The sequence below is a fragment of the Nonomuraea sp. NPDC050547 genome, assembly GCF_044457345.1.
Classification (GTDB): Bacteria; Actinomycetota; Actinomycetes; order Streptosporangiales; family Streptosporangiaceae; genus Nonomuraea.
This window is the reverse complement of the sequence record NZ_JBITGW010000029.1, coordinates 1-106,972: the sequence shown is the minus strand read 5'-3', so window position 1 is coordinate 106,972 and position 106,972 is coordinate 1. Positions and strand designations below refer to the sequence as shown.

Here is a 106,972-nt window from a genome sequence, read left to right as displayed (position 1 = left end):
GCCGTCGCCAGCGGCGGCACCGCCAGCCTCACCATCGCCCCAGCCAAACTCACCGACGGATCGAAGATCCGCTGGCGAGCCCGCGCCACCGCCGGTGGTGTCAACGGCGCCTGGACCGCCTGGCACACCGAAACCGTCAACATCTCCAAACCCAAGGTGTCCTACGAATACGCCTCACCCACCAACAGCGCCGGAGAGATCACCAAACTCACGCCCACCTTCTACGGCGACGTGAGCGACCCCGACGGCCGCTCCTCGACGATGACCGTCGAGGTGGAGCACGACCCCACCGCGACGACCCAGGGAACCGGGCTCATCTGGACCGGCACCACCGCGGTCGTGAACAACGGCGGCACGGCGAGTGTGACGATCCCGTCGGGCAAACTGACCGACGGATGGAAGATCCGCTGGCGTGCCCGCGCGACCGCGGGCGGCGTCAACGGCGCGTGGACCGCCTGGCACAACGGCAGCATCAAGGTCACAGCCCCGGAGCCGCCCACCGCGCGTCGATCCGACAGCGGCACGAGCGCTCAGGCGGCGGCCCGCAAGCCGTTCCCCTACGACCGTCTCGAACACGAGCAGTGCCAGAGAACGATCGCCGACAAGAGCAGAGCGCCGTGGGAATCGGGATGGGGGATCATCGACCGGAGAGGCTTCCAGCCCAAGAACTCCTACAACCTGTGTTACGCCATGTGGGTCGGCGAATACGACGGCGACGACTATCTCGACACCGACCTGCCCATCAACGGCAACGCGCTGTGGGCGGCCCGGCTGACCGTCGTCTTCCACAGCTATGTCGGCAAGTCGCACAAGGTGGCCAACCCGACCGGCCCGAGAAATCCCGGCAACTACACCAGGGCGACGAACAGCCGCCACGTCAGCGCCTGGATCAGGGTCGACAGGGTGTTCCACCGGCCCGGCGACACCTTTGCGAAGGGCCGCGAGTTCGCCGTCTTCCTGGGTGAGAACGGCAGCTGCACGTCCAACTACAAGGACAAGGACGGCCAGATCAAGTCGGCGTACTCCGGCATCAGGGACAGGCTCGACAACTGGGGATCGGGAGGAGACAGGGAGATCCTCCTGGACATCTCCGCGAACCACCCGGGCTCCGACACCGGCAGCTGCACCGTCGAACCCAAGATCCGTTACGAGTTCCTGCCACACGATGGGAACAATTACCAGCAACTGAATCCATACTTCCGCGACAAGCGCTACGTGCAGTCGTTCATCTGTGACAACGCCGCCTGGAATTTCAACTACAGCGGCGGCTGCATCGTCGGCAACATTCGCCCGGTCTTCATCCTCGACGGAAACGAGGAAAAGAAGGGGAAGAAGGTGGTCGTCGAGAGCGTCGCGCACTGGTACAAGGCTCTCTACCTCCCCCACTTCACCTATCCACCGGTCCCGGGCGGGAAGAAGAACATTCCCGGATTCTTCGACTGGAAATATCCCGGGTGTACGCGCGGCACCATAGAAATGAGCTGCCTGCACCGGACCACCGACGCGGCGCTTCAAAAGAAGAACCGCGACGACCACGCGATTCCCGCGTGCAGGAGGCTCAAGCCGGGATACGGCTCGCCTGACAGTTGCGACGAGTTCCCCTTCGCCTCGACCTTGGAAGGAGCGTCCAGCCCGTCCCACGACTTCTCCGTGGACATCATCAAGGGCACCGACAACTGCTCGTCCGGCGCGCGGACGTTGGTCTTCTACCAACGCCATCGCATCGGAAACGGGCACGCCTACTGGGTGGACGTCATCCTGCCCGGCGAAGCGAGGCCCAGAAGCCTCGCCCCAGGCGCCGTGTTCGGTGACTTCCTTCCGGAGGAACAGCCGGAGGTCTGCACCGTCGACGGCGACAGCTGATCAGTGACCAAGGCGGGCGGGGTCTCGTTGACCTGCCCGCCCTTTCACGGCCAGAGTGAGGGACCATGAGCGGACTGCGCCGGCACTACACCGACGCCCACACCTACCTGCCCGACCAGGCGTCCGTCGCGTGGATCAGGACCACCGACTTCGACGATCTGGTGCGCGCGCTGGGGGGAGACCCCGCCTGGGTTCACCCCGCGACCTGGGCGGACGTCGAAAGTGCGGCGTGGGAGCTCGCCGATGACGAGGACCGGGCGGTGGTCCTGGCCGCCCGCCACGGTCCGTGGACCGTCCTCCTCGACGCGATGTGCGGTCGCCTGACGGGACTCGTGAAGCGCCTGTCGGCCTCCGGAGAGGCCCTCGCTCTCCAGTGGACCGTCAACTACGTCGCCACCGTCGCCTACGCCAGGGACGGACAGGTGATCGGCAGCTTCGACCCCGCCGACCTGGACACCATCAATCCCGCCGCGGGTCGCGCATGGCTGTCCGGCCTGCCGGTCACGCAGGAGGAATGGCGTCAAGGCTGGCAGCCGGCCGCTCTCGCCCTGGGCGAGGAGTTGTCCGGGGTCAGGCTGGATCAGGCTTGGCTGGCGCGCGAACACCTGTGCGTCCCGCTGGGCTCCGCTCCGCCCCAGGTCCGTCCCCCGAGCGGCTTTCGCGTCAGGGACTGGCTGCGCCCGACGCTGGAGGGTGACCCGCGACTGCGGGCGATCGCGGCCGATCCGGCGCCGGAACGGCAGCACGAGATCATCCAGCTCGCGATCGAACTGGCCCGGCAGGCCTGGCCGATGTCAGGAGATCTGGAACGGCAGGCGTTACAGGCGATCGCCGACAGGGTGCGGGACGACCGTTCCGCGGGAACCCGCGCCCGGATCGACGCCGCTGCCGCGGACATACGCGCCCGCATCGACGCCACCGCCGCCGAGATCGAAAGGCAGGTGAGCGAGGAGCGAGGGCCCGTACAGGTGCCCGTCGTCCCCGACATCGACCTGATGATAAGACTGTCCGCCGACCCGGACATGGAGCGCCTGCACAGGGAACTCCGTCCCCTGGAGATCCTGGCGCAGGCGCTCGACCCCGATCTGAACGCGGCCGCGACCCAGACGAGCGGTCTCCTGACGGGAAAGTGGATCCCGCCGGAGGCATCACCCGTTCAAGCGGTCCTGCAGCAGCTCGCCTGGTATGTCGCGACAGGCGAGGTGGATGACGAATGAAGATCGTGTCAGTCGTCGATCGCCTGGTAGAGCGTGGTCCAGAAGTCGTGGATGGCGCGCGGCGAGTCCGGGGTGGACATCCCGACCTGGGTGAGCAGAATTCCGGTGACCTGGTGTTCGGGGTCGGCGTAGGCGGTGGTGCCGGTTCCGCCGTCCCAGCCGAACTGGCCGATGGGGGCGTGGCCGTTGCGGTGGGTGCGGACGGCCATGCCGTACCCCCAACCGCCCTGCAGCCCTTGGCCGCCCGACAGGTGGGCGATGGTCTCGTACATGGCGTCGCGGGCGCCCTGTTGCGCGGGCGCGAGGCGATTGGTGGTCATCAGCTGTACGGCGGGCCGTGACAGGATCCGTTCGCCGTCGTGCATTCCGTGGTTCAGCAGCATGCGGAAGTAGGCGTGGTAGTCGTCGACGGTGGAGACCAGTCCACCGCCGCCGCCCTGGAACACCGGAGGCCGGCTGATCCTTCCGCCCGCGGCCTCGTCCCACACGTGGAATTCGCCGGTCATCGGGTCTGGTCCGTAGAGGGGCGGCAGTCGGTCGATCTTGTCGGCGGGCACGTGAAAGCCGGTGTCCTTCATGCCGAGCGGGTCGAGGACGCGTTCGCGCAGAAACGTCTCCAACGGCTTGCCCGTGACCCTGGCGACCAGGACGCCGGCCACCTCGTTGCTGAGGTCGTACTGCCAGCGCTCGCCGGGCTGGTAGGACAGCGGCAGTTCGCCGAGGCGGCGCATCCACTCATCCGGGTCGGGCGCGGGCCCGGATGCCACGCTGTAGTCGAGCCGCTCGAAGGTCGCGGCCCTGATCGGGGAGTCCAGCAGCTCGAAATCCAGGCCGAGCCCGAATGTGGAGGTCAGCAGGTCCCGTACGGTGATCGGCCGCCGGGCCGGCACGGTCTCGTCCAGCGGGCCGTCGGGCCGCTTGAGCACCTGGCGGTCGGCGAGTTCGGGCAGCCACGGGTCCACCGGGTCGTCCAGCCGCAGCCTGCATTCGTCGAGCAGGACCATCGCCGCCGCCATCGTGACCGGCTTGGACGTGGAGGCCATCCGGAAGATCGTGTCCCGGCGCATCGGCGTGCCACCGTCGTGCCGCATCGTGCCGATCGTTTCGACATGCGTCTGGCCGCCGTGGCTGACCAGGGCGACCAGCCCGGGAATCTTCCCCGACTCGACCTGCCGGACCAGCACCTCACGCAGCCTGCGCAGCCCCGCTTCGGAAAACCCGCCGTCGCTCTTCCCCATCATGAACGTCATCCCTTGTCTCGCGATCGTTGGTGTCCGGCCCCTGTCGGAGCGGCCATGCGATGAGCCTGGACCTTGACCTAAGGTCAAGGTCAACCCTCATCGCGACCGTGAGCTGACCGGCACCGATCGGCCGATCCCGTAGGTCCGGCAAGCGGTGCCGGCGAAGAGGGACTCACGCTCGGCGCTCGCATAGGGTGCGGCGATCCGTTTGAACGCGTTCCACAGGGTGGCGTAGTCGCACAGGCTTCTGTCCACCGGGAAGTTGCTTTCGAACATGCATCGTTCGGGGCCCAGAGCGTCGATGCAGTAGCGGATGTGCGGGCCCCAGTAGGCGGCGATCCTGGCGGATGTCATCGGGGTTGATGCGATGAATTCGACGGGGGTGAACGCGGGCATGCCGATCCCGCCGAGCTTCATCACCACGTTGGGAACGCGCGCCAGCCCCGCGACACCGGCGCGCCATTCGCCGAGCACCTCGTCCCTCCGCCGCGAGTACGGCCCGGTCGCGGCGGGGCCGCCGAGATGGTTCAGAACCACCACGAGGCTCGGCTGCGAACGTGCGAAGTCGCACAGGTCGGGCAGCTGGTGAAAGTACGTCCAGGTCTCATAGACGAGCCCGCGGCGCGCCAGTTCGGACGCCCCTCTTCTGAAAGCGCCGTCGAGAAGAAGTCCCGGGGGCGGCCTGCTGCGACTGGCGAACACATCCGGATTCGCATCCCACGCCACGGTGTGGCGTACCCCCTTGAACCTGCCGTCCCCGGCTTCGACATGCGCGTCGAGGGTTTCGTCGAGTTCAGCCGGTTCCGACCTCAGGTCCGCGTGTCCGATGATGCCGCTGACCAATCCACCGGAGACGGACTGGCTCGCGACCCAGTCCGTCTCACCCACGGGCCGAAGATGTCGCGGCCCCTCGGTGAAGTAGCCGCCGAGGCACTCCACGAAAACGGTGGCAACGACGTTGTGCCCGGACCGGGTATCGGCCCGCAGGTCCCGCACCGAGTACGGAATGTCAACGGCCTTCTGTCCATCCGGCCAGAGGTGGTGGTGCGGGTCCACGATCGGTAGATCCGGATCCCGAATCGGCTCGGTCATCTCATGGACGTGGCATCCAGAACTGTTGATACGTGGACGGTATCGCCAGTGCCGGAGTTTCGTCGTGGTGGACGTAGAGGGAGTCTCGCATGAAGTTGACATCGCCTCTCGAGTCGATCCAGTAGACAGGGATGCCGGCTTCCTCCATGATCCGTCGTGACAGCACGGCGCGCTGCGAGAAGTAGATTTCTTCCTCGAAGACACACTTGTCGCCGGGGAACGGCACGTAGAAAGCCACCGCGTCGTACACGGACGCGAGGTCGTCAGGCTCGAGTACCGGAACCGATACGACGTATTTCTGGCCGGCGGCAGCCAGGACTTCCGTCAGCACCGGGTTTTCGGAGATGTCGACGCGCGCCCGTGGATTGTCCTGCACGATATGAAGGAGGAGTTCGTGCCTGCTCGCCGGTAGTTCGCCGGGCACGACCAGGAGTCTCGTCCGTGGCAGTTTCCGGATGTTCCACACATAGGGAATGAGAGTTTGACCGACGAGCGCGTTCGTCTTGTCGGCGAACAGATGATCTCCGATGACGATGGCGTCCAGGTCGGAATTCACGTAGAGACGGAGTGCCTGCTCGCAGGTCTGGACGAGCGGTTCGCCCCGGCCGTTGAGCGAGGTGTTCAGGAGCAGCCCGATTCCGGTCCGGCTCTTGAACTCCTGTATCAACTGGTAGAAGAGGGGATTGCTCTCCGCCGTCACTGTTTGAACGCGCGCCGTGCCGTCGACGTGGCCGATGGAGCTGAGAGGCTCGCGCCACTCATCCCTGATGCGGGCGACCGCGGTCATGTACGGCAGGTCGCCGTCAAACTCGAAGTAGGTGTTCACGTCCTCTCGAAGGACCGACGGCGCGAAGGGCCGCCACCACTCCCGGCGCTTGACGCCATTGACCTTGTCTTTGATGCCGGGCACGAGGGGATTCGCCAGGATCGAGCGATTTCCCAGCGCTCTCGGCCCGATCTCCGACCTGCCCTGCACCCAGCCGATGACGCGGCCGGAGACCAGCGTCTCGGCCGCGTCCACGGCGATGTCATCCGACTGCCGGCCGTTCACCTGGTAGCTCTTGCTTGCCGCGTCCAGGTTTTCCAGATCGATGCTCTGCCCCCAGTACGCGTGCGTCATGTGCCACCGGCGGGGCCGATCGGGGGCGCCGATGTTGTGATACGCGTAGAGCGCTCCGCCGAGCGCGGTCCCCGCATCGCTGGCCTGCGGATAAGCGACGACCTGGTCGAATCCACTTTCAGCCGAGAGCATTCCATTGGTAATCGAGTTCAGGCCCACGCCGCCCGCGAGAAGGAGGGTCTTCGAGCCGGTCTCCCGTTTCAGGTATCTCGCCTGCTTCAGCATGATCTCTTCGCATATCGCCTGGACGGTCGCGGCGACGTCCTTGTGCGTCTGAGATATCTCCTCGCCATCCCGCCGGCCAGGCCCGACCAGTTGTGGCAGGACGACGCGCCCGATGTCGGTCGACGCGAACCGGCACGGTCCACGGCGGAGGGCGGGGAGGTAGCAGAACTGGCCCTGGTCATCGATCTGAATGAACGTATCCAACTGTCGCCTGAAACGCTGAGGGTCGCCGTAGGCCGCGAGTGCCATCGTCTTCCCCTCTTCGCCGTACCCCCACCCCAGCCAGATGGTGACCCCTTGGTAGAGGTGTCCGAGCGAGTGCGGGTGCGGAGTGGTCCTGAGGATGGAGATACGGCCATTCCGGCCGTGCGCGAGCATCGAGGTCTCCGCCTCACCGCCACCGTCGACGCTGAGGATGGCCGCGTCATCACGTGGACTCGAATAGTAGACGCCGGACACATGGCAGAGGTGGTGGCGGATGTTGACGATCCGGCTGGCCGGAAAACCTCCCTCGCGCAGAAGCAAGTACCACGAGGGAAGGTGCCAGTCGAGAAAGCGATGAATGTTGCCAACCTTGTCGGGGGTGATGTACGCAGAGATCAGTGCCTTGCGTTTTGGCAATTCGCCGGGGTGCATGCAGTTGGTTACCAGGTCTACGTCGGAGGGGGAGATCGAGTGTTCCGCGAGCCCCTCGAACAGCACCGAGAGATCCGTGGACGTCGCGCGTTTGACCCGATTGAAACGTTCTACCTCATAAACGAAGAGGGGCTCACCATCCCGAATCAGCGCGAAGCATGCGTCATGTTGGCCGGGCTTGCTTCCCAGAACAATCACTTGGCACTCACCTTGTGTCTCGTGTGAACGACTGCGTGCTTCTCGGGGAGAACGAGCTTGGCCGTCAGGCGGGCTCACCGGTGGGGGTGAAGGACCGCGGGATGTCGCCGGCGGTGGTCGTGCGGTGCATGACCCGGGGCAGCGCGGCGGCGAAATCCGCTCGATGGAGAGCTCTGGCGTTGTCCCAGACCACCACGTCACCGGCCGCCCAGTGATGGCGGTACACGAACCGGTCCTGGGTGGCGTGGGCGATCAGCTCCGCCACGGTCAGCTCAACGGGGGCTCCGTCGCCGGACTCGATTCGAGCGAGGCAGAGGTCGTTGACGAAGAGAACGGGGGATCCGGTATCGGGGTGCGCTCTGATGATCGGGTGGCGTACCGGTGTGTAGGTCGAGGTACCCGCCAGCGCCGCGGGGTTGTTGTGGGCGTCGGCCCGCGTGGCCGCGATGCGGTCGTAGGCGTGCAGGCCGATCGCACCGGCGAGCACGTCTCGCCACTGTGGGGGCAGGTTGTCGTATGCGGTCTGCAGGTCGGCGTACAAGGTGTCGCCGCCTGACGTCGGCACCGCGACCGCCCTCAGCATGGTGTAGCGAATGGGGCGGCGTAAGAACGAGCCATCAGTGTGCCAGACGTCGTTTCCGACCACCGGTGTGTCGCCGCTGTTGTCCACGACCAGGAGCTCGGGAGTCTCGGGGTGCCTGTTGTCCATATCCGGGTCGAGCGTGGGCTCACCAAGGCCGCGGGTCAGTTCGACCTGCCGGCCGGGTGTCAGCTGCATCCCTCGCAGAACGACCACGGCGAACGTCCGCAACAAGGTCAGCAGCGCCGCGGGATCGTATCGCCTGTCATCATCGGCCGGAAGTTCCGCCACGAAGACCGGGGCACCTGATGGGGCCGTCATTCGGCATCCTCTCGGTTGACGCAGGTGGGATCGAGGAAAGCGACGTGGCATCGCCCTGGGGCATGCGCGCGGGCCGCACGAAGAGGTGTCCGGCCGGTCTCGCGGCGTGATCAGCCGGTTCCGTCCGGCACGTACGGGGCGGCCGGGCGAGGCGGAGGGCTTGCCGTGGTGGTGCGGTGCAGGACGCGCGGCAGCTTCCAGTGGAGCATGTCGGCCCGGTGCATCACCCTGGCGTTGTCCCAGATCACGACGTCCCCCACCCGCCAGCGATGACGGTAGACGAACCTGTCCTCGGTGGCGTGCGCGTGGAGCTTGTCCAGCTGGATGAGCGCCGAGACGTCGGACTCCGATTCGATGCCGACAATGCACAGGTCATTCAGATACAGCGCGGGAGTGTCGGTTTCTGGATGGGCCCGCACCACAGGATGGCGTACCGGCGGATACAGCTTCTCATATCCCTCTTCGATGGGCATGCGATGTATCTCGGAGCGCAGGCGGGCAATCTTGTCGTAGGTGTGTACGGCTACCGCGCCGGAGAGCGCCGCCTTCCACGATGCCGGGGTCTGCGCATATGCCTCCACCATGTCGGCGAACAGGGTGTCACCGCCACGCGGCGGAACAACTTCCGCTCGTAACATCGTGTAGCGCGTCGGTTCCGGAAGGAAGGATCGATCCGAGTGCCAGCACCGGTTTCCGACCACGGGGGTGGCGCTCGAATTGTTGACGACCAGGATGTCCTTGCTTTCGGGGTGGTGGTTGCGCAGGTCCGTCACAACCTCGGGTTTTCCCAGCAACCGGGTTAGCGCCACCTGCTCTGCCGGGACCAGTTCCAGGCCTCTGATCACGACGACCGAGTAAGTAGTGAGTGCCTGTTTGATTGCGTATCCGTCGCGCCCGGCCAGCAAAGTCCCGGTCCGCCCGGTAACTTCCACGACAAACTTTCCATGAAGGGCTGAGAAGTCCAGCGACACGTTCTCTCCTTACGCCGTTGGTCGAACCAATGTCGTAGCGAGACCAGTTAACGTGGCACACTGGCAAAAATAAGAGAAGCCTATTGCGGGATCCATGTCAACGGTCGCCCGATGGCGTCGGAGCGCCGGCGTCGCCGAGATCGCGGGCCGGGTCTTCGGCGCGCCGATGGTTCCGGACGGTCGCTTCCGGGCAGCTTGGGCGCGCGGATCGCCCGGTTCTTATGGTCGAGCGCACGCTACGCTGTGCTCGCCGGGCACCACGCACTGTTCACGCGGATTCACCCCGCGGTCCGTCCGGGGCTCGGGTGTCGTTCGTCGGCAATGCCGGCGGGCGAGAAATCCGCACGCACAGGTTGCGGAGAATGGCTCTCCCGCGGATTTCAGTGTGAATACGCCTGCCGCGCCGGCTCGATCAGGTCACCGACCTGGCAGTTCAAGATGTCGCACAGCGCCACCAGGAGGTTGGGGTTGAGCCGTTCGGGAACGCCGGTGAAAAGCCGGTGGACCTGCTCGCGGGACAACATCACTCCTCGCTCGGCCAGCAACGGCCCCAACTCGGTGGTCGTGAACATCTCCCGCTCGGCCATCACGCTACGCAAATGCCACCGATATCCGAGAGAGGCGGACATCGTGGTTCTCTCGGCGAGCACATCATCGAGTCGAGCGGTGCTCTGCGCTCCGACCCACAGGTCGTCGCCGATGAACCGAGAGGCCGGGTATCGATCCAGCGCGCAATGATAATGCGAGTGCCGGGCATCGTGCAGGATGACCACGGTGTCGGGTTCCATGAAATCCGCAGCCGCCAAGAGGCAGCGGCGTCGCTTGCGCCCGTCCACAATGACGGCGTCGAAACCGTGGCCGATTTCGGCGGGATAGTTCACGTACTGATCGAGATCCGCCTCGCGGTCCGTCGCACGCTCTGATGGGCGCAGCGCGGTCCGGTTCCAGCACACCGCCTCGATATGAGCGCGTCCGTCTCCGGCTGGTCCGTGCAGGCTCCTGTCGTCCTCGACATAGCGCAGGGTCGTGTCGGCCCGGTAAAGCAGTCCGGGCGCGAGGAAGGTGTCGAAGTACTCGCGGTCGTATTCGAGGGCGAGCCACAGAAAGGGCAGTCCGTGCGCGGCCAGAATTTGGGTGTACGACAATGTGCTTTGCCCGGATCCCCACTCCAGAACGCGCATCCGCCGCGCTGAGCGTTCGGCGGAGTTGAGTAGGATCGTCTTGATTAAATCACCATCGCGCGGACTCATCCAAGCGTACGGGCTTTCTATTTCCCTGACCACCTGGTTGCCTCTCTGAGGGTTCGTCGCCTGGTCGAGAATAGGGGGCGAGCATTTCAGTGCGCTCCCAACAGGAGAACATGAAAATCGTTCGGGAGTCCATAGGATTGAAGCAATCGCTCCGCCGCGGAACATCTCCCAACCATCTCGCGCACATCATCGGGCGATTGGTATCGACGCCCGCGTACGTAAGCCGGACGCACGGTTCGGTGAGGCGCCGCCCGCCGGGCGCTACGCTGCTCCGTCCATGGCGAGGCCGGCGCTCGCCGCCAGTGTTCCGTGGACGACCGCGCCGTGAGCGATGACCGTGCGAACCCGCAGGTCGTCCGTGAGGACGACGAGGTCGGCGTCCTTGCCGGGGTCGATGCTCCCGGTTCGTTCTCCCAGCCCGAGCATGCGCGCCGGCATCGGCGGCGGATTCATCGACGCGGGCATACCGCTCGCCGGGGGCGGCAACGCCTTGGAGGCCGGCCACATCATCGTCGCGCCGGGAGGACTGCGGTGCCCGTGCGGTGCGCGCGGCTGCCTGGAGATGTACGCCGACCCGCGTGCCCTGCTATGTGCCGCCGGCCGGCCTCGCCACTTCGGCCATGAAGACACCGTCACCAAGATCTTCGAGGCCGCCGCGGCCGGTGACCGTACCGCGCAGGAGGCGATCCGCCTCACCGCCGGCCATCTGGTGACGGGGCTGACCAGCCTCGTCAAGACGCTCGCCCCGGAGCGCGTGGTGCTCATGGGCTTTCTGGCCGACCTGTATCGGGCCACCCAGGACCACGTACGCGAGGGGCTGATGGCGTCCTCCCTCGTCGCCCGCGTCGGTCAGATCGACATCGTCACGGGTGACCTTCACCATGCCGCTCTCGTGGGAGCGGCCGAAAGTGCCTTCGCCCCGCTGCTGAGACAACCGCGTACCATCCTGCGCACCGACCCGTCATGAGGCTCCTTCCCGGACGCCGAGCCCGCGGCCGCCGCCCCTTGGTACCGCTCTGGTGAAGGTGCTGCCACATGGTTGTCACTCGCGCGGCCATGTCACTGTCCGTGGTTGATGTCTAGAGTCCGACACATGAGGGATGGTCCACGGATGACCCTGCAGACGATGCTCGTGCTGAAAGAGATGCTGTCCGACCCCGCCAGGCGCCGCTACGGGCTGGAACTGTGCGGAAAGACGGGCCAGCCCAGTGGCACCATCTACCCGATCCTGGCCCGTTTGGAGCGCGAGTTCGGCTGGATCGAGCGCCACAAGGAGTCCGCGGCCGAGCACTTGGCCCAGGGCCGCCGCGCCCGGTACTACTACAGGCTGACCGAGCAGGGCGCGCTCCGGGCTCGCGTCGCCCTCGACCGCGCCGAGCGTTCCCGCGGGCCGGCCACGGAACCTCGGCCGGCGACGTCATGACCGGGCTGATAGAGCCGCTGCTGGACCGGCTACCCATTGGCTTCACCGCTACGGAGAGTGACCTCATCCGGCGGGCCTACGAGTTCGCCGCGCGTTGTCACGCAGGCCAGCTGCGTAAGAGCGGCGAGCCGTACATCACCCACCCCGTCGCAGTGGCGGAGATCGCGATCGACGCCGGTCTGGACAGCACCACCGTCTGCGCCGCTCTGCTTCACGACGTGATCGAGGACACCTGGTGCGACGCCGTACGACTGCGCGCGGAGTTCGGGGATGAGATCACCACGATGGTCCAGAACCTGACCGACCTCGACCACGGTCACGTTCAAGCGGCCACCGCGGACCAGCGCGTCCTCGCTCTGCGGGTGCTCGACCGACTGCACAACATGCGTACGATCCAGTACCTCGACCGGGAGAAACAGCGCCTGACGAGCCAGGACGTCGTGAACGTCACGGCACCGCTCGCCGGACGCCTCGGCCTGCCGGCCATCGCGGACGAACTCGAGTCGATCGCGTACGACCGCCTGATCCCGCCGCCTGGAGACGCGGGGGCGAGGTATCAGGTGCTCGCCTTCGGCGCGCTGCTCCTGCCCGCGGCGGTCAGAGCGAGCTATCTGGACGAATGGCTCGGCGAGCTGGACGCATTACCGGACCGTCGGGCTCGCACCCGCTTTGTCCTCGGGCTGGCGCTCGGCGTGCCCGCCCTGGCTCTGATCCTGCGGCGGCCGGCTCGGGGCACGCTGACCGGCCATGTCCTGACCGCTCTGCGCTGGATCCTGCGGACGGATCTGCGTACCTGGCCACCGCTGACCGTGCTGCTCGGCTGGATGATCGTGGAGTCCGCGAGGAACAGCCTCGGCGACGCCGCGGTCATCGCGATCACCGTGCCTCCCGTCCTCCACGCGGGCCTGACCCGCCTGCGCAGGAAACTCGGCCTGACGGAGGAGCCCGGCTGAGGGCGGGACCCCTCCCGGGGCCGGTCGGGTAGTTCTGTGTGGCACCGGCGCTCGCCCGACGCCGATCACCCTGAGCGATAGGGACGACACAGCATGCGCAAACTCCTTCTCGTGATCGCCATGTGCGCCCTGGCGGGCTGCGCCTCGCCCGAGACCGGACGGCAGGCGGCGGTTTCTACCCCCACGCCCAGCACGCCAGCCACGAGCGCTTCGGCCACCGAATCACCGACGCCGTCACCATCTCCGACGCGCCAAGCCACCACCAAGGTCAAGGACTGCTTCGACGGTGACTGCCTGCTGAAGCTGTCCAAGCCCGTCACGATCCGGCTGAACGCCAAGAAGTTCTACTACCCGAAGTTCGAGGTCGTGGCCATCGATGCGCGCACGATCACGTACCGGGTGGAGTACCCGCACGGAGGCGGCTCGGAGCAGCGTCTCGGTGAGGGCGGAGGCGGAGGCTTCGCGTTCCGCAAACACACTCCGGTGGAGGTGCGGCTGGTGTCGATCAAGAAGGGTCAGGCGTTGCTGTCCGTCTCGCCGGGGGAGCGCGACTGATCCGCGTGATCGAAGCGGGTGGCACCACGTACGTGAAGGGGTTCCACTGGCATCCTCTGCCCGAGGGGAAGCACCGGTTCCGATTCGGCAAGAACACCACCTGGGGCAACGAGGGACAGCGCGGTGACCAGCTCGTCGACGTCTTCGACCCGGCGATACTCAAGACGCTCCTCGCGAAGGCGAAGGTCGCCAAGCCTGGCGACTACCGGGGCACCCTCACCCCCAAGGACCTGTACAAGGCGAGGCACGGCTACGGCAGCCCCGACACCAAGGCGATCTCCTTCAGGCTCCTGCTCGACCGCGAACACAGGCCCGCCCGTCTGATCACCGAGTACACCGAGAAGATCGGCTGGCCCGACGGGAAGGGCAAGACGGTCAAGCGCATCCAGCACCACGTGGTGGACACGCGCTACAGCGGATGGGGGTCGAAGGTAACGGTCACGGCGCCTCCGGCCGAGGAGGTCGTCGACTTCGACGTGTTCACGCCGCCGGCCGACCTGAGCCCGCTCGACGCGGTGACCGACCGCGCGCAAGCCGCCGTGGTGTCACGCGACTGACGGCGCGGACAAGGCGGACGGCGAGCGCCCGTTCAGTGAGCCGTCTGCTGGGCGTGCCGGGGGAGGAGGCCGACCAGGAGCAGGGTGGCCAGGTAGAGGGCGGCGGCGAGCGCGGTGACGAGGATGCCGGCGTCGAAGAAGCCGTGGCCGGCTCGGGCGAAGAAGGCGGTGCCGAGGGCGGCGGCGCCGGTGGCGTTGGCGAACTGCTGGACGGCGTTGAGCATGCCTGAGCCGGTGCCGACCTCTTCGGTGGTGGCGTCGCCGAGGACGTAGTCGAAGATGGGGATGAACACCAGTCCGGAGCCGAAGCCGGTGATCAGCAGGGCCGGCGCCAGGGCCCAGGCGGTCAGGCCGTCCTGGGCGTGGGCGACGGTCCAGGCGAGTGCGATCAGGCCGGCGGCGGCGAGGCCGAGGCCGAGGTGCAGGGTGGCGCGGCCGAGTCGCTCGGCGAGGAAGGCTCCGGCGAGGCCGACGGCGATGGCGCTGCCCAGGGCCCAGGGGATCAGGGTGAGGCCGGTGTGCAGGGGTGTCCAGCGTGCGCCGAGCTGGAGCATCAGGTTGAGGGCGAGCTGGAATCCGGTGAGCGCGGCGTAGAAGCCGCAGACGATGACCAGTCCGACGACGAAGCTGCGCTTACGCAGGAGCGACGGAGCGATCACCGGATGGTCGCTGCGACGTTCGGAGGCGACGAACAGCGCGAGCACCGGGATCGAGGCGGCCATCATGGCGTAGGTCCAGATCGGCCAGCCGAGTTCGCGGCCCTGGACCAGGGGAATGATCAGCAGGGCCGAGGCGAGGGTGAGCAGGCCGACGCCGCGCAGGTCCAGGCGGGCGGAGCGGTCCTCGCCGGTGTCGCGGGGCAGGACGTACGCGCCCAGGACCCAGGCGGCGACCCCGATCGGGATGTTGATCAGGAAGATCGAGCGCCAGCCGCCGAACAGGTCCAGGTGCAACAGCCAGCCGGCCAGGATGGGCCCGGCCACGGTGGCCAGGCCCATGATCGGGCCGAAGGGGACGAGGGCCCGGCGCAGGTGCTCGGGCGGGAAGACGACCTTCACCAGGGCGAAGCCCTGCGGGATCATCACCGACCCGAACAGGCCCTGCAGGACGCGGGCACCGATCAGGAACCCGGTTCCCGGCGCGAGACCGCAGGCCAGCGAGGACAGGGTGAACCCGGCCAGACCCAGCAGAAACAGGCGGCGACGGCCGACCAGATCGCCCAGCCTCCCGGAGGTGACCAGGCCAAGGGCGAAGGCCGCGGTGTACGCCGCCAGCACCCACTGCACGGTGGAATCGCCACCGCCCAGATCGGCCCGGATCGAGGGCCCGGCGAGGTTGGCGATCGTCGAGTCCAGCACGTCCATGACGTCGGCGATGACCACGACCGCGAGGACGAGCCAGGCCCGGCGCAACGGAAGGACCAGGGACTTCGCAAGGGGAGAACTTTGTTCAGTAAACATGAACATAGTTCTATGTGGCGAACATAGTTCATGTCAACGTGTAGGATCGGGACATGGCCCAAGATCCGAAAGCCCGCCGGGCGGCCCGGCACCTGCAGCCCGGCTCCGCCCCGGCCCAGCCGCGCCGGGAACCTCTCACCGTCGAGCGCATCATCGACGCCGCGCTGCACGTGGTCGCCACCCAGGGCTATGACGCGCTGACGATCCGCGCCATCACCGGCGAGCTGGGCACCAGCCCGTCCTCGCTGTACGCGCACGTGGTCAACAAGGCCGACATCGACGACCTGATCATGGGACGGCTCAACTCGGAGCTCGTGCTGCCCGAACCCGACCCCGGCCGCTGGCGCGAACAGATCCTGCAGGTGTACGCCCAGATCCGCGACCAGTACCTGCGCTACCCGGGCATCTCCCGCGCCGCCCTGGCCACCGTCCCCACCAATCGGGACACCTTGCGGGTGGGCGAGGCGATCCTGGCGATCCTGCTCGCCGGCGGTGTCGAGCCCCAGACCGCGGCCTGGGCCATGGACGCCCTGTCGCTCTACGTCGCCGCCTACACTCTGGAGATCTCCCTGCTCCACGACCCTGGCCAGGAGTGGGTCCTCAGCCGCGACGAACTTCTGGACCGGCTCGGCTCCCTGCCCGCCGACCAGTTCCCCCACACCAGAAGCCACGCCGCCGAACTCATCTCCGGCAGCGGACACGAACGATTCGACTTCACCCTCAACCTGATGCTCGGCAGCCTCAAGACTCCGGCATAGTTTCGAGCCGCCCGCTCGTCCTTGGTGGGTGACATCACGAGGAGGACGGGTGGATCCAGGCTTTGAGGCGGCGCTCCGGCAGTTCGTCATCGACAGGTCGAGCGCGTTGTTCCGCACGGCGTACCTGCTGACCGGCGACCGGCACGCCGCCGAGGACCTCGTCCAGTCGGCCCTGGCGAAGACGGCCGCGCGGTGGCGCGCCCTGCGCGACCCCGAGGCCATCGAGGGGTACGTCCGCCGCACCATGTACCACGAGCAGGTCAGCCGGTGGCGCCGCCGCTCGCGGGTCGTGGAGGTGAGCACGGACGCGCGGCTCGACCGGGCCGGCGACGGGCACGACGACGCGGCGGACCTGCGCATGACGATGCGGGCGGCACTGTCCCGGCTGACGCCCCGGCAGCGGACCATGCTCGTCCTGCGCTATTTCGAGGACAAGTCGGAGACCGAGATCGCGCGACTGCTGGGCGTGCGGGTGGGCTCGGTCCGCAGCCAGATCTACCGATCGCTGGAGCGGCTGAAGAAGTCGGCCCCCGAACTGAGCACCGTGAGGGAGTTGCGTTGAACATCGAGAACCTGCTGCGTGAGACCCTCGCCGACATGGCGGAGGAGCAGGTGCCGCCGCCTCCTGCCGGCTTCCTCCGCCACCGTCCCGCCCGCCGGAGGGGCGTCGCCCTGGCGGCCGCGGCCACCGTCGTCGCCCTGGCCGCGGGCGGCACGATCGCCGTCAGGGCCCTCTCGCCCGAGGCGCCCGAGACGCCGGAAGTGCCCGTGGCCGTGCCTCCGGAGCCGACGCGCGCCGTGACCGTCAAGGAGGGATGGCGGGCCGCCCTCCTGTTCGGCGACCTCTCCCGCGTGACCGGCGAGCCCGCGACGTCGTTCGCGCGGGCGGCCGAGGACGGCCGGGCCCTGGGCCTGCCTCCGTACGCGAAGGGCAGGCTGGAGGGCTTCGCTCACCCCGGCGCGTACAGGTTCGCCGAGTCCGCCACCCCCACCGAGATCCTGGCCGCGATGGTGGCCCGGTTCCGCGAGACGGCGGACAAGCTCGGCCTGGCGTCTCGGCGTGCCCCCTTGGACGTCGTCATCGTCGCCAGCCTCGTCCAGGCCGAGTCGCCCACCGAGGCCGACATGCCGAAGGTGGCCCGCGTCATCCACAATCGACTGGACCGCGGCATGCGGCTGCAGCTCGACAGCACCGTCCTCTACGGCATGGGCAAGGACGGCGTCGACGTCACGGTCGAGGACCTGAAGCGGCGTTCGCCGTACAACACCTATCGTCATGAGGGCCTGCCTCCGGGGCCCATCTCCAACCCCGGTGAGGCCGCGCTCAAGGCCGCCCTGCACCCGGCCGCCGGCCCCTGGCTCTATTACGTGGCCACCGGCCCGAAGCGCGGCACTTTGGAGTTCGCCACGTCCGCGAAGGAGTACGCCAAGCTCGTCGAGCGTGCCGCCGGGTAACGGTCCGCCCGTCACTCCTGCGGCTGGGCGAGTTTGGCGGCCACCGCGTCGAGGACCCAGTCCAGGCCGGTGGTGAAGGACGTCTCGGCGTCCACCTCCGTGCCGTCGTACACGGCCTTGGCCAGCGCCGGAAAGCGGCCCGTGTCCAGCATCCTCCTCACATGCGGGCCGGAGGCGCGCTGCCAGTCGCGCTTGGACAGGCCCGTGGCACGTTCGGCCCGCAGGTTCGCGATCTCACGCCTGATCGCGCCGGTGATGTAGGCGCTGACGGTCTCCACGGCGCGCATGACGGTGTCGAGGTCGGCGAGGCCGTCGAGGGCGGCCAGCGTGTTCTCGGTCACGGCGAGCGCGTTGGGGCCCAGGGCCGGGCGGCCGCCGAGCAGGTCGGCCAGCCATACGTGACGGAGGGCGGCCTGCCGGGTGCGGTTCGCGTGGATGCGCAGTACCTCCCGCCAGTGGCCGGGCCGCTCCCCGGGGAGGATCTCGGCGTAGACCTCGTCCACCATGAGGTCGAACAGTTCCTCCTTGGTGGTGATGTACCCGTACAGCCGCATCGGGCCGACGTCCAGCCGGGCGGCGACCTTGCGCAACGACATCGCCTCCAGCCCGCCCTCGTCGGCCAGCGCGATGGCGGCGGCAACGATGCGCTCCCGGTCGAGCGGCACGGGGCGAGTCGGCGGCTCTGGCCGGTCCCACACAGTCATGGCTACATCGTACGGTTGCGAGACGCCGTAAAAAATCAATACAGTGTATCGACATGAGACAACGTATCGCTGTGGTGGGGAGCGGCCCCGCCGGCCTCACCTTCGCCCGCGTCCTGCACCGCCACGATCACCCCGTCACCGTCCTCGAACGTGATTCCGCCCCCGACGCCCGTCCTCCTGGCGGCACGCTGGACCTGCACGAAGGGCTGGGCCAGCTCGCGCTGGGCAAGGCCGGGCTGCTGGCGGAGTTCCGGGCGCTGTCCCGTCCCGAGGGGCAGGCCATGCGCATCCTGGACGTGGACGGGACCGTCCTGCGCGACTGGCCGTCGCGTCCGGACGACCTGGCCAATCCGGAGATCGACCGCGGGCAGCTCCGTGACCTGCTGCTCGGCCCCCTCGATGTTCAGTGGGGGAGGGGCGTGACGGAGGTGGTGCCGGGAACACGGGACGGCGTGCTGGTCCGTTTCGCGGACGGGCGGCAGGAGGCGTTCGACCTCGTGGTCGGCGCGGACGGAGCCTGGTCCCGGGTACGCCCGGCGGTCTCGTCCGCGACGCCGGAGTACACCGGCGTCACCCTGGTCGAGACCTCCCTTGACGACGTCGACACCCGCCACCCCGGCCTCGCCCGGCTGATCGGTGACGGTTCCTTGGCTGTGTACGGGGTGAACCGCGCCCTCGTCGCCCAGCGCAACAGCGGCGGTCACGTCAAGGTGTACGCCCAGTTCCGCGCGCCGCTGGACTGGCACGGGGGCCTGGACCCGGCCGACGTCGAGGCCGTGCGATCGAGTCTGCTGGCACTGTTCGACGGCTGGGCCGCTCCCGTCCTCGACCTCCTGCGCCACGCGACCGCGTTCGCCCACCGCCCCCTCCACGTGCTGCCCGTGTCCCACACCTGGGCTCATGTCCCCGGGGTGACGCTGCTGGGTGACGCCGCCCACCTGATGCCGCCCTTGGGGGTGGGCGCGAACCTGGCGATGCTGGAAGGCGCCGAACTCGCCGAGTCCGTCGCTGCCCGCCCTGGAGATCTGGACGAGGCCGTCCGCGCGTTCGAGGAACAGATGTGGGCACGAGCCGGCCGATGGGCGGAGTTCACGACGGCCGGTCTGGAACGCCTCGTGAGCCCGGACCCCACCGAAGCCCTCGCCCTCTTCGACGAGGTCCAGCCATCCTGAGCGGTGGACGCGGACCATATTTATCTATTATCGTCGATTAACGATGAATAAGAAGGAGCCCTTGGGCCGGGCCGAGGCCGAGGAGTACGCGAGCTGGTTCAAGGCGCTCGCCGATGCCACCCGCATCCAGCTCGTGTCGCTGCTGGCCCGGCGGCGCGAGCCGATGACGGTCGGCGAGATCGTCGAGGCGTCCGGGGTGGGCCAGTCGACGGTCTCGCACCACCTGAAGATCCTGGCCGAGGTGCGCTTCGTCCTGGTGGAGCGCCGGGGCACGGCGAGCCTGTACCGGATCAACGAGAACTGCGTGAGCTGTTTCCCGACCGCGGCCGACGTGGTCATGGGCAAGCCCGTCCCCGAACCGCCCGTGTGTGAGTGAAGGAGCCGATGATGTCCCACGAGGAGATCGTCCAGCGCTACTCCGGCCTGGCCCGCCAGGCCATGAGCGGCGAGCCCGCCCTCGACTGCGGCCCGGAGCCCTTCGCCGACGGCGGCTTCGGCACCGCCGGCTACGGCGAAAACGACGATCTGGCCGGCCTGCCGGACGGCGCGCTGCTGGCCAGCCTGGGCTGCGGCAACCCGGTCGCCGTCGCCGAGCTGCGCGCCGGGCAGACGGTCCTGGACCTGGGCTCGGGCGGCGGCATCGACGTGCTGCTGTCGGCCCGCCGCGTCGGCCCGTACGGCAAGGCGTACGGGCTGGACGCCAGCGCGGACATGGTGGAACTGGCGCGCCGCAACGCCGAGCAGGCCGGCGTGACCAACGTGGAGTTCCTGCACGGCGGCATCGAGCAGATCCCGCTGCCCGGCCAGAGCGTGGACGTGGTCATCTCCAACTGCGTGATCAACCTGTCCGACGACAAGGCCGCGGTACTGGCCGAGACGTTCCGGGTGCTGCGCCCCGGCGGCCGCTTCGGGGTCAGCGACGTGGTCACTGACAACACCGCCGATCCGGTACGGCAGGCCGCCGCCGAGCGGCGGATCGGCTGCCCCGCCGGAGCGCTGGGCATCGACGCGTACCGAGCCCTGCTGGCGGAGGCCGGATTCGTCCAGGTGGCCATCACGCTGACCGCCGGCCACGGTGACGGCGTGCACTCCGCCATCGTCCAGGCCGTCAAGCCGGCCATCGGGCCCGGCATGGAGATCCGGCCGATGCGCGCCACCGACGCCGCCCAGGTGCTGGCCATCTACCAGGCGGGACTCGACACCGGCCAGGCCAGTTTCGAGACCGTCGCCCCTTCATGGGAGGGCTTCGACGCGGGCAAGCTCCCCCACCTGCGCTATGTGGCCGCCGACACCGAGACCGGCGAGGTGATCGGCTGGGCCGCCGCCTCGGCGGTCTCCACCAGGCCGGTGTACGCGGGAGTGGTCGAGCACAGCGTCTACGTCCACCCGGGCTGCCAGGCCCACGGCATCGGCCGCGCCCTGCTGACCGCGTTCGTCGCCGCGGCCGAGGACGCGGGCGTGTGGACGATCCAGTCGGGCATCTTCCCGGACAACGCCGCCAGCCTGTCGCTGCACCAGGCGCTCGGCTTCCGCGTCGTGGGCACCCGCGAACGCGTCGGCCGCCACCACGGCCTGTGGCGGGACGTGCTGCTCATCGAACGCCGCAGCAGCGCGACCGGAACCGTGCCAGATAGACGCTGAAACCGGTGATCCGTGACCAATTCGCGCGCGAAGTACCCGAGTAGTCCGCGCGGGCCACTCATCGATCAGTGTCTACCTGATGAGGAGATCAGATGCGACGACTACTGAGCGCCGTCTTCGTGCTGCTGGCCGCCGTGCTCGGAGGTCTGCTGACCGGAGCGGGCGCCGCCCGCGCAGACGCGCCCGACCCCGTGTGCAGACCGGCGTTGACCAACACCCCCGACATCGTCTGCACCATCCCCGTGGAATTCGACAACCGGCCGATCGAGTCCATCGAATGGACGAAGGACGACGACCCCCTTCCCCGGTTCGACAACATCCGGCAGATCCTGGTGAGCTGCACACCCGGCGAGCGGTTCGTGATCGGGCTGACGGTCACATTCGCCGACGACATCATTCCCGGCGTGGGGGACACACCCGTCACGTGCCCGAGCAGAACCGCCGGCATCCGGTACCTCAACTGCGACTCCGGCGCCGCTCTGGTCGTCTGCACGGCGCAGATCGACGGGACGCCACCGTTCAGAATCACCTGGAAGATGAACGGAACAGAACAGACCTACTTCAGAGATTCATCCACCATGCGGGTGGGCTGCGTGGTGGGCCGCCCCTTCGACGTCCAGATCGCAGTCACCGACGCGGCCGGGACCAGCGCCGCGGACCGAACGGGAGGCTTCTGCAGGAGGATCCAGGAATGAGGATCTCGCCCGCGAGGCTATGAGGCCGGTGCCTGGCAGCTCTGGATGAAGCTTCCCCTCGGAGCCTCGGGCTGCCAGGCCTCAACCCCCGCACCGGCCTCGAGAACGGACTGTTCACCCGCTGTTCGCCCATCCGTACATCGATGAGTGTCAATATCGAGGCTCATCAATGTGACCGCGGGAGCCCCGAGATGCCGGACACCTACAAGCGCCACGATCTGACCATCGACCAGCAGCTCGCCCTGACCACCGCCGCGCGCCGGCTGGGTGAGGAGCTCGCTGGCACGTTCGGCACGGAGACGATCGAGCGGTTCCTGCACACCAGCTACGACCAGTTCGCCACCAAAGCCGCGGTGGCCAATTTCCTGCCGCTGCTGGCCGAGCGCTTCGCCCGCCAGCGCCTGCATGCCCTGGCCCGGGTCGAAGGGCACGGCGACGGACGGCCGATCGTGTTGTTCCTGTGCGTGCACAACGCGGGGCGCTCGCAGATGGCCCTCGGCTTCTTCGCCGCGCTGGCCGGGGAGCACGCGGTCGGCTGGTCGGGCGGCTCGGAGTTCGCCACCGAGATCAACCCCGCGGCCGTGGCGTCCATGGCCGAGCGTGGCATCGACATCTCGCGCGAGTTCCCCAAGCCGTGGACCGAGGAGATCGTCCGCGCCGCCGACGTGGTCGTGACGATGGGCTGCGGCGACGCCTGCCCCGTCTATCCCGGCAAGCGTTACCTGGACTGGGAGCTGAAGGACCCGGCCGGGCTCGCGGCCGAGGACGTGCGCCCGATCCGCGAGGAGATCGAACGCCGCGTCCGCGCCCTGCTGGCCGACCTCGGCGTACCTGTAGCATAGACATCAATCAATATCGATGGCCATCTATAAGGAAGAGCGTATGGAGCTGTTGCAGATCCTGGAGTGCAGCCCGCCGCTGGCGCGTGAGCCGCTGGACGCCGGGCAGGCCGCCGGCGTGGCCCGGGTGTTCAAGGCGCTGGGCGATCCGGTACGGCTGCGCATCCTGTCGATCGTGGCCAGCCGCGAAGGCGGCGAGGTGTGCGTGTGCGACATCACCGGCGCCTTCGAGCTGTCCCAGCCGACCATCAGCCACCACCTCAAGGTCCTCAAGGACGTCGGCCTGCTCACCTCCGAACGGCGCGCGTCCTGGGTCTACTACCGGCTGGTCCCCGAGACCCTGGGCGAGCTGTCGGCACTGCTCAGCGCGCCCGCCACCGTCTGATGTCCACCCCACGCTCCACGGCCGTGATGGCCGGGCTGTCCACGCTGGACCGGTTCCTGCCGGTGTGGATCGGCGCCGCGATGGCCGCCGGGCTGCTGCTCGGCCGAGCGCTGCCCGGCCTGAACGGCGCCCTGGAAGCGGTGAAGATCGGCCAGATCTCGCTGCCGATCGCGCTCGGGCTACTGCTGATGATGTACCCGGTGCTGGCCAAGGTCCGCTACGACCGGCTCGGCGCCGTCACCGGCGACCGCCGCCTGCTGCTGGCCTCCCTGGTGCTCAACTGGCTACTCGGGCCCGCGCTCATGTTCGTCCTGGCCTGGACGCTGCTGCCGGATCTGCCCGAGTACCGCACCGGCCTGATCATCGTCGGCCTGGCCCGCTGCATCGCCATGGTCCTCATCTGGAACGACCTGGCCTGCGGCGACCGCGAAGCCGCCGCCGTCCTGGTCGCCCTCAACTCCGTCTTCCAGGTCATCGCCTTCGGCCTGCTCGGCTGGTTCTACCTGGAACTCCTGCCCGGCCGGCTCGGCCTGGCGGGCAGCACCCTGGACGTCTCGGCCTGGGACATCGCGCAGTACGTGCTCATCTTCCTCGGCATCCCGCTGGCCGCCGGATACCTGTCCCGCAGGCTCGGTGAACGCGCGAAGGGCCGCGACTGGTACGAGCGGCGATTCCTGCCGAAGATCGGGCCCATCGCCCTGTACGGCCTGCTGTTCACCATCGTCATCCTGTTCGCCCTGCAAGGTCACACGATCACCGAGCGACCGCTCGACGTGGCCCGGATCGCGCTGCCGCTGCTGGCCTACTTCGCGCTGATGTGGGGCGGCTCGTTCCTCGCCGGGCGGGCGATCGGCCTGCCGTACCAGAAGACCACCACGCTCGCCTTCACCGCGGCGGGCAACAACTTCGAGCTGGCCATCGCCGTCGCGGTGGGGGTGTTCGGCGTGACCTCCGGGCAGGCCCTGGCCGGGGTGGTCGGCCCGCTGATCGAGGTGCCGGTGCTGGTCGCCCTGGTCTACGTCAGCCTGTGGGGCCGGAGACTGTTCAAGGAGCCTGCGCATGCCTAGTGTGCTGTTCGTCTGCGTGCACAACGCCGGACGTTCCCAGATGGCCGCCGGATGGCTGCGCGAACTGGCCGGAGACCGGATCGAGGTCCGCTCGGCCGGGTCCGCGCCCGCCGGCCGGATCAACCCGGTCGCCGTCGAAGCGATGCGCGAGGTCGGCATCGACATCACCGCCGCACAGCCCAAGGTCCTCACCACGGACGCGGTCCAAGCCTCCGACGTCGTCATCACCATGGGCTGCGGCGACGCCTGCCCGATCTTCCCCGGCAAACGCTACGAGGACTGGAAACTCGACGACCCCGCAGGCCAGGGCATCGAGGCCGTACGCGAGATCCGTGACGAGATCCGCGCCCGGGTGGAGAAGCTGACCCAAGAGCTCACGTAGGCCAACCTTTGCTGCGGAAGGCGCGTCTCACGCTTATGGGCTTATTGTTTCGCGGTACCGCCGCAGTCGCCGCCTTCGTCGTCATGACGGGGCCGGTCGCCGCTCACGCCGAGGCGCCGGCCAGTCAATGGAGTGTCGTTCATCACGACCGCCGCGACTCCTACGACGCGGTGACGGTCACTCCAGGTGGGGCGGTCTGGGTCGCGGGAACGAGCACGCTGTTGAAGGGCGGCCGGTCCGCCTTCAAGCGTGTCACCGGGCCGGGCTTCCGGGTGAAGCGGCTGACGTCGGCCTCCGACACCAGGGTCTGGGCGTTCGGCACGTCGCGCTACGCCCAATGGAACGGCAAGCGCTGGCAGGTCAAACGATGGTTCTATGGCCGGGTGGACGGCGCGTACGCCATCGGCAAGAACCTGTGGGTCATCGAGAACGCCAACGCGTTCCCCTCAGCCGGCACCGCCGGATGGAAGGCGCGGTCCACGCTGCGGCGCCTGGCCGGGTCGGCGTGGCGCAAGGTCCAGACGCCGATCGTGGTCAAGGGACTCGACGGCCGGTGGGCGGCGGGCTCGGCGCGGGGCACGGCGGCTCTGGCCCGCTGGAGTGGTACGGCCTGGCGTTCGGTACCCCTTCCGGCGATTCCGTCGGCCCGCTCGGGCCAGATCTCGGAGCTGACGGATGTCGCGTTCGACGGTGAGACCGGCCGGGTGATGGCGGTCGGCTGGGTCGCCTGGCCGTGCGGCCGCTCCTTCTGCGGTGAGACTTTGCTGCTGACCGGCTATCCGGGCAGCTGGACGTTCCAGGTCCGTGGTGAACCCGGCTTCCAGCCGCGCGCCCAGGCGGAGCCCGACGGCCGAGGTGGGGCCTGGGTCGTCTACGACGCCAAGGGCGGAGGCAGCGGATATCTGCACATCGGCGTCGACAGTGTCGAGCCGGGTGTCTTGCCGGCTCCGCCGGGCAGGAAAGCGTCCGTCCGCGACCTTGCGATTCAGCCGGAGAACGGTTCCGTCTGGGCGGTCGGCGCGGCCCCTTCCGGCCGCGGCGGTACGATCTGGGCCTACCGCCGTTGAGCCGTCTCCGCCTGACTAGGCGGAGACGACCTCGCCCAAGGGCGCGAACAGGGCGCCGAGCCTGTTCACGGTCTCGGGGATGATCCGGTAGTAGACCCAGGTGCCGCGGCGTTCGCCGTCGATGAGGCCGGCGGTGCGCAGGATCTTCAGGTGGTGGGAGATCGTGGGCGCGGTCAGGTCGAAGGCGCCGGTCAGGTCGCACACGCACGCTTCGCCGCCGGCGTGGGAGCCGATCATCGACAGCAGGCGCAGCCGTACCGGATCGGCGACCGCTTTGAGCAGCACCGCCAGATCGGCCGCGTCGCTCTCGGAGATCGGCTCTCGGGCGATCGGCGCGCAGCAGGCGACGCTTGCGGGGGCGGCCATGACACGGCTCCTTGGTTCGACGTCAATCTAACTATATGCCGTGGAGCCGGGTGTTGTGGCCTCCCCCGATCTTGGGTGAGACGCCGGCGGCCGCGGGAGCCGGGCCGGCTGAACCGTCTTGGCCGCGCCCGATGGGCTCAGCGCATGGTGTAGCAGCGGTGCGTGGTGTCCAGCCAGGTCTTGTCGAGTTCCTGGCCCACGACCCTGCCGACGGCCACCAGAGCGGAGGTGAAGGCTTCGGCCGGTTCGGCGGCGGGCTCGTCCGGGTCGGACGGGTCGAGGTTGAAGCGCAGGCCGCTCAGATACGGGTCGAGAGCGTCCGGATCCATTCCGGAACGATCATCGGTGTCGTAGATGTCGAGCACGGTGAGCAGCTCGCCGGATCGCGCGAACTTCAGCAGGCATTCGCCGTGGAAGTCCCAGCTGACCGCCAGCGCTCGCCCCTCGCCGCGCGTCAACGCGAGCACGGCGTCGTCCTCGGCGATCCGGTGATCCCCGATGAGCACCGTCCAGGCGCCCATCCGGCCGGCCAGCAGGCCGGCCTCCGCCTCGTCGCTCCCGTCGGAACCCGGTCCCCATCCGGCGTAGTCGTCCGGCGCACCACTGTCAGGATCTCCGTGGAGCAGGCCGACGGCTTCCTCCGCCGTGGGGCCCTGGCACCAGACGGCGTAGAACTGCTGCATGGAGACGTCGCTCGGATCGTAGGAGCGAAGCAGCTGGAAAAGGTGATCCGCGGGCATGCCGTGCCTTCCCTTCGATCGATCTGAGGTACGGCTGCCGCCCGGCCGTGAGCCGGGCGGCAGCCGTACCTCAGGAGGGGGGTGTTCCCTTCACGCTCACCCAGAAGCGGTCGCCGTTGGGCCGGACGTTACCGTCGGGGACGAGCACACGGTAGCGCGCGTAGAACACCGACAGGTACCAGCCGTCGCTCTTGTTGTTGCTGGCCGGTACACCTCGCACGGAGAAGTTGCCGTCACCCCATCCGGGGCCCTCCTTGACCGAGTTGAAGGGGAATTCGTCGCAGTCGCCGACCACCTTGGGCGTTTTGCAGGCCTTGCGCCGTTCACTCACCTGCACCGCTCCCCACGTCCGTCCCTTGGGGTCGAGTGGTCGTAGTTCGCTCTCGTTGATCCGGGTCAGCGGGGATCTGCTCCGCGCGGTCGATCCGTCCCAGTTCCCTGGAACCACCTTCTGACCTGCCGGTTTCTTGGGATTGGTGAGGTCCGGGGTGTTGAAGGCGGCCCAGATGTGGGCGGCGACGGGGCCTCGTTTGGCGTGGTCCACGTCCGTCCGGTAGATGCGGCTCACGTCCGGGAAGATGCAGGCGCCCTTGTAGCGGACGCGCTTCTCCTCCGGCCAGGCTCCCGGACTGCCCGGCCCCAGGGTCAGGTCGTCGCAGCGGACGGTCGGCGGCGTCCGGAGAGTGCCCTGCTCGTCCTTGAGCTTGCCCCACAGCGGAACGTTCGTGGGCCAGGGCTTCACCGCGATGACGTCCTTGATCTTCATCCAGGGGACGATCGTGCAGCGGCGTACCGCGTCGACGGTGCTGGAGGACTTGAAGCGGAAGTACTGCGTCGTCCCGTTCCAGTCCTTGATCCGGGCTTCGCGATCTCCGTCGATCGTCTTCGCGCAGGGCGAGCTCCCGCTGCTCGACTCGGTGGTCGTGGTCAGCTGCATGCGGGCGTTGCCGAAGCCGCTTTCGAGCGCGTACTGGGCTTCGTCGATCCCGACCCACATGGAGAACTCCGTCGGGGTGATCGGACCGGTCGTCCCGTCGCTCCCCGCGTTGCGGATCCCTGTCCCGTCCCGCGTTCCCAGGTAGGTGTTGATGACCGTGGTGGCCCGCATCATGAGGTCGATCCCGGCGGAGCCGTCGGGCAGCTTCACGCGGATCTTCTTCCTGGTGCCCGAGTCCGGATCCCAGTCGTCGAGCCAGGTGCTGAGGCCGAACCATCGGACGGAACAGCCGCTGAAGACCGTGGCGTCGGTCCAGATCCCCAGCCTCCCGTCCGTCGGAGCCTTCGCACGACAGGTGTTGAGGGTGTAGTGCCGGTAGTTGACCTCGTAGGGATCGGGTTCGTTCTGCTGCGCGGGCTGGGTCGCCCTCGCCGTCGCCCTCGCTGCGGGCGCCGTGCCCGTGCCTCCGGCGAGCGCGCCGATCTCCGTCGCGGTCAGGAGCCGCTGGTAGGTGCGCGCCTCATCCAGGTCTCCGCGCATGCGGGTGCCCAGCGTCAGCGGGCCCGTGCCGTTCCAGGCCTGGAAGCCGACCGGTGCGGAGGTGACGAGCTGACCGTTGAGGTACAGCGCCGCCGTACCGGCCGTCGCGTCGTAGACGCCCGCGAGATGGAACCACTCGTTGACCGGCGCTTCGACATCGGACAGGACGCCGGAGGACGTCGCGTCCGCGGTGTCGCCGCTGGTCAGGGTGAAGACCAGGCCGCGATCGGGAGTGTTGCCCAGGCGGAAGGGCGCCTGCCGGCCGCCTCGCTGCTCGGCGACGAGGTAGTCGCCGTCCTTGTCCGACCAGCGCAGCCAGGACGCGACGGTGAAGCTCTGGTCGGTACGGATCACCGGCCCGGCCGTTCGCGCCAGCGGCTCTTCACCGGCCGCCACGACGTCCACGGTGAGCGACTGCCACCCTGACCAGGCCGACGTCCGTTGCCCGGCGACGGCACGGGCACGCCAGCGCACCTTCCACCCGTCGGAGAGCCTCCCATCGGGTACGGTCACGCCGGCCTGGCTGCCCGATGTGACGTTGTCGGCCGCGCCGGTCCAGATCGTGCCGGTGCCCTGCCCGGTCGCCGCCGGGTCGTGCTCCAGCTCGAACTCGGCCCGTAGCGCTCCGCCCGCCGGATCGGTCACCTGCGCCAGCAGGTTCGGGGTCCGGCTGGTGGTGACCGTCGTGCCGTCGGCCTGGTGCGAGGGAACGACCTGAAGGGCGCCCACGGCAGGGTCGGGCTGGGTGTCGGGGACGTCGACGGTGACGTTCTGCCACGCCGACCACGCCGAGGCGGTGGAGGCGCCGGCGTTGACGGCGCGAGCGCGCCAGCGGGTCTTCCACCCGTCGACCAGCTTCCCGGCCGGAACGGTCACGCCGGCCCTGCTGCCGGACGCGACCGCGGGGGAGGCGCCCGCCCAGATCTGGCCGACGCCCTGGCCGGGTGCGGCCGGGTCGTGCTCGATCTCGAACTCGCCGGTCAGGGTGCCGCCGACGGTGTCGGCGACGGTGGCGCCGAGTTGCGGGGTGAGCGAGGTGGCCACCGTGACACCGTTCACGATCTGTGCCGGCGTGATGGCCAGCGCGCTCGCCGAGGGGTTGGAGGTCGCGGCGCCGATGGTGACGGTCAGTTTCGGCGCCGGATCGGCGAACTCGGTGTTCTCCGCGCTGGTGAAGACGCGGTAGTTGTCGGCGGTGCCGGCCTCGTTGGGGTGCATCAGGACGAGGCCGTGGTTGGCGGCACCGGCGGCCCAGTCCTGGGCGATGCCGGTGACGGTCCACTCCATCGCACCGGGGAAGGTCGCGCAGTCGGAGTTGACCGCCGTCTTGCTGATCTGCGCGTCCTCGGTGGTCGCGGCCGGCTTCCTGCCCCAGGTGAGGCTGTCGGCGCTCCACGCGCCGGTCAGCCGGCGCACCTGGATGCCCGCGCCCACCGAGCCTCCGCAGGCGGGAGCGTCCACGTTCACCAGGGACAACTTGGCGTCGGTGACCGTCTGCCCGGCCAGCCCGGTCGTGTCGAAGCGCAGGTGAGGCCGGTAGAGCCCGTCGATGAGCCGCCCCGCCGTGAGGTACGGCGTGCCGGGGTCGGCCGGGTCGGTCGGGAAGTCGGAGCCCACCTCGACGTCGGCGTTGAGCGGCAGCGTGATGGTCGGGTCGACGCGGACCGGCAGCACCGTGGAGGGATCGGTCAGGAAGGCGTGATCGGGCTTGAGCACCAGTTCGGTCTCGCCGCCCTTGGTGACCACCGACGTGTCGATGCCCGCCCGCCTGGCCCGGTGCGGGCGGCCCTGGTCGCTGCCGTCCCACATCACCGGCCGTGCCGCGGCCGCGACGACCTTCTTGTCGGGCCCCTTGAGCAGCAGCCGGCCGCTCTTGTCCGCGCTGAGCGACAGTCCGGACGTCTCCACACCCATCCGGATCTCCAACGGCTCGCCCGGCCGTTCCCGGACCACCACGTCGTGCCGGAACCCGGTGGGCAGCACCGTCACCACCAGATCCGCGCCCTTGCCCGCGGCGTCGGCGAAGGTCGCCGTGCCGCCGTTCACGGCCGGCTCCGGCAGAGCCGCCGGCCAGCGCAACGCGTACGACTTCCCGTCGCCGGTCGTCATCCTCGCGAACGCGCCGGATCCGCCGGTCGAGACCTCCACCGAGACCCCTGAGGCCGGCGCCTTCGGCCGCAGCACCTCGCCGTGCCGCGCCAGACGGGTGTCGATGGGGACCCAGGCGCCGCCTTGCCGCGTCCGTACCGGGCCTGATGAGATCTCCCTTCTGAACGACCCGTCCGGCAGGGCGTAGGTGACATTGGTCGCGGTCGTCTCATCGACGACTTCGACGGTTCCCTTCTGGCGGGTGGCTTCCCGCGAGGCCGCGACGCGTGCGGGGGAGGGCTGGTTGGTCAGCGCGTTGCCGTTCTTTCCCGGGGTCCAGGCGGCGGTGTCGTTCAGGGTCGCGGGATGCCTGCCGTACGTGTCGGCGGCGGTCTTGCCCGTACCCTCGTCGAACGTCCAGCGCGCGCTGCCCGCCGACGCCGTCTCGAAGGCCCATGGGTAGGCGGTCATGGGATTGGCGGACGCGTCGATCGCCTCGGCGATCTCGGCGGTGTACCGGACGGCGGGCTTGAGCGGTTGCGCCGGGGTGAAGGTGAACTCCTTCTGGGAGCCGTCCACGGTCACGGCGCCTTCGACCGCCGTCCCCGAGGGGTCCTTCAGGACGAAGTCGGGCTCCCAGACCGGCTCGTTGAACGTGGCCTTGATCGCGGTGTCGGTCGGCACCTGCGCCGCGTCCGCCACCGGGGTCGTACTCACGATCGTGGGGGCGATGTCGTCAGGCGGGCTGCCCTCTTCGACCGTGCCGCCGTCCCAGGATTCCTCTCCGGACTCGCCGGTGAAGGGCTCGAGTTCCTCTGGCGCCACTTCGGCCACGTGGTTGGGGGTCGCGGAGAGAGCCTGCTCCTGCTCGTCGCTCATCGGGGGCACGTAAGGGATGTCGTCGCTGTCGACCCGCATCGCGACAGCCTGCTCATAGGTGGCGGGCTGGGGACGCTTCGGGCCCTCGTAGGAGTAGACGACGACCTCCGGCGGACCCGCGGGAAGAGGCGTGTATTCGATGAACAGGACAGGGCCGCGCGGGGTGAAGGGATAGGTGTCGTAGCCGCCGTACTCGTCGGAGCGGTAGTAGCGCCAGTTCTGCGGGCTGTCCGGTTCGATGACGGAGTTGAGGCGGACGCCGAGGTCGGGGGTGCCGTTCATCCAGGCCTGGACGATGAGCTCGATGGAGTAGTAGAGCTCGCCTTCGCCTTCGGGGCAGCGGGTGGCGCTGTAGGCGCCGCGGTTGGCGACGTGGCCGGACAGCACGGTGGAGGGCTGGTTGTTCCAGCTGATCGTGCTCGTGCTCCAGGGGCTGGTGACACGCTGCAGGTCGATGCCGGGGCTGTCGGTGTCGCTGCAGGTGTGGGAGTCCTGGTTGTGCAGGCGCAGGTCGGCGTTGTGGACCGTGCCGCCCTCCAGCGGGGTCCCCTTGATGTGGAAGTTGATGTAGGTGCGGTGGGTACGGCTGCCGCTGTGCGACTTCCCGGCCAGCAGCCACGGCAGGGTCGCGTTGGCGCTGCCGTCGGGCAGCACGTTCGACACGTGCGTGTCACCCGCGATGCCGGTGCCCTCCCACGTCTCCGACATGGTGGTGACGGTGACCGGATAGACGGTGGCCGGGTCGTCGAGGAACGCCGCCGGCGCCGTGTAGACCACGCTGTCACCGTCGACCTCGGCCTTGGCCTGCCCGATGGCGCCCTTGTCGGGTTCCAGCAACGCGGCGGCGTCCAGCATGGGCGCGGTCAGGTCGTCGACCTCTTTGCCCTTGGCGTCGAGCAGGCCGGGTGTCCTGTCGGCGCCGGTGCCGAGCTTGATCCCCTTCGGCAACCGCATGGGCACCCGGAGCTGGACGTCCTTGCCCGGTCGCCGCCGGATCAGCACGTCGTGCCGGAAACCGCTCGGGGTGAGGGTCACCACCAGATCGGACCCCGGGCCGTAGGCGTCGGAGTAGGTGGCCGTGTTGCCCTTGAGCACCGGCTTGGGCAGCGTGGCAGGGGCCCCGACCGCGGTCGCGCCCGTCACGTCGGTGAAGCGGGCGGCGGTGGTGTCACCACCCGCCGACAGGATCAGGTCGCCCAAGCTCGCCTTCGGCCGAACGACCCCGTCCGTCTCCACGAGCGTGAGGTCGATCGGCGTCCACGCGCCGTTCTTCTTGACCCGGACCGGCGTGCTGGACAATTCCGCGCGGACGGTCTTGCCATCGGGGTTGGCGTAATACGTACCGGTTTCGGATCGATACTCGTCAATCTCAATACGCTTATTCAGCTTTTGGGCCTGGGCAAGCGTGGCTCCGGCCGCTGTGGTGGCTTTGAGGGGTTGCGGTTCGTTCGGCGGCGCCGCGGCAGCGGGATCCGTGAACGACGTCATCACTAGGGTCATGGTGGCAATCAGGCAGGTCGCACGGTGCGTCCAGCCGGATAAACCGGTTGCCGATCGTGGTGAATTCACTCTGCTCCTCAAGGGGGAAGCCAGCAGGCAAGCAGATATTCCCATGGACCGAAACGTCGGCCAATACCAAAATTGCGCCGACGATGACACGCTGCGTAAAGACGTGCTCCTTAATTCTGGCAATGGTTGTGCTATATAGTGAAAATGTAGGGACACCCGTTATTGTTCGCGGTCTTTCCTAGGCTTCGGCGCTGCGGGAGCCAGCTCGCATTGACCAGGCCCGCGCCGAGCAGCGCCGGCACCCTGGGCAGCCAGCACAGATACCGACGCCGCTAGAGCATGGCTTTGGCGCCTCCTTACCAGCCCTCGTACGGCCGGCGCGACTGTCACACAACGATGACAAGGCGCGAACGAGCCGGGGTCACGGCCGGTCGACAGTGGACGAGGCCGACCGGCCGCATCGATCACGGACAGGAGAAGGCGTGGCTATCGACGGGAAATGGGACCGGCGTTCGCTGTTGCGGGGCGCCGCTGTGGTGGCCGGCGCCGCCGCGACCGCTCCGCTGCTGGGCGGGGCGGGCACGGCGCTGGCCGGCAGCGGTGACGCGGACGCGCTGTTCAAGGCCGGGAAGTTCGAGCAGGCCGGCCGCGCGTACGAGGAGATCCTCAGGAAGGACCCCGGGAACCTGCACGCGGCCCGCCGGCGCGGCTATGTGGGGCTGCTGGGCAACCGGTTCCCCGAGGCCGAAAAGTACCTGAAGATGGCCGTGCAACTGGCGCCCGGCGACAAGGACGCCAACTACTTCCTGGCCGACTGCTACCTCCGGCAGGACAAGTTCGGCCTGTCCGCACCCCACTGGAAAGCGGCCGGCGAGGACGGCTACGCCACCTGGTTCGCGGCGGTCCGCGGCGAGGCGTATCAGGTCCACGGCGACATCGCGCGGGTGCCGTGGAAGCAGACGGACCCGATGCCGCTGGTCGAGGGCTCGGTCAACGGCGGGCCGGCGAAAAGCTTCACCTTCTACACCGGCGCCTCGAACCTGAGCTTGACCGCGACGCTGGCCAAGGAGGCCGGGCTGAGTCCCGTCGCCAGTCAGAAGATCGATTTTGAGGGCGGCAGCATATGGGCGCACTACGGGATTCTGGACTCCTTCAGGCTGGGCGGCATCGAGCTGCGCAACGTCCCCGTGGGCTGGTCGGCGACCGAGTCGGGCGAAGACGTCGGCGCCGACAGCGACGGCATGATCGGCACGTGGGTCTTCTCCCACCTGCTGACCACCTTCGACTACGCGGGCCGGCAGCTGATCCTGCGCCGCCGCACCCCCGAAACGGCCAGAAAGGTACGGGCGGGCGCCGAGCCCCTGCCGCTGTGGCTGGCTGAGCAGTATCTGCACACCAGGGGCAGCGTCGCCGGCTCCGGCACCGGGGTGGTGGGCGTGAACTTCGGCGGAAGCGGCGGGGAGAGCGCCGCGGTCGTGTTCGGGGACACGGCCGAGCGGCTGGGGATCCGCGGCGACTACGACCGTCCGCTCGGAACCTTCGCCCACAGCCATCCGGCCGTCACCTATCCGTGCTACCCGAAGGAGATCCGGCTCGGCGCCGCCACCGCCAGGGAGATCTACTGCGAGACGCACCCCAAGGCCGCGCTCGCTCCCTTCGGGTTCGACGTGCGGGTCGCCTTCTTCCACTGCTTCTTCAAGCCCTACAACATCACTCTCGACTTCACCGACATGAACCTCTACCTCGCCCGCGGCAAGGCCACCTGATCACTGTCCTCTGGGGTTGTCGTCGATGGTCGATGCCGGACCTGGGCGGCTCGCTTTCGCGCGGCATACTTCCGATATACCGCCGATCTTTAGGGTCTGGCGACATGAGAACCTTGCGATCCGCGGCCATCGTCGGCGCCCTGGGCCTGGCCCTCTCGCTCGCGGCCACTCCCGCCTCGGCTTCCTCCGTCCTCAGCGGACGCTGCAGCAAGGGCGACTTCAAGCTCGCGGCGGCGATCACGTACGGCAACCCCGGAGGCCAGCACATCTTCACGAAGCTCACCTGGAACATCGCCGGCAACGTGGGCGGCGACAACGACGTCTACTTTGAGTTCTGGAAGAAGGGCAGCCCGGACAGCCTGCTCAAGGTCTTCAAGATGAACGACGTCTCGAAGTCCGGCTCCATGAACATCTCGTTTCGCAGGCCGAAGGGAGACGCGATCTTCGTGCACGGCGGAACCGTCTTCGATACGAAGTACGCCACCGACCCGGTCTGCAAGTACTTCACCCGCACGATCTGACTCGTCCTCGGCGCACGAGAAGGGGCCTTCTTCGCGCCGCCTGGCGCGGCCAAGGTCGGCGATACTGTGGGCGTGGAGTACGTGTCCAGAGTGCCGCGGCCGCCGCTGGACGGGCTGATCGACGACTTTTACTACCTGGGGGGCGCGCCGCCGTACGCCCGGCTGATGCTGCCGCCGAGCCCGTCGGCGTTGCTCATCGTCAACCTCGGGGAGCCGTTCCGCATCCGCGCCGGCGCCGACATCGAGACGGCCGAGTACGCCGACGGCTGCGTGGTCACCATGCCCACCCGCGCCTTCGAATTCGGCTATCCGCCGGGGACCCGGTCCGTCGGCGTGCACTTCAAGCCGTGGGGACCGGCGTCGTTCCTGCCGATGCCCGCGGCCGAGCTGTGTGACCGGCCGGTGACGCTGGAGCAGGTGTGGGGCCGGCCCGCCGTCGCCGAGCTGCGGGAGCGGCTGGCCGCGGCGGCCGGGCCGTACGAGATGCTGACGCTGCTCGAAGAGGAGCTGATGCGACGGCTGCGCGAGACCGCGGGTCTGGGGCTGGTCCGCCACACGAGCAGCGTCATCGCGGCGGCCGGCGGGGCGCTGGCGATCGGCGACCTGAGCGCGGCGGCCGGTGTCAGCAGCACTCATCTGGCGCAGCGGTTCAAGGAGCTCATCGGCGTCACGCCGAAGCGGCTGGCCCGCACCTACCGCTTCACGGCCACCGTGTTCGCGATCGACCCCGCCGGACCGATCGACTGGGGTGACCTCGCCGGTGGCGCGGGCTACTTCGACCAGGCCCACTTCGGCCACGAGTTCCGTGCGTTCACCGGGCTCACGCCGACGCGGTACGTCGAGGTCCGGCGGCGGTTCCTGCGCGAACATCCCGGCCACGTGCTGGACGGCTGGCCGCTGCCGGCCGATTGATTTCTTACAAGAGCCGCAGCTCACGACGCGCTAGTTTGGGGCACCCCAAAGCAGAGGAGAGCCCCGTGGGCAAGGTGGTCATGTACAGCTCGGTGTCGGTGGACGGCTTCATCGCGGACGAGAATGACCAGCCCGGACCGCTGTTCGACTGGTTGTCCAGCGGTGACGTTCCGTTGGACGAGAGCGGCGAGCTGAAGGTGTCGCAGACGTCCTACGACTACACCCGCCCGTACTGGGACCAGATCGGGGTGACCATCGCCGGCCGCCACGTCTTCGACATGACGGACGGGTGGGACGGAAAGCCTCCGGGCGGGATCGACCACGTGGTCGTCGTGACGCACCGGCCGGAGCCGGAGGGCTGGGACCCCGAAGCGCCGTTTCACTTCGTCGACGGCGTCGAGGCGGCCGTGGCCAAGGCGCAGAAGCTTGCGGGTGACCGCATGGTCGAGGTCGCCGCCGGTGACGTCGGCGGCCAGGTGCTCGCCGCGGGCCTGGTCGACGAGGTGCGCATGGACGTCGTACCCGTCGTGTTCGGGTCCGGCAAGCGCTACTTCGGGTCGGTCGACGCGCAGCACCTGTTGGAGGATCCTGACGTGGTGATTCAGGGCAACCGGGTGCTTCACCTGCGCTATCGGGTGCGCCGTTGACCGATCTGAGCGGGTACGCCGACACAAGAGCGGGCCGTCCTACGTCTTTCCTGGGTCAGGGGTGAAGCCGATCTGAAGCCGTCGCGACGCCGTTGCCTGCTTGGCTCGTGAAGGACATGACAATACGAGTCAGAAAGGCTGACGAGCATGGTCGTATCGGCGAAACGTGTCGTGCGGAAGGGTGGGCCGGCCGTCATCGCCGCGTTCACCATCCTGTTGTCGGCGTCCTCGATCGCCGCGCCCACGGCACAGGCGACGCGGACGCCCCCCGCGGAAACGGCGGCCTGGACCCCGGTGCTCACCCCGCTCGACCCCCGCCGCGAGACGGTGAAGCGCAATCTGAGCGGTGCGGATCGAAGTGCGCTCCTCAACGACTGCTGGCCCGGGTACCTGTGCGTCGCCGCCGGTGAAGGCGATGGCCAGCACACCGTCTACGAGCTCTACTACTGCACCGAGCGTTCGCTATCCAACTTCATCGACGCCGGCGCCCTCAACAACAACCAGACCGGCAACGCGGTGACCCGCCTGAAGGACCAGCAAGGCAGGGTCAGGAGGAGCATCGCGGCCAACGAGCCGGAGAGGGTGGTCGGCGTGGACTGGCGGCCGATCTGGTACATCGACCCCTGCTGACCCGGCCATCACTGCTGGAGGGAGGCGAGAAACGCTTCCGCCAGGCGGTCGGTGAAGTCGCCGTCGACGGGTTGATCGGTGACCAGCGTCCGGTAGTAAAGGGGGCCGACGAGCCGGTCTGTCGCCTCGTCGAGGTCGAAGGTCACGGGCAGTTCGCCCCGCCGTACGGCACGCTCCAGGGGAAGGCGGTCGCGGCGGCGCTGCTCGGCCAGGTAGCGGTCGCGGAAGTCGGTGGCGAAGACGGGATCGAGCTGGGCGTGCGCGATCAGTGCGCGGAAGACGGCGCCGGAGTCGGTCTCGCTGAGGAACCGCGCGAGCAGGCGGAGGTAGGCGCGCAGGTCGAGGGCGAGGTCTCCGTGGTCGGGCGGGGTCAGCGCCTCGGCCAGGTCCTGCAGGAACGCTTCCACGAGGACCTCGGTCTTGCTCTTCCACCAGCGGTAGACGGTCTGCTTGGCGACGCCGGCCCGCGCGGCGAGGCCCTCGATCGTGACCCCGGCGAATCCCTTCTCGGCCAGCAGGTCGTCGGCCGCCTCCAGGACGGCCTGGCGTGCTGCCTCACTACGCCCATGGCGGTTGCCGTGATGCGGACGGGACATGACCACTCCTAGACTAGACGCAACGGTTAGTCTACTCTAGCGCTCATGAGAAACACACTGGCGGAACCTCGCGTGGCGGAAGCGCTCGACCGGATGTTCGCCGCGGCGGACCGGGACGACGCGATCGCCGCGCGAGTGGACAGCTTCGGGAACACACCCCAGGAGCACGCGGACGCGGCGGAAGAGATCTACATGCCGATCTCACCCGAAGCGGGACGGTTGCTTTACAGCCTGGTGCGGGCCATACGGCCGGCGACGGTCGTGGAGTTCGGGATGTCGTTCGGCATCTCCACGCTGCATCTGGCGGCGGCCGTGCGCGACAACGGCACCGGTCGCGTGATCACCACCGAACTGAGTGCGCACAAGATCGCCACGGCCCGCCGTACCTTCGCGGAAACAGGGTTGGAGGAGGTGATCACCGTACTGGAGGGAGACGCCCTGCAGACGCTCGCCGATCTGCCGCATGCGCCCGGCCTCGTCCTGCTGGACGGATGGAAGGACCTCTACCTTCCGGTGCTGCGACTGCTGGAGCCCCGTCTCGCCCCGGGCACGCTGGTGGTCGCCGACGATGTGGAACTGGCGAACGTGCAGCCCTACCTCGCGTACGTGCGGGAACCGGACAACGGGTACGCGTGCGTGACGTTCCCGGTCGAGGACGGGCTGGAGATCAGCTGCCGCCTGTAGCGCTGCTTACGGCGCGATCTCAAGCTCAGATGGGTCGGTAGCGTACGTTGACGGTCGCCGTGGGGTCGCTCTGGCCGACATGGTGAAGGTAGATCGGCTCACTGCCGGGGTTGTCGTAGAGGCGGATGCCCTGCCCAAGCATGACCGGCATGATGTGGAGGTCGATCTCGTCGATCAGCCCCAGGTCGAGAAGCTGACGCCCGATGGTAGGCGAGAACACCTCGAGGTTCTTGCCCCCGGCCGCCTCCAGCCCGATCCGCACGGCCTCGGCGACGTCGCAGTTCAGGAACGTGATCCCGTCCGCGGGCGTGGCGTCTTCGGGATGGTGGGTGAGCACGAAGACCGGTCCGTCCCAGTCGCTGGAGTAGGGGCGGGCGCCGGGCAAGGCGTCATATCCGTCCCGGCCGCCGAGAACGGCTCCTGTTGTCCGCACGTATTCGTCCTGCAGGCCCGGCCTGTCCGTTCCGGCCATCCAGCCCATGTCGTGGTCGACCCCGGCCACGAACCCGTCCAGTGACATCGCGAAGTGGAAAAGCACTTTCCCACTGGCGGTCTGCGGCTTGGTGTCGTTCATCTGTCGCCTCCTGTGAGCTGGTGACTCAGCCTGGCAGAAATCGGTACACGCCGATAAGGTCCGATCCTGTGGGGCTTATGAGGACCAATTCCGGGCCGGCCGAGGACCTGTTCATCGAGCTGGACCGCGAGGCCGGCGTGCCGCTGCATCGGCAGATCGGCGCGTCCATCCGCGCGAGCATCCGGGCCGGCCGGCTGCGGACGGGCGCGTCGCTGCCACCCACCCGCACCCTCGCGACCGGCCTCGGGGTCTCGCGCGGGGTGGTCGTCGAGGCCTACCAGCAGCTCGTGGCCGAGGGCTACCTCGCCAGCCGTTCCGGCGGATACACCCAGGTCGCCGCGTCGATACCGCCGGCCGCCACGGCGGGCTCCGCGCCGCCGACGCCCGCGCGCAGCGCCGGCTTCACAGTCGACTTCGGGTACGGTCGCACCGACGTGTCCCAGTTCCCGCGCTCGACCTGGCTGCGTTCGGTACGCACCGTGCTCACCACCACGCCCAATGACCGGTTCGCCTACCTCGACGGGCGCGGCGTTCCGGAACTGCACGAGGCTCTGTGCGACTACCTCAACCGGGTGCGCGGCACCTCGGCCGTCCCGGGCAATGTGGTGATCTGCAATGGCTTCGGGCAGGGCATCTCGCTGCTGATCCAGGTGCTGGTCCAGCGCGGCGCCCGGCGGATCGCCCTGGAGGACCCGTCGTCCGACGACGACGCCCGGGTGCTGGCCGGCGCCGCCGGTCTGGACGTCGTCGGCATCCCGGTGGGTCCGGGCGGCGTTCAGGTCGACGCGCTCCAGCGGGCCGACGCCGACGCGGTCGTGCTCACGCCGTCGCACCAGTGGCCCACCGGGGGAGTGCTGTCGGCTTCGGCGAGGGCCGAGGTGATCGGCTGGGCCCAGCGCCGCGGCGCGATCGTGATCGAGGACGACTACGACGCCGAGTACCGCTACGATCGCTCGCCCGTGGGCGCCATGCAGGGCCTGGCGCCCGATCACGTCGTCTACTGCGGTACGGCCAGCAAGACGCTCGCCCCGGGACTCCGGCTCGGCTGGATGGTCCTGCCCCCGCACCTGGTCACCGACGTCGCCGCGGCGAAAGTGCTCGCCGACCGCGGTTCGCCGGTCATCGACCAGTTGACGTTCGCCGACTTCCTGGCACGCGGCGAGTTCGACCGCCACCTGCGCAGGATGCGTCCGGTGTACCGCCGCCGCCGCGACGCGCTCCTGGACGCCCTGCGCACTCACCTGCCCGAACTGGAACCGGCCGGGATCGCCGCCGGGCAGCACGTGGTGGCCTGGCTCCCGCCCGACCTCGACGAGGCGGAGGTGGTGACGGCCGCCGCCAGGCACGGACTGGGCATCCACGGCGTCGGCCCGTACCGGATCGCCGGGAGCGGACCGGGCGGCCTCATCTTCGGGTACGCCATCCTCGGCGAGAGCGCCATCGCCGAGGGGGTCGCGCTGCTGGCGACGGCCATCCGGGAGGTACGGGGAGCCTGATCTCAGGGTGCCGGGCGGATGTTCTGGTTCAGGTGGAACACGTTGGCCGGGTCGTAGGCGGTCTTGACCGCGGTCAGCCGGGCCAGCTTCGCGGCCGAGTACGCCCGCCGTACCCCACGCTGCCCGTCGGCCAGTTCGTCGGCCGTCAACGAGTTGACGTACACCCCGCTCGCGTACGGTTCGAGCGAGGCGCCGGCGGCACGCGCGGCGCCCATCCTGGCGTCGTCCTCGGCCGGGTCGGTCCAGCGGGTGCCGGCGCCGAACTCGAACATCGTGCCGCGATGGCTGAACGCCGCGTCCGCGTCCGGGACGTCGGCGATCGCGCCGCCGTGCGCCTGCAGGCCGACGCCCGGCAGGTACGGGCTCGCGCTCAGGTCGGTGCCGCCGCGCAGCAGGAACGCCTCGATCGCCGCGGTGGGAAACTCCCGCAGATAGTGCCCCTTGGAGTAGCGACGGTACGCGTGGCCGCCGGTGGAGTCGTCCCGTCGCTGCAGTTCGAGGTACGACGGGGTCGTGACGCGCGACGCGACGGGACGCCCGAGCGCCCGCATCGCGGGCAGCAGCCGGCGGCCCTCGTCCGGGTCACCGACCCACACGAACCCCAGCGTGGCGATCGGGCCCGCGGGCCCGCCGCCGACACCGGCGGTGAACGTCGCCTGCCGGGGCGCCACGGCGTTCAGATCACGCCAGCCCTCGATGACCGGGACGGCGTCCTCGGCACGGAAGTCGAACTCGGCGACCAGCGTCCGTGTGCCGATGCGATGCAACTCGAACTCGAACTCGGTGACGATCCCGAAGTTACCGCCACCACCGCGCAGGCCCCAGAACAGATCCGGGTTCTCGGTACGGCTCGCGGTCACCACGTCGCCTTCGGCGGTGACCATCGTGTAGGAGACGACGTTGTCGCAGGCCAGGCCGTACTGGCGGGCCAGCCAGCCCATGCCGCCGCCGAGCGTGAGCCCGCCGACGCCGGTGTGCGAGACGTTGCCGGCGGTGGTGGCCAGGCCGTACGCCTGGGACGCCCGATCCAGCGCGCCGAGCAGCGCCCCGCCCTGCACCCGGGCCCGCCGGCGGGCAGGATCGACCCGCACGCCGCCCATGGGCGTCAGGTCGATCATGAGGCCACCCTCGGGCACGGCGAAGCCGGCGACGTTGTGCCCGCCGCAGCGCACGCCGATCTCCAGGTTCAGTTCCCGGGCCATCCGCACGGCGGCGACCACATCGGCGACGCCCGCCGCGCGGACGATCATGCGTGGACGCCGGTCGACCATGGCGTTCCAGACGGTACGGGCGGTGTCGTAGCCGGCGTCGCCAGGAGTGAGAAGCCGGCCGTCGAAGCGCGTCGCTGTCGTTGTCATGCCACTCAGCCTGACAAGAATTGGTACAGGCGATAAAGTCCGATCCCGCAGGCTGATCGAGGACCAATTCACGGAGGCCACACCACGGCCGCCGGTCCGTCACTCGATGACGTCCGCGGGAAGTGGATCGTGGTGGTCGGCCCGCAGGCCGTCGAGGGAGATGCGCAACAGCCTGTTCCACATCTGCGGCCGGCAGTCGTCGGTGACCTGGACGGCGTGACCCAGCGAGACCAGAAGAAGCAGCAGGTCATCAGTGGTCACGCCGGGGCGCAGCAGGCCCGTGGCGACGGCGCGGGCGCACAACTGCTCGATGACGAGGCGAAGCTGATGGATGCCCTCCAGATCGGGGTCCGCCCAGGTCAGCGCAAAATTCTCCATGATCGCGCGGTGGCGGGCGTAGCCGGTCAGGGCCTGCCGGTAGAAATCGGTCAGTGCCGCCCAGGGGTCCTCGGCCTCGATCGCCGCCTGGCGCGCCGAGTCCGCCCAGTTCAGGAAGTCCCTGCGCAGGACCGTGTGCACGAGATCTTCCTTCTTCGGGAAATGCCGGTAGAGGGTGCCCATACCCACCCCGCTGCGGCGCGCGATCTCGCGTACGTCCACCGCGGCGCCCTGCTCGGCCAGCACGTCGGCGGCGGCCTCGATGATCGCTTCCCGGTTGCGGATCGCGTCCACACGCGGCGCCCGGCGCCGGGTGGTGTCTTCCGGTTCGGCCACTGCCATGTAACCGAGCATACCTCCTTATACGGAGCACATGCTCCGCTCTGTGTTACTTTGAGGAGCAAGTGCTCCGGATAACGAAGGGGATGTCATGACCGACCCGTCCACGACCACCGCACCCGAAGTCCCTGCCATCGGCGACTGGAACGATCGGATCATTGCCGAGTTCCGAGCGAATGGCGGGTACGTGCCCTGGAGCAGCGAAGAGGAATTCGCCGCAGGCCGGCCCATCCCGCCCCGGTTCCCCGGGTTCGACGAGCAGGGCATGCCGCTCATCCTGGTGCACCACACCGGGGCCAAGACCGGACGCGAAAGGATCAGCCCGTTGTTCTACCAGCCGGTGGGCGATGGCTGGGCCATCTTCGGAACCCACGGCGGCAGTCCGCATCATCCGGTCTGGTACCACAACCTCATGGCGAATCCGCAGGCCGTAGTCGAGGTGGGCACGCATCGCGTGCCGGTCGTGGCTCGGCTCACGGAAGGCGCTGAGCGCGACCGACTCTGGGCGAAAGAGGTGGCACTCGTCCCGAAGTTCGCCGAGTTCGAGGCCGCCGCAGGCAGGCAGATCCCCGTCATCGTGCTGGAACCCGTCACCGAGCAGTGACAACGCACCTGCCGCCCACCCCTTGGCTTGTCGTTCGAGTTCCGATCCTCGAGGCCCGCGGGAACCGGGAGCTCACCCCGCCTGGCGCGCCTGGGCACCCAGGTGAACGGAGCCGCCTTTCTGGCGCCAGAGCGTGAGCGCCGATGAATCGCCGACGCATCGCGGATGTATCAACGCTGCCGGAGATCCTCGGGGTTGTCAGCACAACGGCACTCCGAAGGAGCAAAGCGATGACCGCCACCAACACCCTCTCCAGCCTCCCGGCCAAGGCCAGGAACAGGATCTTGACCCTGAACGGCATCCTGTGGTTCCTGCAGGCGCTCTGGGGCCTCTTCTTCGCCGGCAGCGGCTTCGGCAAGGTCCTGCTGTACGACGCCGCCCTCTACGAGGCCGCTCCCCGGGCCGTGGCCTGGTACGCGGCCGTACCCCAGACCCTGATCGTCTTCATCGGAGTCGTCGAGGTGCTCGGCGGTATCGGCCTCATCCTGCCCGCGATGACGGGCGTCAAGCCGAGGCTCACCCCGCTCGCCGCGGCCGGTCTGGCCCTGACGATGATCCTCGCGACGGCCTTCCACATCGTGCGCGGCGAGTACGCCCTGGTCCCCGCGAACCTCGTCCTCGGCGGCGTCTCGGCGTTCATCGCGCTCGGCCGATGGAACCTCAGGCCCACCGCGGCGGCGACCCTGACCACCCCACGCCTGCTCAAGTCGCTCGCGGTTCTCGCCGGGATGGCCCTGCTGGTGTTCGCTCCGACGTGGTACACGATGACCCACGCCCAATTCTGATCGAAAATAGTCAACAAGGCGTAGACTATTCACATCATGGCAAGTACCTCTGGGGACATCGAGCGGCTGGCCTCCCGGCTGCGCATGCTGGCGCTGCAGCGGCCGGAGGCATGGCTGGACCTGGATCTCACCATGCCGCAGCTGCGCATGTTGTTCACCGTCCGGCGGCGAAGCGGCTGCACGGTGTCGGAACTGGCCGAGACGCTCGGACGACGGCTCGCGGCCACGTCCGCGCTGGTGAACCGGCTGGTCCGCGCCGGGCTGCTGCACCGGACGAGCGATCAGGACGACCGCCGGCGGATCCGGCTGCAGCTCACCGACGAGGCCGAACGGTTGCTGAGCACGGTGGATCAGCGGTCGGCGGACAGGTTCGCGGCCATCCTGGGCCGCATGAGCGAACCGGGCCGCGCCGCGCTGGCCGACGCGCTGACGGAGCTCATCGAGCTCGTGTCGTCCGACCTCGCCGACGGGCAGGCCCACCGCGCGCAGAAAGGACTCCCATGAACCGCAACCCGTACGAGGGCCTGTCCGGAACGATCGACATCAGAGCCGTGCGGTCCGCCGGTTTCCGGGAGGTCCAGCTCGACGCCGGGGCCCTGCGGATCAACTACGTGGTGGGCCCGGACAACGGACCTCCGCTGGTCCTGCTGCCGGCGCAGACCGCCACCTGGGAGAGCTACCAGCGGGTGCTGGTGCCGCTGTCGCGGCGGTTTCTGGTCTACGCGCTCGACGTACGCGGACACGGCAAGTCGAGCTGGACCCCGGGCGCATACTCCTGGCGGCACCTGGGCGCGGACATGAGCACGTTCCTGTCCGAGGTCGTCCGGACTCCCGCCGTCATCTCCGGCAACTCCTCCGGCGGCCTCCTCGCGCTGTGGTGTGCGGCCAACCTGCCCCCGCGGGTCGCCGCGGTGATCCTCGAGGACGCCCCGGTGTTCTCCGCGCAGCTGCCCCGCTTCCGCGATCACGATCGTTTCGTGTACGGCGGGCTGAAGCATCTGGTCGAAGCCCTCGGCGACCCTCAGAATCGTGACCTGGCCGACTACTTCCGCGGTCTGACCCTCCCGATCTCCGAAGTCCGCGAGAAGCGGGTCCCGGACTGGTTCATCACCTTCCTGTCCCACCGGATCCAGGCGTTCCAGACACGCCACCCCGGCCGGCCCGTGGACATCGGCTACTTCCCCCTCAAACTCCGCCTGCTGCTCAAGTCGCTGTCCATGTACGACCCGGACTTCGCGCGCGCCTTCGTCGACGGCCGGTTCTACGACGGTCTCGATCACGCCGACGCGCTCTCCCGCGTGTCGTGCCCGCTGCTGGTACTGCACGGCGACTGGCGGCGGCTGCCCGGCCATGGCCTGATCGGCGCCATGGACGACGAGGACGCGGCCCGGATCAAGCAGCTCGTGCCGCACAGCCGGTACAGGAAGGTTCATGCCAATCACGTGATCCACATGTTCAAACCCCGCTCATTCGTGGAGGCGGTCGACACCTTCTTCACCCAGGACGTCTCGGGAGAGCCCGCCACGCGATGAGTGTCGTACCTCACAACTCTGGTGGTCCCGCGGTCACCGGGGTTGTTCGTCGTGGAGATGCAGGTGTCCCTACGGCAAGGAGAGATCACCATGTCCACCACCAAGCGTGACCACCTCAAGTCGAGGCTGCCCGACCCCAGCCAGTTCATCCCCGAGCTGTGGGAGATCGGCGGGGGTATGACCAAGGCCCAGGAGAACGGGTCGATTTCGCCGACCCTCATCGCCCTGGCGCAGCTCCGTCTCGGGCAGCAGTTCGACAGTACGTACCACACCATCGGGCAGACCGGCATCCTCCGCAAGCTCGGCGAATCGGAGGAGCGCATCACCGCCGTGGCGACCTGGAGGGACACGCCTCACTACTTCACCGAGGCCGAACAGGTCGTCCTTGAGCTCGTGGACGCCACCTTCACCCCGAATCCGGGCGGGGAGCGTGTGTCCGACGAGTTGTTCGCCAGGGCATCCGCCCACTACGACGAACGGGCCCTCGTGACGCTCTGCATGGCGATCGGCCGGAGTTGCTTCTTCATCCCCCTCACCGTCATCGGCAAGCCGGTCGCCGGCCGGCCCGCCGGCGAGAACTGGACGTCGGCGACGTAGAGCTCGCCGCCGGCCGAGCGCACAGCTGCCACGGCGCGGCCTCTCGTGCAGCATCAAGATGTCTGCCCTCTTGACCCCCTGATCCGGAGCCGCGATGTCCGCGGGCACGATTCTCACTGCGGATCACCCCGGCGTGGATCAGGCAGAGGTCGGCCGGGAAGGAATCTGCGGGGTCACGCGCGTGGTGGAGGGGCCGGCTCCTGATGGGACCCGGTCGGCCGAGTTGATCGCCGGCGGGATCGGTTTCCTGGTGACGGGACTGTCCACGGCGGCGTCCGTGGCGCAGATCGCGGGGTGGCGGCAGGCACATCCGGGTCGTGGTCTCCACCGAGGCCGGTGCCACGTCTCGTGCCGCGGGTCCTTCCGGTACGGCCGGCCGGCGCACCGCCCTCCTCGTGGCCAACGCGGCCTACGAGGATCCCGGCTGAGCCGGCTGCGCTCGCCCGTCTCTCACATCCGGGCGCTCGCCGAGGTCCTGGGCGAGCCGGCCATCGTCGCCTTCGACGTCGGAACGCTCACCGATGCCGGCGAGTCCGTGCTGCGCCGCCGGGTCGCGGCGCTCTTCGCCGACCGGCAGCCCGACGACGTCCTACTCCTGCCACGGGCTCAAGGACCAGCGTGGCCGCCTCAACCTGGCGGCGGCCGGCACCGAACTCGGCTCGCTCGCGGCGACCGGGCTGCCGGCGTCGTTCGTCGCGTGGCACGCTGACCGCGGCGAAGCGCACCCGTGAGGCGTAAGCGCACGGTAAGACCCTGACCCAGGCCGGTGCGGTTAGCTGGGGACATGAGCATCTTCAGGAGGCCGGTGACCTGGCTGGCCGCCGGTCTGGCCGTCGGGGTCGCGTCGGTCGGCCTGTACCTCTTCCAGCCCTGGCGGCTGTTCACCACCGTGACGGTCGACGAGGCACTGCCGTCCGTCTCCGCTACGCCTTCCGCTACCCGTCCGTCTCCGGCCGTCAGGGAACTGGCCGGCGGTGAGTTCCGCAGCCACGAGCACCGGACCACAGGCACGGTGAAGGTCCTGCGCCTCGCCGATGGCAGCCGGGTCCTGAGGATCGAGAAGCTCGACACCTCCGACGGACCCGACCTGCGCGTGTGGCTCACCGACCGGCCGGTGACCGATGACTGGTACAGCGTCGGCAAGGGGCGGTCCGTGGAACTCGGCAACCTCAAGGGCAACAAGGGCAACGCGAACTACGCCATTCCCGCGGACACCGATCTCGACGTCTTCAGGAGCGTCACGATCTGGTGCAAGCGGTTCAGCGTCTCGTTCGGAGCCGCAGCGCTGGCCTGACCGCCGACGTCAGCTCACCCCGGTCCGCGCCATGGAGCGGACCGGGGTGCCAACGTGCCGGCTCAGCCCGACCAGGGGCCGCTGCGCGCGAGAACGACGTACTTCTGCCGGTCGTAGTCCCAGGAGACGTAGGCGGCGTAGAACTCCGTCCTGTGGGAGGTACGCCAGTTCGTCTCGTAGGCCGAGCCGTTCTTGGCCCACTGGTAGGTCAGGTAGTTGTTCTGGGCGTCGGCGCCGTCCTGCGGGTTGTGGTCGTAGAGGGCGACGTAGTCGTGGTAGCCGACGGACGTGGGCTTGCTCCACCTGAGGCGGATCCAGTTGTCGTTGAGCCCCCACTTGTACTTCTCCAGGGAGACACCCACCGCCGCGACGTTGACGTCCTGGGCGCTGGATCGCGGGGTGTTCCTGAGCTGTTCCGCCACCGCTTGGGGGCTGGGGCCGTCGGCGTGCGCCGGCGTACTGACGGCCAGCAGGGCGGTGGTCGCGAGGGCGCCCACCACGGAGACCAAGGTCATCTTCTTCATGCCGTGCATGCAAGTCCGCACCGGTTGACAGGCCGTTGACACGACATTGACGGCCGATTCGCGGGCACAGCGGCTCACCCGCTGCCGACGACGGCCCTCTGATGTGCGAGGTACCCCGCTCGCGTCGATCCTCGCAGTATTTCGTCTAGTCGAAAGGTTCTGGGAGAAGGCCTCAACGTCTTCGTCCAGATAGGACTTGACGGCGTCGGTCTGCGCACCGGCTCGGTATTGACGTCCTGAGGATCCATGGCGGAAGCCCTCATCGTCGGAGACCACACTCTGAAGGAGCCACTCATGTTCACTCATGCCGGCGCCGCCGCGGTCGCGGCGATACTTCTCATGGCGCCATCTCTCGCGCCCACCCCAGAACCGACGTCTACCACCACTGAGGCGGAGACCAGCGGGAAGCGGCGTATCCGAAACGTCGAATCCGCACCTCCGCGCCCGATCCGCGTCCTGCAGATGAACCTTTGCAACAGCGGGCTCGCCCGTCATTGCTGGGACAAGAAGCCTGGCGCCCCCCAGAATCGGGCAGGAGCGACCATGCAGGTAGCCGCTGCGGAGATCGCTCGAATCAAGCCCACCGCGGTGACGATCAACGAGATCTGTTCGGGCGATCTGGAGGGGTTCAAGCAGAAGATCGGATTCAAAGGTGATTCGTTCTTCACCGTGCTGGAAGGCGCGCCCGGATCCAGGACGCCGAAGAAATGCGGCCAGCCAGGAAAACCCAGCAAGGGCGGTGACTACGGGTCGGCGATTCTCACCAAGGAACCGTTGAGGGAGCCCTACAGCGAGTTCCGTCTGGAGAAGGCTTTCGACACCCAGCGAAACGACCGGGAAGTACGCGTCATGGGCTGCCGGAAGATGCCGTGGGCCACGGTGTGCACCGCTCAACTCCACGCCGTCCCTTCACAAGAGAGCGACGAGGACTATCTCCGCTCCGTGCAGGTGACCGCTGACCAATGCTTCCAGCTTTCGAGGGAGGCCAGACGGTTCGCCGGAGACGGACCCTTGATCATCGCCGGCGATCTGAACCTGCGATGGAACAAACCCCACGAGCAGAACGCGCTCAACCTCTGCGGCAAGGGCCTCACCCGCAAGGGCGACGGAAACCGCCAGCACGTCATCAGCGGCAAAACCTTCGGAGAACCACAGACCGAGCCGTGGCCTGACACCTCCGAGCCCGACACGGTGTGGACCGATCATCCGCTGTTCTACGTCGACCTCACGTAGCGCCGCGACGGGCCATCGAGATGATCTCGTGGCTGGAGAAGGGCGAGCGAGTCGCCGGGCCAGCCCCCACCCTGCTCCTCGATCACCGGCCAGGGATTCGGCGCGGCCATCGCCGGCGGCATTGGGGCGATCTCTCCTGAGAAGAGCTTCTGGCCACTTTGTGCCGCCGCGTACGGCTGGCCAGGCAGATCGCCGCGGGGACGCGGCTTCGCCGGGGCAGCCGGAGTGCGGACATAACGTAAATTTTTCGCTGGCCGGTAATCCGGAGGCCCCTTCAAGACAGTTCTAGATGTGGACGATCCAGAAGAACGATTCACCAACCTCTATGACCGGCACTACCGGAACGTGCTGGGCTATGCCCTGCTGCGTGCCGAGCCGGCCATGGCGGAGGACCTGACCAGCGAGACGTTCCTGATCGCATGGCGGCGTCTGGACGACCTGCCCGATCAACCGCTGCCGTGGCTGCTCGGCGTGATGCGCAACCTGCTGCGCAACCAGCGTGTCCGCCGGCTGCGCAGCGACGAGTTGATCGCGCGGTTGACCGGGCTGAGTTCCTTCGTCGAAGGCGACGTGGCCGAGCGGGTAACCGGCCGGCAGGAGGCCTTGGCCGTACTGGCGAGCCTGAGTGAACAGGACATCGAGGCGGTGGTGCTGGCCAACTGGTACGGCCTCACGCCCGCCCAGGCGGCCCAGGCGGCGGGCTGCTCGCCGCGCACGTACAACGTCCGGCTGCATCGCGCGCGCCGTCGCTTGGCCGACGCGCTCAAACTCCCGCCTCACTTCGCCTTTCAGGGACAGCCATGAACGACAACGACCCCATCAATGAACTGATCACCACGCTACGCCCGGACACGCTCACCGAGGACGCCTACCGGCGGCGCCGTTCGGCCGATCTCGCCCGCGCGTTCCAGACCCCTCGGACCCCTCACCACCTTCGGAGATTTTCCATGGCCAAGCGCCGCCCCCTGACGCTGTTCGCCGTCGCCGCGGCGGGAATCGCCGCCGCGGCGATCGCCGTTCCGCAGTTCGTCTCCGCGGACCCCACGACCGGCGCTCCGATCGCCGCGCAGCCGTCCGGCGTGCACGAGGTCCCGGCGCAGGTCACGACAGGCGCCCCCGCGAACACCCGCACGATCCTGCTCGCCGCGGCCAAGGTGGCCGCCGAGGAGCCGATCTCCTCGGGCACGTTCTGGTACTCGCGGGTGCGCACGGTGCAGATGGTTCATGTCGCCCCGCTGGAGTACAAGGCCGAGCTCAAGAAACTGGACGCCGAACTGAAGGCCGAGGAGGCGCGGTTCAAGGACAAGCCCGCCGAGTTGGAGGCCGCCCGCAAGGAGTTCAAGGACAAGGTCGACGCCCTGAAGACGGCTGAACTGCCCTACACCGCGACCCGCGGCGACACCGCCGAAAGCTGGCTATCGCTCAGGAACGCCACCGGCCGCTCGGTGAAGAACCAGGATGTGAAGATCGAGTTCGCGACTCCCGAGGACCGCGCCAAATGGCAGCAGGCGGGCTCGCCCAGGTTGTCCGAAGATGACCGGCCGAAGACGAAGGAAGGCGCCCCCGAGGGCATCGTCTCGATCGGCAACGACAGCCTCACCTGGTCCAGCATCGCCGAGCTGCCGACCGGCAAGGCAGCGCTGAAGGCGAAACTGCACAGCATGTACGAGCAGGGCGACAAGCGGATCCCGCTCGCCCTGTACATGTGGCAGACCGGCGCCGACCTGCTGTCCGCCCCGATCACCTCGGGTACCAGGGCAGCCCTCTACCAGGTGCTGGCCGACTCCACTTCCCAACTGACGTCGCAGACGGGTGTGGCCGACGGCAAGGGGCGTAGCGGGGTCGCGCTGGAGACGACCGGACCCGATGAGACCGGCGCGGCCGGCCGGATCACCTACCGGCTGATCTTCGACGACAAGACCGCCAAGCTCCTGGAGCTCGCCGTCATCGAAACGGGGAAGGCGACGCCGTTGCTCCAGCAGACCTACGAGGCCATGGGCTACGTCGGCGACCTGACCGCGAAGCCGGGCCAGTAGCACAGACCGCAGACCTCAGGCGGGGGCCGATGTCTGCCGGATAGCTCCTGCGGCACCCTCACGAGCAGACCCCGACTCCCACCCGGACCGGGGTCTGCGCGGGCACACGACCGCATACTTGACGGGCCGCCTCGCCGACGACTGGGCAGTGTTGACCGTCAGCCTTCCGGGCCCGGGGGCGTTGACGGCGGCCTTCTACGCTCGCCACAACGGTCTGCGCGGCACCCAGGCCGCTCACCTGTCCCGCGCTGCTCGGGCCGTCGTGAGCTGGTGGCGCACCCGACGAGCGCGGTGCACGGCGCCATGGCTGGGCAGGCGAAGGAGTGTGATCCCAGCCGCTGCCTGACGCGTCAGTAGATCCACGAGAGCGAGTTGCCCGTGCACGTGGCGGCGTCGATCTTGGCTATGCACACGTAGTACTTCACGCCGTCCTTGGCCTCGAACGCCTTGGTGTAGCTGGTGCCGCTGATGTTCTTGTGGAGATACGTGCCCTGGGCCACGATCGTGATTTCGTACTTGTCGTTGGCCAGCTTCGTCGGCTTCTCGATACGGGCCCAGATCCAGGTCTTGCTCTTGTACTTGCCGTAGCGCATCTGCAGCGTGCCGAGACCGGTCCTGTTGCTGTGGACCCTGGTCTTGACGTCGCTGGCGTACCTCGGCGCATCCGACGAGGTGCTCAGCGCCGCGGCTGTGGCCGGAGCCGCCGTTGCCGGGGCCGCTCCGGTGGAGGCGACGATCGCGGCGGTGGCCGCCGTTCCGGCCAAGGTCCAGATCTTGCGCACTTCAGGTCCCTTCGCGATTGTCGGACTGGAGGGGCAACGCTAAAGGGATCCGGTATATCCGAGGTATGCCCTTGCGGCGGAGCTGTCGTTCCGGGGCAATGCGGGCAGGCTGGTACGTGCCGTCATCGAGGGCTTCTGCTATCAGCCGCGCGCTGCCCCGGATGGGTCAGGCGCCAACGGGCGAGGCGCGCACCTATGAGAAGGCAGCATCCAGAAACAACGCGTTCCGCCCATGGATGGTCGCCCTGGGCAGGGTCGGCACCGGTGCTACCGGTTTCGCTCGGACTCGCGCTGCTGGTAGTCACGCGGAGACAGTCCGTGGAATCGGGAGAAGGCGGCGCTGAACGTGGGCAGGTGGGCGTACCCGATCCGGCGCGCGACGGCGCTGGGCGGGGCACCCCCGGCGAGCAGGTCGCGAGCGATGCGCATGCGGGCGGCATAGCGCCAGCGGCCCAGTGTCATACCTGTCTCGTCGCGGAAGGCACGGTGGATCTCAGCGCGGACGTCAAGATCATGCGTCCCGCCAGGCTCGCCGATACGGCGCAAGCACTCCATCGCGACAGCTCGCGCGCGCGGATCGGCGGGCATCGGCACCGACAGCGCCCGCTGCGCGGCGACCTGCTCCGCGAACAGGTCGAGGATGTGGCGGGGGTTGTGGTCGTCGGGACGCAGTCCGGACCTGGCGCTGATCGAGCAGAACATCAAGTAGTCGTCCCACGCGGGCGAGAACCGCACCTGCAGCGGCGCTGCCAGTTGAAGGTCGCCGGTGCTCGCGTTGCCCAGCGGCAGGGAGACGGAGTTCTCGCGGAGGCCGGTGACATGCTCGATGTCCGCAGGGATCCAGGTCGCCACCCCTCGCTCCCTCTCGTAGCGTTGGCCGCCGATGTCCAGGTACCCGCTGCCTCGATACATCCAGCTGAGGACGTGGATGTCATTGGTGTGCGACGGCGTGCTGGCCGCGGGCAGCATCTCAGGCGCGGCGGGAGTGTCCGTCTTGCGCGTCATCCGGATCAGGTCGTCGGTCTGCCGTGCCGCCGCTGCCCGTTGCGTCAGCCCACCGGCGTCAGGTCGGGCGGAGAGCTCCCGTCCGAACTCGTGGGGGGTCAGCCCGAACCGTCCCTTGAAGGCCCGCGTGAGGCCGTTACGGCTGGCGAAGCCCACACGAGCGGCCACCTGGTCCACGTCGTAACCGGCGGCGAGGAACTCCACGGCGGCGCCGAGCCGGCAGAGCAGCCGCCACTGCTCGAACGTGAGGCCGGTGTCGGCGAGGAAGTCCCGGCGAAGGGTGCGCGCGCTGGAGGGCACTCGCGACGCCCATTGCTCGACCGTGAGGTCAAGCGCGGGGTCGCGAATCAGTTCCTCGGCGACTGTCCTGGCGCCGTGGGCTCGCGGCATCGCCGGCGAGGCGAATCCCGCTGAGCTCGTACTTCGCCCGACCCTGATGGGCGCCGGCGAACGCGAGCCAGGACGCCGGAGGAGTTCCTCGATCGCCTCGGGGGAGTACCCGCGGCCGCTGAACGGAGTGACCTGCAGGTTGAAGAGCTGGATCAACCAGTCCTGCCAGCCCTTGGGAACGGCGAACCACGTCAGTTCCGACAGCCCCCAAGCCCCGACGCCGGCATGAGGCCACAGCGGGAAGGCGACAGTGCCCGGCTCGGTGGTGATCGCCCTCTCCGCCCAGCCATCTGCCGGAATCCAGGCGCCTTCGCCGGCTCTGAGGTGGAGCACCGGCCCGCCGTCGAGGCGTACGTGCGCCACGCCGGTGCGAACCCAGAGCAGCAGCGGTCGAACGGACGCATCCGCCGAACCCATCCGCGCGGCCGGAATCGGCGGCGGGTCGCCTGCGCCCGCGGCGAACGACGACGACACCACCACGTCCTAACCATACGGCAGCCTGCGCACACCAATACAGGTGAGGTTTGCCTAACCTTACCAGCGCGCCTTCCCGATGATGGTGCACGGCTTTGCCCTCGAAACGACCGGAAAGTTCGGTTTCCCGCATGCCCAAGACCTCGCGCCGGCTCACCGTGCACCCGCCGACCCTGCGTGAGGTCGAGGTGGTCCGGACGGCCGACATCACCTCGGGGATGCGGCGGGTCACGCTGAGCGGCGAGCAGCTGCGTGCGTTCACCACCGCGGACGGCTTCGTGCGGCCGGCGTTCGAGTCCCCGGGTTTCGACGACGACCTCGGGCTCTACTTCCCGTACCCAGGTCAGCGCGATCCGGTGCTCCCGGTCCAGGGCGAGGCCAGGTTGATCGTGCCCAGGAATCCTCGACCGCTGTCGAGGGCCTACACGGTTCGCCGGTGGGACCCCGAGGCCGGCGAGCTGGACGTGGACTTCGTCAAGCACGGGGTGGGGGCGGGAACGACGTGGGCCTATCGCGCCCGGCCGGGTGACCGGATCCACCTCAGCGGCCCGAGCACGTCCAAGGCGTTCCCGGCCGGCGCCGACTGGTGGCTCGTGGCGGGCGACGACACCGCACTCCCCGCGATCGGCCGCCTGCTCGACGAGCTCCCGCCCGGCTCCCGGGCGCAGGTGTTCATCGAGATCGCCGAGGACGCCCACCGCCAGGAGCTGCGCGAGCTGCCCGGGGTGGACGTGACGTGGCTGGTCCGCCCCGGTGTGACGGCCGGGACCGTGTCGCCGCTCATCGAGGCCGTCCGCGGCGCGGAGTGGTGGTCGGGCCAGATGTTCGCGTGGCTGGCCGGCGAGCACACGGCCGTCCGGGACATCCGCCGGCATCTGATCGAGGACCGTGGCGTGCCCAAGGAGGACATCGACTTCGCCGGCTATTGGCGTCGCTCCGCGGTCGTCGCCCTGGAGAGCGACGGAGCGGTACCCGACCCGGAGAGGACGGTCACCCCGTTCCAGAAGCTCAACGACCTGACCGAACTCGTCGCGCCGATCGCGATCCGCACCGCCGTCGAGCTGGGCGTTCCCGACCTGGTCTCCCGCGGCGTGACCAGCGTGAGCGAGCTGGCCGCCAAGGCCGGCGCCGACGAGCGCGCTCTGGGCAAGCTGCTGCGTTACCTGCACACTCTGGACGTGGTGACCGAGACAGAACCAGGTCACTACGCGCTGACGCCGGTCGGTGACGTCCTCACTCTCGAGTTCATCGCCGACCGGCTCCACTCCGCCGGGGTGGTCGGTCGCGAGATGCTCGGGATCCACGGCCTCACGGAGTCGGTCCGCACCGGCCGGCCCGCCTACGCCTCGGTCACCGGCCAGACCTTCGCCGACGTGCGAGCCGAGCAGAACTACGAGGACCGTCATCTGGAGCGCCTGGCCAAGTTCCAGCCCGCACTGGCCGAACCGATCGCCACGTCCGATCTGCTCGCCGGAGTCCGGCACCTGGTGATCCACTCCGGTGGAGCCGGCGCCCACGCCCGTGAGTACGTCGCAGCCCACGAGAGCCTGCGCGTGACGATCTGCGCCCTGCCCGCCCAGGCCGACTGGCTGCGCCGCGACCTGCCCGCCACGATTCCCGACGAGCGGCAACGCGCGCGGGTCAGCGTACTGGAGCAGTCCGTCTTCGAGCCCAGCCCGGCGGCCGATGCCGTGCTCATCAGCCGCGCCTTCAAGACCCTGCCCGATGCCGATGCCGCTCACGCACTCCGCCGGGCGGCCGAGAACCTCGTCCCCGGCGGACGGGTGCTGCTGATCGAGGAGGTCTTCGACACCGACGACCTCGACGAGCACGACGGCGAGGCCGACCTGATCGGCCTGGTCTGCCACGGCTCCGGCCTTCGCACCGCGGCGGAGCTGGACGTCGTCATCGCCCGGGCCGGCCTCAAGCGCAGGTCGGCGTACACCATCGGCCTGGGCGCCACCGTCCACGAGCTCCACCGCTGACTGAACCCCTCCACCCGGGAAGAAAAGAAGAGAACACCCATGAGCAACATCCCCCTGATGAGGCGTGGCGCGGCCCTTGCCGCCGGGCTGATGAGCGCGTCGCTCGTCCTCACCGCCTGCGGCGCCGCCGGCGACAAGGCCGCCGAGACCCGCACCGTCAAAGCTGCCGAGACCCGCAGCGTCAAGGCCGAGAACGGCACCGTCGAGGTTCCCGTCGCCCCCCAGCGGATCGTCACGATCGGCAACACGAACCTCCCCTTCATCGATCTGGGTGGCAAGCCGGTGGGCGTCACCGCGGTGTCCGACTCCGACCTCGAGGTGTTGCCGGCGGAACAGAGGACCGCGTACGAGGCGGCCGAGATCGTCGGCAGCAACGGCGGCGAGGTGGACCTCGAGAAGCTCGCCGGCCTCAAGCCGGACCTCATCCTGGTCCAGTTCCACTCGAAGGACTGGGACAAGGTCGGCAAGCGGCTCGAGGCGATCGCCCCGACCGTGCTCTGGGGGCTCGACACCGAGTGGAAGGCCTTCGCCGACGCCATCGCGGAAGCCGGCAACGTCGCGGACGCGCTCGGCCGGCAGAAGGCGGCGTTCAAGGAGAAGGTCACCAAGATCCAGCAAACGTACGGCAAGGTCATCGACGGCACCGCGTTCGTCGACGTCTCCCGCGGAGACTGGAACGACCCCGGGACGTTCTACATCGCGGACATCGGCTGCTCCGAGATCGCCCGGGACGACATCGGCCTCGACCTCCCCGAGGCGGCCAAGGGCAAGGACCCCTTGGCCTACGAGTCCTTGCCCTTCGAGCAGATCGGTGAGCTGTCCAAGTACGACGTGATCACCTACCCGGTCGACGCCGAGGGCAAGCCGGCCAAGTCCTTCGTGCCGGTCGTCGAGACCAACACCTGGAAGGCGCTGCCCGCCGTGAGCTCCGGTCGTGCGCTGGGAGTCTTCTGCCCCGGCAACAACTCCTACGGGCCCGTCATCCGGTACCTGGACTCGCTCGACAACGCGCTGGCGACCCTCCCAGCCGAGAAGTGACAGCCCTCGCCCCGCGGCACAACGGTCCGGGCACCGGGACGGTGCCCGGACCGCGTCGTCGTCTGCTCGGCCTGGTCGTCGCAATGGTGGTGCTGGTAGCCCTGCTGGTGCTGAGCGTCATGATCGGCTCGACGGCGATCGCGCCGTCGGTGGTATGGGACGCGCTGTTCCACTCCTCGGCCGGCATCGACCAGTTCGCGATCCGCGACTTCCGGCTGCCGCGCACGATCGTGGGTCTGGGCGTCGGCGTCGCACTCGGTCTGTCGGGCGCGCTGCTCCAGGCGCTCACCCGCAATCCCCTGGCGGATCCGGGCATCCTCGGCGTCCATGCGGGTGCGTCCTTCGCGGTGACGGTCGCCGTGGGCCTGCTCGGCGTCCGCGACGCCCAGGGCTACATGTGGTTCGCGTTCGCGGGGGCACTGATCGTCACGCTTCTGGTGCTCGCCCTCGGGTCGACTCGGCAGGGCTCCTCGCCGGTGGTCATGGTGCTCGCCGGGGTCTGCGTCGGCGCTGTGCTCGGCGGCGCCAGGGAGGCGCTCCAGCTGACCAACCCGGATGCCTTCGACGCGATGCGGTACTGGAACGCCGGGTCGATCGTGGGTCGCCCGCTCGAGGTCGTGTGGCCGATCCTGCCGTTCTTCGCGCTGGCGCTCATCCTGGCCTTCGCGGTGTCGGGCCCGCTCAACGCTCTGGCTCTGGGTGACGAGATGGCGGTCGCCCAAGGGGTCCGGTTGGTACGCACCCGTGTGCTCGCGGTGATCGCACTCACCCTCCTCGCCGGTGGCGCCACCGCGATCGCCGGACCCATCGCATTCGTCGGGCTCATGGTGCCGCACGTGGCCCGCTGGATCGTCGGCCCGCACCAACGCTGGATCTTCGCCTACAGCATTCTCCTCGCCCCGAGCCTGCTGCTGGTCTCCGACATCCTCGGCCGCGTCGTGATGAGACCCAGCGAGATCCCCGTGGGAGTCGTCACCGCCTTCGTCGGCGCTCCCGTTCTCGTCGCACTGGCGCGGCGGAAGAAGGCGAGCGGGCCATGAGCGCGCATCTTCCGCGGGTGGACTTCGGGCGGCGGGTGCTGGTGCTGCGGCGCGGGCGGATCGCGGTACGGCTCCAGTGGCGCTCGGTCGCCGTCTGCGCGGTGCTCGCGGTCGCGGTCGCCGGTACGGCGGTGCTCGCGCTGATGACCGGCTCGTACCAGTTGAGTCCCGGGCAGGTGCTCTCCGCGCTGACCGGCCGGGGGACGGGCATCGTCCTCGACATCGTGGTCGAGTGGCGGCTGCCCCGGGTGGTGGCGGCGCTGGTGTTCGGCGCGGCTCTGGGGGTGAGCGGGGCGGTCTTCCAGTCGCTGTTGCGCAACCCTCTCGCCGAACCCGGCATCATCGGGTTCGCCCAGGGCTCCTACACCGGCGCGCTGATCGTGATCCTGGCCGTCAACGGCACCTACGTGCAGTTGGTCGGCGGGGCGTTGCTGGGCGGGATGACCACCGCCGTGGCCGTGTACGTGCTCGCCTACCGACGAGGGGTGCAGGGGTTCCGGCTGATCGTCGTCGGCATCGGCGTCACGGCCATGCTCGGGTCGCTCAACACCTGGCTGATCCTCAAGGCCGACCTGGACCAGGCGATGTCCGCGGCCGCATGGGGTGCCGGTTCACTCAACGGCGTGTCCTGGGACCAGGCCGTCATCGGTGGCGCCTGCATCGCCGTACTCCTGCTGGCGGCCGGAATGCTGAGCCGGCCGATGCGGCAGATGGAGCTGGGTGACGACGCGGCCGCCTCGCAAGGGGTACGGGTCTCGCCCGCCCGCCTCGGCCTGATCCTGGTGGGAGTGGCGCTGACGGCGACGGTCACGGCCGCGTCGGGGCCGATCGCCTTCATCTCCCTGGTCGCCCCGCAGATCGGACGCCGGCTCGCCCGCACCGCCGGGATCACCCTCGCCCCCGCCGCCTTCGTCGGCGCGCTGCTGTGCCTGGCGGCGGACTACCTCGCCCAGCACGTCGCCCCCACCCCGCTGCCGGTCGGCATCATCACCGTCGTGCTCGGCGGCGGCTACCTCGGATACCTGCTGTTCACCGAAGCCAGGAGACGCCTATGAGCGCCACCCCGCCCGGCACCGCGCGCCTCCGCGTCGAGTCGGCGACGATCGGCTACGACAAGCGGACCATCTCCGAGCACCTCTCGGTGGCGATCCCCGACGAGTCGTTCACGGTCATCGTCGGCCCGAACGCGTGCGGCAAGTCCACCCTGCTGCGCGGCCTGTCCCGACTGCTCAAGCCGTCGGCCGGGCAGGTCGTCCTCGACGGTGCCGACATCAACATCTACAAGACCAAAGAGGTGGCGCGGCGGGTCGGACTGCTGCCGCAGACCTCGATCGCCCCGGACGGGATCACCGTCGCCGACCTGGTGGCCCGGGGACGGTACCCCCACCAGGGGTTCATCCGGCAGTGGACCGAGGACGACGAGCGGGCCGTGCTCAGGGCGATGCGCCAGACCTCGGTCACCGACCTGTCCGGGCGCCTGGTGGACGAGCTGTCGGGCGGGCAGCGCCAGCGCGTGTGGGTGGCCATGGCGCTCGCGCAGCACACCGCCATCATGCTGCTCGACGAACCGACCACCTTCCTCGACATCACCCACCAGATCGAGATGATGGAACTGTTCACCGACCTGCACCAGGTCGGCCACACCCTGGTCGCCGTTCTGCACGACCTGAACCACGCCGCCCGCTACGGCACCCACCTGATCGCCATGAAGGACGGCGCCGTGGTCGCCGAGGGCACTCCGGACGAGGTGGTCACGGCCGAACTGGTCGAGGAGGTGTTCGGTCTGCGCTGCCTGGTGGTGCCAGATCCGGTGGCCGGCAGCCCCCAGGTGGTGCCGCTCGGCCGCGAACGAACCCGGCGGAGGTCCGCTGACGGCACCGCCGTGGAGAGCGCGAGACATGGCTGATCCGATGGTCGAGAAGCTGTCGACCGGTGAGTGGAGCCCGGAAAGGTTCAGACGACATCTCGCGGAGAAGGGTGCACCGCTTGTCGAGCGGGTCTCCGCGGACGAGGTGGAGGTGACGTTCGTCGACGAGCCCGGAGACGACACGACGGTCACCCTCTCGGTGGTGATCGGCCCCAGAATCGGCTTCAACCCGATCGGCACGGAGTTCGCCTCGGTGGCGGGGACGCCGTTCCGCGTTCTCACTCTGCGGATGCGTTCCGACCTGCGCTTCTCGTACGTGTTCACCCGGCGTGGGCCGACGGGGGAGGGCGAACGGGTACCGGACCCGTTCAACCCGCCACCGAGGTTCTCGGAGTGCTCGGTGGAGCGGTTCTCCGGCGCCTCGGTTGCAGTGCTGCCCGACGCCGTGCCGTTGCCCTGGCTCGATCAGGCCGAAGCGCGTCCGGCCCCGGCAGCGGAAACCGCCGTGCTGGCGAGCGAGCTCCTGGGAGACGAGCGCCGCATCTGGGTCTCGATGCCCCCCGGAGAGTTCTCGGACGAGAGCGCACTACCCTTCGTGATCCACCTGGACGGGACGCCGGACCACAGCGCGCCGAGCGTTCGTGACGCCCTGGTCAGGGCGGAACTGATCCGGCCCTGCGCGGTGGTCCTCGTCGATCAGCCCGCACCGCGGCGCGACAGGGAACTGCTCTGCGACCCGGCGTTCTCCCAGATGCTGGTCCGTGAACTGCTGCCGTGGCTCCACCACCGGTATCCGCTCTCGCGGGACCCCGGTGACGTCGCGCTGGCCGGCGAGAGCTTCGGCGGTCTGTGCGCCGGCTGGACAGCGCTCCACCACCCGGCGACGTTCGGCAACGCCATCCTCCAGTCGCCGTCGTGCGGGTACCACCCCGACCTCACGTGGGGCACCGGGGCGGGTGAGCTGCTGCGCCGCACCCCCGTACCGACGCTGATCGCCGACTACCTGGCCGCGGAAACGGCACCCATCCGCATCTTCCACGACGTCGGTGAGCTGGAGAGCTCAAACACCCACAGTCGCTGGCTTGACCACGTGCTCACCGGGAAGGGCTACGACACCCTCTACCGAGAGTTCGCCGGCGGACACGACTACGCATGGTGGCGAGGGATCTTCGCCGACGCTTTGCTCTGGTTCTTCCCGCTTGGGAGCCGGGACCGGGGTCAGGTGTGAGGAGTTCCTCGCGTTTCTCCGACACCGCGGGACTGGGGCGAGGGCCCCTGACCCGCTGGCTGCCCGTGCTCCTGCTCGCTCCCGCCGAGCCGCTCGGCTCCCGGCCGTTCGAGTCCGGGCCGGGGATCACTCCGGGCCGGTTCCTGCTGCGAGTGATCTTCTCGGTGAAGCGGGTCAGCGTTCCCGCGATGCTGCTGGCGATCGTGTGGCAGGTGGGCGAGTCCGCGGTCCCGGTGGTGATGGGACTCGCGATCGACCGGGCCCTGGCGACCGGCGACGCGGGACAGCTGGTCCTGTGGCTCGGCGTGCTGGTGGCCCTCTACGTCGCGCTGACGTCGGCGGCGAGGTTCTCGCTGCGGCTGACCGCCTACGCGGTGCAGGTACTGCAACACCGGCTCCGCGGCACCCTCTCCACGGGCGTCCTGCACCCGGTCGGCGGCACCGCCCGGGCGCCGGACGGCAGAGTGGTCTCGGTGATGACGAACGACGTCGCGCGCCTGTCCAACGCGGTGATCCTGACGATCATCCCGGTCTCGAGGATCACGGCCATCGGATTCATCGCGGCGTCGCTGCTGGCGACGCACTGGCTGCTCGGACTCGTGGTGCTGTTCGGGGCGCCGGTCGCGGTCTGGTCGATGGGCGTGCTCAGCGAACGACTCTCCCGGGACACCCGCGAGTACCAGGAGCTGCTGGCCTCCACGGTCGGACAGGCCACGGACCTCGTCGCCGGCTACCGGGTGATCAAGGGGGTGCGTGCCGAGGCCGAGGCGACCAGCCGTTACCGGCAGGCGAGCCAGGAGACCCTTGCCGGAGCCAGGCGCAACGCGGGCCTGCTGGGACGGTTCCTCGTGGGCTCGGGCGTGGTCAGCGGCACGTTCGTCGCCGCGGTGATGGGGCTGGCGGGCTGGTTCGCCGTGGACGGACAGCTCAGCACCGGCGGGCTGATCACCGCCGTCGGCCTCACCCAGGCGCTGCTGCCGCAAATCCAGGCGATCGCGAACATCTCCATCCCCAACCTGGCCGGCGCCCGCGCCTCGTCCGCGCGTGTCCTCGACGTGCTGCGGGACAACGCCGCGACGGCTGGGTCCGATGACGTGACCCGGAGGGAGGTCGCCGCGGTGCCGGAGCTGGACGTGGTCGTGCCGAGCGTCTCCGGGCCCGGTGTGACGATCCGGGTCGAGCCCGGCGAGCTCGTGGGCGTGCGCGCCGGCGACCGGACCGCCGCCCGTGTCGTCGAGGCGCTGCTGGACCCGCGGGCCGAAGGCGGGGTCGAGGCGCGGCTCGACGGGATCGCGGCGCGGGAGCTGTCCCCGGTCGAGTACCGCTCCCGGGTCACCGTCGCGCCGCACCGTGCCACCCTGTTCAGCGGCACCCTCCGCGACAACGTCGCCGTGATCGCGGGCGCGCCCGAGCGGGTGGACGCCGCGGTGCGAGCCGCCGCTTGCGACGACTTCGCGGCCGATCTCGACCTCCCGGTCGGCGAGGGCGGCAACCGGCTCTCGGGCGGGCAGCGCCAGCGGGTCGCCCTCGCCCGCGCCCTGGCGAGCGACGCGCCGGTGCTCGTGCTGCACGACCCGACCACCGCGGTCGACTCGGTCACCGAGCACACGATCGCGGGCCGGCTGCGCGGTGTCCGGGCTGGCCGTTCGACGCTGCTGATCGCCTCGGCCCCGGCGCTGCTCGCCGCCTGTGACCGCGTCGTCGAGGTGCCTGACGACGTACCCGCGCCCGCAAGGACGGCGCGGTGAGCGGCGCCACCGCCGTCCCCGAGACCGCGGCTTCCGATCCCGGGCTGCCGGTCGCGAGCGGCCGTGAGACGATCAGAGAGGTGTGGCGGCTCAGCCACGGATACCGGCTCCGGCTCGCCGCGACCGGGGTCCTGGGGATCGTCAGTACCGGCGTCGACCTGATCGTTCCCGTGGCGATCGGATTCCTCGTCGACCGCGTGCAGGCCGGCATCGCGGACCTCGCCACCGTGCTGACGGTCACGGCCGTCATGGCGCTCTCGGCAGTCGTCGGCGCCGCGGGCACCGCGCTGACGATCGTGGTCGCCACCCGCGTCTACCACTCCATCCTCGCCGCGCTGCGCGAGCAGCTCGTGGGCCACGCGATGACGCTCCCACAGCACCTCGTCGAGCGCGCCGGCACCGGAGACCTGATCTCGCGATCCAGCGACGACGTCACCGCGGTCGCCGACGCGGCCCCCGCCGTGATCCCGGCGCTCACCGTCACCGCCTTCACCATCATCGTGTCGCTGGGCGGGCTCGCGGCACTGGAATGGCCCTACGCGGCCGCCTTCGCCGTCGTGCTGCCGGTCTACGTGCTGGCCGTGCGGTGGTACGTGCGCACCGGACCAGGGGTCTACCGCGCAGAGCGCACAGCGATGAGCGCGCGTGCCCAGCAGATCCTCGAGTCCCAGCGCGGCTACGCCACCGTGCTCGGCTTCGGGCTCGCCGAGCGACGACACCGGGCCGTGATGACGGACTCCTGGCGCGTCGTACGGCAGTCGCTACGCGCACGCACCGTGCTGAGCATGCTCAATGCCCGGCTCAACCTCGGGGAGTGCCTGAGCCTGGCCGCCGTACTCGTCGTCGGCTTCGTCCTCATCGACCACAACGCCTCGACCGTCGGCGGCGCCACCACCGCCATGTTGCTCGTGCTGCGCCTGCTCGGACCGGTCAACCAGTTGCTGCTGGTCATCGACACCCTCCAGTCCGCCCTCGCATCGCTGAGCCGCATGATCGGCGTCGTCACGATTCCGTTCGGCTCGCCGGATGTTCCTGTGCGGGCCGCGGGCACCGCCGTACAGCTCGACGAGGTCTCCTTCCGTTACGGCGAGGGGCCACGGGTGCTCGACGACATCAGCCTCGACATCCCGTCCGGTCAGTGCGTGGCCGTCGTCGGCGTGTCCGGGGCGGGCAAGACCACGCTCGCCGGCGTGGTCGCCGGCACCCACCTGCCTGCGGCCGGGAGGGTGGCTCGCCCCAGCCGTACCGCGATGATCACCCAGGAGGTCCACGTCTTCGCGGGCACCCTGCGCGACAACCTCACCCTCGCCGCACCCGGGGCCACCGATCGCGACCTCCACGCAGCGCTGGAAGCCACCGGCGCCGCATCGATCCTCGATGTTCTCCCCGACCGGCTGAACACCCTGCTGGGTGCCGGCGGACACCCGCTGACCGACGCACAGGCGCAGCAGCTCGCCCTCGCCCGCCTGCTGCTCACCGACGCTGACCTGGTGATCCTCGACGAAGCGACGGCCGAGGCCGGCTCCGCCTACGCCGGACAGCTCGACCGCGCCGCTGACGCCGTCCTCGCCGGGCGCACCGCGGTCGTCGTCGCGCACCGGCTCTCCCAAGCAGCGGCCTGCGACCGGATCATGGTGATGGAGCACGGCCGCATCATCGAGACCGGCACCCACGGAGAGCTGGTCGCCGCCGGCGGCGTGTACGCCGGGTTGTGGACGGCCTGGGAGACCGCCCAGTGACAACAGCCCGACCAGACCAGGATGCGCCCCGGCCCCCGGAGCCCGTCGTCCCATCACTGGTGGAGAAGGGATCGAGCTTGCGGGCGATGCCCTGGCCTTCGGCGATCAAGTCGTGGACCGGAGCGTGTGCCGCCGGCCGCGTTCGGCGGATTCTCGGCGGGTGGAGACGAGTCTGGATCTGCCAGAGATGGAACCCCCTCCGCGACCTGGGCGGCGTCTGGAGCTGCGGTCCGGGCGATGTTTCTGGGATCGCAGGAACGATGGGTCGTCGTGACAGAACGGCGGCGTAGAACCACCGCGGCCGGGGCTGTGGCGCCTCATCGTCACGGGCGGACACGGACCGTGGCCCCGACCTCGACCAGCCGGAAGAGCCGGTCGGCGATGTGCATCGGCAGGCGCACGCACCCGTGCGATGCCGGCCACCGGGGCACGGTCTTCGAGCCGTGCAGGGCGATGCCGTGGTTGAAGTACATGGTCTTGTACATCGACCCGAGCGGGCCCCGGTCCCAGCCGTGGACGCGTCGGAAGACCCGGTAGTCGCCGAGCGGGGTGACCGCGTAGCCGCAGCGTCCCTTCATGCAGTAGTAGCGGTTCGCGCCGGTGGACACGTGCGAGATGAGCCGGATCCGGCCGTGCTCGTACAGGAACAGCACCTGGCGGCTGAGGTCGACGACGACGCCGTCCCGCAGCGGAGCGTGGATCTTGCGGGGTCGCTGGAGAGCCCGCAGGGTCGCGGGGGTGAGTTTGGAGACCGGCCGGATCCCGTTGAGCTTCTGCAGAGCCCAGAGGGCGACCGCGGTCTCTTTGGTGAAGACGCCGTCAACGCGGCCTGGAGAGATGTGAAGCTCGGCCAGGCGCTCTTCCGCCTGGAGAATCTGCGGGTCAATCACACACGCCTCCGTGGGATTCTCCGGCATCCGAATCCGCGGGCTGAGCGGAATTTCCTTCGTTTCAGGAAAGGGGGTTTTCCCTTTATGGGGAAGGCGGCCGATTCTCATCCGTCGGCGAGCCGTCCGGGGATGGCACGTTCCCCTGGACGGCTCGCTCCGCCGTACCGAGCCTGAGGTCAGGCAGGCGGCGTGTGGTTGACGAACGGCGTGCAGTTGCCGGGCCAGGCCGGGTTGCCGCCCTGTCCGGGCCTGGGGTTGACCCGGCAGCTCGTCTGCTTGATCTGACCCGTGCTGCTCAGCACGGTCACGTGCAGCCGGTTGCCCATGACGGTGAGCGAGACGTCGATGACCGAGCCCGGGTAGTTCGGGATCGAGGAGATGTCGTGCCACTTCGGCGTGGTCCGCGGGTCGCGGACGTGGGTGGTGCCGTCGCCGGGCGCGTAGCCGATGAACTTGTTACGGCCCTGGAAGGCGGTGTCGATGGCCTTACCGGGACCCGCCGGGCCGGGAGGGCCTGCGGGGCCCGCCGGGCCCGCCGGACCCGCCGGGCCCGCCGGACCCGCGGGGCCTGCCGGGCAGTCGCATTTGCGGTGGTGGTGCTTGCATCCCCGGCGATGGCCGTGCCCGAACCGCTTGAAGTGCGGCTTGTCGCTCGACACCTGCGGCGGCGCGACCGGCGTCCTGACCTCGGCGGCGTTCGCTCCGGTCGCCGGCACCATGCAACCCGCCGCCGCTGCCGCGGAAGCGGCCAGAATTTGCGCGCTCTTCTTGAGCGCGCTGGAGAAATGCGCCATTAAACAGGCCATCCCTTCGTTTACCTGGGTGATCTCGTTTGGTCGAAATAGCCATTCGAGAGCTACCCGAGGGCTTTCAGGCACAATCCATGGCCAGCGTTATGCGCTTGTCAACATCTCGCAATAATGTCCGACTTTAGGCTTATGGCGTTTTTGATGGGTCATTGGCTGCCGATTAGCGGATTTGAGCTGACAGCGAGCTGCGGCTTGGAGAGATGCCGGTTCCCGCCGGCGCCGGGAGCGTAGGACCACCCTCACAACCAGTTGCCCGACCATGCCGGCCGCGCAGCGCCGTTGTGGGCACCGCGGCCGGATTCTCTCCGACCACCGCCGCGGCGATGCCCGCTACGGCGGGCATCGCCGCAAGGCCAAGGCGCAGCGGGCTGTTTCGCGTCACTCAGGATGGGGGCTGGGAGGAGCTCGCCGACCTCGCCCTGGACTGGGCTCTCAAGCACGCCCGCTGAGCCGCCGGTACGGCGGGCGTCCCACACGGACGTCCCGCCGGGCCGGTTTCACCCTTCCGGAACCACCGGGATGGACCCGCTGAACCCGCGATGGGCCAACGTGGCCGCGGGTGGAGTCCATGGCCCCGACGTCTTCTTCCTCCTGACCTGGGAGACCGTCCCAGCGGCCCGAACCGCGATGATCTGCCGGACCTGCCCGGCACGCCCCTGCCGGGCAGCGGCCGGAGTTCCGCCCAGGCCGGGACCCTGCGATGGCTGACCACCGGAGCGCCCGGCGACATCGTGGTCTGAGCCCGGCCCGGCCGGCACCGGCGCCGCGTCCGGCTCCGGGACGGTAGTGCGGACCTTCTCGCGCAGCCGCAGCCCGGCGATGCCGTGCTCGCGCATCACCCGCTCCACCCGCTTGTGGTCGACCACGATTCCCGCCGCACGCAACTCGGCCGTCACCCGGGGCGAGCCGTAGGTGCCGTCATACCCGGCACGGATGCGCCGCACCTGAACGGCCAATTGCTCGTCGGCCTGGCCGCGGCCCCCTTCAGCCACCGGCAGAAGCCCGAGCGTGACACCTGCAGCACCCGGCACAACCCGCTTCACCCCGTAGAGCGCCTTGTGATCCTCAACAAACGACAAGCGGTCCACCAGTTTGTCCCGTTCGCGAAAAGCTTGGCCGCCTTACGCAGGATGTCCCGCTCTTGCTCCAGCTCCCGAATCCGCGCCTTGAGCCGCTTGTTCTCCTCTTCCAGCACGCCGTCCGAGGGTACGGGCCCGGCCGAGGTGCCCGTGCCGGTCCCGTACCCGCCAGCCGGTCGCCGCCCGCTCTCACCCCGAGCCTGCGCGGCGCGTACCCACACCCGCAGCGTCTCGCGGCCGGCCCCCAGATCCCGCGCGATCGACGTGATCGTCCGGTCCGGCCTCGACAGCACCAACGCCACCGCGTCGGCCTTGAACTCGGGCGGATCGTTCTTCATCACCATCAGGGACATCTCTTCTCCCGGACCTCAAGATCCAGTCTCCAAGGTGTCTACGTTCAAAGGGAAAGGCCCGGAGAACCAGCTCGGCGCGCTCGGGCTGGCGCTGAACGCGGTCATCTGGTGGAACAGCCTCTACATCGACGCCGCCGTCGACCGACTGCGCGAGCAGGGCTTCCCGGTCGCCGACGAGATGTGCGCCCGGTTGTCGCCGATCGCCTTTGACCACATCAACTTCCTGGGCCGCTACGCCTTCACCCGCGCCGAGGTCTCCGGCGGCCTGCGCGCCTTCCACGACGGCGAGCAACCGGTGCGAACCGTGCCGTAGGGCAGCCTCCACGGTGAGGTCCGCCTGCGCTGATCTCGCCGGCGAACAGCGGCCTGTCCTGGCACCGTCGCGGGCCTGCGTGGCGGGCTTGTGCCGACCCGATTTCGGACGGGATCCGGTGCTCGCCGGGATCAGGGCGTGGGCGTCGCCGGCGTCTGGGGCACCCGGCGCTGCCCGCCCTGGCGCGCGGCGCGTGCTGGTGGGGCAGGCCCTACCAGGATGTACCCGTCCACGCCACTGAGCATCGGGCAGCTGGCGGGATCGTTTGCTGTGATCGCCGTCCATAACGTGGTGACCAGCGCCGATACGGCGCTGCATCACCATTCGGGAGAAGTCACTTCATGCGCATCACGTCCAAGATCCTCGCCCTCGCTCTCTCCGCCGCCACCGCCGGCACAGTCCTTGCCACCGTCCCGGCGCACGCCGCCCAGGCCACGACGCCGAGCACAACCGCCTCGCTGCAGAAGGCGATGGACGCACTGGTGGATACCGGCAACGTGGCAGGAGTGCAGGCCAGGCTCACCGAGGCCGGCAACCAGCGCGTGCTGCGCGCCGGGACCGCCCGGATCGGCGGCGGCCGCCCCGTCCCGGCTGACGGGCTGTTCCGCATGGGCAGCGCCACCAAGGTCTTCACCGCGGCCACCGTGCTGCACCTGGCCGGCGAGGGACGCATCAAGTTGGGCGAGCCCATCGCCACCTACCTGCCCGGGCTGCTGCCACGCGAGAACGACATCACGGTGCGGATGATCCTGCAGCACACCGCCGGGATCCCCAGCTACACCGACCTGCCGGAGTTTCCCACTGTCGGCGAGCCGTACCTGAAGCTGCGCTTCACCCGGTTCACCGACGAGCAGCTGGTGGCGGCCTCGCTGGCCAAGCCGCTGAACTTCGAGCCCGGCTCGCGCTTTTCCTACTCCAACACCGGCTATCTGGTGGCCGGGATGCTGATCAAGGCGGTGACCGGCAACAGCTGGCAGAGCGAGGTCACCAAGCGCATCATCAAGCCGCTGGGCCTGCGCGACACCTCCGCTCCCACCTACTCCACCTCGATCCCCGGGCCGCACGCCCACGGCTACATCAAGAAGGCCACCGGCCAATACGTCGACATCAGCCGGCTCAACCCGAGCATCGCCAGCTCCGGCGGCGCGATGATCACCACCACCAAGGACCTGACGACCTTCCTCCACAGCCTGGCCACCGGCAAGGTCCTCAAGCCCGCCCAGCTCGCCGAGATGAAGAAGGGCCTGTTCGTCAACCCCCAGATCGGCGCGTACGGCCTGGGCCTGAGGGTGCAGTCCACCAGCTGCGGCAAGCAGATCATCGGCCACACCGGAGGCATCCCCGGCTACCTCACCGCCGCCTACGCCACCCCCGACGGCCGCACCACGCTGGCCCTGTCGGTCAGCGAGAAGCAGCCGCAGACCGACCAGGCTCCCTTCGAGAAGGCGATCGACGCCGCCTTCTGCGCCTGAGACCGGCCCTGCCGCGAGGTTTCGGCCTCGGGGCAGGGCGCGCGTCTGACGGCATCCAGGGCGGAGGAACCTGCGGGCAGCCGTCGGCACGAGGAGGATCTTGCGGCGACACAGGCTCATCGCCGTCCCGCCCCCGCTGTCAGTCCGTGCCCGGGAGGCGTTCCCTAAGAGCAGGCGCAGCCGCCCTCTCTTCCCCACCAGCCCCGCACATCCCGATCGCAGGTTCCTCACCCCCTCCCGTCACCAAGGAGAACCGATGTCGCCGTCCCACCCCACCAGAGCCGCCCTCGCGCCCCCGCCGGCCGCTCTCCGGTGGCGCCGCGCCCTGGCCCCGGCCACCGCGGCCGCCGTCGCTCTCAGCGTCCTGGGCTTGGCCGCCGCCCCGGCCGCCGCCGAGGCCGACGCGCGGGCCCGCCCGGCCGATGCCGTACAGACAGCTCTGGAAGGCCTGGTCGGCACCGGCGGCTTCCCGGGCACCTTGGCCTCGACGCGCGACCGCGGCGGGCGCGTGCGCGACTACACCGCAGGCGTGGCGGACCTGGCCACCCGGGCGAAGGTCCCCCGCAACGGGAAGGTACGCATCGGCAGGACCACCAAGACCTTCCTCGCCACGCTCGTCCTGCAACTGGCCGGAGAGGGCAAGATCGACCTCGACGCCAGGGTCGAGACCTATCTGCCCGGCTTGATCCGCGCCAACGGCAACGACGGCCGCCGCTTCACCGTCCGCCAAGCGCTCCAGCACACCGCCGGCCTGCCCGACTACGAACACGATCTGCTCGGCTCCTGGCCATCGTGGACCCAGGTCCGCCACCGCTACTTCGAACCCCGCGACATGCTCGACGTGGGCCTGACCCGCCGGCCCGCCTTCGCCCCCGGCACCGGCTGGGCCTACAGCAACACCGGATACATCGCGCTCGGGCTGCTGGTGCAGAAGATCACCGGCCGGCCCCTCGGCGAGGAGATCACCAACCGGATCATCACCCCAGTCCGGCTGCGCGACACCTACTGGCCAGGCGTCGGCGAGCAGAACATCCGCGGCCCCTATCCCAAGGGCTACCGGGCCAAGACCAACGAGCCGGGCGCCGAACTAGCCGAGGTCACACAGCTGGACCCGTCCTGGGCATGGGCGGCCGGACAGATGATCAGCACCCCCCGCGACGTCAACCGCTTCCTGGGCGCGCTGCTCGACGGCCGGCTCCTCAAGCCCGACCTGCTGCAGCAGATGAAGCAGACCATCGCCGCGCCCGGATTCCCGAAAGGCTGGAGCTACGGGCTCGGGCTGATGAAGATCGAACTGAGCTGCGGCGGCCACGCCTGGGCCCACGGCGGCGACATTCCCGGCTACGAGGTCCGCAACGGCGCCACCGAGGACGGACGCGCAGCCACCATCGCCGTCACCGCGATGCCCTACACCAAACCCGCCGCCGACCAGGTCAACGCCGCCCTGGACACCGCCCTGTGCGCCCAGCGATAGCAGGCGCCGCAACGCTCAAAGCCCCCTGGTGGGATGGAACTGAATACGTGAGAAAGGGGCCATGACTCGATCTTGATAGCATAAACGTGCTGCTCAGATGGCCTACGTGGTCGAGGCCCGTTCGGCGTCGTGAGCCTTGAAAGCGTTGTAGAGCGCGCGGCGGGAGACCGTCCGTTCCTTGCCGCTCGCGGTCTTATACGTCAGCCCTTTGGCGATGCTGGTGACGGACTCGCCATCGGCTCGGCGACCGAGCGCGACGCGCATCATGTCCTTGGAGATCACCGCCGGGCGGCCACCGTGCCGACCTTCAGCGGCGGCCAGGGTGAGACCGTCGCGGGTTCGTTCGATCATCATCTCGCGTTCGATCTGGGCGAAACCGGCGAGCACGGCGAAGAAGATCTGTCCCATGCCGCGGGGGTCGTAGATGCCGGCGAGTGGCCCGGACAGGATCTCCAGTTTGGCCCCGAGGTCTTGCAGGGACCAGGCGGTCTCCATGATCTCCCGAATGTCGCGGCCTATACGATCCAACTTGCTCACCACCAGTGTGTCGCCGGGGCGCAGCCGGGAACGCACGTCCTGCCACTGCGGGCGGGGGCTGCCTGCCTTGCCGGACTTCTTCTCGGCGAAGACGTTGACGACGGCGACGTCGGCCTCGTCCAGCGCGGCCAGTTGAACCTCCAGGGTCTGGCCCCGGGTGGAGACGTGGGCGTACCCGAAGCGGCCATGGTCGATCGGGCGGGTGTTGAACTTCGCGGGGCGCTTCGCCGTAGTCTGAGTGTGCGTCAAACCCATGCATCACCTTTGATGCACGTGTTGATGCACAGCCGGGCTAGGGTGAATCGGGCATCCGGTGGGGCCTGGCCAATCGTGCATCTAACGATCGTTAGATGCCATCGCAGGCTTCGGACACGAGAGCTCGCGGTGCGGAATTCCCGCCGCCATCGCCGTATTGGATGGCCGTTCGATCCCTGCTCGGGCAAGATTCTCCCGTGCACCATGCTCTCCTCGGGCTGGCCGAGAACCCGGCACTAACGTCCGAACTGATCGACCAGCTCATCACGGCTGCGGCCACGGACGCGGACGTCGCCGAGGCCGTGGCCTGCCGGGCGGATCTCAGCCGTGTGCAGGTAGCCGCTCTGGCACGCTTGGAGGGCGCCGCCATACGGCTCGCCCACGAAGGGCGGCTCACGGCCGACGACGTCGATCCGGTCGCTCAGCCACAGATCGCCCTCGCTCTCCTCGGCGAACGTTCCGGCAGGCCGGGGTGGGGAAGGCTGCTTGCCGCCGATCCTCTGGCAGAGACCAGGGAGAAGCTGGCGGCCTGCCCCGGCCTGCCCCACGATGTGCTGCAGACGCTCAGCGCCGATCCCGATGTCCGGGTCGCCGCAGAGCTCGCGCTGTGGGCACCCGCGGATATCGCCGGCGAGCTCGCGGCGCATCCCCATGCCGATGTCCGTCGTTCGGTGGCGGCCAACGAAGCGACGCCGGCGATGGTGCTGGCGTCGTTGCTGACCGGTGACGGGCTGTCCCCGGCACGGTCCTGCACGGTATGCGATCGGGAACCGGTCCCGTTCGTTCACGATCCCCACTGCGAACGGTCTAACTGCTCACTGCCGCCGGGCGCTTCCTGCGACGGTTCCCACGAGTCCACCGTTGGGGACATTCAGCAGATGGCGCTTCAGAACCCGGCTGCCCCGGTCGAGGCCGCAGTGGGCTTCGCCGGCCATCCCTCGACTCTGATGCGCGTCGCATTGGCGGCCCGCACCGATCTGCCCGCACAGGTGTACGAGCAACTCGTCGAGGATCCCATCCCGTGGGTGCGCGCAACACTCGCGGACAACCCCTCGATCAGCGAGAACCTGGTCCGCACCCTGGCCACCGATCGCGGCCACGACGTCCAGCGCCGACTCGCCCATCATCCCGACCTGCCGCTGGACGTTCTGTCCGGCATCGCAGCCTCCGCCGGGATCGGCTCGGTGCTGCTGCCGCGCATCGCATCGGCCTCTGGGTCCGAAGTCGCCGCGCTGGCCGCGTCGGCGAACCCGGCGGTCCGCATGCTGCTCGCTCAGCGGCGCGACCTGCCGCCTGAGATCCGAGACGCGCTCGCCGACGATCTGGATGCGAAGGTGGTCTCATCCATCGCGCCGCACCCGGGCCTGTCCGAGGCGCAGTTGCGCGCGATGCTCACGCGCCACGGCACGCGGGTGCTGGCGAAAGTGGCCGCCAACCCGGATGCCACGGCCACGTTGCTGCAGGACCTTGCTCAGCATCGGCCGCCGGCGCGCAAGGCATTCCGCGAGATCGCTCGGCATCCCAGTGCCACGGCCGTGGCACTGCTGGCCTGCCTGGCCGATCGCCAGGCCAGGCCCTTGGCCGCTCGACACCCCGCCTTGCCACCGTCGGCGATCGTCGAACTGCTCGACGACGAAGACTGGCAGGTAGTGGAGGCCGCCGCCGCTAACCCGTCGTTGCCGCTCGCCGCGATGCGGGAGCTGATTCCCTGATCAAGATGGCCTGTTCCGCGTGCTCTCAGCTCACGCGGAACAGGACGCGCGACTCCAGGTCCAAGCGGGTGGCCGGGGTCTGGGGGGTCACCGTAGTCTTGGCCGAGAATCCAACGAACCCATCCCCGACCTGCGATGACACGGCCTTTCAAGCTCATTGAACGTCGCGCTGGGCGGGGTCTTCGCCACCGAATCCGCCTGCCGACGAAGCGTTCGGGCCGCGGAACACCCGGGATCGGGCCCGACGGCGATGCCCGTCGGACAGCAACAGCGGACCATCCAACGAACCCGCCCGCGACGAGCGGAACCCTCAGGGATTCGGGGTCGGTCAGTTCGCGGTCATCGGTGTTCGCGTCGGGCGGCCGATTCGCGGGAGGCGACGTGGTCGGCGACAGCGTCGACACCGGGCCGGGCGTACCGTTCCAGTGAGCGCCTTGCGGGTGGTGAGGAACACCGGGCGCGCAGTCGGCCTTTGATGAGGCTGGGCAGTACCGGACTGCCAGTGCACCCAGTCGGTCGCGCCGCCCTTGGAGATCACGCTGCCGCGTTCGTCATCGGGCAGATCGCGGGCGGGAGCGGGATCACCTCGGCGGCGTTCGCGCTCATGATCGGCGCCCTCCCGGTTCCCGCAGTAAAAGCGTGCACCTCGCGTTGGTGTGGTGTTCCGAGCGTGCCAGGCCGGGACCGTCCCGCAGCAAACTGCGGCCAGGATGGTGCCTAGACATCTCGAAGCGCGTTCCACGTCGATCCGGATACGGTCTATCCGGTCACGGCAGAGTCGGCCACTTCCCTAGATGTACAGAAGAACCTCCATCTCCTCCGGTGCCCCGAACGGCCAAGGCTTGGAGCAGGTCTTCTTTCGGCGCCGGCCGGATGGGCCGGCAGCCCGCCTCGGTGAGTCGATTCCTGCTGACCTTCGACACCAGCACGTTCGAGGGTCGGTCATCGATACGTGGACCTGGAAGGCCGCTGACTTCGCCAAGGCCTGGGCCAGCGGAGCCCCCCAACCACGGGATCACGCTCCGCCCTATTTGGGTTCGAAGAGCCCGCAACGCTCGCCCATACAGCCCACTTTTCAAGTCGAAATCGAGCTCGGATTGTGGCCTGCGTTAAAGATGAGTTAAGCAAATCTGGTTAGCTTCCTTTAAACCCTTGTCCGGCATGCTGCGGAGCATGGCGAACATAAAGATTGCCCTGACGGGAGCAGCCTTCCTCGCTACCTCAGTCGTCCTCGCCTCATGCGGCGGTGGCCCCGGTGCGCAGGGCGACTCCGGTGATCAAGCGAAGTACGCGGCGTGCCTGCGGGATCAGGGTCTCACCGTCACGGAGCGGAGCGACGGGCTGGACATCAAGGCGGACTCCCCGGAGAAAAACAACGCGGCCAAGTCGGCCTGTAAGCAGTACGCCCCGGCCGGTGAGGAGGTGTCGCCCGAGGACAAGAAGCAGGCGATGGACTCCGCGCTCAAGTACGTCGAGTGCATGCGCAAGGCGGGCGTCGACATGCCGGATCCGGAGCAGGATCCCGACGGTGGTGTCGCTGTGAAGCTGCCGGACGGGATGACCGAGGACACGCCGGTGGTTCAGCAGGCGCAGAAGGCGTGTCAGGAGCTCTCTCCTGGGAACTCCGGGTGAGGCGCACGGCGGTGCTGCTGAGCGGCGTAGCGGTGATCGGAAGCGGGGCTGTGGTGGGGTTCATGTACCTCCCCGGTCGTACGGCAGCGCCGGCGTCGAGTCCCAGCGGTGCGCAGACGTCGTCCGTGCCGATCACTCGTTCCGACATGGTGGACACCAAACAGGTCAGCGGCACACTCGGGTACGCGGGCCGCCGCGTTCAGCCCAACCGGGCCGGCGGGGTTGTCACCGCCATCCGGGCCGAGGGAACGGTGGTGCGTCGGGGCGGCTGGCTGTACAAGGTGGAGGGAAAGCCGGTGTTCCTGATGTACGGCGCCGTCCCGATGTATCGCCGCCTCGGTGTCGGCTCGACAGGTCCGGATGTCCAGCAGCTGGAGCTGAACCTGGTCAAGCTGGGATACAAGCCCGGCACGGTCGACAAGACCTTCACCGCGGTGACCGCCAACGCGGTGTGGGCCTGGCAGCGCGAGAAGGGGCTGGTGGCGACGGGCCGGGCCGAGGTGGCCCAAGTGATCTTCTCGGGGGGCGCGCTGCGGATCGTGGAGAACTCCAAGCAGGCGGGGGATGCCGCTGAAGGTTCGGTGGTGACAACGACCAGGACCGAACGGGCCATCACCATCAACCTGGAAACCTCCCACCAGCAATTCGCCCGAAAGGGCGCCAGGGTGAAGGTACAGCTGCCGGACGGCAAGAAGGTCGATGGAACGATCTTCTCTGTCGGAACCGTCGCACGGCCGGGGAAGGATGCGGACAGTCCGGCGACGATCGAGGTCAGGGTCAAGGTCGGCGGCGAACTGGGCAGGCTGGATCAGGCGCCGGTCACGGTCGAGCTGCGAACCGGGCGCCGCAAGGACGTGCTGTCGGTGCCGGTCGAGGCCCTGATTGCGCGGGCAGGCGGCCAGTACGGCGTGCGGGTGGTGCGGGGCGGCACCCGCCGGGTGGTGCCGGTCGAGACGGGCCTGTTCATGGGGAGCCGCGTGGAGATCTCCGGCGCAGGCTTGTCGGAGGGCGTGAGAGTCGAGGTGCCCAAGCTATGACCGCCGTCGTCGAGCTGAGCAAGGTGTCCAAGGAGTTTCCTGGTGGCGTTCTGGCGCTGCGAGGAGTGGATTTGCGGGTGGATACCGGAGAGCTGGTCGCCATGGTCGGCCCTTCCGGGTCGGGCAAATCGACGCTGCTCAACATGATCGGTACCTTGGACCGGCCAACGGGGGGCCAGGTGCGCATCGCCGGCTACGACGTGGCGCGGTTGAGCGACCCCGAGCTCTCGGCGCTGCGTGCCCAGCACATCGGGTTCATCTTCCAGCAGTTCCACCTCGCGGACGGTGTTTCCGCTCTCGACAACGTCGCTGACGGTTTGCTGTATGCCGGGGTGGCGCGGCGTGAACGCCGGCGACGGGCGGGTGAGGCATTGGAGCGTGTCGGCCTGGCGGGTCGGCTGGAGCACCGATCGAATCAGATGTCGGGCGGGGAGCGGCAGCGGGTCGCCGTGGCCCGCGCCGTGGTCGGGGAGCCTTCCCTGGTGCTGGCCGATGAGCCGACCGGCAACCTTGACACCGCATCAGGGGCAGAGGTTCTCGCGACATTGCGGAATCTGAACGCCGCCGGCGCCACTGTGGTGATCATTACGCACGATCTGGAGGTTGCGGCCGCCGCGCCACGCCGGATCCACATCCGAGACGGCCTGGTCGTCGAGACTGGAGCGCTCCGATGACGGTTCGGAACGGCGAAGCACGGCTGACACCGGCCCGGATGAACCTGGAGGATGTGGCGCGGGTGGGTGTGGCGGGGCTACGGGCCCGGCCCACGCGGGCCGTGCTGTCCGCGTTGGGGATCGCCATCGGCATCGCGACCATGGTGGCGGTGCTGGGCATCTCCTCTTCCAGCCAGGCTCGCGCGATGGAGACCCTGGACGCGTTGGGAACGAACATGTTGACCGTCGCCCCCGGCAAGCAGTTCTCCGCGCAGAAGGCCAGGCTGCCGAAGAACGCCGGCCGGATGATCCGGGGCGTGGAGCATGTCGCCATGGCCGGTCAGACCGGTGATACCGGCAAGGCCATCTACCGCAACGATCGCATCCCTTCGACGCGCACCGGTGGCCTTCAGGTCCGCGCCACGTCCCTGGAACTGCTGGAGGTCCTGCAGACCCCTGTCCGCAGCGGAAGGTGGCACGATGCGGCCACCGCGGCGCAACGCACCGTGGTGCTGGGATCCACGGCCGCCACCCGGCTCGCCGCCACCGCCGGCGACTCGGTGTGGATCAACGGTCAGTGGTGGACGGTGATCGGGGTCCTGGCCGAATCGCCACTGGCGGAGGACGTCGACGTCGCCGCGCTGGTCGGCTTCGCCGCGGCGGATGCCTTCCTCGGTTTCGATGGACACCCGACCCTGGTCTACACGAAGATCGCTGAGGAGAAGGTCACGGAGGTCAGGGCGTTGCTGAATCACGCGGCGAACCCGGAGCATCCGGAAGAGGTCACGGTCAGCCGCCCCTCCGACGCCCTGGAGGCGAAGGCGGCCGTAGCGGGGGCCTTCACCAGCCTGTTGCTTGGTGTCGGCGGAGTGGCCCTGCTGGTGGGCGGGGTCGGCATCGCCAACACGATGATCATCTCGGTACTGGAGCGGCGTCGTGAGATCGGCCTGCGTCGCGCGCTCGGGGCCACCACCGCCCAGGTTCGCATCCAGTTTCTCGCCGAATCCCTGATTTTGGCCGGGGCGGGCGGGCTCACCGGCTCGCTGCTGGGAGTGGTCGGCACCATCGGGTTCGCGCTGACGCAAGGGTTGCCGCCGGTCGTGCCCACGTGGGTGATCGGCGGCGGACTCGGCGCCACACTCGCCGTCGGCGCCATCGCCGGACTCTACCCGGCGATGCGGGCCGCTCGGATGTCGCCGACGATGGCCCTGTCCGCCTGAGACTTACCATGACGACCGACATCCGGGAGCATCGAACATGCGCGTGCTGGTTGCCGAGGACGAGAAAGGCTTGGCCGACATCATCGGCACCGGGCTGCGCAAGGCCCGAATGGCCGTGGACGTCGTCTATGACGGGGACGCGGCCCTGGAACGGGCGATGACCCATGAGTACGACGTGATCGTGCTCGATCGGGACTTACCCGAGATCCACGGTGACGAGGTCTGCCGGAGGCTGATGGAGGCGCAGGTCCCCGCACGGATCATCATGCTCACCGCCGCGGGTGACCTGTGGTCGAAGGTGGAGGGGCTGGGCCTGGGTTCCGACGACTACCTCGCCAAGCCCTTCGACTTTCCCGAGCTCGTCGCCCGGATCCGGGCCCTGGCACGGCGGGTACCGACCCGGCTCCAGCCGGTTCTGCAGATGGCGGGCATCACCCTGGACCCGGCCCACCACGAAGTGCACCGCAATGGCCGCTATGTGGCTCTGAGCCCCAAGGAGTTCACGGTGCTGGAAGTCTTCATGCGGTCAGGCGGAAGCGTGGTCAGTGTCGAGGATCTGCTGGAGAAGGCATGGGACGAGAACGTCGACTACTTCACCAACTCCGTGCGGGTAACAGTGGCGACGCTGCGCAAGAAGCTGGGACCGCCGCCGGTGATTCAGACCGTGATCGGAGCGGGTTACCGTCTCGTCGACCCTGGGCACGGAGCACCGTCAGGGTCCGGCTGACCGCCCTGTACGCCAGCCCGTTCCTCGTCCTGGCCGTCGTCATGCTGCTCGCGGTGAACCTGCTGCTCAGCAGCGCGCTCGGGGTGAGCGTCTCCGTCTCGGGCCGGGCACCTCAGGCCCCCGGGGCGCAGGGCGAAGTCGACCAGGAAGTGGTGTTCCAAGGCGACCTGCAGCTGCAGTATGAGGTGCTGAGGTACCAATGGGTCGCCACCGCGGTCATTATCGCTGCCCTGACGGTGGTCTCCGTGATCCTGGGCTGGTGGCTGGCCGGACGCGTCCTGCGCCCGATTCACAGCGTCACCTCCACGGCCCGCCGGCTGTCCCTGTCCAACCTCCATGAGCGGATCGCGATGCAGGGCCCCGACGATGAGCTCAAGGAACTCGCCGACACCTTCGATGACATGCTCGACCGGCTCGAGCGCTCGACCGATGCTCAGCGCCGGTTCGCCGCCAACGCCTCCCATGAGCTCAAGACACCCTTGGCGCTGGACCGGGCGCTACTGCAGGTGGCGTTCGGCGAACTCCCCGAGGAGCTGTTGGAGGCCCGGGATGAACTCCTCGCCTCCAACAGCCGCCAGCATCGGCTCATCGACGGACTCCTGATGCTGGCCGCGGCAGAACACACGCTGACCAACGCAGAACCCGTCGATCTGGCCGACCTGGCCCGGCGTGTCCTCTGCGAGCACCCCGGCGCGACGGCGGACCTGTCACCGGCCCTCACCTCCGGCGACCCCGTCCTGGTGGAGCGGTTGATCGCGAATCTCGTGGAGAACGCCGAGAAGTACAACGACCAGCGTAGGTTCATCGCCGTCCGGACCGGAACGGGCGAAGGAGGCGCGGTCGTCACCGTGGAGAACACCGGGCAGGAGATCGCCCACGAGGTGGTGCCATCGCTGTTCGAGCCGTTCCGGCGCCTCACCGGCGACCGTACCGAGTCGGTGTCCGGCGCGGGCCTCGGCCTGTCGATCGTGGCCGCCATCACACGCGTCCACGGAGGCACGATCGATGCCGTCCCCCGCACCGGCGGCGGCCTCGCCGTTACGGTACGACTCCCGGACAGGGGGTCAGCGTGAAAGCGCAGCCAAGGCTCTCAACGGGGCGGCCGCGGGTAAAGCACCGCAGCGACTCCACCCGTGTGATCAGTTGCCGCGCGGGGGCCTGAATCAGCTCGAGTTGGCCGGAACCGAGACTTTCGTTCCGTTGCTCGTCGCGCCCCGGAGGGATTCAGGGGTTGAGGAGGAAGCTGGTGACGGTGGTCGGGCGCAGTGGCCGCCAGCCCTCGATGAGCTTGGCGAGTTCGGCTTCGATGTCGACGGTGATGAACCCGAAGAAGTTGATGTTCTCGCGGTGGCCGGGCGCGATGAATGACAGCAGCTCGTCCCGGATCTCCCTGCCCTGGGATCGCAGCTCGGAGATCGCGACGCCGTAGTACTCGGTCGTCCAGGTGATCACGGCGTTGGTGAGCAGGGTCAGGCACCACGCCTGCTCGCTCTGGTCGGTGAAGTGCGGGCGGACGATCGTGCCCTACTGTGCGGGGTCGCGGCGCAGGGCGTGCGGGGTTCGCCGCATCCGCCCCCACTCCTTGAGCGCCGCCGCCAGGGTGTTCTGCCGGGAGGCCGCCGACCACTTCCCGACGATCAAAGAGGCGGTCGCCTCGCCGAACTTCAGCGACCCGCCCATCCGCAGCAGGTCGGGATAGCACTTGATGATCAGGTCTTCGTTCCACCGGTCGGCCAGGAGCGGCCCGGCGTGCCGGTATAGGGCCTTGGTGGAGCCAGGGGTGTCGACCCGCAACATCGTGATCTTGCCGAGGTCGCGGATCCGCGGGGTGGGGGCCTTGCCGACCAGGTCGAACAGCCCGAAGTTCACCAGGGTCGCGCCGTGGGTGTCGGTGGCGTGCTCGGTGATTGGCAGATCGGTCTGGTTCCCCAGGATCTCATCCAGGGTGAGGTGGCCCTCGCGAGTGGTGGGGACGATCGGCTGGGTGCCGTAGGTCGACAGGACCTGGCCAGCATGACGATCAACGAGGTTGAGAGGCGCTGTTATCGCAGGTCAGCAGCGGGTTCGTTGGATTTTCGGCGAGACTTGTGTGACCTCGTGATCGGCGGGGATCTGCGCGGGGTGCTCAGGACAGTTACTTGCGGGAATTCTCCATTCCCGCAAGTTAGCCTGACGCTGCTCGACACAACGGATCTTATTTTCTGATTTTGATTTTCTAGAAAATAGAAAATGCTAGAGTGCTTCTGTGAGCGGGGAAGCGGGCGTGGTGACGCCTTGTAAGCACTGTGGGACGCCGATTGAGCAGCGGGCGGGGCGGGGGCGGCCCAAGGCGTACTGTCCCGAGGGGGATTGTCAGGCGGCGGCCAAGCGGGAGCGGGAGTTGCGGCGGGCCACGCCGGGGCTTGAGGGGGCGTTGGCCAGGGCTGAGCAGTTGTATGAGCGGATGGAGACCGGGCTGGCGGCGGCTGTTGAGCCGTTGGCTCGGGCGTTGTCCCAGGAGCTCAGCCCTGCTGGGGTCGAGGCCAAGTTGAGTGCGGTTCAGGCTGAGGCGCACACGCGGGTGGCCATCGCGCGTACGGAGCGGGAACAGGCCTTTGAGCAGGTACGGCTGGCCCGCGAAGCCGTCGAGGAGGCGCAGCGGGAGACCGAGCGTATGCGGGGTCGGGTCGGCGAGGCCGAGGCGGAGCGGGATGCCGCGCTCGGTGATGCCGAGCAGGCCAGGGAGCAGGCGCTGGCGGCGTTGCGGGAGGCGGCCTCCACGGAACGGCAGGCCAACCAGCGGGCCGATGAGGCTGTACGGCAGGCCAAGGAGCTGGCGGACGGGGCGGCTCGGCGGGCAGAGGAAGTAGCCGAGGAAGCTGCTCGGCGGGTGGAGGCTGCTGAGCTGGCTCGGGAGGAACTGGCTGGGCGGGTTGAGGCGGCTCTTGGGCAGGTTTCGGTGGCGGAGGCGCGGGCCGTACACGCTGAGCAGGAAGCTGAGCGGGAACGGAGGAGTGCGGAGACGGCGGCGGTCGCGCGGCAGGAGGCTGAGCGGGGGCGGGAGGAAGCGGAGCGGGACGTCGCGGCGGCCGGGGCGCGGGCCGAGGCGGCGGTGCAGGAGCGGGAGCGGGCGGTCGCGCGGGCCGATGCCGCGGAGGACGGGCGGCGGACTGCTGCCGCGGAGCTCTCCAAGGCGGAGGCCGCCCGGGATGAGGCGCGGGTACGGCTGGCCGAGGCACAGGACGCCCGGGATGCGGCGCGGGCGGAGTTGAGCGAGGTCGAGGCTCGGGTGGCCGCCAGCGGTGGGCCTGAGCTGGACAAAGCGCGGGCCGAACTGGACGAAGCGCGGGCTGAGAAGGAGAGGCTCAGGGGAGAGTCGCTGGTGGATCGGGCTCGGCTGGAGGATCTGCGGGCCGAGTTGGAGACGGTCAGGGCGGAGGCGGCGCAGTTGCGGGAGCGGGCCGTCGTGGCGGAGCTAAAGGGCGGTGGGACTGAACGGTGACGAGCGCGGCCTGTCGGCGTCCTCCTCCCGAAGGCGGCCCCGGCCCCTCATCGTCGTCGCCTCATCGGAGCTGCGCCGGGAGATCCACGAGGGGTTTGCAGGTGGTGGAGAACTGGAATTCGGCAAAACACCGATCTGGTTTACGGCAGCGCCGCTACCCTGCCCGGCGGCGACAAGGAGCACCAGGAGGCCTCCATGCCGAGTCTGCACCTGCCGCGGTTTGGCCGGGCAGGAGAAGGCGACTGACGCCGGCAAACGGGGCCTGTCACCGACATGGAACGCCGCCTCGACTTCGGCCTGGCCGCCTGAGATGACTCATTTCTGCGAAGCATGTTGAGGGTCGAGAAGCTGGTGCTCTGGATCGGAGCTTTGGAATGATCGGCGACCGTCCAGAGCTGTGGCCTGGTGAAGGTCAGTTGGCGTGAGTGGGCCCGATGGCCCGCATGACGAGCGTGATGAGCCTGGTCAGGTAGGCGTCATCGGGCAGCGGGTAGTGCAGCGCCTGCCTTCGGTAGATGGGTGAGTGGAGGATGTCCAGCGCCACTTCGAGATCGGCGTCGGGGGCGAGTTCGCCGTTCTTTCGCGCCTTGGTCATGCGCTCCTCGAGCTGAGCGACTCGGTGGTTGATCAGCCGTTCGCGTAGCTGGTGGGCGAGGTGCGCATCCAGCTGGCTTTCGGCGAGCACGCCGGTGAAGGCCGGGCCGAGGCGCGGGTCGTGGAAGACGCCGAGGATGCCGCTGAGCCAGGCGTGCAGGTCGGCGGTCAGGTCGCCGGTGTCGGGGAACGTCTCCGGGATGGGCGCGGCCTCATCGACCGCTTCCAGGACGATCGCGCTTTTGGCCGGCCACCAGCGGTAGATGGTGGCCTTGCTGACGCCGGCGCGGGTGGCGATGGCGTCGACGGTCACCGCGGCGTATCCCCGCTCTACGCACAACTCCAGGGCCGCGGCCAGGGTCGCTTTGCGGCTTGCGTCCCGGCGGCGGTCTGGGTTCGGGGGTCTCGTCACGCCCACACTCTAAACGAAACGATTCGTTTTGACACTTCTCGGCATCCGATGCCATCCTGCAAAACGAAACGATTCGTTTAGAAGTCTGCCGTGTGGAGTGATATCGATGGACGCAACCCGGTACCAAGCAGCCGAGCGACTGCTCCGGCACAACCGAGCGACCCTGGTACGCGGCGACAAGATCAACCCGCGGTGGGACGGCGCCCGCTTCTGGTACACCGTGGACGCCCGCGATGGCAGGCGCTTCATTCTCGCCGATCCCGCCGCCGGATCCCGCGAGCCCGCCTTCGACCATGACCGCCTGGCGGTCGCGCTGGCGGCCGCCACCGGGCAGGAGGTGAACCCGGGCGCGCTGCCGTTCTCCGCCATCGTACTGAGCCAGGACGCGGTCGAATTCTTCGCCTTCGGCTCCTTCTGGAGCTGCCGCCTGGACACCTACACCTGTACGCCGGCGGCCCAGGCCACCCTCCACGGCCCCGGTTTCCTCGAAGTGCCCTCGCCGGACGGCAAGCTGGTGGCGTTCCTGCGCGGTCACGACCTGTGGGCGCGGTCGGTGGCCGACGGCCGGGAGTGGCCCCTGACGACCGACGGCCGGGAGGATGAGGAGTATGGCGCCACGCCGTTCGCCCCCTCGGTGCTGCCGAACAAGCTGGGGTTGCGCAGCCACCTGCCGCCCGCCCTCGCCTGGTCGCCCGACTCGACGCGCGTGCTGACGCACCGCACCGACCAGCGCGCGGTCCGCCGTACCCAGATCATGGAGGAGCTGCCGGCCGACGGCGGCGTCCCGCGGCCGATCACCCAGCGCTTCGCCTACCCCGGTGACGCCCACATGTCGCAGGGGGAGTTCGTGGTGATCGACGCGGCGACCCGCCACGTCGTCAAGGCCCGCACCGCCCCGGAACCCATGCCGCTGCAGTCGCCGATCGCCTCCGGCTGGGCCTGGTGGGCCGAAGACGGCTCGGCCGTGTACTACCTGAGCCAGCCCCGCGACCTGCGTTCCCTGCACCTGAACCGGCTCGACCCGGCGACCGGGGACGTACGCAGGGTGCTGAGCGAGAGCGGCTCGACCCGCGTCGAGCCGAACCAGACGGGGGCGGAGCCGATCATCGCTGTCCTGTCCGGCGGATCACAGGTGCTGTGGTACTCCCAGCGCGACGGCTGGGGCCACCTCTACCTGTACGACGCGCACACCGGCACACCCATCCGGCAGGTCACCTCGGGCGCCTGGGCGGTGCAGCGCATCCTGCGCGTCGACGAACCGGCAGGCGTGCTCTACTTCACCGCCGCCGGCCTGGTCGCCGAGGACCCCTACCGCCATTCCGTGTGCCGGATCCATCTCGACGGCACCGGCTTCGCCCGTATCACCGACGACGACCTGCACCATGTCGTCACCCTCGCCCCTGGCAAGGACTGCTTCATCGACTCCGCCTCCACGGTCGAACTGCCCGCGGTGACCACCGTGCGCGGATGGGACGGCCGGGTGCTGGTCGAACTGGAGCGGGCCGACATCACCCGGCTGCTCGCGACCGGCTGGACCCCTCCGCAACGCTTCCGGGCCACCGCCGCCGACGGCGTCACCGACGTCTACGGGGTCATCTACCGGCCCCACGACTTCGACCCCGGCCGCCGATACCCGGTCATCGACCACGTCTACCCCGGCCCGCAGACCACCCGCGTCTCGCCCGCCTTCCACCCGGGGATCCTCGGCCAGGAAGCCGAGGTCCTGGCCGCGCTCGGCTTCGTCGTGGTCGCCATCGACGGGCGGGGAACCCCCGGCCGGGACAAGGCCTTCCATGACGCCTCCTACGGCAACCAGGCGGCCGCGGGCGGCATCGACGACCACGTCGCCGCCCTGCGGCAACTGGCCGCCACCCGCCCCTGGATGGACCTCGACCGCGTGGGCGTCACCGGCCACTCCGGCGGCGGATTCGCCACCGTCCGCGCCATGCTCGCCTTCCCCGACGTCTACAAGGTCGGCGTCGCCGAGTCTGGCAACCACGACACCCGCCTGTTCCACCTGCAGTTCGCCGAAGCCTACGACGGCCCGGACCCGGCCGCCTGGGCCCGTTCATCGAACGTGGAACTGGCCGACCGGCTCGACGGCAAGCTCCTGCTCATCCACGGCGGCGTGGACGACATCGTCCACGCCCACCATTCGCTACGGCTCGCCGAACGCCTCATCGCCGCCGACAAGGACGTCGAACTCCTCATCGTCCCCGGCGCCGAGCACTTCTTCATCGGCTACGAACATCACGTCAACCGGCGTAAGTGGGACTTCCTCCTGCGCAACCTCATGGGAGTCGAACCGCCGCGGCACCGCCTCACACCGGTCGCACCCAGCATGGACCTCATCGTCAGCCTGTTCAGCTGACTGCGTACCGGGCAACCTCTGCACCATCCTCGCCGGCAGCGCCTTCTGCGCACCGAGACGGGGTCGCCGACCAGCCGAACCGCGCCAACGCCGGGGTCCGTTCGAAATCCCTCCTACGCGCACTGGTCCAGGACCGCCTGATCACCGAGGACAGTTACCGAAGGCCTGTCGAGAGGCCTTGTCCGCCGGCATGGCGGCGCCGTGCATCAGGCCGTCCACGATAAAGGTCAGGCCGGCCTCGAACGCCGACTCGTGGTCGATCACTGGCATGTCCGCCGGTGGATCCGAGTCGGTGTCCGCCTGCTCCTCCAGGACGCTGCCGACCGTGAAACGGCCGGCGGCCAGCATCGCCATCTGGGCGTCCCGCTCAGGCACCCCGGAGGCGATCAGGAAGTCCATCTTGTGGCGGATCCGGTCGAGGTCGCCGGCGGGGGTGCTGCCCGCGTGGAGGCGTGCGCCGTCCCGGCGTATCAGCAGGGTACGCCGGAAGCTTCGCGTGTTGTCCAGGAACCAGTCGCGCCAGTCGTCGTCGGGTGCCGGCAGCGGCGCGGCCGCATGCGGTGCCATCGCCGCTTCCGCCATGGCGGCCAGGAGGTCCTTCTTGGTGCGGAAGTACCAGTAGAGGGAGGGCTGTTCGACGCCGAGCCGCTTCGCCAGCCGCCGCGTGCTGACCGTGTCCAGCCCGACCTCGTCGAGCAGGTCGAGTGCTTCGGAGACGACGATCTCGCGGTTCACCTTGGTCACGTTGACAAATCTATCACTGATAGGTGACTCTGCAGGGGAATCATTCACTGATAGATTTTGGGGTGACGGGCATGGCGAACGGATCGGGAGCGCACCCCCTGAGGGTCCTGGTCGCCGGCGGCGGGATAGCGGGTCAGGCGCTGGCTTTCTGGCTCACGCGGGGCGGCCACCGGGTGACCGTCGCCGAACGCTTTCCGGCGCTGCGGGCCAACGGGGCGCAGGTCGACCTTCGGGGGCGGGGCATCGAGGCCATCGAGCGGATGGGGCTGCTTGACGCCGTCCGCGGCAAGCTGGTGGACGAGAGGGGTGTCGCCTTCGTCGACGCGCGCGGCAGGGCCAAGGCGACGATCATGGCCAACACCTCCGGCCAGGGCCGGCAGACCCTCACCTCCGAGTACGAGATCATGCGCGGTGACCTGGTACGCATCCTGCACGACGCGTCGAAGGACGACACCGAGTACGTCTTCGGCGTGAGCGTGGACGGCTTCGAGCAGGACGAACAAAAGGTCATCGCGCACTTCTCCGACGGGTCCTCCGGCGAGTTCGACCTCCTGGTCGGCGCGGACGGGCAGGGATCGCGCATCCGGCAGGCGATCCTGCCCGCGGGCTCCGACCCGTACTGGCGGCTCGGCATGCACATGGCCTACTGGTTCATCCCGCGCACGGCGTCCGACGGCGACATCCGCGACACCTACATGGTCCCGGGTGGCCGTCAGATCATGCGCCGCAGCCACAACCCGGCCGAGACCCAGGTGTACTTCGTGATGAGGGAGGAGTCCAAGGAGGCCTCGGCGGTCCACCGGGAACCCGTCGAGCGCCAGCGGGAGTTCTGGGCGAGCAGGTTCCGCGACGCCGGCTGGCAGACCGAGCGCTTCGTCGACGGCATGCGGACGAGCCCCTTCTTCTACTCCCAGGAGATCGTCCAGGTCCGTACCGACACGTGGTCCGAGGGCCGCGTGGTCCTGGCCGGCGACGCCGCCCACTGCGCCTCCCCTTACAGCGGCATGGGCGTATCCGGCGGCCTGGTGGGCGCCTACGTCCTGGCCGGCGAGATCAACCGGCATCCGGGCGACCTGCCGGCCGCACTGGCGAACTACGACAACGTGCTGCGGCCCTTCGCCGACGCGATTCAGGGCGAGGTGAACCCGCGTCTCCTGCGCCTGGGCATGCCGATGACGCAGCGTGCGATCGACGCCTTCCAGGCCGCCACCGCACTGGCCTGCTTCCTGCGCGTTCCCGATCTCGTCGCGCGCTTGTCGAAGGAGGACCGCGGCGGCGGCTGGCAGCTCCCCGAGAACCCGGTGCCGATCAGCGCTCGGGTCAGAGGGTGGTGAGTGCGGTGCGCTGGGCCGGGGTGAGGCGGTCCGGGCGGGTGGTGACGGAGTAGGCGCCGGTGGCGGCATGCAGCACGGTCAGCGGGTCGGCGATGGCCGGGCGTTGGACGAGGGCGTTCAGGCCGTCGGCGACGCGTTCGCGGGGGAGTGCCAGCGCGGTGGCGAGCTCGTCCACCGTGAGCGGCCGGGCGGCGTGGACCAGGGCGGCGAGTACCGTCAGCGCGTTGTGCACGGCCGGTTCCGTCAGGACGGTGCTGGACATCTCCTCGCTGATCCAGGTGAAGAACCTGCCCATACGGGCCAGCCGGACTCCGGCCGCCGTGTCGGCGCCCAGGATCTCGATGCCGTCGCGCGTCGCCTCCGCGACCTTGTCGTGGGCGCGCGTGTCAGCCGTCCAGGCGCGTAGCCAGGAGTCCTCGTGGACGATGTAGCGTTCGCGGCGGCCGCCGGGGTCGGGTTCGCGGCCGACCAGTCCCAGGGGGTGGAGGTAGGCGATCGCCTTGGAGACCGACGCGGGACTGACCCGCAGGCGCGCCGCCAGCTCGGCGGCGGTCAGGCTGCCGGACTCCGTGGTGAGCAGACAGACGAAGACCCGGGACGGCATGCGGGGCAGGCCGGTCCCGGACATCAGCGCGGCGAGCCGTTCCGCGAAGTCGTGGGTCACGGTCGGTGACACCGTCCGGTACGGCCGGCGCCGCCCCGCCCGCCGCCCGGTGGCCTGCTGGGCGTGGTCGGCCAGGTAGCCGCCGGGCCCGCCGTTGCGCGCGACCTCGCGGCTGACGGTCGAGGTCGGCCGGCCGAGCCGTCGGGCGATCTCGGCGTATCCGAGGCCTTCGGCGACGCAGGCGGCGATCTGCCGGCGTTCGTCGTGGGTCAGCCTGCCTCCGGGCATCGGTGCGCCTCCTGGGTGCGTTCGTCGACAAGCCATTGCAACACTCGTTGCGTTTCCCGTCAATACCATTGCAATTATCAGGGTAAAAGCTGCACTTTCGTTGACGCAATGTGAAACGCAACGTAGCCTTTCCGCGATTCGAAAGGGGTGCGACGAGCATGCACATCATGGCGATTTCCACGATCAGCGACGAGCGGGGATTCTGGGACACGCTCAAGCGGGCGCACGGCCGGCTGCCCTCGGGCGCGCGGTGGCTGGTGGCGGTGGCGAGCACCGACGGGACCAAGGCGGTCAACGTCATCGTCCACGACTCGATCGACAGCGTGAAGGCCGTCCTCGACGGCCCCCACGCCACGACGGAGTACTTCGAGGCCGACGGCGCCAACGCGGTCGGGCTGCCCGGATGACCCCGGAGCGGCTGCTGGAGATCCTCGGCGAGTTCCAGACCCCGAGCGCCGCGGTCGGCATTCTGCACAACGGTGAGATCACCGAGTTCGCCGCCGGGGTCAGGCATGTCGTGACACGGGAGCCCGCGACGCCCGGCACCATCTACCAGTGCGGCTCCCTGACGAAGACCTGGACCGCGCTGGCCTTCATGCAACTCGTCGACGAGGGCAGGGCCGCCCTGGACGAGCCGGTGCGGAGCTATCTGCCCGAGTTCGCGGTCGCCGATCCGGAGGTCAGCGCCGCGGTCACGCCGCGTCATCTGCTGAACCACACCAACGGCATCGAGGAGTCCTTCGGCGATCCCGGTGAAGGCGACGATGTCTATGAGCGCATGATCCGCAACATCGCCGGGGCGCCGCAGGTGCACCCGCTGGCGTACACCCATGGATACAGCGCGGCCCTCGGCTACGCGGTGCTCGCGCGCATCATGGAAGTCGCCGACGGGCGGCGGTGGGACGACATCATGAAATATCGGCTCTTTGAGCCGATGGGGTTGAGCAGTACGAGCAGCCGGCGTGAGCACGTGGACCGGACACGGGCGGCCACGGGGCACGTCGTCCGCTCACCGGAGGAAGGGCCGATCGTCTCGCCGGTGGACTACCTGCCGCGCTCCTTCGGCCCCGGAGGCAACCTCAGCTCGACGGTCGGGGAGGTGCTCGCGCTGGCCCAAGTCCTGCTCAACGGCGGCACGGCGGCCGACGGCACGAGGATCGTCTCGGCCGCGAGCCTCCAGGAGATGATGCGGTCACGCGTGCCGGTGCCTGATCCGTACCTGTTCGGACCGGAGTGGGGACTCGGGCTCATCGTGTGCGACTGGCACGGCGAGATCGTCTACGCCCACGACGGCAGCACCATCGGCCAGAACGCCCGGCTGCGCGTCCTGCCGGACTCGAACCTCGCCATCACGATGCTGACCAACGGCGGGCCGCGCGACGGCCTGTACCGGAAGGTGTTCAACGAGATCCTGGCCGAACTCGGCGCGGTCACGATCCCCGCCCTCCCGGCGCCCGTTCCGGATCTCAAGCTTGATCTTTCGCGGTACGACGGCGTCTACGAGCGACCGGACGTCCGCTACGAGGTGAAGGCGGAGGACGAGAAGTTGTTCATGACCCTCTTCCTCAACCCGATGGAGGCCGCCTTCCTCGGCAAACCGGACCGCCTGACCCACGAACTGCTGCCGGTGAGCGAGACGCACTTCCTGATGCCCACCGAGGAGGACACCCAGACCGTCGCGATCTACGACTTCAAGGACGGTGCGGCCCAGTACCTTCACACCAACTGCCGCGTGACGCCCAGACGCCAGGCATAAGGTTCGGGAACGTACACCTCGCCAAGAGCGGCTGTTTCACCTTCCGGCCGGCCAGGTCGTGAGCAGCGCGTGGAGGGTGTCGAGGATGCGGGCCCAGGAGGCGCCGGAGTCGCGGGCGCCGTGGCCGAAGCCGCCCGCCCGCTCCAGGCTGACGTAGCCGTGGAAGGTGCTGTGCAGCAGGCGTACCGCGTCGGTCTCGTCGGGTTCGGGCAGCGCGTAGCCGCGCAGGATCGCGCGGGTCATCGCCGAGTGCCGCCGGGCGGCGTCGGCGGCGGGGCCCTCGGGGTCGATCTCGATCTGGGCGGCGGCGTAGCGGCCTGGGTGTTCCGTGGCGTAGTCGCGGTAGGCGTTGGCGAAGGCGGCCAGCGCGTCCCTGCCCGAGCGGCCGGCCAGCGCGGCGGCGGCCTGGTCGGCCATCTCGGCCAGGGCCAGGGCGGCCATCCGTACGCGTAGGTCCCGGGCGTTCTTGATGTGGGAGTACAGGCTCGCGTCCTTGACGCCGAACCTGCGCGCGAGCGCCGAGACGGTCACGTTCTCGAAGCCGATCTCGTCGGCCAGTTCCGCGCCCGCCCTGGTCAGGCGGTCGGCGCTCAGTCCTACGCGTGCCATGTGACCATCTTCCTAGAGGGATTAATCATTTGCATAGTACCTCTAGGAAAAGCTAGCTTCGCCGGTATGAGACCACTGACCGAGCGTGATATCCGTGCGTCCTTCGTCAACTGCACCAAGGGGGAGGCCAAGCGGCTGGCCGTACCCAGGGACCTGGCCGAGCGGCCGTGGGACGACCTCGACTTCCTCGGCTGGCAGGACCCCGCCGCGCCCGAGCGGGCCTACCTTGTCGCCGACGACGGCGTGGCGTTCATGGGGGTCGCGCTGCGCCGCGCCGCGCCGAACGCCCGCCATGTACGGCGCAGCCTGTGCTCCATCTGCCTGACCAGCCACATGGGCGACGGCGTGTCCCTGCTGACCGCGCGCAGAGCCGGGAAGGGCGGCCAGCAGGGCAACTCCGTTGGCGCCTACATGTGTACCGACCTGGCCTGCTCCCTGTACCTGCGCGGCAAGAAGGACGCCGGGCCCGGCTCGCGGCTGCACGAGTCGCTGACGCTGGACCAGCTGGCCGAGCGGACCGTGGCCAACGTCAACGCCTTCCTGGAGAAGGTGACGGAGCAGCTCGTCCTGCCGTGACCCGCAGCCGCTCGACGAGGTCGTGCAGCTGGTCGCGTTCCCCGGCGCTCAGCGGAGCGAGAAAGGCCTCCTGCGCCTCGGCGAGCACCCGCGCCGCCTCCTCGAACGCGCGCTCGCCCGCACCGGTGAGCGTCACCACGTGCTTGCGCCGGTCCGCCGTGCTGCGCGAGCGCCGCGCGTACCCGCGCTGCTCCAGGTCGTCCAGCACGGCCACCATCGTGGTCCGGTCCAGGCCGGTGGCCTGGCACAACTCCTGCTGCGAGTGACTGGCGCCGCGCATCTCCTCGATCACCCGCACGTGCCGGCCGCGCAGGCCCAGCGGCGCCAGCACGCCGTCGAACCGCGCCCCGGCCTGGGCTCCGAGCTTGACGAGCAGGTAGCCCGTCTGGGTGTCGAGGCGTGGCTCCATGAACCCCAATCTAGGGCCTTCACGCGGACAGATCGATTCCTTATGCTGATAATCAGCCCTACTGATAATCAGAGCGAGGGAACATGTTGGACAGGATCATCCTGGTGGCTCTCGGTGTGATCACCGCCACGCCGATCGCCGCCCTGTTCGTGCCCGCGTCCCTGACCACCGCGTACGGCATGGCGGTGCCGTCCGACCCGATGACCCTGGCCTTGCTGCAACACCGCGGCATGTTGCAGGCGGCGCTCGGCGCCGCGCTGGTCTGGGCCGCCTTCCAGCCCTTGGCCCGGATCCCGGCCGCCGCCGCGGCCATCGTGACCAAGGCGACCTTCCTGGCCGTGCTCGGGCCGGGCCGGTTCGGGGACGCGCCCGGCGCGCTCTTCGACGTGGCGGCCATCGTGCTCCTGGTGGTGGTGGTCGCCCGCCGTAAATTCGACACCAGATAGTTTGAGGTCGTACTATCAGGCGCATGCGTACTTTGATCCGTGGTACCCGCGTCTTCACCGGCGAGCGCATCCTCCCCAAAGCCGATGTCCTGATCGTCGGCGACCGGATCGCCGAGCCCGACGGGCTGCGCGCCGACGTGGAGATCGACGGCTCGGGCAAGACCCTGCTGCCCGGCCTGATCGACGCCCACGTGCACGTCTCCGACGGCATGCTCGCCCAAGCCCTCACGTTCGGCGTGACCACCGAGCTCGACATGTTCTGCCTGCCCGGCAACCTCGCCCGCCAACGCCGGCTGGCGGCCGACCGCGACGACGTGGCCGACCTGCGCAGTTCCGGCGTGCTGGCCACCGCGCCCGGCGGGCACCCGAGTCAGATCATGGCCGCCGAAGGCGGCGCGCTCGACTGGCTCGGCGACGCGGTGGGCCCCTTCGACACGATCGCCGACGCCGGGCAGGCCAAGGCGTTCGTGGCGGCGCGGGTGGCCGAGGGCGCCGACTACCTGAAGATCGTGATCGACAACGGTGAGAGCGCCGGGCTCGACCTGCCGGCGATCGGCCCGGACGTGGTCGAGGCCCTGGTCGAGGCGGGACACGCGGCGGGGCTGCGGACGATCGCGCACGTCGCCACCGCCCGCGACACCGCCATCGCGCTGGACGCCGGCATCGACGGCCTGGCCCACGTCTTCCACGACAGCGCGCCCGGCGACCCGGTGACGGAAGAACTGGCCGCCCGTGCCGCCGGGCAGGGCGTCTTCGTGGTCAGCACGCTGGCGTACATCGAGTCGATCACCCAGGACCCGCGCGGCGCCGAGCTCGTGCGCGACGAGCGCATCGCCGCCCGCCTGCCCGAGCGGGCCAGGGCCGCGCTCGACCGTGACCACTCGGTCGTCCCCGTCCATCCGCAGGGCGTCGTCAACGCCCTGAGCACGGCCGCCGTCCTGCACCGCGCGGGCGTCGCCCTGCTGGCCGGCACCGACGCGAACTTCTTCGCCCCGCTGCACGGCGCGAGCATGCACCGCGAACTGCTGCTGCTGGTCGAGGCCGGGCTCACCCCCCAGCAGGCGCTGGCCGCCGCCACCCGCCTGCCCGCGCTCCACTTCGGGCTCACGGACCGCGGAAGCGTCCTGCCCGGCCTGCGCGCCGACCTCGTCCTGGTCGACGGCGACCCGACCCGCGGCATCACCGCCACCCGCGCCATCGCCGAGGTCTGGCGCCGCGGCGTGCGCCAGCCGCGCTGACCCACGGCAGGAAAGACCGGACACCCAAGATTCCGGACCTGCGCACGCCCATTCCTGGGGTACGGCCCCGCCCGCTCCGATAGTCGAACCATGACTCAGACGAAGAGATGGCTGCGATTCGGACTGCACTACCTCGAGATGGCCGTCGCGATGCTCGCCGGCATGCTGCTGCTCGGCCTGCTGTGGGACGCGGTCCTGCCCGGAAGCCGCAGAACCGACGTCGACGTCCTCATCATGGCCGCCGACATGACCCTCGGCATGGCGCTGTGGATGCGCGTACGCCACCACGCCTGGCCCGCCATCGCCGAGATGAGCGTGGCCATGATCGCCCCGTTCCTCCTGCTGCTCGTCCCGTACTGGTTAGGGGTGATGTCCGGCCATCTGGTGATGACGATCGGGCACGTGCTCATGTTCGTCGCCATGGCGGCGGTCATGCTGTGGCGGCGCGAGCAGTACCTGAACCATCGGCATCGGCTGGATCCGCGGTGGTTCGGGCGCGCGGGGGTCGTGCTGGTGGCGCTGCTGGTCCCCGCGTCGGTCTCGGGGGTGAACACCGCGGGGAAGTTCGCGGGTCTGTACGCCGCCCGCGCCGACGCGGTCACGGTACGGCCGGCGGGCAACCAGGCCAGGCACGACCCGGCCAAACCCACCGTGGCCCTGCTGGCCGGCGACGGCGGCACCAACGCCGGCGACCTGCTCGGGCCGTACGAGGTGCTGGCCGGCTCCGGCCGCGTCAACACCTACGTCGTCTCGCCCGGAGCCCGGCTGGTACCGCTGACCGGCGGCCTCGACCTGGTGCCCGACCTGACCTTCGGCGAACTGGACCGGCTGCTGGCCGGGCGGAGCGACACCCTCGACGCGGTCGTCGTCCCGGCCCTGAACCACCCGGCCGAGCTCGGCGCGATCACCGCATGGCTGCGCAGGCAGGCGGCGGCCGGGGCGCTGGCCGTCAGCGTGTGCGCGGGGGCCCGCACGCTGGCGGCCAGCGGACTGCTGGACGGCCGGCCCGCGACCTCGCACTGGTGGCGGCTGCCCGAGCTGCGCGCGGACTTCGGCAAGGTCGGCTGGGTCGGCGGCCGCCGCTATGTGGACGACGGCGAGGTCATCTCCACGGCCGGCGTCCTGTCGGGGATCGACGGCGGACTGCGCGTCCTGGAACGCCTGGTCGGCATGGACGCCGCCCGCGAGGCCGCTCGCCGGGTCCACTGGCGCCACTACACGCCCGGCGCGTCCGGGTCCGTGCCGGTATCCAACTGGGAACCGGCGGACGTGGCCGTCGTCGCCCTGAACTCCTCCTACCAGGTCGGTCCTTCCACCATCGGCGTCCGGCTCGTCGAGGGGACGGGGGAGCTGGAGCTGGCCTCGGCGTTCGCGACGTACACCGAACACTCCATGGTCGGGCGGACGGTCGCGGTCGGCGAGGGGCCGATCAGGTCGCGGCACGGCCTGACGTTCGTCCCGCGCGCCCGCGACGCCGGCGGGTTGGACCGTCTGCTGGTGCCGGGCACGGCTGCCGTCCGCGGCCGGGAGGCGGGTGCGGAGTATCTGCACACCGGGGCCGAGTTCGCCTTCGACCCGGTTCTGCGGGACATCGCCCGCACCTATGACGTGCCGACCGCCCGGTGGGCGGCCAAGACGCTGGAGTACCCCGTGATGGACGTGGACCTGCGCGGCAGCGGCTGGTTGTGGCCGGCGACGATCGTCGCGCTGGTGCTCCTGCTTCTGGGCGCCGCCGCGGCCGTCATCGGCCGCCGGGCGGTGCGCTGGGCGCTCGGCCGCCGGAGGAGCCGGTAGCGCCAAGGCGTGGGCAATTCCGCACAAGCGGCCTAATGTGGTGGGTTGACTCTTCTTCTGACTGCCCGTCAGAGACCTGCCATAGGGGTGACGCATGCGGATCGCGATCGTGGGAGGTGGCCTGGCTGGTCTGACCACCGCGTGGCTGCTGGACGACGAGCACGAGGTGGTCGTGCTCGAAGCCGACCGGCACGCCGGCGGGCACGCCCACAGCGTGCGGGCGGAAGGCGTCACCGTCGACCTCGGCGCGCAGTACCTCTCACCGACCGGCTTTCCCGCGCACGGCCGGTTGCTGCGGCTGCTGGGACTGTCCGGCGCCGACCTCGCCCCCGCGCCGCTGACGCTCACGGTGACCGGGCCGGACCGGGCGGCGCCGATGCTGGTCACCCCGCACCTGCCCGACGAGCGGCGCGGCGATCGCGCACCGGTGACGGGACGGCCGTGGAAGGCGCTGGAGACGTTTCTGGCCGCCGCGGCGAAATTCCAGGCGACCGATCCGAGCTGGGAGATCCCGCTGGCCGAGCTGGTCGAGCCGCTGCCGCTCGCGCGCGAGACCAAGGACTGGCTGCTCTACCCGCTGCTGGCCCACCACGTCCGGTGCGCCAACGAGCAGGCGCCCGAGGTGTCGGCGCGGGCGGCGATCGAGTTCTGCCTGAGCGTGTCGGCCTCCTCCGGGGAGCACGCGCCGCTGTGGTCCGCCCTGGTCCCCGGCACCCAGGACGTGGCCAGGCGGCTGGCCGGCGCGCTGCCCCCTGGAGCGGTCCGCACCGGCTCGCCCGTCGGCGCGCTGCGCCGGGACCACGGGCGGTTCGAGGTCGTGGACGCCGCGGGCCGCGCGGTCGTGGCCGACTGCGTGGTGCTGGCCGTGCCCGCGCCCGCTGCGCTGTCGCTGCTGTCCCCGCTGGCGGGCACACATCGGCTACGGCTGGCGCTGGGCGCGTTCACGTACACGCCGGCCGAGGTCGCCGTCCACCTGGACCCCGCCTACCAGCCCGCCGACCGGCGGCACTGGTCGGCGGTGAACCTGCAGGTGCACGACGGCTGGGCCGAGGCCGCCCACTGGTACGGCCCGGCCCTCGGGGTGGACGTGTTCAAGAGCTGGATCACCTACCGCGACCGCCCGCCCGCCGAGGTCGTCGCCCAGCGTTCCTTCCGCCAGCTCGTCGTCACCCCGGCGGCCGTACGGGCCCGCGCCACGCTGGCCGCCCGCCAGGGACACGGCGGGATCTACCTGGCGGGCAGTCATCTGACCGGCAGCGACAGCCAGGAGAGCGCGGTCAGGTCGGCGCTCGCCGTCGCCGACCTGCTGACACCGGGTGCCGCCCGGCTGCGCGAGCTGACCGACGGGATCGTTTCCCCGGTCTGACGCGCCATGTGCGCAGGCCGGATCTCGCCGCTCGGTGACGGTTAGCCGGCGCTCACGTACTTGCGCAGGTGCTGGGCGGTCAGGGAGGAGCCCTGGCCGATCAGGTCGGCCGGGGTGCCGGAGAAGACGATCTGGCCGCCGTCGTGGCCGGCGCCGGGACCCAGGTCGATGATCCAGTCGGCGTGGGCCATCACGGCCTGGTGGTGCTCGATGACGATGACCGTGTTGCCGTCGTCGACCAGCCGGTCCAGCAGGGCCAGGAGCTGGTCCACGTCGGCCAGGTGCAGGCCGGTGGTGGGCTCGTCCAGGATGTAGGTGGAGCCGTTCCTGGCCATGTGGATGGCGAGCTTGAGCCGCTGGCGTTCGCCGCCGGACAGGGTGGTCAGGGGCTGGCCGAGGCCGAGATAGCCGAGGCCGACCGCGTTCAGGCGGTCGAGGATCGTCCTGGCCTGGCCGGTGGTGAAGAAGTCGCGGGCCTCTTCCGCGGACATGGCCAGGACCTCGCTGATGTTCCTGCCGCGCAGCCGGTACGACAGCACCTGGGCCGTGAACCGCTTGCCGTCGCACTCGTCGCAGACCGAGCCGACGTCGGCCATCATCATCAGGTCGGTGTAGATCATGCCGATGCCCTTGCAGGCCGGGCAGGCGCCCTCCGAGTTGGCGCTGAACAGGCCGGGCTTGACGCCGTTGGCCTTGGCGAAGGCGGCGCGGATGGGGTCCAGGACGCCGGTGTAGGTCGCCGGGTTGCTGCGCCTGGAGCCGCGGATCGGCGACTGGTCGGCGACGACCACGCCGTCACCGCCGGAGACGTAGCCGTGGATGAGCGAGCTCTTTCCCGATCCGGCCACGCCGGTGACGACCGTCAGCACGCCCAGGGGGATGTCGACGTCGACGTTCCTGAGGTTGTGGAGGGTGGCGCCGGTGACGGGCAGGTGGCCGGTCGGGGCGCGGAACGTCTCGCGCAGCCGTACCCGATGGTCGAGGTAGCGGCCGGTCAGGGTGCCTGAGGCGCGCAGCCCGTCGAGGTCACCGGCGTAGCAGAGCTCGCCGCCCGCGGAACCGGCGCCGGGGCCGAGGTCCACGACATGGTCGGCGATCTCGATGGTCTCCGGCTTGTGCTCGACGACCAGGACGGTGTTGCCCTTGTTGCGCAGCTGGAGCAGGAGGTCGTTCATGCGCTGGATGTCGTGCGGGTGCAGGCCGGCGGTGGGCTCGTCGAAGACGTAGGTGACGTCGGTCAGGGGAGAGCTGAGGTGCCTGACCATCTTGACGCGCTGCGACTCGCCGCCTGAGAGCGTCCCGGATTCGCGGTCGAGGCTGAGGTAGCCGAGGCCGATCTCGACCAGCGAGTCGAGTGTCGTGCCGAGGGTGTCGATCATCGGTCCGACGCCGGAGCCCTTGAGGCCGCGGACGAACTCGGCCAGGTCGTTGATCTGCATGGAGGAGCAGTCGGCGATATTGCGGCCGTCGATGAGGCAGGACAGGGCGGCCTGGTTGAGGCGGGAGCCGCCGCAGTCCGCGCAAGTGCCGAGCTTGATGGCGCGGTCGGCGAAGGCGCGCGCCGCCGACTGCATGGAGTCGCGTTCCTTGCCGAGGTACTGCTTCCTGATCTTGGGAACCAGGCCCTCGTAGGTGAGGTTGCTCGTGCCGACCTTGACCTTGGTGACCGGCGCGTACAGGAGCAGCTGCCACTCCTCGGGAGTGAAGTCCGCGAGCTTGCGGTCAGGGGAGAAGAAGCCGGAGTTGACGATGATCTGCCAGTACCAGGTGTCGACGGCGTAGCCGGGGGCGGTGATCGCGCCCTCGTTGAGCGTCCTGTCCTTGTCGACCAGCTCGTCGACGTCGATGTCGGTGACCTTGCCCAGGCCCTCGCACGCCGGGCACATGCCCTCGGCCCGGTTGAAGCTGAAGTGCGGGGCGGGTCCGACGAAGGGCTCGCCCAGCCGGCTGAACAGAATCCGGAGCATCGTGTACGCGTCCGTCGCCGTGCCGACCGTCGAACGGGCGTTGGCCCCCATCCGTTCCTGGTCGACGATGATGGCGGCGCTCAGGTTGTGCAGCGACTCCACCTCGGGCCGCGACAGCGGCGGCATGAAACCTTGGATGAACGCGGTGTAGGTCTCGTTGATCAGCCGGCGCGACTCGGCCGCGATCGTGTCGAAGACGAGCGAGGACTTCCCCGACCCGGACACGCCGGTGAAGACGGTGAGCCGGCGCTTGGGCAGGTCGAGGGAGACCCCTTTCAGATTGTTCTCTCGGGCTCCACGGACCTGGATGAGGTCGTGGTTGTCTGCGGCGTCGTAGTCCGAAGGCTGCATGTCTTGAATTATTCCATTGACCTCGCCATGAAAGGTTTCCCGGAAAGCACCCAGGTGAATGCGCGGAAACCCTCAACCTGGCGTCAAAGTCGAGCCCCGCCGAGCAGGTGTGTGATGGTCAGCAGGTAGTCGGCTTTCACCCGCTGCTTGTCCGCCTCCGGCGTCTCGGCGAGCGCGATCCCCGCCGCGCCCAGGATGTGGAAGGTGATGCGCGTCATCGGCTCCGCCGGCATGGCCGGAATCTCCCCGGCCGCCACGAGCGTGGCGATCAGTGTCTCGATCAGCCCGTAGGCGTACTCCGCCTCGAACTCCTTCCACCGGTGCCAGCCCAGTGCCTGCGGCGCCTCCTGCCAGGCGACCCGCCCGTAGACCGGGTCGCAGCAGCACTCCAGGAACTGCTCGGTCGCCGCCATCGCCGCCTGCCACGGGCCGCCGGCGCCCGCGGTCGCCTCGACCACCTGACGGAGCATCTCCTTCTCCAGCAGGTCGAGCACCGCCTCGAAGAGCGCCGACTTGTTGGCGAAGTGGTGGTAGACCGCGCCGCGACTGGCGCCGATGTCGGCCGCGACGTCTTCCAGCGCGGTGGCGGCGAAGCCCTGGTCGGCGAATCGACGGGTTGCCGCTTCGAGCAGCGCGGCCTTGGTCGCCTGGGAGTACTGCTCCCGGCGGCTCTTGACAGGAGGCATACGCGGAGTATACGACATACGCAGTGTATGTTTCCGACGCTAAGTAGGTCACCGATGTCGTGGGAATCGTCGCGCCGGCGCCATCAGGTCGTGCACGCCGTACTCGCCGACATCACCGCGACCGGACGCACCTGCGTCTCCGGCGAGCTGGCCGCGCGGGTGGCGGCGGAGTTCGGGGACGTCGACGGGCTCCTGCGCGAGGTGCAACTGCGCTGGTACCGGGCCTTCGACGCCCGGCTCGACGCCCTGCTGGAGGACTGGCCGCCCGACATCGACGCGGCGCTGACCGCCCTGTGGCGCGACCTGTCCGCCGCCATGCCGGGGGCGAGGTTCCTGCTCGACGCCCACGCGGGCCGTCCCGCCCTCGCCGACCTGGACGCGCACCACCGCCGCACGCTGCACGCCGCCACGGGAGTTAACGCGGTACGGCTACCGCGACCCCCGCCCCGACGCCGCCGATGCCGGTGGCTCGTCGCCCGCCCATCCACCGCCTGAGGAGTTCTCCGATGACGGAACTGCTGTTCAACCCGTTCGAGCCCGGCTTCACCGACGACCCGTACCCCGCCTACCGCAGGCTGCGCGAGTCCGAGCCGGTGCACGAGAGCCCGTTCGGATTCTGGGTCCTGAGCGGGTACGAGGACATCGCGGGGCTCCTGCGCGCCGGCCTGTCCGTGGACGACCGGAAGCTCGACCCCGGCCCGGTCCGCGACCAGCGCGACCAGCTCGCCCACGCGGGCGACAACGTGCTCGGAATGTCCATGCTCGACCGCGACCCGCCCGACCACACCCGGCTGCGCTCACTCGTCGGCAAGGTGTTCACCCCGCGCAAGGTCGCGGCGCTGGAGCCTGAGATCACCGAACTGGTCGACTCCATGCTCGACGAGATCGAGACGGCCGGCCGGGTCGACCTCATGGCCACCCTCGCCTTCCCACTGCCGTTCGCGGTGATCTCCAAGCTGCTCGGCATGCCCGCCGCCGACCACACCCGCATCCGCGATCTGAGCGGCCTGCTGGTCCGCACCCTGGAACCCGTCGCCGACCAGGAGCTGCTGGCGACCGTGTCCAAGGCCGGCGGCGAGATGACGCGGGTCATCCGCGAGGCGCTCGCCTGGAAGCGCGCCCACCCGGCCGAGGACCTGCTCACCGCCCTCATCGCCGCCGAGCAGGACGGCGACACGCTCAGCGACGACGAGCTGATCGCCCAGGTCTCCCTGCTCTACGTCGCCGGGCACGAGACCACCATGAACCTCATCGCCAACGGCGTCACCGCCCTGTTGCGCAACCCCGCCCAGCTCGCCCTGCTGCGCGAACGCCCCGAGCTGGCCGCCAACGCGATCGAGGAGTTCCTCCGCTTCGACAGTCCCGTCCAGCAGACCCGGCGCATCACGCTGCAGCCGTACACGGTGGGCGGCAGGACGATCCCGCCGCGCAGCTTCGTGCTGGCCTGCCTCGCCTCGGCCAACCGCGACCCCCGTTACTGGGGGCAGGACGCCGAGGAACTACGCATCGAACGCGAGCAGGCGCGCAACCACATCTCCTTCGGCGCCGGCGTCCACTACTGTCTCGGTCCCGCCCTGGCCAGGCTGGAGGGAAGGGTCGCGATCAAACGCCTGGTCACCCGCTTCCCCGCCCTCGCCTTCGCCGGCGAGGTGGAGATGAACGGCCGCATGAACCTGCGCGGCCCGGAACGCCTGCCGATCTCCGTCTGACCCGCGTACGCCGCTTGCGCCCACGAGCACGGTCGGGCCCGGAAGAGCCTATTGATGGGAGCGCCTTTGGTCGCGTGCGATCGCCTCCGGAACACGCGGACACGCGGACTGTGAAGGCAGAGGACGGGTACCCGCCGTACCCACCGGAATGGCGGGTACGGCGGAAGCCTTCAGCGCAGCGTGCCGAAGAACTCCGTGATCTCGCGGGCCACCTGTTCGGGCTCCTCGTGGGCCATGAAGTGGCCGCCCTTGCCCGGTGTGCTCCAGTGGCGCAGGTCGGAGCACAGGCGCTCGGGCAGTGAGCGGGGCAGGCCGGTGTACGCGGGCTCGTTGCTGAGCGTGATCGCGGCCGGTACGGAGATCGGCGGGACGGGCCGGTTGTTCGGGTAGTCGTAGTACTGGCGGAAGGAGGAGCCGATGGTGCCGGTGGCCCAGTAGAGGGTGGCGACGGTGCACAGGGTGTCCTTGTCCCAGCGCTTCTCGAGGTCGCCGTCGCAGTCGCTCCAGTCGCGGTACTTGTCGATGATCCAGGCGGCCAGCCCGGCGGGGGAGTCGGCCAGCGCGGCGGCGATCGTGTCGGGGCGGGTCCACATGATCTCGCTGTAGCCCTGGTCGCGCTCGTCGTAGGCGGCCAGGTGGTCGAGGTAGGCCTGCTCCTCCGGCGTCGGGGGCCGCTCGCTGAAGTCGGCTGTGCTGACGGCGGAAGTCACGTGCACCCCGGCCACCGACTCGGGGAACAACGCGCCGAGCCACTGGGTGACGCCGCCGCCGATGTCACCGCCGAACGCGCCGAAGCGCTCGTACCCCAGCACGCCGGTCATCAGCTCGTGCCAGGTCTCGGCGACGCCGCGCCGGGTGTAGGCCTGCTGCGGCAGTTCGGAGAACAGGAATCCGGGCAGCGACGGGACCACCACGTCGAACCGGCCGGTCAGCAGCGGCGCGACCCGCAGCATCTCCACGAAACTGCTGGGCCAGCCGTGGGTCAGTACCAGCGGCAGGGCGCCCTCCGGCCGCTCGGAGCGCAGGTGGACGAAGTGCACCTTGCGCCCGCCCACGTCGGCGAGGAACTGCGGGAAGGCGTTGAGCCTCGCCTCGGCCGCCCGCCAGTCGAACTCCCCGGCCCAGTAGGCAACGAGTTCGCGCAGGTAGCCGGGATCGACGCCGGCCGCCCAGTAGGCCGAGTCCGAGGGCTGGGTGTAAAGGGTGCGGCTCAGGCGTTCCCGCAGGTCAAGCAGGACATCGTCGCCGAGCGAAATATCGAATGCCTCGATTGTCATGGCCCTTTATACTGGACGCATGTCTACTCCCTACACGTCTTAGCTGCCGCACACGTTTCCCGCCACCCGTGTGTCCTTAAGTCGTTTCGGAGTGTCATCCCATGCTTACCTTCCGTGGGGTCGACGTGCGCGTCGGCGCCCGTCTTCTTCTTTCCGGCATCACCGCCCACATCGCCCCCGGCGACCGCGTCGGCCTGGTCGGCCGCAACGGCGCGGGCAAGACCACCCTCCTGCGTACGCTGGCCGGGCAGCTGCCTCCGGCGGCCGGCACGATCACCGCGTCCGGGCCGATCGGCTACCTCCCGCAGGACCCGGCCGCCGCCGATCCCGCCGTCTCGGTCACCGACCGCATCCTGTCGGCACGCGGCATGGACGCCGCCGTACGCGAGTTGCGCGCCGCCGAACAGGCCCTGGCCGCCGGTGCCGAACGGGCGATGTCCCGCTACGTCCGCGCGGACGACGAGTTCCAGGCCCGCGGCGGCTACCCTGCCGAAGCCGAGGCGGCCCGCGTGGCCGCCGGGCTCGGCCTGCCGGAGCGAGCCATGACGCAGCCGCTCGGCACCCTGTCGGGCGGGCAGCGCCGCCGGGTCGAACTGGCCCGCGTCCTGTTCGCCGACCAGGGCACGCTGCTGCTCGACGAGCCCACCAACCACCTCGACGCCGACTCCGTCACCTGGCTGCGCGGCTTCCTGACCGGCTACTCCGGCGGTCTCGTCATGATCAGCCACGACACGGAGCTGGTCGCCGACGTGGTCAACCGGGTGTGGCACGTCGAGGCCGAGCACGCCGCCCTGGAGATCCACAACACCGGCTGGCACACCTATCTCACCGACCGCGCCGCCGGCGAGCGCCGCGACGCGCGGCACCGGGCGGTGGCGGAACGCAAGGCCGCCGCCCTGCACGCGCAGGCGGACAAGATGCGGGCGCGTTCCTCCACGGCGACGCGGGCGCGCGACATGGCCCGCAGGGCCGACCGCATGCTGGCGGAGGTACGGCCGGCCCGCCGTACCGGCAAAGTGGCGAAGATCCGCCTGCCCGAGCCCGCGCCGAGCGGGCGGACCCCGCTCGGCGCGGTCAGCCTCACCAAGTCCTACGGCGCGCTCGACGTCCTGAACGGCGTCGACCTCGCCGTGGACCGGGGCAGCCGCCTGGTCGTGCTCGGGTTCAACGGCGCGGGCAAGACCACGCTGCTGCGGCTGCTGGCCGGGCACGAGCATCCCGACTCCGGCCGGGTCGTGCACGGGCACGGGCTGCGGCTGGGCTACTTCGCCCAGGAGCACGACACGCTCGACCCCGGGCGTACCGTGCGGCAGAACCTCGCCGCGCACGCGCCCCAGCTGAGCGACGGCGAGGCGCGTTCGGTGCTGGGCGCCTTCCTGTTCGGCGGCGACGACGTGGACAAGCCGGCCGGGGTGCTGTCCGGCGGGGAGAAGACCAGGCTGGCCCTGGCCGGGCTGGTCAGCTCGCGGGCCAACGTGCTACTGCTCGACGAGCCGACCAACAACCTCGATTCGGCCTCGCGCGCGGAGGTGCTCGCGGCGGTCGGCGGGTACGAGGGCGCGGTGGTCATGGTCACCCACGACGAGGAGGCGGTCGAGGCGCTGCGTCCCGACCGGGTGCTCGTGCTGCCCGACGGCGTCGAGGACCTCTGGAGCCCCGGCTACGGCGAGCTGGTCACTCTGGCATGACCCCGACGGCGTCGGCGTAATAGGTGGATCCGGCCAGGTGGAGGGCGACCCGCCGGATGCTCCAGCCGTCGCCGGGGCTGCTGTCGAGGCGTTCCTCGGTCAGTGAGCCGAGCCGGACGGTCCAGATCTGGGCCAGCCGGTTGAGCCTGCTGGCCGCCTCGTCCAGGTCGTCCCTGGTGAAGGGCGCCATGTCGTGCTCGGTGGTGACGACGGAGGCGTGCCAGTGGTCGGGGATCGTGGGCAGGCCCGCCAGGCGCGCCTCCACCTCCGCCAGGTGGTCGATCATGTGGTCGGCCACCCGGCGGATCGCCTTGTGCGGGGTGTAGACGCGGTCGTCGACCGGGCGCAGTTCGCCGTCCCATCGGGTCCAGGTGCCGGCCAGGCGCAGGACGTGCCCGACCATGTCGGCGACGGCGATCGCAGGATCCTCATCGTTGGTGGTCATGACCGGACCGTATGGCCGGAACACTTAACGCGGGATGGAAGGATCGATGTCATGGAATACATCCGTTTGGGGAACAGTGGCCTGAAGGTGTCCCGGGTGTGCCTGGGCATGATGAGCTTCGGCGATCCGGACCTGCTGGACTGGTTCGTCCCCGAGGAGCAGGCGGAGGCCATCGTCCGGCGGGCCGCGGACGGCGGCGTGACCTTCTTCGACACCGCCGACATGTACAGCACCGGCGGCAGCGAGGTGATCACCGGCAACGTGCTGCGGCGCACGTTCGCCAGGCGTGAGGACTACGTGCTGGCCACGAAGGTCTTCTTCCCCACGGGCGAGGGGCAGAACGACCGCGGGCTGTCGCGCAAGCACATCATGGCGGCGCTCGACGCCTCGCTGGAACGGCTCGGCACCGACTACGTGGACCTCTACCAGATCCACCGCTGGGACGAGGAGACGCCGATCGAGGAGACCATGGCGGCGCTGCACGATGTCGTGCGCTCCGGCAAGGTCCGCTATCTCGGCGCCTCCACCATGCGGGCCTGGCAGTTCGCCAAGGCGCAGCACGTGGCCGAGGTCAACGGGTGGACGAGGTTCGTGTCCATGCAGCCGCAGTACAACCTGCTCTATCGCGAGGAGGAGCGGGAGATGCTGCCGCTCTGCCGCGACCAGGGCGTGGGCGTGATCCCCTGGGGCCCGCTGGCGCGCGGGGTGCTGGCCCGGCCCGCGCTCGCGCAGGCGGCCACGACGCGCAGCGCCAACGACGGCCGCATCCCGGCCACCTACGAGACCGACAACAACCGGGCCATCCTCGACCGCCTCATCCAGGTGGCGGCCGAGCGCGAGCTGCCGCCGGCCCAGGTCGCGCTGGCCTGGCTCATGCACCAGCCGGGGCTGACCGCGCCGATCGTCGGCACCACCAAGGCGGCGCAGATCGACGACGCGGTCGCCGCCGCCGCGGTGAAGCTGTCGGACAAGGAGGTCGCGTTCCTGTCCGAGCCGTACCAGTCGCGCGAGTACATGCCCTAGCTGTACTGACCACAGAGGTTAGGTACGGGGATTGATCGTTTTGGCATGAGGAAGGGCCTCCGGGTTCGGTGTGGATTGCGACATCTGCACCGAGAACCAGAAGGCCCTTCATGCCCCACCGTAACGCCCCGCTGACCGAGCTCGGACGCCTGCGTCTGGCCCGCTGTATCGTCGAGGACGGCTGGCCGCTGCGCCGTGCCGCCGAACGCTTCCAGGTCGCCGTCACCACCGCCCGTCGCTGGGCCGGCCGCTACCGAGCTCACGGAGCACACGGCATGGCCGATCGCTCCAGCCGCCCGCACCGCAATCCTCGCCGCACCCCCACCCGCACCGAGCGGCGCATCATCAAGGTCCGGGTGCTGCGCCGATGGGGCCCGGCACGCATCGGCTACCTGCTGGGCCTGCACCCCTCCACCGTGCACCGCGTCCTGACCCGCTACCGCATGACCCGCCTGCACCACCTCGACCGCGCCACCGGCCACCCGATCCGCCGCTACGAACACCCCGCGCCGGGCGAACTCATCCACGTCGACATCAAGAAACTCGGCAACATCCCCGACGGCGGCGGCCACAAGATCCATGGCCGAGCCGCCGGCGGCCGCAACAGCGCCGCCCACCGCGATCCCGCCCGGCCGCGCACCACACCAGGCCGCGCCAACCTCGGCTACGCCTACCTGCACAACGCCGTCGACGACCACTCCCGCCTGGCCTACACCGAGATCCTCACCGACGAGACCCGGGAAAGCGCCGTCGCCTTCTGGCACCGCGCCCACGCCTACTTCACCGCCGCCGGCATCACCGTCCGCCGCGTCCTGACCGACATTCAAACTTGGTGATGTTCCCCAAGATGCTCTCCCCGCTCGGCCGGCGGGATGAGGATCGGGGTGACCGGCGCCCGCTCGTCACCATTGCTGACCGATTGGAGCCTGGTGCTTCTTGCCCGTTGATCGTGG

Annotated in this window: 99 protein-coding genes and 3 pseudogenes; 69 read left to right on the top strand and 33 right to left on the bottom strand. The window is 69.3% G+C overall.

What is annotated here, in order from left to right:
* A partial coding sequence (locus ACIBHY_RS50340) for a NucA/NucB deoxyribonuclease domain-containing protein (protein WP_397310549.1) occupies positions 1-1,863 on the top strand: 1,863 nt, incomplete at its 5' end.
* A 65-nt stretch (positions 1,864-1,928) separates the two neighbouring features.
* On the top strand, positions 1,929-3,080 hold the full coding sequence (locus ACIBHY_RS50335) for a DUF6461 domain-containing protein (RefSeq protein ID WP_397310548.1): 1,152 nt from the start codon (positions 1,929-1,931) through the stop codon (positions 3,078-3,080).
* Between the two features lie 8 nt (positions 3,081-3,088).
* On the opposite strand, the gene ACIBHY_RS50330 is transcribed toward ACIBHY_RS50335, so the two are convergent.
* The 7 genes from ACIBHY_RS50330 to ACIBHY_RS50300 all read right to left on the bottom strand — a co-directional run bounded on the left by ACIBHY_RS50330 (position 3,089) and on the right by ACIBHY_RS50300 (position 11,140).
* Positions 3,089-4,321, bottom strand: coding sequence for a serine hydrolase domain-containing protein (locus ACIBHY_RS50330; RefSeq protein ID WP_397310547.1), 1,233 nt, complete (start codon positions 4,319-4,321; stop codon positions 3,089-3,091).
* A 96-nt stretch (positions 4,322-4,417) separates the two neighbouring features.
* The gene (locus ACIBHY_RS50325; RefSeq protein ID WP_397250369.1) at positions 4,418-5,413 is read right to left on the bottom strand and encodes an amidohydrolase family protein; all 996 of its coding nucleotides are present in this window, start codon (positions 5,411-5,413) and stop codon (positions 4,418-4,420) included.
* 1 nt (position 5,414) lies between these two features.
* Positions 5,415-7,592 (bottom strand): carbamoyltransferase, encoded by a 2,178-nt coding sequence (locus tag ACIBHY_RS50320; RefSeq protein WP_397310546.1) that lies wholly within the window; start codon positions 7,590-7,592, stop codon positions 5,415-5,417.
* A gap of 64 nt (positions 7,593-7,656) precedes the next feature.
* On the bottom strand, positions 7,657-8,493 hold the full coding sequence (locus ACIBHY_RS50315) for a TauD/TfdA dioxygenase family protein (RefSeq protein WP_397310545.1): 837 nt from the start codon (positions 8,491-8,493) through the stop codon (positions 7,657-7,659).
* Positions 8,494-8,603: 110 nt separating this feature from the next.
* Positions 8,604-9,464 carry a TauD/TfdA dioxygenase family protein gene (locus ACIBHY_RS50310; RefSeq protein WP_397250366.1) on the bottom strand — a complete coding sequence of 287 codons (861 nt, stop codon included), beginning with the start codon at positions 9,462-9,464 and terminating at the stop codon, positions 8,604-8,606.
* A 380-nt stretch (positions 9,465-9,844) separates the two neighbouring features.
* Positions 9,845-10,714, bottom strand: a complete 870-nt coding sequence (locus tag ACIBHY_RS50305; RefSeq protein WP_397310544.1) for a helix-turn-helix domain-containing protein — start codon at positions 10,712-10,714, stop codon at positions 9,845-9,847.
* Positions 10,715-10,975: 261 nt separating this feature from the next.
* Entirely contained in the window at positions 10,976-11,140 is a 165-nt protein-coding gene (locus tag ACIBHY_RS50300; protein ID WP_397310543.1) for an amidohydrolase family protein, read from the bottom strand.
* On the opposite strand from ACIBHY_RS50300, the gene ACIBHY_RS50295 reads away from it, so the two are divergent.
* From ACIBHY_RS50295 to ACIBHY_RS50275, 5 genes are all read left to right on the top strand, one after another.
* Complete coding sequence (locus tag ACIBHY_RS50295; RefSeq protein ID WP_397310542.1) at positions 11,139-11,681, top strand: ROK family protein; 543 nt, start codon at positions 11,139-11,141, stop codon at positions 11,679-11,681. The genes ACIBHY_RS50300 and ACIBHY_RS50295 overlap by 2 nt on opposite strands.
* Positions 11,682-11,807: 126 nt before the next feature.
* Positions 11,808-12,137 (top strand): PadR family transcriptional regulator, encoded by a 330-nt coding sequence (locus tag ACIBHY_RS50290; protein ID WP_397250359.1) that lies wholly within the window; start codon positions 11,808-11,810, stop codon positions 12,135-12,137.
* The gene (locus ACIBHY_RS50285) at positions 12,134-13,090 is read left to right on the top strand and encodes an HD domain-containing protein (RefSeq protein ID WP_397310541.1); all 957 of its coding nucleotides are present in this window, start codon (positions 12,134-12,136) and stop codon (positions 13,088-13,090) included. Before ACIBHY_RS50290 ends, ACIBHY_RS50285 begins: the two co-directional genes overlap by 4 nt.
* A gap of 93 nt (positions 13,091-13,183) precedes the next feature.
* Complete coding sequence (locus ACIBHY_RS50280; RefSeq protein ID WP_397310540.1) at positions 13,184-13,645, top strand: hypothetical protein; 462 nt, start codon at positions 13,184-13,186, stop codon at positions 13,643-13,645.
* A gap of 5 nt (positions 13,646-13,650) precedes the next feature.
* The gene (locus ACIBHY_RS50275) at positions 13,651-14,202 is read left to right on the top strand and encodes a hypothetical protein (protein ID WP_397310539.1); all 552 of its coding nucleotides are present in this window, start codon (positions 13,651-13,653) and stop codon (positions 14,200-14,202) included.
* A 32-nt stretch (positions 14,203-14,234) separates the two neighbouring features.
* Here ACIBHY_RS50275 and ACIBHY_RS50270 read toward each other — a convergent pair whose 3' ends face one another.
* Positions 14,235-15,662 carry a DHA2 family efflux MFS transporter permease subunit gene (locus tag ACIBHY_RS50270; protein ID WP_397310538.1) on the bottom strand — a complete coding sequence of 476 codons (1,428 nt, stop codon included), beginning with the start codon at positions 15,660-15,662 and terminating at the stop codon, positions 14,235-14,237.
* A gap of 53 nt (positions 15,663-15,715) precedes the next feature.
* On the opposite strand from ACIBHY_RS50270, the gene ACIBHY_RS50265 reads away from it, so the two are divergent.
* From ACIBHY_RS50265 to mltG, 3 genes are read left to right on the top strand one after another with little or no spacing between them, the layout of a single operon-like run.
* Positions 15,716-16,420, top strand: coding sequence for a TetR/AcrR family transcriptional regulator (locus ACIBHY_RS50265; RefSeq protein ID WP_397310537.1), 705 nt, complete (start codon positions 15,716-15,718; stop codon positions 16,418-16,420).
* A gap of 49 nt (positions 16,421-16,469) precedes the next feature.
* Positions 16,470-16,982, top strand: a complete 513-nt coding sequence (locus tag ACIBHY_RS50260) for a SigE family RNA polymerase sigma factor (protein WP_397250347.1) — start codon at positions 16,470-16,472, stop codon at positions 16,980-16,982.
* Positions 16,979-17,875: an endolytic transglycosylase MltG gene (mltG, locus tag ACIBHY_RS50255; protein WP_397310536.1), complete on the top strand. Its 897-nt coding sequence runs from the start codon at positions 16,979-16,981 to the stop codon at positions 17,873-17,875. The genes ACIBHY_RS50260 and mltG overlap by 4 nt, the downstream gene beginning before the upstream one ends.
* An 11-nt stretch (positions 17,876-17,886) precedes the next feature.
* Here the strand turns inward: mltG and ACIBHY_RS50250 are convergent, their stop codons facing one another.
* Positions 17,887-18,579, bottom strand: a complete 693-nt coding sequence (locus ACIBHY_RS50250; protein ID WP_397250343.1) for a TetR/AcrR family transcriptional regulator — start codon at positions 18,577-18,579, stop codon at positions 17,887-17,889.
* A gap of 53 nt (positions 18,580-18,632) precedes the next feature.
* Here ACIBHY_RS50250 and ACIBHY_RS50245 point away from each other — a divergent pair, with 53 nt between their 5' ends.
* The 9 genes from ACIBHY_RS50245 to ACIBHY_RS50205 all read left to right on the top strand — a co-directional run bounded on the left by ACIBHY_RS50245 (position 18,633) and on the right by ACIBHY_RS50205 (position 25,827).
* A complete protein-coding gene (locus tag ACIBHY_RS50245; RefSeq protein ID WP_397310535.1) occupies positions 18,633-19,751 on the top strand; it encodes an FAD-dependent oxidoreductase in 1,119 nt (372 codons plus the stop codon).
* A 43-nt stretch (positions 19,752-19,794) separates the two neighbouring features.
* The gene (locus ACIBHY_RS50240; protein ID WP_397310534.1) at positions 19,795-20,127 is read left to right on the top strand and encodes an ArsR/SmtB family transcription factor; all 333 of its coding nucleotides are present in this window, start codon (positions 19,795-19,797) and stop codon (positions 20,125-20,127) included.
* A gap of 8 nt (positions 20,128-20,135) precedes the next feature.
* Positions 20,136-21,392 (top strand): GNAT family N-acetyltransferase, encoded by a 1,257-nt coding sequence (locus tag ACIBHY_RS50235; RefSeq protein ID WP_397310533.1) that lies wholly within the window; start codon positions 20,136-20,138, stop codon positions 21,390-21,392.
* A gap of 92 nt (positions 21,393-21,484) precedes the next feature.
* Positions 21,485-22,087, top strand: a complete 603-nt coding sequence (locus ACIBHY_RS50230) for a hypothetical protein (RefSeq protein WP_397310532.1) — start codon at positions 21,485-21,487, stop codon at positions 22,085-22,087.
* 191 nt (positions 22,088-22,278) lie between these two features.
* The gene (locus tag ACIBHY_RS50225) at positions 22,279-22,929 is read left to right on the top strand and encodes an arsenate reductase ArsC (protein WP_397310531.1); all 651 of its coding nucleotides are present in this window, start codon (positions 22,279-22,281) and stop codon (positions 22,927-22,929) included.
* 40 nt (positions 22,930-22,969) lie between these two features.
* On the top strand, positions 22,970-23,311 hold the full coding sequence (locus ACIBHY_RS50220; RefSeq protein ID WP_397259625.1) for an ArsR/SmtB family transcription factor: 342 nt from the start codon (positions 22,970-22,972) through the stop codon (positions 23,309-23,311).
* Positions 23,311-24,378 carry an ACR3 family arsenite efflux transporter gene (gene arsB / locus ACIBHY_RS50215; protein ID WP_397310530.1) on the top strand — a complete coding sequence of 356 codons (1,068 nt, stop codon included), beginning with the start codon at positions 23,311-23,313 and terminating at the stop codon, positions 24,376-24,378. Before ACIBHY_RS50220 ends, arsB begins: the two co-directional genes overlap by 1 nt.
* Positions 24,371-24,760 carry an arsenate reductase ArsC gene (locus ACIBHY_RS50210; protein ID WP_397259621.1) on the top strand — a complete coding sequence of 130 codons (390 nt, stop codon included), beginning with the start codon at positions 24,371-24,373 and terminating at the stop codon, positions 24,758-24,760. The genes arsB and ACIBHY_RS50210 overlap by 8 nt, the downstream gene beginning before the upstream one ends.
* 83 nt (positions 24,761-24,843) lie before the next feature.
* Positions 24,844-25,827 (top strand): hypothetical protein, encoded by a 984-nt coding sequence (locus tag ACIBHY_RS50205; protein ID WP_397310529.1) that lies wholly within the window; start codon positions 24,844-24,846, stop codon positions 25,825-25,827.
* Between the two features lie 15 nt (positions 25,828-25,842).
* Here the strand turns inward: ACIBHY_RS50205 and ACIBHY_RS50200 are convergent, their stop codons facing one another.
* From ACIBHY_RS50200 to ACIBHY_RS50190, 3 genes are all read right to left on the bottom strand, one after another.
* Positions 25,843-26,193: a metalloregulator ArsR/SmtB family transcription factor gene (locus ACIBHY_RS50200; protein WP_397259617.1), complete on the bottom strand. Its 351-nt coding sequence runs from the start codon at positions 26,191-26,193 to the stop codon at positions 25,843-25,845.
* 137 nt (positions 26,194-26,330) lie between these two features.
* Positions 26,331-26,933, bottom strand: a complete 603-nt coding sequence (locus ACIBHY_RS50195; protein WP_397310528.1) for a DUF6461 domain-containing protein — start codon at positions 26,931-26,933, stop codon at positions 26,331-26,333.
* Between the two features lie 70 nt (positions 26,934-27,003).
* Complete coding sequence (locus tag ACIBHY_RS50190; RefSeq protein ID WP_397310527.1) at positions 27,004-32,676, bottom strand: DNRLRE domain-containing protein; 5,673 nt, start codon at positions 32,674-32,676, stop codon at positions 27,004-27,006.
* Positions 32,677-33,368: 692 nt separating this feature from the next.
* Between ACIBHY_RS50190 and ACIBHY_RS50185 the strand changes: the two genes are divergently transcribed.
* The 5 genes from ACIBHY_RS50185 (at position 33,369) to ACIBHY_RS50165 (ending at position 37,362) form a co-directional block, all read left to right on the top strand.
* The gene (locus ACIBHY_RS50185; RefSeq protein WP_397310526.1) at positions 33,369-34,652 is read left to right on the top strand and encodes a tetratricopeptide repeat protein; all 1,284 of its coding nucleotides are present in this window, start codon (positions 33,369-33,371) and stop codon (positions 34,650-34,652) included.
* A 104-nt stretch (positions 34,653-34,756) separates the two neighbouring features.
* Positions 34,757-35,173, top strand: coding sequence for a hypothetical protein (locus ACIBHY_RS50180; protein WP_397252832.1), 417 nt, complete (start codon positions 34,757-34,759; stop codon positions 35,171-35,173).
* A gap of 72 nt (positions 35,174-35,245) precedes the next feature.
* Positions 35,246-36,085: a helix-turn-helix domain-containing protein gene (locus ACIBHY_RS50175; protein WP_397310525.1), complete on the top strand. Its 840-nt coding sequence runs from the start codon at positions 35,246-35,248 to the stop codon at positions 36,083-36,085.
* Positions 36,086-36,150: 65 nt separating this feature from the next.
* A complete protein-coding gene (locus ACIBHY_RS50170) occupies positions 36,151-36,732 on the top strand; it encodes a dihydrofolate reductase family protein (protein ID WP_397252834.1) in 582 nt (193 codons plus the stop codon).
* A gap of 171 nt (positions 36,733-36,903) precedes the next feature.
* A complete protein-coding gene (locus ACIBHY_RS50165; RefSeq protein WP_397310524.1) occupies positions 36,904-37,362 on the top strand; it encodes a hypothetical protein in 459 nt (152 codons plus the stop codon).
* 8 nt (positions 37,363-37,370) lie between these two features.
* On the opposite strand, the gene ACIBHY_RS50160 is transcribed toward ACIBHY_RS50165, so the two are convergent.
* The gene (locus tag ACIBHY_RS50160) at positions 37,371-37,958 is read right to left on the bottom strand and encodes a TetR/AcrR family transcriptional regulator (protein WP_397310523.1); all 588 of its coding nucleotides are present in this window, start codon (positions 37,956-37,958) and stop codon (positions 37,371-37,373) included.
* Between the two features lie 45 nt (positions 37,959-38,003).
* Between ACIBHY_RS50160 and ACIBHY_RS50155 the strand changes: the two genes are divergently transcribed.
* Positions 38,004-38,642: an O-methyltransferase gene (locus tag ACIBHY_RS50155; protein ID WP_397252837.1), complete on the top strand. Its 639-nt coding sequence runs from the start codon at positions 38,004-38,006 to the stop codon at positions 38,640-38,642.
* A 25-nt stretch (positions 38,643-38,667) separates the two neighbouring features.
* On the opposite strand, the gene ACIBHY_RS50150 is transcribed toward ACIBHY_RS50155, so the two are convergent.
* A complete protein-coding gene (locus tag ACIBHY_RS50150) occupies positions 38,668-39,216 on the bottom strand; it encodes a dihydrofolate reductase family protein (protein ID WP_397310522.1) in 549 nt (182 codons plus the stop codon).
* A 77-nt stretch (positions 39,217-39,293) separates the two neighbouring features.
* Between ACIBHY_RS50150 and ACIBHY_RS50145 the strand changes: the two genes are divergently transcribed.
* Positions 39,294-40,712 (top strand): PLP-dependent aminotransferase family protein, encoded by a 1,419-nt coding sequence (locus tag ACIBHY_RS50145; protein ID WP_397310521.1) that lies wholly within the window; start codon positions 39,294-39,296, stop codon positions 40,710-40,712.
* A gap of 2 nt (positions 40,713-40,714) precedes the next feature.
* Here ACIBHY_RS50145 and ACIBHY_RS50140 read toward each other — a convergent pair whose 3' ends face one another.
* The gene (locus tag ACIBHY_RS50140) at positions 40,715-42,070 is read right to left on the bottom strand and encodes an FAD-binding oxidoreductase (protein WP_397310520.1); all 1,356 of its coding nucleotides are present in this window, start codon (positions 42,068-42,070) and stop codon (positions 40,715-40,717) included.
* A gap of 99 nt (positions 42,071-42,169) precedes the next feature.
* Positions 42,170-42,790, bottom strand: coding sequence for a TetR/AcrR family transcriptional regulator (locus tag ACIBHY_RS50135; protein WP_397252843.1), 621 nt, complete (start codon positions 42,788-42,790; stop codon positions 42,170-42,172).
* An 88-nt stretch (positions 42,791-42,878) separates the two neighbouring features.
* On the opposite strand from ACIBHY_RS50135, the gene ACIBHY_RS50130 reads away from it, so the two are divergent.
* From ACIBHY_RS50130 to ACIBHY_RS50100, 7 genes are all read left to right on the top strand, one after another.
* A complete protein-coding gene (locus ACIBHY_RS50130) occupies positions 42,879-43,391 on the top strand; it encodes a nitroreductase/quinone reductase family protein (RefSeq protein ID WP_397310519.1) in 513 nt (170 codons plus the stop codon).
* A 230-nt stretch (positions 43,392-43,621) separates the two neighbouring features.
* A complete protein-coding gene (locus ACIBHY_RS50125) occupies positions 43,622-44,176 on the top strand; it encodes a DoxX family protein (protein ID WP_397310518.1) in 555 nt (184 codons plus the stop codon).
* 36 nt (positions 44,177-44,212) lie between these two features.
* Positions 44,213-44,680 carry a MarR family winged helix-turn-helix transcriptional regulator gene (locus ACIBHY_RS50120; RefSeq protein WP_397252846.1) on the top strand — a complete coding sequence of 156 codons (468 nt, stop codon included), beginning with the start codon at positions 44,213-44,215 and terminating at the stop codon, positions 44,678-44,680.
* On the top strand, positions 44,677-45,708 hold the full coding sequence (locus ACIBHY_RS50115) for an alpha/beta fold hydrolase (RefSeq protein ID WP_397310517.1): 1,032 nt from the start codon (positions 44,677-44,679) through the stop codon (positions 45,706-45,708). The genes ACIBHY_RS50120 and ACIBHY_RS50115 overlap by 4 nt, the downstream gene beginning before the upstream one ends.
* 90 nt (positions 45,709-45,798) lie before the next feature.
* A complete protein-coding gene (locus ACIBHY_RS50110; RefSeq protein WP_397310516.1) occupies positions 45,799-46,305 on the top strand; it encodes a carboxymuconolactone decarboxylase family protein in 507 nt (168 codons plus the stop codon).
* Positions 46,306-46,826: 521 nt separating this feature from the next.
* Positions 46,827-47,036 (top strand): hypothetical protein, encoded by a 210-nt coding sequence (locus ACIBHY_RS50105; RefSeq protein ID WP_397310515.1) that lies wholly within the window; start codon positions 46,827-46,829, stop codon positions 47,034-47,036.
* 53 nt (positions 47,037-47,089) lie between these two features.
* The gene (locus ACIBHY_RS50100) at positions 47,090-47,599 is read left to right on the top strand and encodes a DM13 domain-containing protein (protein WP_397310514.1); all 510 of its coding nucleotides are present in this window, start codon (positions 47,090-47,092) and stop codon (positions 47,597-47,599) included.
* Between the two features lie 62 nt (positions 47,600-47,661).
* On the opposite strand, the gene ACIBHY_RS50095 is transcribed toward ACIBHY_RS50100, so the two are convergent.
* A complete protein-coding gene (locus tag ACIBHY_RS50095) occupies positions 47,662-48,123 on the bottom strand; it encodes a hypothetical protein (RefSeq protein ID WP_397310513.1) in 462 nt (153 codons plus the stop codon).
* Between the two features lie 294 nt (positions 48,124-48,417).
* Here ACIBHY_RS50095 and ACIBHY_RS50090 point away from each other — a divergent pair, with 294 nt between their 5' ends.
* From ACIBHY_RS50090 to ACIBHY_RS50080, 3 genes are all read left to right on the top strand, one after another.
* Entirely contained in the window at positions 48,418-49,356 is a 939-nt protein-coding gene (locus tag ACIBHY_RS50090; protein WP_397310512.1) for an endonuclease/exonuclease/phosphatase family protein, read from the top strand.
* A 291-nt stretch (positions 49,357-49,647) separates the two neighbouring features.
* Complete coding sequence (locus tag ACIBHY_RS50085) at positions 49,648-50,160, top strand: RNA polymerase sigma factor (RefSeq protein ID WP_397310511.1); 513 nt, start codon at positions 49,648-49,650, stop codon at positions 50,158-50,160.
* Complete coding sequence (locus ACIBHY_RS50080) at positions 50,157-51,392, top strand: hypothetical protein (RefSeq protein ID WP_397310510.1); 1,236 nt, start codon at positions 50,157-50,159, stop codon at positions 51,390-51,392. The genes ACIBHY_RS50085 and ACIBHY_RS50080 overlap by 4 nt, the downstream gene beginning before the upstream one ends.
* A gap of 350 nt (positions 51,393-51,742) precedes the next feature.
* On the opposite strand, the gene ACIBHY_RS50075 is transcribed toward ACIBHY_RS50080, so the two are convergent.
* Positions 51,743-52,174, bottom strand: coding sequence for a hypothetical protein (locus ACIBHY_RS50075; RefSeq protein WP_397252855.1), 432 nt, complete (start codon positions 52,172-52,174; stop codon positions 51,743-51,745).
* A gap of 267 nt (positions 52,175-52,441) precedes the next feature.
* Positions 52,442-54,049 carry a helix-turn-helix domain-containing protein gene (locus ACIBHY_RS50070; protein WP_397310509.1) on the bottom strand — a complete coding sequence of 536 codons (1,608 nt, stop codon included), beginning with the start codon at positions 54,047-54,049 and terminating at the stop codon, positions 52,442-52,444.
* A 125-nt stretch (positions 54,050-54,174) separates the two neighbouring features.
* Between ACIBHY_RS50070 and ACIBHY_RS50065 the strand changes: the two genes are divergently transcribed.
* The 8 genes from ACIBHY_RS50065 (at position 54,175) to ACIBHY_RS50030 (ending at position 64,688) form a co-directional block, all read left to right on the top strand.
* Positions 54,175-56,028, top strand: a complete 1,854-nt coding sequence (locus tag ACIBHY_RS50065) for an SIP domain-containing protein (RefSeq protein ID WP_397310508.1) — start codon at positions 54,175-54,177, stop codon at positions 56,026-56,028.
* A 39-nt stretch (positions 56,029-56,067) separates the two neighbouring features.
* The gene (locus ACIBHY_RS50060; protein ID WP_397252858.1) at positions 56,068-57,066 is read left to right on the top strand and encodes an ABC transporter substrate-binding protein; all 999 of its coding nucleotides are present in this window, start codon (positions 56,068-56,070) and stop codon (positions 57,064-57,066) included.
* Positions 57,067-57,149: 83 nt separating this feature from the next.
* Positions 57,150-58,106 (top strand): FecCD family ABC transporter permease, encoded by a 957-nt coding sequence (locus tag ACIBHY_RS50055; RefSeq protein WP_397310506.1) that lies wholly within the window; start codon positions 57,150-57,152, stop codon positions 58,104-58,106.
* Entirely contained in the window at positions 58,103-59,161 is a 1,059-nt protein-coding gene (locus ACIBHY_RS50050; RefSeq protein ID WP_397310505.1) for a FecCD family ABC transporter permease, read from the top strand. Before ACIBHY_RS50055 ends, ACIBHY_RS50050 begins: the two co-directional genes overlap by 4 nt.
* Positions 59,158-60,012 (top strand): ABC transporter ATP-binding protein, encoded by an 855-nt coding sequence (locus ACIBHY_RS50045; RefSeq protein ID WP_397252861.1) that lies wholly within the window; start codon positions 59,158-59,160, stop codon positions 60,010-60,012. Before ACIBHY_RS50050 ends, ACIBHY_RS50045 begins: the two co-directional genes overlap by 4 nt.
* Positions 60,005-61,201, top strand: coding sequence for an alpha/beta hydrolase (locus tag ACIBHY_RS50040; protein ID WP_397310504.1), 1,197 nt, complete (start codon positions 60,005-60,007; stop codon positions 61,199-61,201). The genes ACIBHY_RS50045 and ACIBHY_RS50040 overlap by 8 nt, the downstream gene beginning before the upstream one ends.
* Positions 61,198-62,949 carry an ABC transporter transmembrane domain-containing protein gene (locus ACIBHY_RS50035; protein WP_397310503.1) on the top strand — a complete coding sequence of 584 codons (1,752 nt, stop codon included), beginning with the start codon at positions 61,198-61,200 and terminating at the stop codon, positions 62,947-62,949. The genes ACIBHY_RS50040 and ACIBHY_RS50035 overlap by 4 nt, the downstream gene beginning before the upstream one ends.
* Complete coding sequence (locus ACIBHY_RS50030) at positions 62,946-64,688, top strand: ABC transporter ATP-binding protein (protein ID WP_397310502.1); 1,743 nt, start codon at positions 62,946-62,948, stop codon at positions 64,686-64,688. The genes ACIBHY_RS50035 and ACIBHY_RS50030 overlap by 4 nt, the downstream gene beginning before the upstream one ends.
* A 323-nt stretch (positions 64,689-65,011) precedes the next feature.
* Here the strand turns inward: ACIBHY_RS50030 and ACIBHY_RS50025 are convergent, their stop codons facing one another.
* The 3 genes and pseudogenes from ACIBHY_RS50025 to ACIBHY_RS50015 all read right to left on the bottom strand — a co-directional run.
* The gene (locus ACIBHY_RS50025) at positions 65,012-65,578 is read right to left on the bottom strand and encodes a L,D-transpeptidase family protein (protein ID WP_397252865.1); all 567 of its coding nucleotides are present in this window, start codon (positions 65,576-65,578) and stop codon (positions 65,012-65,014) included.
* 176 nt (positions 65,579-65,754) lie between these two features.
* Positions 65,755-66,372, bottom strand: coding sequence for a hypothetical protein (locus ACIBHY_RS50020; RefSeq protein WP_397252866.1), 618 nt, complete (start codon positions 66,370-66,372; stop codon positions 65,755-65,757).
* 767 nt (positions 66,373-67,139) lie between these two features.
* Positions 67,140-67,810 (bottom strand): annotated as a pseudogene (locus tag ACIBHY_RS50015) (IS3 family transposase); the annotation flags it as partial.
* A 43-nt stretch (positions 67,811-67,853) separates the two neighbouring features.
* On the opposite strand from ACIBHY_RS50015, the gene ACIBHY_RS50010 reads away from it, so the two are divergent.
* The 3 genes from ACIBHY_RS50010 to ACIBHY_RS50000 all read left to right on the top strand — a co-directional run bounded on the left by ACIBHY_RS50010 (position 67,854) and on the right by ACIBHY_RS50000 (position 71,078).
* Positions 67,854-68,132, top strand: coding sequence for a Tn3 family transposase (locus tag ACIBHY_RS50010; RefSeq protein WP_397310501.1), 279 nt, complete (start codon positions 67,854-67,856; stop codon positions 68,130-68,132).
* Between the two features lie 341 nt (positions 68,133-68,473).
* Positions 68,474-69,604, top strand: a complete 1,131-nt coding sequence (locus ACIBHY_RS50005) for a serine hydrolase domain-containing protein (protein ID WP_397310500.1) — start codon at positions 68,474-68,476, stop codon at positions 69,602-69,604.
* A 256-nt stretch (positions 69,605-69,860) separates the two neighbouring features.
* Positions 69,861-71,078 (top strand): serine hydrolase domain-containing protein, encoded by a 1,218-nt coding sequence (locus tag ACIBHY_RS50000; RefSeq protein WP_397310499.1) that lies wholly within the window; start codon positions 69,861-69,863, stop codon positions 71,076-71,078.
* A 102-nt stretch (positions 71,079-71,180) separates the two neighbouring features.
* Here ACIBHY_RS50000 and ACIBHY_RS49995 read toward each other — a convergent pair whose 3' ends face one another.
* The gene (locus tag ACIBHY_RS49995) at positions 71,181-71,864 is read right to left on the bottom strand and encodes a recombinase family protein (RefSeq protein WP_397310498.1); all 684 of its coding nucleotides are present in this window, start codon (positions 71,862-71,864) and stop codon (positions 71,181-71,183) included.
* Positions 71,865-72,067: 203 nt separating this feature from the next.
* On the opposite strand from ACIBHY_RS49995, the gene ACIBHY_RS49990 reads away from it, so the two are divergent.
* From ACIBHY_RS49990 to ACIBHY_RS49960, 7 genes are all read left to right on the top strand, one after another.
* The gene (locus ACIBHY_RS49990) at positions 72,068-73,582 is read left to right on the top strand and encodes a hypothetical protein (protein WP_397310497.1); all 1,515 of its coding nucleotides are present in this window, start codon (positions 72,068-72,070) and stop codon (positions 73,580-73,582) included.
* A 1,173-nt stretch (positions 73,583-74,755) separates the two neighbouring features.
* Complete coding sequence (locus ACIBHY_RS49985; RefSeq protein WP_397310496.1) at positions 74,756-75,214, top strand: hypothetical protein; 459 nt, start codon at positions 74,756-74,758, stop codon at positions 75,212-75,214.
* Between the two features lie 11 nt (positions 75,215-75,225).
* Entirely contained in the window at positions 75,226-76,251 is a 1,026-nt protein-coding gene (locus ACIBHY_RS49980; protein WP_397310495.1) for a peptidoglycan-binding protein, read from the top strand.
* Complete coding sequence (locus ACIBHY_RS49975) at positions 76,248-76,925, top strand: ABC transporter ATP-binding protein (RefSeq protein ID WP_397310494.1); 678 nt, start codon at positions 76,248-76,250, stop codon at positions 76,923-76,925. The genes ACIBHY_RS49980 and ACIBHY_RS49975 overlap by 4 nt, the downstream gene beginning before the upstream one ends.
* On the top strand, positions 76,922-78,124 hold the full coding sequence (locus tag ACIBHY_RS49970) for an ABC transporter permease (protein ID WP_397310493.1): 1,203 nt from the start codon (positions 76,922-76,924) through the stop codon (positions 78,122-78,124). The genes ACIBHY_RS49975 and ACIBHY_RS49970 overlap by 4 nt, the downstream gene beginning before the upstream one ends.
* A gap of 37 nt (positions 78,125-78,161) precedes the next feature.
* The gene (locus tag ACIBHY_RS49965; RefSeq protein WP_397310492.1) at positions 78,162-78,851 is read left to right on the top strand and encodes a response regulator transcription factor; all 690 of its coding nucleotides are present in this window, start codon (positions 78,162-78,164) and stop codon (positions 78,849-78,851) included.
* 53 nt (positions 78,852-78,904) lie between these two features.
* On the top strand, positions 78,905-79,924 hold the full coding sequence (locus ACIBHY_RS49960; protein WP_397310491.1) for a sensor histidine kinase: 1,020 nt from the start codon (positions 78,905-78,907) through the stop codon (positions 79,922-79,924).
* Positions 79,925-80,075: 151 nt separating this feature from the next.
* Here ACIBHY_RS49960 and ACIBHY_RS49955 read toward each other — a convergent pair.
* Positions 80,076-80,852, bottom strand: a pseudogene (locus tag ACIBHY_RS49955) (Tn3 family transposase).
* Between the two features lie 244 nt (positions 80,853-81,096).
* On the opposite strand from ACIBHY_RS49955, the gene ACIBHY_RS49950 reads away from it, so the two are divergent.
* Positions 81,097-82,332: a hypothetical protein gene (locus tag ACIBHY_RS49950; protein WP_397310489.1), complete on the top strand. Its 1,236-nt coding sequence runs from the start codon at positions 81,097-81,099 to the stop codon at positions 82,330-82,332.
* 412 nt (positions 82,333-82,744) lie between these two features.
* Here the strand turns inward: ACIBHY_RS49950 and ACIBHY_RS49945 are convergent, their stop codons facing one another.
* Positions 82,745-83,338, bottom strand: a complete 594-nt coding sequence (locus ACIBHY_RS49945; protein WP_397310488.1) for a TetR/AcrR family transcriptional regulator — start codon at positions 83,336-83,338, stop codon at positions 82,745-82,747.
* Between the two features lie 106 nt (positions 83,339-83,444).
* On the opposite strand from ACIBHY_RS49945, the gene ACIBHY_RS49940 reads away from it, so the two are divergent.
* Entirely contained in the window at positions 83,445-85,709 is a 2,265-nt protein-coding gene (locus ACIBHY_RS49940; RefSeq protein ID WP_397310487.1) for a DPP IV N-terminal domain-containing protein, read from the top strand.
* A 141-nt stretch (positions 85,710-85,850) separates the two neighbouring features.
* On the opposite strand, the gene ACIBHY_RS49935 is transcribed toward ACIBHY_RS49940, so the two are convergent.
* Positions 85,851-86,453, bottom strand: coding sequence for a TetR/AcrR family transcriptional regulator C-terminal domain-containing protein (locus ACIBHY_RS49935; protein WP_397310486.1), 603 nt, complete (start codon positions 86,451-86,453; stop codon positions 85,851-85,853).
* 71 nt (positions 86,454-86,524) lie between these two features.
* Between ACIBHY_RS49935 and ACIBHY_RS49930 the strand changes: the two genes are divergently transcribed.
* Complete coding sequence (locus tag ACIBHY_RS49930; RefSeq protein ID WP_397310485.1) at positions 86,525-87,787, top strand: FAD-dependent monooxygenase; 1,263 nt, start codon at positions 86,525-86,527, stop codon at positions 87,785-87,787.
* Here the strand turns inward: ACIBHY_RS49930 and ACIBHY_RS49925 are convergent.
* Positions 87,774-88,679, bottom strand: a complete 906-nt coding sequence (locus ACIBHY_RS49925) for a MarR family transcriptional regulator (protein ID WP_397310484.1) — start codon at positions 88,677-88,679, stop codon at positions 87,774-87,776. The two genes, ACIBHY_RS49930 and ACIBHY_RS49925, sit on opposite strands and share 14 nt — an antisense overlap.
* Positions 88,680-88,846: 167 nt before the next feature.
* Here ACIBHY_RS49925 and ACIBHY_RS49920 point away from each other — a divergent pair, with 167 nt between their 5' ends.
* Positions 88,847-89,086, top strand: coding sequence for a hypothetical protein (locus tag ACIBHY_RS49920; RefSeq protein WP_397310483.1), 240 nt, complete (start codon positions 88,847-88,849; stop codon positions 89,084-89,086).
* A complete protein-coding gene (locus tag ACIBHY_RS49915) occupies positions 89,083-90,435 on the top strand; it encodes a serine hydrolase domain-containing protein (RefSeq protein WP_397310482.1) in 1,353 nt (450 codons plus the stop codon). Before ACIBHY_RS49920 ends, ACIBHY_RS49915 begins: the two co-directional genes overlap by 4 nt.
* A 36-nt stretch (positions 90,436-90,471) precedes the next feature.
* Here ACIBHY_RS49915 and ACIBHY_RS49910 read toward each other — a convergent pair whose 3' ends face one another.
* Complete coding sequence (locus tag ACIBHY_RS49910) at positions 90,472-91,044, bottom strand: TetR/AcrR family transcriptional regulator (RefSeq protein WP_397252899.1); 573 nt, start codon at positions 91,042-91,044, stop codon at positions 90,472-90,474.
* Positions 91,045-91,110: 66 nt separating this feature from the next.
* Between ACIBHY_RS49910 and ACIBHY_RS49905 the strand changes: the two genes are divergently transcribed.
* The gene (locus tag ACIBHY_RS49905; protein WP_397252900.1) at positions 91,111-91,620 is read left to right on the top strand and encodes an FBP domain-containing protein; all 510 of its coding nucleotides are present in this window, start codon (positions 91,111-91,113) and stop codon (positions 91,618-91,620) included.
* On the opposite strand, the gene ACIBHY_RS49900 is transcribed toward ACIBHY_RS49905, so the two are convergent.
* Positions 91,574-92,029, bottom strand: coding sequence for a MarR family winged helix-turn-helix transcriptional regulator (locus ACIBHY_RS49900; protein ID WP_397252901.1), 456 nt, complete (start codon positions 92,027-92,029; stop codon positions 91,574-91,576). The two genes, ACIBHY_RS49905 and ACIBHY_RS49900, sit on opposite strands and share 47 nt — an antisense overlap.
* A gap of 83 nt (positions 92,030-92,112) precedes the next feature.
* Here ACIBHY_RS49900 and ACIBHY_RS49895 point away from each other — a divergent pair, with 83 nt between their 5' ends.
* The 4 genes from ACIBHY_RS49895 to ACIBHY_RS49880 all read left to right on the top strand — a co-directional run bounded on the left by ACIBHY_RS49895 (position 92,113) and on the right by ACIBHY_RS49880 (position 96,873).
* Positions 92,113-92,475, top strand: a complete 363-nt coding sequence (locus ACIBHY_RS49895; RefSeq protein WP_397310481.1) for a hypothetical protein — start codon at positions 92,113-92,115, stop codon at positions 92,473-92,475.
* Positions 92,476-92,498: 23 nt separating this feature from the next.
* A complete protein-coding gene (locus tag ACIBHY_RS49890; RefSeq protein WP_397252903.1) occupies positions 92,499-93,713 on the top strand; it encodes an amidohydrolase family protein in 1,215 nt (404 codons plus the stop codon).
* A gap of 90 nt (positions 93,714-93,803) precedes the next feature.
* Positions 93,804-95,507 carry a DJ-1/PfpI family protein gene (locus tag ACIBHY_RS49885; RefSeq protein ID WP_397310480.1) on the top strand — a complete coding sequence of 568 codons (1,704 nt, stop codon included), beginning with the start codon at positions 93,804-93,806 and terminating at the stop codon, positions 95,505-95,507.
* A gap of 94 nt (positions 95,508-95,601) precedes the next feature.
* Positions 95,602-96,873: an FAD-dependent oxidoreductase gene (locus ACIBHY_RS49880; RefSeq protein ID WP_397252905.1), complete on the top strand. Its 1,272-nt coding sequence runs from the start codon at positions 95,602-95,604 to the stop codon at positions 96,871-96,873.
* Positions 96,874-96,914: 41 nt separating this feature from the next.
* Here ACIBHY_RS49880 and ACIBHY_RS49875 read toward each other — a convergent pair whose 3' ends face one another.
* Positions 96,915-99,191, bottom strand: a complete 2,277-nt coding sequence (locus ACIBHY_RS49875) for an ATP-binding cassette domain-containing protein (protein WP_397310479.1) — start codon at positions 99,189-99,191, stop codon at positions 96,915-96,917.
* Positions 99,192-99,274: 83 nt separating this feature from the next.
* Positions 99,275-99,877, bottom strand: a complete 603-nt coding sequence (locus ACIBHY_RS49870) for a TetR/AcrR family transcriptional regulator (RefSeq protein WP_397252907.1) — start codon at positions 99,875-99,877, stop codon at positions 99,275-99,277.
* A 54-nt stretch (positions 99,878-99,931) separates the two neighbouring features.
* Between ACIBHY_RS49870 and ACIBHY_RS49865 the strand changes: the two genes are divergently transcribed.
* Together ACIBHY_RS49865 and ACIBHY_RS49860 are read left to right on the top strand one after the other, a co-directional pair.
* Complete coding sequence (locus ACIBHY_RS49865) at positions 99,932-100,372, top strand: hypothetical protein (RefSeq protein WP_397310478.1); 441 nt, start codon at positions 99,932-99,934, stop codon at positions 100,370-100,372.
* An 11-nt stretch (positions 100,373-100,383) separates the two neighbouring features.
* A complete protein-coding gene (locus tag ACIBHY_RS49860) occupies positions 100,384-101,586 on the top strand; it encodes a cytochrome P450 (RefSeq protein ID WP_397310477.1) in 1,203 nt (400 codons plus the stop codon).
* A gap of 170 nt (positions 101,587-101,756) precedes the next feature.
* Here ACIBHY_RS49860 and ACIBHY_RS49855 read toward each other — a convergent pair whose 3' ends face one another.
* Positions 101,757-102,863, bottom strand: a complete 1,107-nt coding sequence (locus ACIBHY_RS49855) for an epoxide hydrolase family protein (protein ID WP_397252910.1) — start codon at positions 102,861-102,863, stop codon at positions 101,757-101,759.
* A 101-nt stretch (positions 102,864-102,964) separates the two neighbouring features.
* Between ACIBHY_RS49855 and ACIBHY_RS49850 the strand changes: the two genes are divergently transcribed.
* Positions 102,965-104,551 carry an ABC-F family ATP-binding cassette domain-containing protein gene (locus ACIBHY_RS49850; RefSeq protein WP_397310476.1) on the top strand — a complete coding sequence of 529 codons (1,587 nt, stop codon included), beginning with the start codon at positions 102,965-102,967 and terminating at the stop codon, positions 104,549-104,551.
* On the opposite strand, the gene ACIBHY_RS49845 is transcribed toward ACIBHY_RS49850, so the two are convergent.
* The gene (locus tag ACIBHY_RS49845; protein WP_397310475.1) at positions 104,538-104,996 is read right to left on the bottom strand and encodes a hypothetical protein; all 459 of its coding nucleotides are present in this window, start codon (positions 104,994-104,996) and stop codon (positions 104,538-104,540) included. The two genes, ACIBHY_RS49850 and ACIBHY_RS49845, sit on opposite strands and share 14 nt — an antisense overlap.
* Positions 104,997-105,047: 51 nt before the next feature.
* On the opposite strand from ACIBHY_RS49845, the gene ACIBHY_RS49840 reads away from it, so the two are divergent.
* The gene (locus tag ACIBHY_RS49840; RefSeq protein ID WP_397310474.1) at positions 105,048-106,019 is read left to right on the top strand and encodes an aldo/keto reductase; all 972 of its coding nucleotides are present in this window, start codon (positions 105,048-105,050) and stop codon (positions 106,017-106,019) included.
* Positions 106,020-106,129: 110 nt separating this feature from the next.
* Positions 106,130-106,840: pseudogene (locus ACIBHY_RS49835) on the top strand (leucine zipper domain-containing protein); the annotation flags it as partial.
* Positions 106,841-106,972: the final 132 nt, after the last annotated feature.

Bases quoted from the DNA above. Each gene is read 5' to 3' on its own strand.
- ACIBHY_RS50335 (WP_397310548.1), top strand. From the start codon at position 1,929: ATGAGCGGACTGCGCCGGCACTACACCGACGCCCACACCTACCTGCCC.
- ACIBHY_RS50330 (WP_397310547.1), bottom strand. From the start codon at position 4,321: ATGATGGGGAAGAGCGACGGCGGGTTTTCCGAAGCGGGGCTGCGCAGG.
- ACIBHY_RS50325 (WP_397250369.1), bottom strand. From the start codon at position 5,413: ATGACCGAGCCGATTCGGGATCCGGATCTACCGATCGTGGACCCGCAC.
- ACIBHY_RS50315 (WP_397310545.1), bottom strand. From the start codon at position 8,493: ATGACGGCCCCATCAGGTGCCCCGGTCTTCGTGGCGGAACTTCCGGCC.
- ACIBHY_RS50305 (WP_397310544.1), bottom strand. From the start codon at position 10,714: ATGAGTCCGCGCGATGGTGATTTAATCAAGACGATCCTACTCAACTCC.
- ACIBHY_RS50295 (WP_397310542.1), top strand. From the start codon at position 11,139: ATGCGCGCCGGCATCGGCGGCGGATTCATCGACGCGGGCATACCGCTC.
- ACIBHY_RS50300 (WP_397310543.1), bottom strand. From the start codon at position 11,140: ATGCTCGGGCTGGGAGAACGAACCGGGAGCATCGACCCCGGCAAGGAC.
- ACIBHY_RS50290 (WP_397250359.1), top strand. From the start codon at position 11,808: ATGAGGGATGGTCCACGGATGACCCTGCAGACGATGCTCGTGCTGAAA.
- ACIBHY_RS50285 (WP_397310541.1), top strand. From the start codon at position 12,134: ATGACCGGGCTGATAGAGCCGCTGCTGGACCGGCTACCCATTGGCTTC.
- ACIBHY_RS50280 (WP_397310540.1), top strand. From the start codon at position 13,184: ATGCGCAAACTCCTTCTCGTGATCGCCATGTGCGCCCTGGCGGGCTGC.
- ACIBHY_RS50270 (WP_397310538.1), bottom strand. From the start codon at position 15,662: ATGTTTACTGAACAAAGTTCTCCCCTTGCGAAGTCCCTGGTCCTTCCG.
- ACIBHY_RS50265 (WP_397310537.1), top strand. From the start codon at position 15,716: ATGGCCCAAGATCCGAAAGCCCGCCGGGCGGCCCGGCACCTGCAGCCC.
- ACIBHY_RS50250 (WP_397250343.1), bottom strand. From the start codon at position 18,579: ATGACTGTGTGGGACCGGCCAGAGCCGCCGACTCGCCCCGTGCCGCTC.
- ACIBHY_RS50245 (WP_397310535.1), top strand. From the start codon at position 18,633: ATGAGACAACGTATCGCTGTGGTGGGGAGCGGCCCCGCCGGCCTCACC.
- ACIBHY_RS50240 (WP_397310534.1), top strand. From the start codon at position 19,795: ATGAATAAGAAGGAGCCCTTGGGCCGGGCCGAGGCCGAGGAGTACGCG.
- ACIBHY_RS50235 (WP_397310533.1), top strand. From the start codon at position 20,136: ATGATGTCCCACGAGGAGATCGTCCAGCGCTACTCCGGCCTGGCCCGC.
- ACIBHY_RS50230 (WP_397310532.1), top strand. From the start codon at position 21,485: ATGCGACGACTACTGAGCGCCGTCTTCGTGCTGCTGGCCGCCGTGCTC.
- ACIBHY_RS50225 (WP_397310531.1), top strand. From the start codon at position 22,279: ATGCCGGACACCTACAAGCGCCACGATCTGACCATCGACCAGCAGCTC.
- ACIBHY_RS50220 (WP_397259625.1), top strand. From the start codon at position 22,970: ATGGAGCTGTTGCAGATCCTGGAGTGCAGCCCGCCGCTGGCGCGTGAG.
- arsB (WP_397310530.1), top strand. From the start codon at position 23,311: ATGTCCACCCCACGCTCCACGGCCGTGATGGCCGGGCTGTCCACGCTG.
- ACIBHY_RS50210 (WP_397259621.1), top strand. From the start codon at position 24,371: ATGCCTAGTGTGCTGTTCGTCTGCGTGCACAACGCCGGACGTTCCCAG.
- ACIBHY_RS50205 (WP_397310529.1), top strand. From the start codon at position 24,844: ATGACGGGGCCGGTCGCCGCTCACGCCGAGGCGCCGGCCAGTCAATGG.
- ACIBHY_RS50200 (WP_397259617.1), bottom strand. From the start codon at position 26,193: ATGGCCGCCCCCGCAAGCGTCGCCTGCTGCGCGCCGATCGCCCGAGAG.
- ACIBHY_RS50195 (WP_397310528.1), bottom strand. From the start codon at position 26,933: ATGCCCGCGGATCACCTTTTCCAGCTGCTTCGCTCCTACGATCCGAGC.
- ACIBHY_RS50180 (WP_397252832.1), top strand. From the start codon at position 34,757: ATGAGAACCTTGCGATCCGCGGCCATCGTCGGCGCCCTGGGCCTGGCC.
- ACIBHY_RS50160 (WP_397310523.1), bottom strand. From the start codon at position 37,958: ATGTCCCGTCCGCATCACGGCAACCGCCATGGGCGTAGTGAGGCAGCA.
- ACIBHY_RS50155 (WP_397252837.1), top strand. From the start codon at position 38,004: ATGAGAAACACACTGGCGGAACCTCGCGTGGCGGAAGCGCTCGACCGG.
- ACIBHY_RS50150 (WP_397310522.1), bottom strand. From the start codon at position 39,216: ATGAACGACACCAAGCCGCAGACCGCCAGTGGGAAAGTGCTTTTCCAC.
- ACIBHY_RS50145 (WP_397310521.1), top strand. From the start codon at position 39,294: ATGAGGACCAATTCCGGGCCGGCCGAGGACCTGTTCATCGAGCTGGAC.
- ACIBHY_RS50140 (WP_397310520.1), bottom strand. From the start codon at position 42,070: ATGACAACGACAGCGACGCGCTTCGACGGCCGGCTTCTCACTCCTGGC.
- ACIBHY_RS50135 (WP_397252843.1), bottom strand. From the start codon at position 42,790: ATGGCAGTGGCCGAACCGGAAGACACCACCCGGCGCCGGGCGCCGCGT.
- ACIBHY_RS50130 (WP_397310519.1), top strand. From the start codon at position 42,879: ATGACCGACCCGTCCACGACCACCGCACCCGAAGTCCCTGCCATCGGC.
- ACIBHY_RS50125 (WP_397310518.1), top strand. From the start codon at position 43,622: ATGACCGCCACCAACACCCTCTCCAGCCTCCCGGCCAAGGCCAGGAAC.
- ACIBHY_RS50120 (WP_397252846.1), top strand. From the start codon at position 44,213: ATGGCAAGTACCTCTGGGGACATCGAGCGGCTGGCCTCCCGGCTGCGC.
- ACIBHY_RS50115 (WP_397310517.1), top strand. From the start codon at position 44,677: ATGAACCGCAACCCGTACGAGGGCCTGTCCGGAACGATCGACATCAGA.
- ACIBHY_RS50110 (WP_397310516.1), top strand. From the start codon at position 45,799: ATGTCCACCACCAAGCGTGACCACCTCAAGTCGAGGCTGCCCGACCCC.
- ACIBHY_RS50105 (WP_397310515.1), top strand. From the start codon at position 46,827: ATGCCGGCGAGTCCGTGCTGCGCCGCCGGGTCGCGGCGCTCTTCGCCG.
- ACIBHY_RS50100 (WP_397310514.1), top strand. From the start codon at position 47,090: ATGAGCATCTTCAGGAGGCCGGTGACCTGGCTGGCCGCCGGTCTGGCC.
- ACIBHY_RS50095 (WP_397310513.1), bottom strand. From the start codon at position 48,123: ATGAAGAAGATGACCTTGGTCTCCGTGGTGGGCGCCCTCGCGACCACC.
- ACIBHY_RS50090 (WP_397310512.1), top strand. From the start codon at position 48,418: ATGTTCACTCATGCCGGCGCCGCCGCGGTCGCGGCGATACTTCTCATG.
- ACIBHY_RS50080 (WP_397310510.1), top strand. From the start codon at position 50,157: ATGAACGACAACGACCCCATCAATGAACTGATCACCACGCTACGCCCG.
- ACIBHY_RS50065 (WP_397310508.1), top strand. From the start codon at position 54,175: ATGCCCAAGACCTCGCGCCGGCTCACCGTGCACCCGCCGACCCTGCGT.
- ACIBHY_RS50060 (WP_397252858.1), top strand. From the start codon at position 56,068: ATGAGCAACATCCCCCTGATGAGGCGTGGCGCGGCCCTTGCCGCCGGG.
- ACIBHY_RS50055 (WP_397310506.1), top strand. From the start codon at position 57,150: ATGGTGGTGCTGGTAGCCCTGCTGGTGCTGAGCGTCATGATCGGCTCG.
- ACIBHY_RS50050 (WP_397310505.1), top strand. From the start codon at position 58,103: ATGAGCGCGCATCTTCCGCGGGTGGACTTCGGGCGGCGGGTGCTGGTG.
- ACIBHY_RS50045 (WP_397252861.1), top strand. From the start codon at position 59,158: ATGAGCGCCACCCCGCCCGGCACCGCGCGCCTCCGCGTCGAGTCGGCG.
- ACIBHY_RS50040 (WP_397310504.1), top strand. From the start codon at position 60,005: ATGGCTGATCCGATGGTCGAGAAGCTGTCGACCGGTGAGTGGAGCCCG.
- ACIBHY_RS50020 (WP_397252866.1), bottom strand. From the start codon at position 66,372: ATGGCGCATTTCTCCAGCGCGCTCAAGAAGAGCGCGCAAATTCTGGCC.
- ACIBHY_RS50005 (WP_397310500.1), top strand. From the start codon at position 68,474: ATGCGCATCACGTCCAAGATCCTCGCCCTCGCTCTCTCCGCCGCCACC.
- ACIBHY_RS50000 (WP_397310499.1), top strand. From the start codon at position 69,861: ATGTCGCCGTCCCACCCCACCAGAGCCGCCCTCGCGCCCCCGCCGGCC.
- ACIBHY_RS49985 (WP_397310496.1), top strand. From the start codon at position 74,756: ATGGCGAACATAAAGATTGCCCTGACGGGAGCAGCCTTCCTCGCTACC.
- ACIBHY_RS49975 (WP_397310494.1), top strand. From the start codon at position 76,248: ATGACCGCCGTCGTCGAGCTGAGCAAGGTGTCCAAGGAGTTTCCTGGT.
- ACIBHY_RS49970 (WP_397310493.1), top strand. From the start codon at position 76,922: ATGACGGTTCGGAACGGCGAAGCACGGCTGACACCGGCCCGGATGAAC.
- ACIBHY_RS49965 (WP_397310492.1), top strand. From the start codon at position 78,162: ATGCGCGTGCTGGTTGCCGAGGACGAGAAAGGCTTGGCCGACATCATC.
- ACIBHY_RS49940 (WP_397310487.1), top strand. From the start codon at position 83,445: ATGGACGCAACCCGGTACCAAGCAGCCGAGCGACTGCTCCGGCACAAC.
- ACIBHY_RS49930 (WP_397310485.1), top strand. From the start codon at position 86,525: ATGGCGAACGGATCGGGAGCGCACCCCCTGAGGGTCCTGGTCGCCGGC.
- ACIBHY_RS49925 (WP_397310484.1), bottom strand. From the start codon at position 88,679: ATGCCCGGAGGCAGGCTGACCCACGACGAACGCCGGCAGATCGCCGCC.
- ACIBHY_RS49920 (WP_397310483.1), top strand. From the start codon at position 88,847: ATGGCGATTTCCACGATCAGCGACGAGCGGGGATTCTGGGACACGCTC.
- ACIBHY_RS49915 (WP_397310482.1), top strand. From the start codon at position 89,083: ATGACCCCGGAGCGGCTGCTGGAGATCCTCGGCGAGTTCCAGACCCCG.
- ACIBHY_RS49910 (WP_397252899.1), bottom strand. From the start codon at position 91,044: ATGGCACGCGTAGGACTGAGCGCCGACCGCCTGACCAGGGCGGGCGCG.
- ACIBHY_RS49905 (WP_397252900.1), top strand. From the start codon at position 91,111: ATGAGACCACTGACCGAGCGTGATATCCGTGCGTCCTTCGTCAACTGC.
- ACIBHY_RS49900 (WP_397252901.1), bottom strand. From the start codon at position 92,029: ATGGAGCCACGCCTCGACACCCAGACGGGCTACCTGCTCGTCAAGCTC.
- ACIBHY_RS49895 (WP_397310481.1), top strand. From the start codon at position 92,113: ATGTTGGACAGGATCATCCTGGTGGCTCTCGGTGTGATCACCGCCACG.
- ACIBHY_RS49890 (WP_397252903.1), top strand. From the start codon at position 92,499: ATGCGTACTTTGATCCGTGGTACCCGCGTCTTCACCGGCGAGCGCATC.
- ACIBHY_RS49885 (WP_397310480.1), top strand. From the start codon at position 93,804: ATGACTCAGACGAAGAGATGGCTGCGATTCGGACTGCACTACCTCGAG.
- ACIBHY_RS49880 (WP_397252905.1), top strand. From the start codon at position 95,602: ATGCGGATCGCGATCGTGGGAGGTGGCCTGGCTGGTCTGACCACCGCG.
- ACIBHY_RS49875 (WP_397310479.1), bottom strand. From the start codon at position 99,191: ATGCAGCCTTCGGACTACGACGCCGCAGACAACCACGACCTCATCCAG.
- ACIBHY_RS49870 (WP_397252907.1), bottom strand. From the start codon at position 99,877: ATGCCTCCTGTCAAGAGCCGCCGGGAGCAGTACTCCCAGGCGACCAAG.
- ACIBHY_RS49865 (WP_397310478.1), top strand. From the start codon at position 99,932: ATGTCGTGGGAATCGTCGCGCCGGCGCCATCAGGTCGTGCACGCCGTA.
- ACIBHY_RS49860 (WP_397310477.1), top strand. From the start codon at position 100,384: ATGACGGAACTGCTGTTCAACCCGTTCGAGCCCGGCTTCACCGACGAC.
- ACIBHY_RS49855 (WP_397252910.1), bottom strand. From the start codon at position 102,863: ATGACAATCGAGGCATTCGATATTTCGCTCGGCGACGATGTCCTGCTT.
- ACIBHY_RS49850 (WP_397310476.1), top strand. From the start codon at position 102,965: ATGCTTACCTTCCGTGGGGTCGACGTGCGCGTCGGCGCCCGTCTTCTT.
- ACIBHY_RS49845 (WP_397310475.1), bottom strand. From the start codon at position 104,996: ATGACCACCAACGATGAGGATCCTGCGATCGCCGTCGCCGACATGGTC.
- ACIBHY_RS49840 (WP_397310474.1), top strand. From the start codon at position 105,048: ATGGAATACATCCGTTTGGGGAACAGTGGCCTGAAGGTGTCCCGGGTG.